Consider the following 112,672-nt stretch of genomic DNA (forward strand, 5'->3'; position numbering starts at 1 on the left):
TGCCATCCGGCAGGCTGGCGCGGATTACCGCCAGCCCGCGGCCGGCGAACTGGCCGGGCTTATCGCCGGCGCAGCATCCGTTCGGTCAGCGTGACGCAGAGCGCGAGCCAGAGCGCGCTGACCGCAAAACCGGCCACGACGTCGCTCAGGTAATGGACCTGCAGGAGCACGCGGCTCACGCCGATGGCGGCCACCAGGGCGGCGGTCAGGGCCACGCACAGCCCTTGCGAGCGTTCCGGCAGCAGACGCAGCAGCAGATAGCAGGCAAACCCGTAGACGGCCAGGGAGGCCGAGGCATGACCGCTCGGGAAGCTGAAGCCCGTGGGATGGCTGAAGCCGTGGCCGAAGTCCGGCCGCACGCGCTGGAAAGCATGCTTGAGCGTCCAGTTGAGGATGCCGCCCCCGGCGGTGGCCGCCGCCGCGCCCATGGCCAGGCCCCAGCGCTGCCGCATGAGCAGGCCCAGCACCATCACCATGGCCAGCACGGTCAGCCAACTGCGGTCCCCCAAGTGCGTGAACCATGACAGCAGCCACAGTAATTCGGTGGCCATGGACAGGCTCAGTCCCCGCGCCAGCGCGGTATCGAAGGCGACCAGGCTGCTGTCGTCCTGCCTGACCGCCACGGCCAGCGCCAGGAAGAGCACCACCATGCCCAGCGCAAAGCTGCCGTACAGGGCGCTGCGCCTGCGTCCGGGGGCCTGGCCGCTCAGGGCCTGCCAGGACACCCAGGCCAGGCCGGCGGCCAATAGCGGCAAGCCGCAAAACCAATAGTAGGGATGGACGGCTGCCCAGACTGCGAATTCATTCATTGCGAACCGGCCGTCAGGCCATGGGTAAAGGGGCTGTCTGGCGCGTAAGAGCCAGTGGATGCGCGGCGACCTCCTGGAAGCCGGAGCGCGCGGCATCGAAATCCCAGCGGCGCACCACGCATTGCCCGGGGTTCTCATGATCGATCAGATTGACCGAATTGGGAATACCGCCGCGCACGCGCCAGGACAGGGCCGTGCCCGCCTGCACGCACCAGGCCTGCCGGCCCAGGCGCCCGGACAAAGGCACCACATAGGGTAAATGAATATGGCCGCCCAGGATAAGGTCGGCGCCGGCATCCACCCAGGCAGGCACCGCGAACTCCCGGCCGATCAGCAGATTGGCGGTATCGCTTTCTTCGACGGCGCATACAGGATGATGCAGCAGCACGATGCGCAGCTGGGCATCGCGCGCGGCCTGCAGGCGCTGCGCCACGCGCTGCACCTGGGCCGGCGTCACCTGGCCGTTCTTGCGCCGCGATGGGCGGGTGCTGTTCACGCCGATGGCCAGCACCCGCCCATCCTCGAAAACCGGCTCGAGATTGACCCCCAGCGCCTGGCGGTAATTGCCATAGGGATTGAACAGGCGCGCGGCCAGGTTGAACAGCGGAATATCGTGATTGCCGGGCACGGCCAGCACGGGCCGCTGCAGGCTTAGTACGAAACGGCGCGCCGCGGCGAACTGCACCCGGCGCGCGCGCTGGGTGATATCCCCGCCCAGCAGCACCAGATCGGGCTGGCAGGCCTGGACCAGCTCCTGCAGGGCGCGCTCGACCGCCTCGGGCACCGTGCCGAAATGCGTATCCGAGATATGCAATACCCGCGTCATGCCGGCTCCACGCGGTGCGCCTCGGCCGGCACCAGCAGCATGAGCGGCTCGGGCGACACCTCGAAACGCAACGGCGTATCCAGCCAGCAGATCTCGCCATCCATGGCCACTTTGACACGCCGGCGCCGCAGCCCGACCGTCAGCCGCTTGAAGGCGAAGCTGCTGACCTGCTCGGCCTCGCCCAGACGGCTCATGAGGCCCCTGAGCAAAAGCCCGTAAAGCGCCCAGGTGCCCACGGGCCGCAGCGTCATGGCAAGCAGCTTGCCTTCGTCCAGCGCATCGGCCTGCGGCATGCCGATCTGGCGCAACTGCAAGGCATTGTTGCCGACCACCAGCGTGGGCGTGCGCAGACGCTGCCCGCCATACTCCAGCGTGAGATCGAGCTGGCTTCTGTGCCGCCACAGCGTCACCAGCCCCGAGAGCAAGGCCACCCAACGGCGGCGGCCGAAGCGGTTTTTGTAGGCCTCGCGGTCCTGCAGCAGCTGCGGATACAGCCCCAGGCTGGCATTGACCAGGAAAGGCCGCCCATTGACCAGGCCGACCTGCACCGCCTGCGGGCGGGCGCTCAACAAGGCCTCGACCGCCTGGGCCGTGTCCTGGGAAATCCCATAGGCGCGGCCGAAATAATTGAACGTGCCCTGGGGCAGGATGCCAAAGGGCACGTCGCTGCCCAGCACGGCGGCGGCCACCGCATTGAGCGTGCCATCGCCGCCGGCGGCCACCACCACGCCGCCCTGCCCGCGCGCCCGCGCCACCACGTCGCGCGCAAGGTCGCCCAGGCGGCGCGCATCATGCACCGGATGGATGACATGCTGGCGGCCAGCCGCCCGCAGCGCGTCCCGGATGAGGGTTTGCCCGTCATCATCGCGGCCCGAGCCCGTATTGACGATGATGTGCAGGATTTCGTGCCCGGACAGGGCCGTCGGGGAAGAACTCATGGGCACGAAGATAGCCCATGGGCGGATCGCCGGGCAAGGTCAGCCGGACGCCTGCTGGGCGTGCGTCTTGAGCATGCGAACAAAGCGCTGGACATGGCGGCTGGGTCGTTCGAAGCGCGAACGCACCAGGCTCAGTGCCAGCGGAATGGGTTCGCGCAAGGGCCGCACCGCGATGCCCGGCCAGCCCTTGCCGCCCACCGAAAACTCATCGACGATGCCCACGCCCGCGCCGTTACCCACCAGCGCGCAGGCCAGCTCGGCGCGCACGATGTCCACGGCAGGCCGCCAAGCGATATCGGCGCGCTGAAAGGCCGCCGCCACCAGCTGGCCGAATGGAATGTTGCGGTTATAGAGCACCAGGCGTTCGCGCGCCAGCTCCCGCAGACCGACCGTTTCCTGGACCACCAGGGGATGGCCGGCCGGCAGGATGCACACCATCCTGCCCGACGCAAAAGGCTCGACCACGAGATTGGGATGATCGATGGGCAGCACCGATACAGCCAGCTCCACCTTGCGTCCCAGCAGCTCATGCGCCATATCCGACAGCAAGGTGGTGTGGTACTTCACACGCACATCCGGATGCTCGCCAATATAGCGGGCGATGACGGGCGGCAGAAAATTCAAGGCCAGGCTGGGGCTGGAACAGAGATTGAGCGTGCCTTCGGGGCGCGCGGCCAGATCGCGAGCCAGCTCGTCGATGCGCAAGGCTTCATCAAACAGCGGGCCGATTTCCTGGAACAGCCGCTGCGCCTCGGGCGTGGGCGTGAGCTTGCCCTTGTCGCGCTCGAACAATTGCAGGCCCAGCGTCTGCTCGGCATGGCTGATCAGCCGGCTAACGGCGGGCTGAGAGACGAACAGCAGACGCGCCGCGCCATTCATGGAGCCTGTCAGCATGACGGCCCGGAACGCCTCCATCTGTCTGAGCTTGAACCGCATCGGCCGTGCACCCTTCAGTAAGTTGATAATGAAAGGTTATACCCTGGATTCAAGTTCGCATTACCTGTCTTCTCTGCCATCTGGTTAGGATTTTCGTTTCTTTCCGGAAAATTCCGGGGATTTCGATAAGGAAGATGCATGAATCGGAAACTGGGCTTTGTCGGCTTGGGCATGATGGGCCTGCCCATGCTGGAAAATCTGGCTCGGGATGAGCGCTGGACCATCCTGGCGTATGACAGCGCCGAAGCGCCCTTCGAGCGCCTGACCGGACACCCAGCCTGGAATACACGGCTCACGCGCGCCGCCGACCTCGCGGCGCTGGCCGACTGCGAGGTCGTCATCACCATGCTGCCCAACAGCCCCATCACCAATACCGTGGTGTTGGGCGCGGCGGGCCAGGCCGGGCTGGCCAAGGTGCTGCGCCCCGGCGCGCTGTTGATCGACATGGGTTCCTCCAATCCGGCCGAAACGCTGCGCCTGGCCCAGGCCCTCGCCGAACGCGGGCTGGCCATGCTGGATGCTCCGGTCTCCGGCGCGGTGGCCAAGGCGGCCAACGGCACATTGGCCATCATGGCGGGCGGCAAAGAGGCCGACCTGGAACGGGCCCGCCCCATCCTGCAATGCATGGGCGCGGCCATTATCCACACCGGCGCGGTGGCCTCCGCCCATGCCATGAAGGCCTTGAACAACTATGTCTATGCGGCCGGCCTGCTGGCCGTCTCCGAGGCCCTGGCCATCGCCCGGCGCATGGACCTGGATCCGGAGATCCTCGCCGACGTGCTCAATGCTTCGAGCGGCCGCAACGTGGCCACCGAGACCAAGCTCAAGCAATTCATCATCCCCGAGACCTACAACGGCGGCTTCGCGCTGGCCTTGATGGCCAAGGACTTGGACACGGCGCAATCGCTGCAGGCGCTCACGGGGCTGGAGGCACGCCAGCTGTCCCTGTGCGCAAGGCTCTGGAAAGCCGCCCTGGCGCACCTGCCGGCCGGCAGCGACAACACCGCCATTCACCGCTATCTAGAGCAGGGCAGCCCCGGCGCCTGAACCAATCCGCGACATCACGACAAAAACAAAGGAGACAACCCATGAGCAAGACCTTGCTCGCCCTTGTGCTGGGCATCAGCCTGGCCACGACGGCCGCGGCCGCCTATCCGGACAAGCCGATACGCATGATGGTGCCCTTCCCGCCGGGCAGCATCACCGATGTGGTCGCGCGCAGCCTTGGCCAGGGCATGTCGGCGCAGCTGGGCCAGCCGGTGGTGGTGGAAAACAAGCCGGGCGCCAATGGCACCATCGGCACCAACGATGTCGCCCGCGCCAAACCCGACGGTTATACGCTGGTCGTGGTCGGGGTCTCGACGGCCGCCAGCGGCGTGAGCCTCTTCAAGGACCTGCCCTATGATCCGGCGCGCGATCTCACACCCATCGGCGCGGTCGCCGAGACCCCGTATCTGCTGGTGGGCGGCCATGGCGTGGCGGGCGCCAATGTGGGCGAGCTCTTCGCCTACGGGCGCCAGCATCCAGGCAAGCTGACCTACGCCTATGGTTCCGGCAGCGCCCAGGTGTTTGGCGCCAAGCTGGCCGCCATGGGGGACATGACGGTCACGCCCGTGCCCTATCGCGGCGGGCCCCAGGCCCTGACCGACGTCATCGGCGGCACCGTGGACCTGACATTCACCGATCTGGCCAATGGCCTGCAGCAAGCGCGCGCCGGCAAGGTCAAGGTCTACGGCGTGAGCACGCCCGAGCGCTTTGCCCTCACCCCGGACATTCCCACCCTGAACGAAAGCGGCGCGCCGGGCTTTGACCTGACCGTGTGGTTCGGCCTGATGGGCCCGGCCGGGTTGCCGCCCGAGATCACCGGAAAACTGGCGCGCGCGCTGGACGCCGCCTTGGCCTCCGACACGCTGCGCGAGGCCTATGCGCGCCAAGGCCTGAGCGTGAAAACGCAAAGCCCGGCGGAGTTCGGCGCCTTTGTGCGCAGCGAAATCGATAAATGGTCCGGCATCGTCAAAGAAGCCGGCATCCCACCCCAGTAACCCCCTCAAAGGACTCAGGCCATGTCATTGATCGACATCCGCAAGCGCACCCTCATCGTCGAGACGACCTATCATGAAAACGGCCCGCCCCCGGCCCAGCCACTGAAGCTGGCCGCGTCCTGCGCGGTCATCCGCAATCCCTACGCCGGTCGCTACGAGCCCGACCTCATGCCCTTCATGGCGGAACTGCGCTCACTGGGCACCCTGCTGGCGACCGAATTGGTCGACACGCTGGGCAAGGAGCATATCGAGGTCTACAGCAAGGCCGCCATCGTGGGGATCAACGGCGAAATGGAGCACGGCGCGGTCTGGCACGAGGCCGGCGGCTGGGCCATGCGGACCGTGCTGGGCGAACCCAAGGCCATGGTGCCAGCCGTCAAGGCAGTGGCCTCGGCCGGCTATCGCCTCATGGTGCCGGTGCACTACATCCATGCCTCGTATGTGCGCAGCCACTTCAACAGCATCGAGATCGGCATCCAAGATGCGCCGCGCCCGGATGAAATCCTGTTCGCCCTGGTCATGGGCACGGGCGGTCGCGTGCATTCACGCCTGGGAGGCCTGACCAAGGAAGCCGTCGCCGTGCACGACGGCCAGCGCTAGGAAAGAATCAAGGCAGGCGGCAGCGCGCGGAAAAATCCACCGCGCGCATGACTTCGGTGCGCATTTTCTCGACCAGCACCCGGCTGTCGTCGCGCCGGTACTGGAAGGAGTACGGCAAGGCGCCGGGCGCCGGATCGCTGGCGAGAATGCGCAGGCTGCCGTCCTGTTCCAGCGCCTGGGCCCAGTGCACCGGCAACAGCCCCACGCCCGTGCCCTCGACCAGCATGCCCACGATGGCGCCCCAGTTGTTGCAATGCAGCCGGTGCTCGGCCTCGGCCAGCGTGCCCTGCCAGGCTTGCAGCAGGCGCGAGGTGCCCGCGCCCTCGGGCAGGGACACCAGGGGGCATTGCCGCAGCAGCTCCGGCGTGACATGCGTGGCCTGGCCGACGGCGCGCGGCGCGCCCACCCACACAAAGCGCGCCTCGCCAACGGGCACCGAGGCGATACCGGCGCGCGAAGACCGGCCCGCGATGATGGCGAAGTCCAGTTCACCGTCGGCCACCTTGCGTTCCAGCACCTGGCCCACATCGACATAGGGCTCCAGCGCCAGGGAGGGGTAATCCTGGCGCACACGGCCGATCAGGGCCGGCAGCCAGGTCAGCGCGCTCAACTCTCCCACGCCGAAGCGGCAGCGCCCGGCCAGCGCGTCGCGCGCGGCCATGGAGGCGCGGATGCGGTCGGCGGCGCCCAGGAGTTCGCGCGCCTGCGGCACCAGGCGGTCGCCGGCGGCTGTCAGGGCGGCGCGATGTCCGCTGCGATCGAACAATGTCTGCCCGAGATCCTCTTCCAGCTCGGCGATGCGCTTGGACAGCGAAGACACGGAAAGATGCAGCCGCTGCGCGGCCACGGCAAAGCTGGCGCAGGTCGCCGCCCAGTAGAAGGCTTCGAGTTGCTTGAGAGTCATGGATGGCGGTCAGGGTGCTTCGCCCCCGCGGGCGGACCGTCTTATTATTACCGCTTGGCGGCAGACCCGACGATCCGATGACGAGCAAGCGAAAATACGAGAGCGATGGCGGAGCGGCACGCGCCCTGGACGCCGTGGGCGAACGCTGGGCCTTGCTCGTGGTGCGCGAGCTGCTGCCCGGACCGCGGCGCTTCACCGAATTGCGGCGCGGCCTGCCGGGCATCAGCGCCAATGTCCTGACGCAGCGCCTGACCGAACTGGAGACCGCCGGCGTGTTGCGCCGGCTGCGCCTGCCGCCGCCGGCGGCGGCCTGGATGTATGAGCTGACCGATCATGGGCGCGCGCTTGACGGCCTGTTGCTGGCCCTGGAGCGCTGGGGCGGCTGCACGCCGGCGGCCGGCCCGGACGCCATGATGCTGACGCTGCGCGCGCGCTTTGCCCCGCCCGCGCAGGCCGGCCAGGCCGAGCTGGTGCTCGACGGCCAGGCCTATCAACTGCGCTGGGATGCCCGGGGCCTGCAAGCGCAGCGCGGCCCCTTGCCGGCGGCCGCCCTCAGCCTGCGCGGCTCGCGCGCCGACCTGCTGGCCGCGCTGGACGGCGCGGACGGCGGCGCCTTGCAGATAGTAGGGGATGCGCGCGCCGCGCGAACCCTGCTCGGCTGCCTGGCGGGGCATTGAAACCCCTCAGGATGCGCCGTGCTTGTCGATGTGGCCCAGGTCGCGGCCCGGGTCCAGGCGGTCGCGCACGCGTTGCTTGAGGGTCTTGGCGTCCGGAAAGCCGCCATCGGTCTTGCGGTCCCACAAGGTCTGGCCCTCGTACTCGATACGAAAGACGCCGCCCGTGCCCGGCACCAGCGCCACTTCGGCCAGATCGGTGCCAAAGGTGGACAGCAGTTCCTGGGCCATCCAGGCGGCCCGCAGCAGCCATTGGCACTGGGTGCAGTAGTGGATGCTCAAGCGCGGGGCGGCCATCAGCGGTCCCCGGGCCCGGCCACGGCCGCGCCCTCGATGCCATGGCGCTGCAGGGCCGCCGCCACGAAGCCGGTCGCCTTCATTTGCTCCACGAAAGACGCCAGATAGGCATGGGCGGCCTGGCCGCGCGACTTGGGCAGGCCCATGGCCTGGCGGATCAGCATGAAATGCCCGTCCAGCATGCGCAGGCCGCCAAGGCGGCGGGCGTCGGCCTGCAGCTGCTGGCGCACGCCGGCCGCGACATCGGCGCCCTGCGCGAGAAAGGTCTCGACCACGGCTGGCGACGTCGGGGCGCGCGCGATGCGCGCATGGCGCAGTTCGCGGCTCAGATAGAGATCATAGGCGCTGCCCTTGCCCACCATCACGGTCAGGCCTTCGCGATCGACTTCGTCGCGCGAGGCCACCGGAGCGTCTTCGCGCACCAGGTAGGCGCCCTCGATGATGACGTAGGGATGGGTGAAGGCGATCTGCTCGCCGCGCTTGGGATCAATGGCGAAAAAACCGATATCGGCCTGTTCGGCGGCCACCGCCTCGACCGATTCGCCCGCCGAGGCAAATATCACGAGGTCCAGCTCGGCCTCCAGCCGCTTGGCGAACTCACGGGCCAGGTCCACCGACACACCCGCCGCGCCAGCCTGCTCGTCCCGGCGCGCCAGAATCGGGTTGCCCACATTGATCGATGCGCGCAGCTTGCCTTCGCGCAGAAAGGCCGCGCGTATTTTGTCATCCAGCTTCATCTTGCATTCTCCTTGCCTCACCCGGCTCTTGATCGGCCAGGCCGCTAAGCGTACTGCGTAAATGGCTGGCCAGGAGGCGCGAAGCCGCTTCGCCGCGCCCCTGCTCCAGCAGGTCCAGCACCGCCAGGCGCTGTTCGCTTCGCTCGCGCCAGCGCGGATCCGCGATGATCCGCAGACGGTGAGCGCGGTTCAGGCGCCGGATGGTGTCGGTGAAATAGGGATTGTCCGCCGCGGCGGTCAGGGCTTCCTGGAAGTCCAGCTCCTGCTGGGTCCGCGTCGCGTTGCCGGCGGCATGCAGCCGGGCCTCGGCGGCGCGCAAACGCCGGATCGCAGCGGGCGCCAGGCGGTAGCCCGGCTCCAGCAAGGCCGCCGGCACCACGGCCAAGCGCAGGCGAAACGGCTGCAGCACATTCTCGGCCTGCGCCCGCGGCGCGTCGTGCCACAAGGCCACACCGGGATCCGGCAGGCGATCGACGTAATAGCCGCGGCGCGGCTGCCGGCGCAACCAGCCGCGCTCGGCCAGGACCGCCAAGGCCTGGCCGACCGGCGAACGCGACACTCCCAGAAGATCGGCCAGTTGCTGGGCCGGCAAATGCGTGCCCACCGGCGGACGGCTCTGCTCCAGCCACTGCACCAGGCGCGCCAGGATGGCGTTGGAATTCGTCAATAACCCCCCGTCCACCGGGCTTTGAAATGACACGGCCCCTAGGATAGCTGGCTTTCTCTTGCATTAGTTCAACACTTCTGGACAAAATCTATCATGTCTTTTTAATAATAAAAGTACAATTTATTCGACCCGGCCGCCCAGACTAGCACTCAGGAAAACCCTTGGAAGAATTGGCGCCAAAATAGGCTAATATTTTTTCGCTTCCCGTTTCCACCCTGTTTCCGCTTCGGCATCCCTTCATGGCACAGATCGAGCAGTTCCCCTTTATTTCCGTCTCCGGCACCCCCGAAGAGCGTGGCCGGTCCTATGGGCGGCAAGCCGCCGCCCGCGTGCGCAAAAGTGCCGCGCTCTATGGCCAAACCCTGGTCGACCTGGGCTATGACGGCCCGGCGCGCAGCCGGCTGATCGGTGGTTTTGTCGCTGAAATCGAACACTTTGCCCCGCATTACATCGAAGAAATGCGCGGCATCGCCGCTGGCGCCGATCTGCCTTTCGAAGACATCGTCATGATCAACGCGCGCACGGAAGTCGTCGCCAAGGCGCGCGCGGAAAAAAAGAAAATCACCGAGCTCGACGGCTGCACGGGCGCCCTGGTGCTGCCCGAGCGTTCGGCCAGCGGCCATCTCATCCATGGCCAGAACTGGGATTGGCGCGCCGAGTGCGCCGAAACCTCGGTCGTGCTGCGCGTGCGCAATGATCATGGCCCCGACTTTCTGACCTTCGTCGAGGCCGGTGGACTGTCGCGCTCGGGCTTCAACAGCGCGGGCATCTCGATCACCGCCAACTATCTGGAAAGCGAACGCGATTTCACGCAGCTGGGCGTGCCGCTGTCGCTCATCCGCCGCAAGGTGCTGGAACAGGAGCACTTCGCGCTGGCGATCAAGGCGGTGGCGACCACGGCGAAATCGTGCTCGAACAACATCATGATAGGCATGGCCCAGGGGTTCGGCATCGACTACGAATGCACCACCAATGAAGCCTTCCCCATCTACCCGGGCGACGACCACCTGATCGTGCACGCCAACCACTGGGTCAGCGAAGTCGCGCTGGGCAAGCTGCGCGACACGGGCCGCGGCTCCACGCCGGACAGCGCCTATCGCGACTGGCGCGTGCGCAAGCTGCTCAACCAGCAAGACAAGATCACCCGCGAAGACATGAAGCGCGCCTTCTTCGATGATTTCGCCACGCCCTATTCCGTCTGCCGCCCGCCGCGCCCGGGCAGCCACGACAACATCTCGGCCACGGTGGCCATGGTCATCATGGAGCCGGCGGCCGGCGTCATGGAAGTCGCGCCGCTGCCGGCCCTGAACCGCGTTTTCACCCGCTACAGCCTGAAGGACGAGCCGCAGGTGCTGCCGGCCTTCTCCTGACCTCCCCTCTCATTCCGGACCTGATATGACATTGCACCGATTGGCCGCCGCGCTGACGCTGGCCACGCTCGCGGCCCCCGTCCTGGCCGCCCAGCCCCTGCGCATCTCGTTCACCGCCGACATCCGTTCCACCGAGCCCGGCGTCAACCGGGACAGCAACAGCGATGCCGTTGTGCCCCACATCGTGGAAGGCCTGGTGGCCTATGGCGAGGACGCGGAAATCCGGCCGCTGCTGGCCAAGTCGGTGGATGTCAGCGCCGACGGGAAAACCTATACCTTCAAGCTGCGCGACGGCGTGCCTTTCCACAATGGCGAGCGCCTGAGTTCGGCCGACGTGATCTGGACCTGGCAGCACTATATGCGCCCGGATTCCGGCTGGCGTTGCGTGAGCGAGTTCGATGGCCGGGGTCCGGCCAAGGTCGAAAGCGTGACCGCGCCGGATGCCCAGACGGTGGTGTTCACCCTGGACAAGCCCAACGGCCTGTTCCTGGGCACGCTGGCGCGCTCGGATTGCGGCGGCACCGGCATCCTGAACAAGGCCTCGGTCAAGGCCGACGGCAGCTGGGACAAACCCATCGGCACCGGCCCCTTCCGCCTGGCCGAATGGAAACGCGGCGAATACGTCAGCCTGACGCGCTTTGCCGAGTACGCCAACCTCGGCGGCAAGCGCGACGGCTACACCGGCTCCAAGCGCCCCTTGGTCGACGAAGTGCGCTTTGTCATCGTGCCGGACGATTCGACCGCCAAGACGGCCTTGCTGCGCGGCGATATCGACGTCATCGAAGACCTGTCGTACAACGATGTCCCGGTGCTGAAGAAGGAATCCGCCGTCAAGGTGGCCTATGCGCCGGTAATGAGCATGACCGGCGTGCTGATGCAGACACGCGATCCGCTGCTGTCCAACCTCAAGCTGCGCGAGGCCATCGCCCACGCGATCGACTACGCCCAGCTCGCCGCCGCGGTGACCGAGGGATTGGCCGAGGCCAACAACTCGGTCGTGCCGCTGGCCTCGCCCTACTATGGCGCCGTGCAGAAGCAGGGCTGGAAATACGACCCGGCGCTGGCGCAGAAGCTGGTGGCCGAATCCGGCTATCGCGGCCAGGAAATCAGCCTAATGGCGACCAAACGCTATCCGCAGTCATATAACGCGGCGGTGCTCGTGCAGGCCATGCTGCAGGCCGTGGGCATCAAGGTCAAACTGGAAACCATGGAGTGGGCCACGCAGCTGGACCGCTACAACGCGGGCAAATACCAGATGATGACCTTCCCGTACTCGGCCCGCCTGGACGCCGCGCTGAACTACGAAATGCTGACCGGCGACAAGGACAAGCAACCGCGCAAGCTCTGGGACAACCCCAAGGCCATCGAACTGGTCGCGCAAGCCTCCCAGGCCACGGACCACGCCGAACGCCAGCGCCTGTTTGACGAACTGCACAAGCACTTTATGGCCGATGTGCCGTCCATCCCGATCTACAACGGCCTGGATGTGGGCGCGTTCCGCAACAACGTGAAGGGCTACACGCCCTGGGCCGTGAAAAAGCCGCGCGCCTGGGAAGTCGAGAAAGACTGAGGCGCGGACAGGGCGGCGCCCGCCGCCCTCAATTGCCGCGCTGGCGCGCGATCATGGCGCGCTGCAGGGTGTTGACGTAGGACTGGATTCGAATGCGGATGCCATTTTCCAGGTCCACGAAGGTACAGCCGATGCGGCGCAGCACCTTGCCCTTGCCGGCATCCTGGTCGGCGTGATGCACCACCCTCACGGTCAGGGCGAAGGCGCCGATCTCCGGCAGGCTCAGCACGCCGTCATACTCGGCGCCCGGCGTCGTGTCCATCTGCTGCTCGACATCGTTCAGGGCCAGTCCGGTCGAGCTGATGTCCTTGAGGGGCAGCGTCAGGCGGCGGCCGGCCATGGACCAGGTGGCGGGCTTGAGCACCGGCACGTCGATACGGAAGGAATCGCGCCGCTGCATGCGCGAAATCGCCGCGGGCAGCGGCATGCGCAACGCCGGACGGCCGTCGAAGTCCGTCGGCGCGATCTCGCTGCCCGAAAACGACACGCGGATGTTGTCCAGCGAGGTCTCGAACGACACGCGCTCGCCCGTGGCGATGCGCTCATTGATGGCGCTTTCCTGGGCCGCGTCGAGCACGATCTCGCCGCGTTCCGCGTCCACGGCCAGCAGCGAAGTGACGCTATTGATGGGGCGGCCCGGCACATGCATGAACACCAGCGACTGCCGCTGCATGATCGTCAGCAGCAGATGCACGATTTCGAGACGTCCCGTGACCAGATAGTCTTCGTGGTCCATAGCTTTGTGTCGAGGGCGGGCCAGCCCTGCGAGTCTGCCCTTCAGGTGTGACAATTTAACTTACCAATTTACCAGAAATTACACTTTTCAGACAGACTCTGCACACAAAGCTACCGACTCTTTCACCCTCCCGGCCGGCGCTTTCAGCGCCCGGTGTCCGGATAATTGGGGCCGGGGTCACGAAACCCGCCGCTGCTATAGGGATTGGCCGCGCCAGGTTGCGGCGGCCCTGGATGGGCAAACCGATCCGAGGCGCCGGCACAGCCGGCCAGCAGCAGGGTCAGGCAGGTCAACAGCAAAGCGCGGACATTCATGATGGTCTTTGTCCCGGGTTGATGCCCTGAAAACGGCAGGAAGGAAAACCTGAGAACCATTCTAGCCCTGTGCCTCAGGCGTCGTTAAAGCGCATGGATCGCCTGACGAGCGCAGCCCGGGCGCCGGCTGCGGTTAAGCTTGGGGCCTGTTGACGCCACGGAGATCCGCCACCATGACAGTGCCCACCGACGCCCGGCTTCCGCCCGAGCAGCAAGCCCGCGTCCGCCAGAGTTTTGAACGGCAAGGCCTGATGCGGCATCTCGGCGCCACACTGGCCGAGGTGGCCCACGGCATGGTCCGGATACGCATGCCCTTCCGCCCCGAACTCACCCAGCAGCATGGTTATTTCCACGCCGGCGCGACCAGCGCCATTGCCGATACGGCGGGCGGCTATGCCGGCTATACCCTCTTCCCCGAGGGCAGTTCGGTGCTCACCATCGAGTTCAAGATCAATCTCGTGGCGCCGGCGCGCGGCGACCATCTGGAAGCCGTGGGCAGCGTCCTGCGTCATGGCCGCAGCCTGACCATCTGCCAGATGGAGGTCTTTGGCCTCGAAGGCGATGCGCGCACGCTGGTGGCCGTGGGCCAGCAGACCTTGATGTGCATGCACGGCAAACCCGACGTGGCTTAGGACGCGGCGGCGCACCCAGGATAAGATGGCAGCTCGACAAGGAGGCACTATGACCGCAAGCAAATGGGATTTCCGCGTTGAACGTCCGGCCGGCCATGACGGTGACTGGCGGATCGCCTATATCCTGCTGGCGCCCGATGGCGCCGAGCAGCGCATCGATATCGAGCAACACTACCCCGCCGCGCAGACAGCCATCGCCGAAGCCACGCGGCTGGCCCAGATCCAGGTCGCCGACCTCAACGGCGAAGCGCCGGAATTCAACCCGCCCGACACCCGCGAAGTCCCTTTCGACCCGCACACGCGCTTCTGAGGCCGGCGCGGGATCACGGCTGCTTCTTGGCCATATTGCCGAGTATCAGGTCCCGCCCCGCGAAAATCCCGCCCGTGGTCTCCAGCGCAAAGCGCTCGGCGTCGCGGCGGCGCACCTCCTGCATATATGCGTCCGCCTCCGGATCCGACGCGCCCAAGGCGCGCACCGCCTCGCGGCCCAACAGCATGGCCGACTCAAAAGTCTCGCGCACCACATAGTCGGCGTCCTGCTTGACCAGCGCCACGGCATGCTCGCGGTCCCAGGCGCGCACGAGCACCTTGGTCTGCGGACTGATGTCATGCACATTCTCGACGATGCGCGTGGCGGCGTCCTTGTCGTCGACGCAGACCAGGATCGCCCGCATATGCTCCAGGCCCGCCGCGCGCAGCACATCGCCTCTCGCGCCATCGCCGTAATACACCTTGAAGCCGTATTTTTCCGCGTTGCGGATGACCTCGGGATCATGGTCGATGATGGAAATCTCGGCGCCGCTGGCCAGCAGCCCCTGGCTGGCAATCTGCCCCACGCGGCCGAAACCCACGATGAGGGCGCAACCCTTGAGATCCTGCGCCGGCTCCACGCCGTCCAGCGAGGGCCGCGGCTTGCGCGCCAGGCGCGCATGAAGCAGCACCACCAGCGGCGTCAACACCATGGACAGCACGATAATGGCCGTCATATTGGCGTTGACCTGGTCATTGATCACCTGCCCCTGATTGGCGGCCTGGTACAGCACGAACGCGAACTCGCCGCCCTGCGCCATGAGGATCGCGCGGTCCAGGGCCTCGGCGCGCGAGCTGCGCAAAACGCGCGCCACCGCATAGATGCACAGGCCTTTGACCGCCATCATCGCGATCACCCCGGCGCAGATCAGCGGCCAATTGGCCAAGACCACGTCCAGGCGCAGCGACAGGCCCACGGCCAGAAAGAAAAGCCCCAGCAGCAAACCGCGAAAAGGCTCGATATCGGCCTCGAGCTGATGGCGGAAGCTGGACTCCGACAACAGCACACCGGCCATGAAAGCACCCATGGCCATGGACAAATGGCTTTTCTCCATCAGGACCGCCGCCCCCAGCACCACCAACAGGGCGGCCGCCGTCATGACCTCGCGCGCCTGGGCGCGCGCCAGGATGCGGAACAAGGGATTGAGCAGCCACAGGCCGGCCGCGATCAGCGCGGCCAAGGCGCCGGCGGCGATACCTATGCTCTTGAACACCTCGCCGGCCTCGCGCGGCGCCGCGCCCGCCGGCGCCAGAAAGGCCACGATGAGCAAAAGCGGCACGATCATCAAATCCTCGAACAAGAGGACGGAGACGACCTTCTGCCCAGCCGGCTGGGCGATATCCCCGCGCTCGCCCAGGATCTGCACCACCACGGCCGTCGACGTCAGCACGAAACCCATGGCCGACACAAAAGACACCGGCAGCGAAAAACCGAAAGCCCGGCCCACGCCGGTCAGCAAAAGCCCGCACACCAGGATCTGCACACTGCCCAGCCCGAATATCTGGCGCCTGAGCCCCCATAGATGCGAGGGACGCATTTCCAGCCCGATCACGAACAGGAACATCACCACGCCCAGTTCGGCCACATGCAGCAGGGTGCCGTCATCCCGGATCAGCCCCAGGCCGAAAGGCCCGATGGCCAGGCCCGCGGCCAGATAGCCGAGCACCGAGCCCAGGCCCAGCTTGCGAAACAGCGGAACCGCGACCACCGCGGCGCCCAGCAAGGTCAGCACCTGCACCAAACCACCGCCACCCATATCCGCCGCCATGGTCACCCCGCCGTAGTCCCGCTGCCCGGACGCCATCGCCAGGGGCCAGAGGGTGCTTGATTTATACAACAGCCGTCCGGCCGCCCCCCTGCCCAGCCATTTATCAAGGCTTACAAAAATAGAGGAACAGTCATGCCCTTATTCGGGTCCAACAAAAAGGGCCACTTGGCGTCAAATAAAGGGCGCCGAGGCCGAACCACCGCGAGGACAGCGCCAGACATCTGGCACCAATACTCACCAAGACTCACCGCAAAAAACGGGGTCATGGACGCTATCCGGTTTAGCCTAATGCTGCATATCCTCGCTGAACGGAGCCTAGCTCATGAGTTACGACACGGAGAACCTGAAGTACGCCATCGCCAAATTGGCCGAAAAAGTCCCGGAACATAGCGAAGCCATGCAATTGCTCAAGCAGCTCAAACGCCATTTGCTGCACGACGACGCCCCTGCCGCTGCGCCCCAGACCCGCGCCGACAGCGACACCGCATTGCTGGACTGGCTGCGCGACAACCACGCAGGCTTGCGCTGCCAACAGGCCGACGCCGGCGAAGCCGCTGGCTGGGCCGTGCAATTTCCCCCTGAGGAAGGCCACGTGCGTCGGGTGTTCCGTGACCCGCGTGAAGCGATACGCGCCGCCATGGTGCAACCCGGCTGAGGCCGGAAGGAGTATCAGTCAGGCTGTTGCGTTCTGATGAAGCCGGCTGATAACGGGCCGATGGCCCTATTTGCCGAAGGCGCGGCGCAGACGCTCGACTTCGGCCAGGTTGAGGCGCCGCGCTTCCTGCTCGGCATAGTCGCGCTCGCCGGCCTCGTACTTGCCGTCATAAAGGCATTTGCTGCGGTTCCAGCGGCATTCGTTGCTGGCCTGCGAGGGGCTCATCGTGCGCTCCGAAGCCGCGCTGCCGCCACCGCCGCTCAACGATGAACACCCCGCCATCGCGGCAACGGCCACCAGCACCAGGCCGCAACGGCCCAAGATTCGAATCGACATTTCCTACCCCGAAATACAAAAAATCAATTTCACTTTTATAACAAGCCACCGGGCTCGCGCCAACGCGGCAAGCGCTGTGCCGGCAATAATCAGACCAATCCATGGCAGATCTTGCCCACCTTATTGGTCTGGCCGCCGGCTAGAACATCATCCTGAAGCCCGCGGTGGCGGTGATGACATAGCTGCCCGAGAAATCAGCATCGGCCTCTATCTGGCCATAGAGCGCGTATCGCTCTGCCCAGCCGTAATTGGCGCCCAATCCCACGCTGCCCCAGGTGCGCGCCACGCGGCTGCTCACCGGCACGCCAGCCACCTGCAAGCGCGTTCCATCCAGGAATTCATGCTTGATATTAAGGACGCCATAGACGCTCGCGTCCCGGTTCAAGCCGCCGGCCTGCCAATGGCTTTGGTAGTCCAGCGCAATCCCCAAGCGGCCCAGCAAGCTGTTGACCAGGGACTGCGGTTCCTGCCGGCCATGGCGCTCCTCTCCTATTCGAGCTGTGAATATAGGGTCACAACGACGCGCGATGGGGCGGTTTGTATGGGTATTTACCCTCAAAAAGAATGGACTGCACGCCCGCCGCGCAAAAGCCTTCAGGCCATCTAAGCCGGCATAACATCTTCAAACCAGCTGGAGAATGACGTGACCAGGCAACGAACACTTGGGGGTATTTGCTGGCTCCGGCTTTGTCGGCTTACCGCGGCATAACGTGCTGCTGTTTCAGGGAGTATTGAAGCCGATACTGGAGCCAGCCCCTTGCTGCCCACCCAGGACCGAAGCCATCAAAACGGCGCCTGGCCAGATTGGCAAAAACCCCATACTCAAAAGAAAACGCGGGCTGCATGAACTTCATGCAAACCCGCGTCAATGCTTTGGTAGGCCCCCCGAGAGTCGAACTCGGCACCAACGGATTATGAGTCCGCTGCTCTAACCAGGCATGAGCTAGAGGCCCTGAGAAAACTTATTGCCCTTCGAGGAAGCTCTTGAGCTTGTCGGCGCGGCTGGGATGACGCAGCTTGCGCAGCGCCTTGGCCTCGATCTGACGGATCCGTTCGCGGGTGACGTCAAACTGCTTGCCGACTTCCTCGAGCGTCTGGTCGGTGCTCATTTCGATACCGAAACGCATGCGCAAAACCTTGGCTTCACGCGGGGTGAGGGAGTCTAGCACTTCTTTGACCACATCGCGCATGGAGCCATGCAAAGCGGCATCGGACGGCGCCAGCGTGGACGTGTCTTCGATGAAGTCGCCCAGATGGGAGTCGTCGTCGTCGCCGATCGGCGTTTCCATGGAGATCGGCTCTTTGGCGATCTTCAGGATCTTGCGGATCTTGTCCTCGGGCATGTCCATCTTCTGCGCCAGGGTCGCGGGATCCGGCTCGGCGCCGGTTTCCTGCAAGATCTGGCGGCTGATGCGGTTCATCTTGTTGATCGTTTCGATCATGTGAACCGGGATACGGATGGTGCGCGCCTGGTCCGCGATGGAACGGGTGATGGCCTGGCGGATCCACCAGGTGGCATAGGTCGAGAACTTGTAGCCACGGCGGTATTCGAACTTGTCCACCGCCTTCATCAGGCCGATATTTCCTTCCTGGATCAGGTCGAGAAACTGCAGGCCGCGATTGGTGTACTTCTTGGCGATGGAGATCACCAGGCGCAGGTTGGCCTCGGTCATTTCGCGCTTGGCCTTGCGGGCCTTGGCTTCGCCGGTGGCCATGCGCTTGTTGACGTCCTTCAGGTCCTTCAGCGGCAGGACGACGCGCGTTTGCAGGTCGATGAGCTTTTGCTGCAGTTCCTGCACGGCCGGAATCTGGCGCTCCAGGGTCTCGGCATAGGGGTGGCCGGCGGCCACTTCCTCGACGATCCACTGGAGGTTGGTTTCATTGCCCGGGAAGACCTTGAGGAAGTGCGAGCGCGGCATGCCGGCGCGATCCACGCAGGTGTGGAGCACGGCGCGTTCGAGCTGACGGACTTCTTCGACCTGGCTGCGCAGGGTGTCGGCCAGCTTCTCGACCATCTTGGCCGTGAAGCGGATGCCCATCAGTTCGTTCTGGATGGTTTCCTGGGCCTTGATGTAGGCGTCGGAGCGATAGCCATCCTTTTCGTACGACTGGCGCATGCGGTCGAATTGCTTGGAGACCTCGTCGAACTTGGCCAGGGCCTTGACGCGCAGGTCTTCCAGCTGCTTGCTGGACATGCCGCCGGCCGGGCCGTCATCGCCCTCGTCCTCGTCGGCGCTGACGCCGGCGCCCGCGTATTCTTCGCCATCTTCGGGATCGACCAGGCCGTCGACGACCTCATCGATCTGGGCCTGGCCTTCGCGCACGCGGGTCGCATGCGCGAGGATTTCGTTGATGGTGGTGGGGCATGCCGAGATGGCCATGACCATGTGCTTCAGGCCGTCTTCGATGCGCTTGGCGATTTCGATTTCGCCTTCGCGCGTCAGCAGTTCGACCGAGCCCATTTCGCGCATATACATGCGCACGGGGTCGGTGGTGCGGCCGAAATCGGAGTCCACGGTGGTGAGCGCGGCCTCGGCCTCGTCCTCGACGTCATCGTCGTTGGACGCCACGGGCGCGTTTTCGCTCATCAGCAGGGTTTCGGCGTCGGGGGCCTGGTCGTAGACCGAAATGCCCATGTCGCTGAAGGTGCTGATGATGCCGTCAATGGCTTCGGCATCGACCAGGTCGTCAGGCAGATGGTCGTTGATTTCGCCGTAGGTGAGGTAGCCGCGGTCCTTGCCCAGCTTGATGAGCTGCTTCAGGCGGTTGCGGCGGGCTTCGTACTCTTCGGGCGAAACGGGGCCGCGGGCCAGGAGCTCCTTGGGATCTCCCTTGCCGCGCTTGCCGCCACGCTTGACGGGCTTGAAATCAGGCACGACTTCGCCTTCGCCGTCCATCGGATCGTCGAAGGAGTCGCTGTCGTTGTTGGCGTTCTTGGCGGGGCGTCCCGGACGGCGGCCGCTCGGGACACGCGCGGCGGCGCCCACCAGGTCGGCCAGTTTGTCTTCGGCCTTCTTGGCGCGCGCCTTGGTGGTTTTCTCGCCTGCGGCGGCAGCCGGCTTGGCGGCCTTCTTGGCCGCGGTCTTGGTTGCGGTCTTGGCGACCTTCACCGCCGTCTTCGCAGGCGCTTTTTCCGCCGCCATGCTGACGGCGCGCTTCTTGGCCGTCGTGGAGGTGGCGTCTGCCGCTTCGATTGCAGAGGAGGTTTTGCCGGTGGATTTGGTCATAGTCGCTTCCGTAGTCGTCGCAACCCGTTGGGGTTTGGTGCACCGCCGCCCGGCCGGGCCGGTGGCGGGTAAAACAGGTGGGCAGGCGGAAGCCGCGAGTCCGCGTTGGGCGCGGAACAGGCATCAAAGCCCCCGGAAGATTTCTTCTGGCCCTAGGGTCCGGAAATCTTCCATGTCGCGGTTTCATCCGGGACCATCAAGCCGGGACATCGGGGACGCTGTCGTTGCCTGCAACAGGCGGGGCTAAGCGGGGGCCCAGGCCCTCCTCGCTTGCCATACGGACTCAACGTCCAACCTCGATGCCGCCAGCCGGACAGGCGCGGATTGCACGGCCCACCTTCTAGCTATCGGTACTGCTTACAACGGTTCGGCGCGGCGCACCTGCGGGATAAACAGGTTCGCATCATTCAAGTATGCGCATTTCAGTGACGCAATACCAGCCTGCCGCGCAAAAAACCACTGCTTTGTTTCACTACCGGGCGCCGTCATGTCGGCGAGCGCCCGGCTACTGCTGGCGTTGTCCCATATCCAGGACAACACCCATAAATGTCCTATCCGCGCCGGGAATCGAGCCCAGGCGCCCATAGCAAGAGCCTTCTTCGATAAGGCATCGAAGAAAACCCTAAAGTGTACCGTACTTTTAACGCAAACCCGCTGTACTTAAGACCGCCAAACGCTGGCGGAGTTCGCCATAGCGCTTGCGCGCGTCTTCCGTCCCCAACCCTTCGTTCGCCAGCCGCGCCATGTCGGCGCGCAGGGTATCGACTTCGATGCGGCGCAATGCATCATCCCATTCGGTTTGCGGCTCGGGCAGATCCTCCTGGGCCATCATGTCGGCGCGCAAGCCCTTGAGCACGACATAAAGGTCGGAATCCGGATCGGCGGCCTCCATCAGCGCCCCGACATGGCGCGCGCCGCTGGCCTGGGCCAGCACGATGAGGTCGCGCACAAGACCTAGATTGGGGCCATGGTCGATGACTTCAAGCTGCTGATCGCCCATGGTGTCCACCAGTTCGGGATGCGCCAGCAACAGGCAAAGCAGGCGCCGGGCCAGGGAGGGCATGACGCGGCGGCCCTCATAGCCGCCGACCTCGTCGCGGCGCCCCCGGCCTTTCCAGTCGCCCTTGCCCTTCCAGTCGCTCTTGCGCTCGCCCTTGCCTTTCCAGCCGCCTTGCTGGCTTGCGCCGGCGCCTTGCCAGGAAGGCGCCTCGCCCGCCGCACCGACGGAATAGATATCGTGATCGGCATCCGACACCGGCTCATACGACCAATCCGGAGGCGGCTCCTCGCCAGTTGCCGCACCGTCGCCGCGCGCGGCAGCTGGCGCGGGCGCGGCGACGGCCGCGCCGGCTTGCGCCTGCTGGCGCGCGGCCGCCTGGGCCTGCATCTGGGCCGCATACTGGGCCAGGGCCTGGGTCATTTCTTCGGGCGTGAGCTGGACCAGCCTGGCCATCTCGCGCTCGATCTGGGTTTTCAGGCCGCACTCGGGGATGCCCGCCAGTAGCGGCTTGGCCTCGTGCAGACAGCTCGCGCGCCCCTCGGCCTCGCCCAGGTTGTGCCGCGACGCCAGCTCATCGAGCAGGAAGCGCGACAAGGCGGCGGCCTGCGCCATTTGCTCACGAAAGGCCTCGGCGCCGAACTCACGCACATAGGAGTCCGGATCATGCTCGGCCGGCAGGAAGAGGAAGCGGATGGCGATATCGTCGCGCAGGACCGGCAGGCAGGCCTGCAGGGCGCGCCAGGCCGCGCGCCGGCCGGCGGCGTCGCCATCAAAGCTGAAGACGACCTTGTCGCTGGCCCGCAAGAGCTTTTTGACATGATCCGGCGTGGTCGAGGTGCCCAGCGTGGCCACAGCATTGCCTATGCCCAGCTGGGCCAGGCCGACCACGTCCATATACCCTTCGACCACGATGATCAGGCCTTCCTGGCGGATGGCCTGCCGGCCCTCCCACAAGCCATAGAGCTCCTGGCCTTTGCTGAAAATGGGCGTCTCGGGCGAGTTGAGGTATTTGGGCTCGCCCTTGCCGATGATGCGGCCGCCAAAGCCGATCAGGCTGCCCCGCGCATTGCGGATGGGGAACATGATGCGTTCCCGGAAGCGGTCGTAGCGGCGGCCATCCTCGGATTCGATCACCAGGCCGGCTTCGACCAGCGTCGGATCATCGTAATTGTCGAAGACCTTGGCCAATCCGTGCCGGTCGGTGCCCGACCAGCCCAGGCCGAAGGCCTTGGCGACCGCGCCGGTCAGGCCGCGCTGCTTGAGATAGGCGATGGCCTCGGGAGAGGCGCGCAGCAGACGCAGATAATGCGCCTGGGCGGCATCGAGAACCTGGGTATGACGCGAAACCTCGGCCTTGCGGCGAACCGATTCGGCTTGCTGGCGGGGGCTGCGGGATTCTTCGGGGACCGTCATTCCCACCGAGGCGGCGAGCGTGCGCACGGCCTCGGGGAAATTTGCGCCCGTGTGCTCCATCAGGAAGGTGATGGCGCTGCCATGGGCTCCGCAACCGAAGCAGTGATAGAACTGCTTGGTGGGACTGACGGTAAAAGACGGGCTTTTTTCGTTGTGAAAAGGGCATAGGCCAAGAAGATTGGCCCCACCCTTGCGCAACTGCACATATCGCCCGACGACGTCGACTACGTCGACCCGGGCGAGCAAATCTTGTATGAAAGACTCAGGAATCAATAGATTCTGGAATCAGATCAATACATGCGCGGGGGCAGTTGCTGGCTACGAATCCGCTTGTAGTGGCGCTTCACCGCGGCGGCGTGCTTGCGCTTGCGCTCAGCCGTGGGCTTCTCGTAGAACTCGCGCGAACGCAGTTCGGTGAGCAAGCCGGTTTTTTCGATGGTGCGCTTGAAGCGGCGCAGAGCGGCTTCAAACGGTTCGTTTTCCTTCAGTCGAACGATAGGCATAAATTCAGTGTCTTGGGTAACAGCGATTGATTAACAAACCTGGCCAAACCGGCTTTTTGCCCGGCCCGGGTGGCGCAGCCCCTGGGCTAGTAGACAAAAAACCGGCATTCCCGGCAAGCCGGGTCGCTCCCGGGTGGCTAGGCCACCGCGGCTGTTTCCGTGGCGTTGTCACCCAAGTATGAGACCGACAAAATCGGTACGCGGGAAACGAGCGCCAGGTTCGGTTTAGCGATAACCAGCGATTCTAGCACGATAGCGCCTGTTTTGACCAGGGGCCACCCCGGCGCCGCTTAGCGCGAGCCCTTGCGGACCCAGGCTTCAAGCTGATGGGGACGCAAGCTGTCGTAGTCCTCGAAAGGCTGGTGTATCCAGGGATTGGTCGGCAGCTTGTCGACGTAATAGTCGGGCGTGACCTGGGAGTGGCCTTTCCACCACAACACCGCGCTCTTGAGCTCGGTGATGGCCGGAAACTGCTCCTTGAGGTGATTGAACACCTTGTTGAAGGTCATGCCGGTATCGACCATGTCGTCAACCAGCAACACCCGGCCGGCCAGGGTGCCGCGGGTAATGGTGATGAACTGGGCGATATCGAGGTCGCCCTGCTTGGTGCCGGCGGCTTCGCGATAGCTGCTGGTGGCCAGAATGCCCAGCGGCACATCATAAATACGGGACATGACGTCCCCAACACGGACGCCGCCACGCGCCAGGCACAGAATCTGGTCGAACTGCCAACCCGATTGGAACACCTGCAGGGCCAGCTTCTCGATCAATCGGTGGTAGTCGTCCCAGGTCACCCAGACATGGCTGTCGTCATTTTTCGGCGAGCTCATAGGCGCTTAACTCCTGCTGGATAATACGAAAAAGCCGCCGGCGGCGAGATGCCGCGGCGGCCGTGCGTAATAATAACCCGACGCGCGCGCGCCTGGCGCAACGCCGGGTGGAGGGGCGATCAGCCCTTCAGGGGATGGCGCAACACGATGGTTTCGTTGCGGTCCGGGCCGGTCGACACCAGGTCGATGGGCACACCGCAGACCTCAGCCACCCGCTCCAGATAGCGGCGGGCATTGGCCGGCAGCTTGCTGTACTCGGTGATGCCCACGGTCGACTCCGACCAGCCGGGCAGCTCTTCGAGCACCGGCTGCGCCTGCGCCACGGCATGGGCGCCGTAGGGCAGCACGTCGCGGAACTCGCCATTGACGCGGTAGCCCACGCCCAGCTGGATGGTTTCCAGGCCGTCCAGCACGTCCAGCTTGGTGATGCACAGGCCGGAAATGCCGTTCAGGCGCACCGAACGCTTGAGCGCGGCGCCGTCAAACCAGCCGCAGCGGCGCGGACGGCCGGTGACCGACCCGAACTCCTTGCCGATGGTGGCCAGGCGGGTGCCGACTTCGTCGAGCAGCTCGGTCGGGAAAGGACCCGAGCCGACGCGGGTGGTATAGGCCTTGGTGATGCCCAGCACATAGTCCAGCGACTGCGGGCCCACGCCCGCGCCAGCCGAGGCGGCGCCGGCCAGGCAGTTGCTGCTGGTGACGTAGGGGTAGGTGCCGTGATCCACGTCCAGCAAGGCGCCCTGCGCCCCTTCGAACAGGAAGCTGGCGCCTTGCTGCTGGGCCAGGTAGAGGCTGCTGGAGACGTCGCCCACCATGGGCTGGATCGCCGGGGCGAGGGCCATGGCCTGGTCGCGGACTTCGTTGGCCGAGACCGGCTCGGCGCCCAGATACTTGGTGAGCACGAAGTTGTGATAGTCGAGCACTTCGGCCAGCTTGGCGTCGAAGATATCCGGCGTGAACAGGTCCTGCACGCGCAAGGCGCGGCGGGCGACCTTGTCTTCATAGGCCGGGCCGATACCGCGGCCGGTGGTACCGATCTTGCCCTCGCCCTTGCGCGCTTCACGAGCCTTGTCGATGGCCACGTGGTAGGGCAGGATCAGCGGGCAGATTTCGGAGATTTGCAGGCGCGAACGCACGTCCAGGCCGGCGGCTTCGAGCTCTTCGATTTCCTTGAGCAGCGCCTCGGGCGAAAGCACGACGCCATTGCCGATATAGCAGGTCACGCCGGGATGCATGATGCCCGACGGAATCAAACGCAGAATCGTCTTCTTGCCGTTGATCCACAGCGTATGGCCCGCATTGTGGCCGCCTTGGAAGCGCACCACGCCCTGGACGGACTCGGCCAGCCAATCGACGATCTTACCTTTGCCCTCGTCACCCCACTGGGTGCCGATCACCACTACGTTCTTGCTCATGTCATGAATCAATATCGAGTTTCTCGGGAAATCCGGAAATCTCCCCGCGGCCCTCCCCCGATAGGGAGGGAGTTAGTCACAGCGTCTTGACCGTCCAGGCGCCATCGTGCAGCACGAGCTCGCGGTCACAAACGAATTCGTCCTGGTCATGCTCGTGGCCGGGCAATACCTGGACGACGATTTCGCCCGACTGGCGCAGTGTTCGCACCGCGCCAGCCAGGGCGGGGTCCTGCCCCCAGGGCGCGCGAATGGCGCGCCCGGGTTCCGCCGGAGCCAGCCCGGCGGCCAGCTTGCGCAGGTCCAGGCTGAAGCCCGTGGCCGGGCGAGCCCGGCCGAATGCGCGGCTGACGTCGTCATAACGGCCGCCCCGCACCAATGCATCGTGCCACCCCTCGGCGTAGAGCGCGAAGGTCACGCCCGAGTGATAGCCATACCCGCCCACATCCGCCAGGTCCAGGCCCAGCGCCACATTGGGCACGGCATGAGCCAGGCGCTCCAGCTCGTCCAGCGCGGCCGCCAGCGCCGGCAGCGCAGGCAGTTCCTGGCGCGCGCGGGCGATCACGTCGATCTGGCCATACAGGCGCGGCAGCAGGGACAACGCCCGCAGCGTCGCCGGCTGCAGCGCGGGCTCGGCCTGCTCGAGGTCGGCCAGGCCGGCCACATCCTTCTCGCGCAGCAGCGTGATGATGTGATCCGCCTTGGCCGCCGCCGCGGGGTCCGCGTCGAACAGCGCCTTGACCACGCCAGGGTGGCTCAGGTCCAGCCGCGGACGCGACACGCCGGCGATGGCAACGGTTTCAAGCACCAGCTGCAGGATTTCGAGATCCGCCTCGAAACCCGCATGTCCGTAGATTTCGGCGCCGATCTGCAGCAGCTCGCGGCTGGACAACAGATCCGCCGGACGCGCATGCAGCACCGTGCCGCAATAGCACAGCCGCGTCACACTGGCCCGGTTGAGCAGGTGGGCATCGATGCGGCTGACCTGCGTCGTCAGGTCGGCGCGCACCCCCAGGGTGCGGCCGGAAAGCTGATCGATCAGTTTGCAGGTGTACAGATTCAGGTCGCCGCCCATGCCGGACAGCAATGAATCGATGTACTCAACCAAAGGCGGCGCGACCAGCTCGAATCCGTAAGTACGATACAGATCGAGCAGCTCACGACGCAACTCCTCGATGCGCCGCGCCTCTGCCGGCAAGACGTCGGCCAGGCCTTCGGGCAGCAACCAGTTACCCATGAATATGCACTCTGAATAACGCTTCGACCTTGCGAAAGCGTCGCCCAAACGAAAAAAGGCCGAGGGGCGTAAGCCCGCTCAGCCTTGCGGAAAGTTTTCTAGCTTACGCGGTATTGTACATGGATCGGCCGGCATGGCCTAGCCGCCCGGCCAGGCCGCCGCCGTCGCGGCAAGCCATCCAACCCCGATTTTTCGGGGCCTGGAAACAACATCGGCACCCCAGGGGTGCCGATGCTGCGATCGCGGCTTACTTGGCCGGGGCCGCCTGGCCCTGCGGATGCTTGAGGAACTGGAAGAACTCCGAGGAGGGATCCACCAGCAGCACATCGCTGGGCTTGGAGAAGGCCGAGCGGTAGCCCTCCAGGCTCTTGTAGTACTGGTAGAACTCGGGGTTCTTGCCATAGGCCTCGCTATAGATCGCGCTGGCCTGGGCATCGCCCTGGCCCATCACGCCCTGCGCCTTGGCGTAGGCTTCGGCGACGATGACCTCGCGCTGGCGATCCGCCTCGGCGCGGATGCGCTCGCTTTCGGCCGCGCCGATGGAGCGCAGCTCATTGGCGACCCGGGTGCGTTCGGCCTCCATGCGGCGGTAGACCGACTCGGAGATCTCCGGGGCGAACTCGATGCGGCGCAGGCGCACGTCCACGATCTGCACGCCCAGCGGCTCGGCGCGCTTGGCCACGTTGGCCAGGATCTCGGACATGATCTTGTCGCGTTCGGTCGAGACCACGTCCTTGACCGTGCGCACGTTGACCGAGGCGTTCAGCGCATCGCGGATCTGGGCCTGCAGGCGCTCCTGGGCGGCGCGCTCGTTGCCGCCGAAGGTGACGTAGAACAGGCGCGGATCGGCGATACGCCACTTGACGTAGGAATCGATCAGCAGGTTCTTCTTTTCGGAAGTCTGGATGCGCTCGGCATCGGTCGATTCGATCGTCAGGATACGCTTGTCCAGCGTGACCACGTTCTGGAAGGGCGGCGGCGCCTTGAAATACAGGCCCGGTTCGCTGATGACCTTGCGGACTTCACCCAGGGTGAACTGCAAGGCGTAATCGCGCTCGCGCACGACGAAAATGCAGGAAGACAGGACGGCCAGGATGATGAGAAGGCCGACCAGGTAAGGCATGAGACGTTGCATGATCTGGACTCCTCCGGTTAGCGCGACAGGCGGTCGCGGGGCAGCGTATTGGTATTACCGCTGCTGTTGCCGGAAGGGGTCGAGGGCGCGCCGGTGCGCGCCGGCGCCGGCGGCACGGACGGCTGCGCGGCCCCCGGCACGCTGAGCGTATTGCCCTGGCGGCCGGCGTCCTGCGCGGCCTGCTGCATGATCTTGTCCAAGGGCAGGTACAACATATTGTTGGACTTGCCCGCGTCGACCATGACCTTGCTGGCCCGGGAGAAGATCTCCTGCATCGTTTCGAGATAGAGGCGCTCGCGCATGAGCTGCGGCGACTTCTGGTATTCGCCCAGGATGGCGGAGAAACGCGCGGTATTACCCTGGGCGTCGCCCACCACCTTGGCCTTGTAGCCCTCGGCCTGCTCCAGCATGCGCGAAGCCTGGCCGCTGGCCAGCGGCACGACCTGGTTGGCATAGGCCTGGCCTTCATTGATCTGGCGCTCGCGGTCCTGCCCGGCCTTCACGGCGTCATCGAAAGCCGCCTGGACCTGCTCGGGCGGCTGTACGTTCTGGATGGCCACGGTGCTGATCTGGATGCCCGCGCTGTAGCGGTCCAGGATCTGCTGCATCAGGGCCTGCACTTCGCTGGCGACCTCGGTGCGGCCCTCGTAGAGCACGAAGTCCATGGGCTTCTTGCCGACGATCTCGCGCATGGCGGTCTCGGCCGCCTGGCGCACGGCCTCGTCCGGATCGCGCATCTTGAAGAGGTAGTCCGGCGCGCCATCGGCGCGCAGGCGATACTGGACCACGAACTGCATGTCGACGATGTTCTCGTCCGTGGTGAGCATCAAGGCCTCGGGCAGCACCTTGTTGCGCGAGCCGCCCCGGAAGCCCACCTCGAAGGTGCGCAGTTGGGAAATATTGACGAGCTCATGGCTCTGGATGGGATAGGGCAATCGCCACTGGAAACCGGCCGGCGCGGTGTTCTTGTATTTGCCGAACTGGGTGACGACGGCCACCTGGCCTTCCTGGACGATGAAGAAACCGCTGGCCAGCCAGAGGGCGACCAGCACCAGGGCGATGACCCCCAGCCCGATGCGCGCACCCCTGGGAGACGGCGGCGTGAAGCCGCCGCCGCGCGGAGGGTTGGGGCGATTGCCGCCCCCGCCCTTGCGCCCGAACAAGGAGCTCAGGCGATTATTGAAATCGCGCCAGACCTCGTCGAGGTCCGGCGGACCGTCTCCATTGCCCTGCGGCCGCTTGGGCGGCTCGGAGCCATTGTTGTTTCCACGACCCCAGCCAGGGTCATTCAGATTGAAGAGTTTGGTGATTCGAGGCATTGTTTCCCGCAATCTGACCGATCTCTGCAATTGCCCCGCGCAACGCATCCAGACCGGCGCGCTCGGTAGCGCTTACAAATACTCGCGCAATCGTACCATGGGCATCCCGATCCACCCGTGGTTCGAGTCCAGCGCGATCGATCTTGTTATATACCAGAATTGTAGGAATCTCGGCGGCCCCGATCTCGGCCAGCACCTTGTTGACCTCGAAGATCTGCTCCTCGCGCTGCGGGCTGGCGGCATCGACGACATGCAGCAGCAGGTCGGCGTGCACGGTCTCTTCCAGCGTGGCCCGGAAGGCCGCGATCAGATTGGGCGGCAGGTCGCGGATGAAGCCCACCGTGTCCGAGAGCACGACGGATCCCGCGCCCTCGATCCAGATGCGCCGCGTGGTGGTGTCCAGCGTGGCAAAGAGCTGGTCGGCGGCATAGGCGCCGGCCCGCGTCAGCGCATTGAACAGCGTGGACTTGCCGGCATTGGTGTAGCCGACCAGGGAGACGGACAGCGCGCCGCCGCGCGCGCGGGCGCGGCGCTGCGTGACGCGCTGGCGCTCGACCCGGTCCAGGCGCTCGCGCAGCATCTTGACCTTGGCGCCGATCATGCGGCGGTCCATCTCGAGCTGCGACTCGCCCGGGCCGCGCATGCCGATACCGCCGCGCTGGCGCTCAAGGTGGGTCCACAAGCGGGTGAGCCGGGTCGCCAGGTGCTGCAGCTGGGCCAGTTCGACCTGCAGCTTGCCCTCGTGGCTCTTGGCGCGCAGCGCGAAGATGTCCAGGATGAGGGCCACGCGGTCCACCACGCGCAGATTGAACTCGCGCTCCAGGTTGCGCTGCTGCGCGGGCGACAGGGGCTGGTCGAACAGCACGATATCGGCCAGGGCGGCGCCCGCCATGGCCACGCCCTCCTCCACCTTGCCCGAGCCGATGAAGTACTTGGCGTCCGGCCGGTCGCGGCGCGCGGTCAGCGTACCGACGATCTCGGCGCCGGCCCCTTCGGCCAGCATCACGAACTCGTCGGCATGCGCCTGATGGTCCGGATTGCCGAGGTCAACACTGATGATCAATGCGCGCATTCATGCACCATTCTGGAGCTACAGCGAAAATGCCCGCCGGCACGAAACGTGCGGCGGGCAGCAAAAGGTAATGCTGGAGCGAGACGATTATTCAGCGGGAACTTCCACCTGAAAGTTGACTGCGCGGGCCGGAACGACGGTCGAGATGGCGTGCTTGTAAACCATCTGGGTAACAGTGTTGCGCAAGAGCACAACATACTGATCAAAAGACTCGATCTGCCCCTGAAGCTTGATGCCGTTTACCAGATAGATCGACACCGGCACGTGTTCCTTGCGCAGCGTATTCAGAAACGGATCTTGCAAAGTTTGCCCTTTATTGCTCATTGGCCAGGCTCCATTTGTTTGTTTTGAGTGGTGGCAAACGCCGAGATCTGTACTCTACAGGGTTTTCCCGGGCCGTGCCACTTGGCCCAGGATGGAATTGCCACGAGAGATTTCAGTTCCCCCGAACCGGCGGGAACCCCGCGAAAATGGGGCCCGCCACCAGGGCGTCATGCCGGAAAATCGTCAGTTCAATAAGGTCTTCAATGCGGTAATCAGGCTGGCGCACTCGGCGTCCGTACCGACCGTGATGCGCAGGAACTGGTCAATGCGGGGACGCTTGAAGTGCCGAACGATGATACTGCGTTCGCGCAATTGCGCGGCCAACGCCGCGCCGTCGTGCGCCGGGTGGCGCGCGAACACGAAATTGGCGGCCGAAGGCAATACCTCGAAGCCGAGTTCGACCAGCCCGGCCGCCAAACGTTCCCGGGTGGCGATCACGGCCAGGCGGGTGCGGTCGAAGTGGGCCTGGTCTTCGATGGCCGCGATGGCGCCCGCCGCGGCCAGGCGGTCGATGGGATAGGAGTTGAAACTGTCCTTGATCCGGTTCAGGCCCTCGATGAGGGCCGGATGGCCAATGGCGTAACCCACCCGCAGCCCGGCCAGCGAACGCGACTTCGAGAGCGTCTGCACCACCAATAGATTGGGATGGCGGTCCACCAGCGCGACCGCGGACTCGGCGCCGAAATCGACATAGGCTTCGTCGATCAGCACGACGCACTGCGGATTGCCGGCGGCCAGCCTTTCGATGTCGGCCAAGGGCAGGGCCCGCCCGGTGGGCGCATTGGGATTGGGCAGGATGACGCCGCCGGCCTGGCGGCCTTGGCTCGGCAGATAATCGTCGACCACCACGCCAAACGCCTCATCCAGGGCGACTGTCGCATGCTCGATCTGATAAAGACCGCAATAGACCGGGTAGAAACTGTAGCTGATGTCGGGAAACAGCAGCGGGCGGCCCTCATGCTTGAAGAAGGCCTGAAAAGCATGCGCCAGCACCTCGTCGGATCCGTTCCCGACGAAGACCTGCTCGGGCCGCACGCCCAGCGCGCGCGCCACCGCCTGGCACAGGCCTTCGGAGGCGGGATCCGGATAAAGCCTGAGCGTATCGCTGGCGGCGGCGCGTATGGCCTGCAGCGCCTTGGGCGAAGGCGGATAGGGATTCTCGTTGGTGTTGAGCTTGACCAGATTCTGCAGCTTGGGTTGCTCGCCGGGCACATAAGGACTCAGCGTGGCAACAATGGGACTCCAATACTGGCTCATTCCTTGTCCTGCGCGTAAGGATTGCGCGATGCCTTGAATTCGATGCGCAAGGGCGTGCCGGCCAGATCAAAGGCGTTGCGGAAACGGGTCTCGAGATAGCGGCGATACGAGTCGGGGATGGCGTCCAGCGCGCTGCCGTGAACGACGATGAGCGGCGGGTTCTGCCCGCCCTGGTGCGCGTAGCGCATCTTGGGACGGAAAATCCCCTTGCGCGGCGGCTGCTGCTGCTCGACCGCGGCCTGCAGCTCGCGCGTGAGCTTGGGCGTGGACAGCTTGGCAAAGGCCGCGGCATGCGCGGCATTGATCGATTTGAGCAAGGGGCGGATGCCCTGCCCCTTGAGCGCCGAAATGGTGTGCATGCGGGCAAAGGACAGGAAACGCAGTTTGCGCTGAAACTCGCGCTCGATGCGCTCGCGCTGCTCTTCGTCCAGGCCGTCCCATTTGTTGATGGCCACGACCACGGCGCGGCCGGTTTCGAGCACGAAACCCGCGATGTGCGCGTCCTGCTCGGAAATCTCCGCCTGAGCGTCCAGCATCAGCAACACCACATTGCTGGCCTCGATGGCCTGCAGGGTCTTGATGACGGAGAACTTCTCGACCGCCTCGAAGACCTTGCCGCGCTTGCGCAGGCCCGCCGTGTCGATCAGCGTGTACTTGCGGCCGTCGCGCTCGAAATCGATCTCGATGGCGTCGCGCGTGGTGCCGGGCATGTCAAAGGCGATCACGCGCTCTTCGCCCATGAGGGTGTTGATGAGCGTGGACTTGCCGACATTGGGGCGGCCGACAATGGCCAGCTTGATGCGATGATCGATGGCTTCTTGCGCGGCCTCGGCGGCCTCGTCTTCGGGCTCGACCAGGCCGTCCAGCGCGGTCTCGATCAGGTCGACGATGCCATCGCCGTGCGCGGCCGAAATCGGGTGGGGCTCGCCCAGGCCCAGCTCGTAGAAGTCCGAAGTGGCCTTGCCTTCGTTCATGCCTTCGGCCTTGTTGACCGCCAGCAGGACGCGCTGCTGGCCGGATTTGCGCAGCAGGCGGGCGATCTCGTGGTCATGCGCGTTGATTCCCGCCCGCGCATCGACCAGGAAGACCACCACATCGGCTTCGGCGATGGCCTGGCGGGTCTGGCGCGCCATCTCGGCCAGGATGCCGTCCTTGGCAACCGGCTCGAAGCCGCCCGTGTCGATCACGATGAAGGGGATGTCGCCCACCCTGCCCTCGCCGTAGTGCCGGTCGCGGGTCAGGCCGGAATAGTCGGCCACCAGCGCCGCGCGGGAGCGCGTCAGGCGATTGAAGAGGGTGGACTTGCCCACATTGGGTCGGCCCACCAGGGCAACAACAGGCTTGAAGGACACGGTGTAAGGCTTGTTCTAAGAGGTTCAGTTGGTGCCGATAAGGACCAGGTTACCGTTGCCGGTCTGGACCAGGACACCCTGGGGTGTGGTTTGCGGCGGCGATACGACGGCCCCGCCGCCCACGGACAGGCGGGCGAGCAGGTGGCCATCGCTGCGCGACAGGAAGTGCACATAGCCCTCCATGTCGCCTACGGCCAAGGCCGAGCCCAGGAAGGCCGGCGCGCTCAGGGCGCGGTTCTTCAGGGCGGATTGTTTCCAGGCATTGGTGCCATTGCCGAGGTCGAAAGCGTGGACCACGCTGTACTGATCGGACGCAAAGGCGAAACGCTGGTCGATGCTCATGCCGGTGGAGCTGGAGAAATCCTTGGCCCAGACGGGACGGCCGCCCTGGGTGACGTCAAAGCAGACGATCCGCCCCTGATAGGCCACCGCGCACAGCAGCGGGCCCACGATGCGCGGCTGGCCGACGACGTCGGTCAGCCGCTCCAGGTCGCTTGCGCCCTTGGGCGTGGCGACCGTGCCTTCCCATTGGACATTGCCCGAGGCCGCGTTGATGGCCAGCAGCTTGCCGCCAGGCAGGCCGGTGATGACCAGGCCCTCGGCCATGATCATCTGGGAGACGCTGCGCAGGGCCAGCGCGGGACCAGGGCGCTGCAGACTCCAGAGGCGCTCGCCGCTATTGGCGTCGAAGGCCTGGATACGGTAGTCGCCGCTGCGCACCACGACCACGCCATAGCCCACCACGGGCGGGACGGCGACGTCGCTGGTGGCCTGGGCGCGCCATTTGATCTTGCCGGTGTCGTCAAAGGCGACGACCGCGCCGCCCGGCGAGGCCACGGCGGTCGTGGTGCCGTCGCTGCCGACGCCCGCGGACAGCTTGGACTCGGCCGACGCTTTCCAGAGGAGGCGGCCGCTGGCCAGGTCGACCTTGGCGACCGAGCCGTCCGGCGCGGCGGCGTAGGCGGCCTCGCCCACCACGGTAGGCGCAAAACCCAGACCCGAACCGCTGCCCACCGATTGCGTCCAGACCGCGCGCACCGACATGCCAGGCGCGTATTCGGTCAGAGGAGCCGGGTCATAGCGGGTGTCCGAACTGGAGAACAGTGAGCACCCGGAAAGGGCCAGCAGCCCGCAGACCGCCACGGCACCGCGCCAGGCGCGGCCGGAAAGGGAAATGCGCATCGCGTTCAAGCTCCGGTCAAAGCATCGAGTTTCAGTTGCACAACCTGGGTCAGCGGATTATTGGTGCCCAGGCCGTCAATCGCCTGCTGCCAGGCCGCGCGGGCTTCATCGCGCTTGCCTTGCGCCGCCAGGATATCGCCCCGGCGGTCGGCGAACAATGCGGCAAAGGGAGCCGGGGGATTGTTCAGCTGCGCCAGCGCGGCATCGTATTGTTTCTGGTCCAGCAGCAGCCCGGCCAGGCGCAGGCGGGCGACCGGCTGCAGCGCGGGCTGCTTGTCCTGCGCCGCCAGCCATTCGAGCTGCTGGCGGGCGCCGTCGACATCTTTTTGTTCGGCCAGGGCGTTGGCGGCGATCAGCACGCCGCGGCCGGCATAACCCGTGTGGGGATAGTCTTCGCGCAGGGTGTTGACGGCGGCCTTGATGCGGGCCGCGGAATCCGCGCCCCCAAGACGGGCCGCGTCTTCAAGCGCCTCGAAGTAGCCCATGGCCTGGTTGGCGCGATAGGTCTGGTAGGCCTTCCAGCCGCTCCAGCCGCCCCACGCCACGACGACCGCGGTCGCCGCCGACAGCAGCAGCGTGCCGTAGCGCGCCCACCAGGCCTTGATTGCATCCAGTTTTTCCTGCTCTTCGAGATCGTATGCCATGCCTTAACCCTTGGATTTCAACACGCTGGCCAGCGTTGCCAGCGCGACTTTTTCCTGCGCGCCCTCGCCACCGGCGTCGGCGCGCAGATATTTGACGCTCGCGGTCTGGCTGGCCACTTCGTCGCCGCCAAGAATAACCGCAACACGGGCGCCGCTGGCGTCGGCGCGCTTGAACTGGGATTTGAAGCTGGCCGCGCCGGCATGCACGATGACCGACAGACCGGCATCGCGCAAGTCCTCGCCCACGCGGGCCGCCAGGCGCTGCGCCTCGTCGCCCTGGTGCACGATATAGACCTCGCACTCGGCCCGCGCCTGCTGGCCGGCGCTTTGCTCCCAGAGGTCGAGCAGGCGTTCCATGCCGATGGCGAAGCCGACCGCCGGCGCGGGCTTGCCGCCCAGCAGTTCGATCAGCCCATCATAGCGGCCGCCGCCGCATACCGTGCCTTGCGCGCCCAGGCGGTCCGTCACCCATTCGAAAACGGTGAGGTTGTAGTAATCCAGGCCGCGCACCAGGCGCGGGTTCAGGCGGTATTCGATGCCGGCATCCTGCAGGCGCAGACACACGCCGTCGAAGTGGGCGCGCGAGGCCTCGCCCAGAAAATCGAACAGGCGCGGCGCGCCGTTGGCCATATCCTGAAGCGCGGGATTCTTGGTGTCCAGCACGCGCAAGGGATTGGTATAGAGGCGGCGCTTGCCGTCCTCGTCCAGGATGTCGGCGTGTTTTTCGAGATACTCGATCAAGGCGGCGCGGTGGGCGGCGCGCTCGGCCGGCTGGCCCAGCGAATTGAGTTCGAGCCGGATGTCGCTCAGGCCCAGCGTCTTCCAGAGGCGGGCCAGCATGACGATGAGCTCGGCATCGATGTCGGGACCGGCAAAACCCAGCGCCTCGACGTCGATCTGGTGGAACTGGCGATAGCGTCCGCGCTGGGGGCGCTCATGGCGAAAGACCGGGCCGATGGAATAGACGCGATGCGGACGGTCATAGAGCATGTTGTGCTCGATGGCGGCGCGCACGACGCCGGCCGTCATCTCGGGGCGCATGGTCAGCGACTCGCCATTGAGCGCGTCGGTGAAGGTGTACATCTCTTTCTCGACGATGTCGGTCACTTCGCCGATGCCGCGCGTGAACAGGCGCGTCTGCTCCAGGATGGGCGTGCGCAGGTTGCGGTAGCCATAGCCATGCAGCCACTCGCGCACGATGTCCTCGAAGCGCTCCCACTGGGCGCTTGTGTCGGGCAACACATCATTCATCCCGCGAATGGCGGAGACTTTCTGGAAAGCTTGCGTCATTTATGTCATGCCGGCGGCAAACCGCCTGCCTGTCCTTGTACTTAATGGGAAACAGCGGCGCCGTAGCGGCGCGCGACGTAGTCTTCGACGATGGCCTGGAACTCTTCGGCGATGTGATCGCCCTTGAGCGTGACCGTGCGCTCGCCGTCGATGAAGACGGGCGCCGCGGGCACTTCGCCGGTGCCGGGCAGGCTGATGCCGATATCGGCATGCCGGCTCTCCCCGGGCCCGTTGACCACACAGCCCATGACGGCGACGTTCATGCTTTCCACGCCGGGATAGCGGCTGCGCCAGACCGGCATCTGGCGGCGCAGATAGCTCTGGATGCTGTCGGCCAGCTCCTGGAAGAAGGTGCTGCTGGTGCGGCCACAGCCCGGGCAGGCCACGACCATGGGCGTGAAGGCGCGCAGACCCATGGTCTGCAGGATTTCCTGGGCCACGATGGCTTCGCGGCCCCGGTCTCCGCCCGGCTCGGGCGTGAGCGAAATACGGATGGTGTCGCCAATGCCCTCTTGGAGCAGCACGGCCAGCGCGGCGGTGGACGCCACGATGCCCTTGCTGCCCATGCCGGCTTCGGTCAAGCCCAGGTGCAGCGGATAATCGCAGCGCGCCGACAGGTCGCGATAGACGGCGATGAGATCCTGCACATGGCTGACCTTGCAGGAAAGGATGATGGCGTCGCCGCGCAGGCCGAGTTCTTCGGCGCGCCGCGCATTGCTGATGGCCGACACCACGAGCGCGTCGCGCATCACGGCCTGGGCCTCCCAGGGCTGGGCGCGGCGGCTGTTTTCGTCCATCTTGCGCGCCATGAGCTCGTGGTCGAGGCTGCCCCAGTTCACGCCGATGCGCACCGGCTTGTCGTGGCGGCAGGCCACTTCGATCATCTGGGCAAAGTTGTCGTCGCGGCGCTTGCCCCCGCCCATATTGCCTGGATTGATGCGGTACTTGGACAGCGCCTGGGCGCAATCCGGGAACTGCGTCAGCAGCTTATGGCCGTTGTAATGAAAATCGCCCACCAGCGGCACCGACACATTCATGCGGTCGAGCTGCTCGCGGATGGCGATGACTTCGCGCGCGGCTTCCGGGGTATTGACCGTGATGCGCACGATTTCGGAACCGGCTTGCGCCAGTTCCTTGACCTGGATGGCCGTCGCGATGGGATCGGCGGTGTCGGTGTTGGTCATGGATTGCACCACGACCGGGTTGCCGCCGCCCACGGTGACGACCCGCTCGCCCCATTTGACTTGGACCGCGCGGGTCGGACGGCGCGGCAGGGACCCCGCCGACGGGGGCGGCGTGTCCTCGCAGGGTTTGGACAAGTCTTGCATATTGGTTCGGAATGACTGGCTCAAAACCATTGGGAAGGCAGCCACTGCCGCGGCAGCCACCCTTGCCAGAAGGCGTAGGCCACGCCCACCGCCAGCAAGGCCACGATGACGATGATCCAGCCCCAGGAACCGCCGGTCGAACGCTCTTCGTCAACCGGCAGGCCGCCGCCATGCAGCGAACGGCTGGCCGCCAGGTTGGCGGCAGCCGGGGCATGCGCCTGGCCGTCAAGCGAGGCCACGACGGCCGCGCCATCGGCGCCCAGCAGGCGCGCGTAATTGCGGATCAGGCCGCGCAGGGACACGCCGGCAGGCAGCTCATCCCAGCGTTCGGCCTCCAGGGCCTCGATCTGGCGCGCCGAGAACTTGATGCGGCTGGAGACCTCTTCGAGCGACCAGCCCTTGGCCTGCCGCAGACCTCGCAGGGCCGCCCCCACACTGCCGCCTTGCGCAGGCGCTGCCGGAGCGGGTTGAACGGCCGAAGCGAGATCCTGCGTCATGCGTGCACCTGTCTGATGGGAATGGAGCGGGTGGCGGCGTTGCGTTCGGTGATGCGGGTGCGATCCTTGACCTCGCCGGCCAACTGGCCACAGGCGGCGTCGATATCGTCGCCCCGTGTCTTGCGCACGGTGGTGATGATGCCCGCGTCCATCAGGCGCTGGGCGAACACCTTGACCCTCGGCGCCGGCGAACGTTTCAGGCCGGAAGCGGGAAAAGGATTGAAAGGGATGAGATTCAACTTGCAGCGCACCTGGCGGGCAAGCTGGATCAATTCCTTGGCGTGCTGGTCGGTATCGTTGATGCCGTCCAGCATGCAGTATTCGAAAGTGATGAAATCGCGCGGCGCGTAGGCGAGATAACGCTCGCAGGCGGCCAGCAGCTCTTTCAGGGGATATTTTTTGTTCAGCGGCACCAGCTCGTCGCGCAAGGCGTCGTTGGGCGCGTGCAGCGACACGGCCAGGGCCACGGGGCAATCCTGCGACAGACGGTCCATCATGGGCACGACGCCCGAGGTGGAGACCGTCACGCGGCGGCGCGACAGGCCATAGCTGTTGTCGTCCAGCATCAGCCGCAGCGCCGGCAGGACCTGGTCATAGTTGAGCAGGGGCTCGCCCATGCCCATCATGACCACGTTGCTGATGACGCGGGTGTCTTCACCGCTGGCCTGGGCCAGGCGCGCGCTGCCGGCGTCGGCCTCGAGCACGCGCTTGGCCCACCAGAGCTGGCCGATGATCTCGCTGGTCTGCAGATTGCGGTTGAACCCCTGGTGGCCGGTCGAGCAGAAACGGCAATTGACCACGCAGCCCGCCTGGCTGGAAATGCACAGCGTGCCGCGGTCATCCTCGGGGATGAAGACGGTTTCAATCGCATTGCCCTGCCCGACGTCGAACAGCCACTTGCGCGTGCCGTCCGTGGAGCGCTGCTCGACATTGACCCGCAGCGCCTCGATGACGCATCGCTGGGCCAGCTGCGCCCGGAAGTCGCGCGCAAGGTCGGTCATGGCGTCGAAGCTATCCACGCCGCGCTGGTGTATCCAGCGCTGCAGCTGGCGGGCGCGGAACGGCTTGCCGCCCCATTGGCCGACCAGGTCGGCCAATGCCTTGGCATCCATGCCCAGCAGATTGATCGGTTCGACGGTATCCATGACTTACCGGGTAAGGCAGCTAGCGGAAATCAACGGCTGTGGATGTTGATTTCGGGGAAGAAGAAGGCCACTTCGACGGCGGCGGTTTCGGGAGCGTCCGAACCGTGCACGGCGTTGGCGTCGATGCTGTCGGCGAAGTCGGCGCGGATGGTGCCCGGGGCGGCCTTCTTGGGATCGGTGGCGCCCATCAGGTCACGGTTGGTCTGGATGGCGTTCTCGCCTTCCAGGACTTGCACGAACACCGGGCCGGAGACCATGAAGTCCACCAGGTCCTTGAAGAAGGGGCGCTCTTTGTGCACGGCGTAGAAACGCTCGGCGTCGGTGCGCGACAGTTGCTGCATGCGGGCGGCGATGACCTTCAGGCCGGCCTGCTCGAAACGGGCGACGATCTGGCCGATGACGTTCTTGGCGACGGCATCGGGCTTGATGATCGAGAGGGTGCGTTGAATCGACATGGAAACTCCAAATTCTGCTGAGACAGTTTTGTGCTGAGGGATTTGACGCGAGTCCGGACAAAGCGTTCCGCGAATGGCTTCGCTGCGTCTTGCGCCTGGCTGTTTTGCACAGACGAGGACGCGATCACGCGCCCGAACTCATCAAAACCCGGATTCGGCACTGCCAACCAGTCAGATTTCTCCAATAAAAACAGGGACTTCTAAAAGGTTTACAGTAACCCAACATTCTAGCACGGCGCCAAGAAGCTATTACATCTTAAAATCAGTGGTTTGCCTGGCCCGCTTTTGCTGGCCCCCTGTCCGCCGGAACCCCGTAATGACCCAAGCTGCCGACCCCAAGAACGACACCGCGGAGCTCTCCAAGAGCTTCGAGCCCGCCGACATCGAATCCCGCTGGTACGACGAATGGAACCGGCGCGGCTATTTCCAGGCCGGCCGCCACGTAGAAACAGGGACCGACCCCCAGCCCTATTGCATCCAGTTCCCGCCCCCCAATGTGACGGGCACGCTGCACATGGGCCATGCGTTCAACCAGACCATCATGGATGGCCTGATCCGCTACCACCGCATGTCGGGCGACGACACCGTCTTCATCCCGGGCACCGACCACGCCGGCATCGCCACGCAGATCGTGGTCGAACGCCAGCTCGACGCCCAGAAGCTCTCGCGCCACGACCTCGGCCGCGAGCGTTTCGTCGAGAAGGTCTGGGAATGGAAAGAGCAGTCCGGCAACACCATCACCAGCCAGGTGCGCCGCCTGGGCGCCTCGGCCGACTGGCCGCGCGAATACTTCACCATGGACGACCGCATGTCGCGCGGCGTCGTCGAGACCTTTGTGCAGCTGTTCCGCCAGGGCCTGATCTACCGCGGCAAGCGCCTGGTCAATTGGGATCCCAAGCTGCTGACGGCCGTCTCCGACCTCGAAGTGCAGTCCGAGGAAACCGACGGCTTCATGTGGCACATCCTCTATCCCTTCGTGGATGGCCCGCAGACCATCGTCGACAAGGACGGCAACACGGTCACGCTGCGCGGCATGACCATCGCGACCACGCGCCCGGAAACCATGCTGGCCGACGGCGCGCTGTGCGTGCATCCGGACGACCCCCGCTACAAGCACCTGGTCGGCAAGGAAGTCGAGCTGCCGCTGTGCGACCGCAACATCCCCATCATCGCCGATGACTTCGTCGATCCGGACTTCGGCACGGGCTGCGTGAAGATCACTGGCGCGCACGATTTCAATGACTACGCCTGCGCGCTGCGCCACAAGCTGCCGCTGATCGTCATCTTCACGCTCGACGCGCACATCAACGAAAACGGGCCCAAGCAGTTCCAGGGCCTGGAACGCTACGAAGCCCGCAAGGCCGTGGTGGCCGAACTCGAAAAGCAAGGCTATCTGGTCAAGGTCGAGCCGCACAAGATGATGCAGCCCAAGGGCGACCGCACCGGCGTCGTGCTCGAACCCATGCTGACGGACCAGTGGTTCGTGGCCATGAGCCAGCCCGCGCCCGAAGGCACGCTCAACCCCGGCAAGAGCATCACCGAGGTGGCGCTGCAGGCCGTGGCCGATGGCCGCATCCAGTTCTACCCCGAGAACTGGACCACGATCTACAACCAGTGGCTCAACAACATCCAGGACTGGTGTATTTCGCGCCAGCTGTGGTGGGGACACCAGATCCCGGCCTGGTATGCCGACGACGGCCGCTGCTTTGTCGCCCACTCCGAGGAAGAGGCGCTGGCGCAGGCCCGCGCGGCCGGCGTCACCGGCCCGCTGACCCGCGATCCGGACGTCCTGGACACCTGGTTCTCGTCCGCCCTGGTGCCCTTCACCACCCTGGGCTGGCCCGAGAAGACCGCCGACCTGGCCCGCTACCTGCCTTCCAGCGTGCTGGTGACCGGCTTTGACATCATCTTCTTCTGGGTGGCGCGCATGGTCATGCTCACCATGCACATGACCGGCAGCATCCCCTTCAAGCACGTCTATGTCCACGGCCTGATCCGCGACGCCGACGGCCAAAAGATGAGCAAATCCAAGGGCAACACCCTGGACCCGGTGGACCTGATCGACGGCATCGACCTCGAACAGCTGGTCGCCAAGCGCACCTATGGCCTGATGAATCCCAAGCAGGCCGGCGCCATCGAGAAGACCACGCGCCGCCAGTTCCCGGACGGCATCCCCGCCTTCGGCACGGACGCGCTGCGCTTTACCATGGCCGCCTACGCCACGCTGGGCCGCAACATCAACTTCGACCTCAAGCGCTGCGAGGGCTACCGCAATTTCTGCAACAAGCTCTGGAACGCCACGCGCTTTGTGCTGATGAACACGGAAGGCCATGCGCTGCATGGCGCCGAGCAGGGCGAGCTGTCCTTCGCCGACCGCTGGATCGTCAGCCAGCTCCAGGCCCTGGAAAGCGAGATCGCCCGCGGCTTCGCCGACTACCGCTTCGACAACATCGCCAACGCCCTGTACCGCTACGTCTGGGACGAATACTGCGATTGGTATCTCGAACTGGCCAAGGTGCAGATCCAGACCGGCAGCCCGGCCCAGCAGCTCGGCACGCGCCGCACCCTGATCCGCGTGCTCGAAGTCGTCCTGCGCCTGGCCCACCCGGTCATCCCCTTCATCACGGAAGAACTGTGGCAGAAGGTCTCGGTGGTGGCCGGCAAGCGCCAGGCCGGCACGGCCGACAGCGTCAGCGTGCAGCCCTATCCGCGCGCCAACCCCGAAGCCGTGGACAGCGCGGCCGAGGCCGAAGTCGCCGAACTCAAGGCCCAGATCGAGGCCGTGCGCGCCCTGCGCGGCGAAATGGGCCTGTCGCCGGCCCAGCGCGTGCCCCTGGTCGCCCAGGGCGATGCCAAGCTGCTACGCCGCAATGCGCCCTACCTCGCCGCGCTGGCAAAGCTCAGCCAGGTCGACGTGGTCGACACCCTGCCGGATGCCGGCGCCCCGGTGCAGGTCGTGGGCGAAGCCCGCCTGATGCTGCATGTGGAGGTCGATGTCGTGGCCGAGCGCGCCCGCCTGGACAAGGAAATCGCGCGGCTCGAAGGCGAAATCGCCAAGGCCAACGGCAAGCTCGGCAACCCCAGCTTCGTCGAACGCGCCCCGGCCGCCGTGGTCGAGCAGGAAAAGGGCCGCGTGGCCCAGTTCAATGAAACCCTGGCCAAGGTGCGCGACCAGCGCGCCAAGCTGGGCAACTAAACCCGCGTAAAAAAAATCCCCCGCGTCTATCCACGCGGGGGATTTTTTTATCTGAAGGCTCAGGCGGCCGGTTTGCGGCGCCGGCGCTTGCGCGGATCGGGCGGCGGCTCCAGGCCCTGCAGCTCGGCCAGCCGGCATTCGTCGGCATGATCCAGCCAGCCCTGCTGCCGGGCGCGTTCGATAAGCTCGGGCCGCCGCGCCAGCGTCAGGCGCAATGACTGGTCCCGCCGCCAGCGCGCGATGCGGGCGTGGTGGCCGCTCATGAGCTCGGCCGGGACGGCCTGCCCCTCATAGACCTCCGGCCGCGTGTAATGCGGGCTGTCCAGCAGGCCCGACAGGGTGTCATTGAAGGAATCCTGCAGGGCGGAATCGCCGTCGCCCAGGGCGCCGGGCAAGAAGCGCACGGCCGCGTCGATCACGGCCAGCGCGGCAATCTCGCCGCCCGAGAGCACGAAGTCTCCGAGAGAGATCTCGTGCGTGACGCAGCGGTCGATGAAACGCTGGTCCAGGCCCTCATAGCGGCCGCAGACCAAGATCATGCCCGTGCCGCCCGAGATTTCCTGGGCCGCGGCCTGGTCGTAGCGCCGGCCCACCGGCGAGAGCAGCACCACCGGCGCCGGCGCCAGGCCCTGCGCCCGCCGCCCCGCCTGCGCGGCATGGACCGCCGCCTCCAGCGGCGCGGCCATCATCACCATCCCCGGCCCGCCGCCATAGGGGCGGTCGTCCACCGTGCGGTGCACGTCGGCGGTGAAATCCCGCGGGTTCCAGGCCTGGAGCGACCACAAGCCCTGCGCATGGGCGCGGCCCGTGACGCCGAGATCGCGCACCACCCCGAACATTTCGGGAAACAGGGTGATGACGTCGATACGCATCAGTCTTCCAGCGGCCAATCGCTGTCGATACGGCGCGCCGCGAGATCCACGGCGTGGATGTGCGCGCGCACGAAGGGCACCAGCATCTCGCGCGGGCGCCCCTTGGCGTCCAGCAAAGGCTGGCCATCCGCGTCCTGGCAAACGACGCGCAAGATGGCATGGGCCGCGTTTTCGAACACCTCTGCGACCACGCCCAGGCGCCGGTCCGCTCCCTCGGCGTTGCTGTGGAAGGCGCAACCGATCAGGTCGACCCAGTAGTACTCGTCGTCGGCGGCTTTCGGGAAGGCCGCGCGCGGCACCCATACCGAGGCGCCCTTGAGCGCTTCGGCCTGATCGCGATCCGCGACCCCCTCCAGCTGCGCGACCGCGCTGGCGCCATGCACGCGGCATTGCTGCACGGCATAGGCGCGCGGCGCGGGGCTTGCCCGGCCGGCAGGCACGGGCATCGCCAGCCACCACCGCGGCACCGCGCGCAACACATCAGCCTGGGCCGAGTGCGGCTGGACCTTGATCCACCCCTTGACCCCGTAAGCCGACGCCACGCGGCCCAGCTCCACCAGGTCGTCAGGCAGCGAGTCCGCATGTTTGGACATGAGCAGATCCCAGAAATCAGTGTTCCACGCCCAAGCGCCCTGCCCGATGGCAAGGCGCGGCGTTTTTTTGCAAGCGGCAAAGAAGACAAAGCCACGCGCAAGGCGTGGCCGAGTCTACAGCGCTGGAAACGACATCAGCCCACATGGGAACCATGCCCTCGCAATGACAGCGGACACCGAAGGGCCAGGCCCTCGGGCGACACCCGCGCAGCGGCCAGCGCTATATCGCGTCACCGGGACCGGCAGGCTGGCGCCCGCCCTGCCCGGCTCATGGCCTGCCCTGGCCCGCGGGCCGGACAAGCCAGGCTCCAGGCTTAGGCAGCCGCGGAAACCTTGGCCGAGTATTCCTTGACCAGACGCTCGACAGCAGGCGACAGCTGGGCGCCGTTGTCAGCCCAGTACTTGACGCGGTCCAGCGCGATGCGCAGGTTTTCCGAGCCATCGCCGCCGACCGGGTTGTAGAAACCCACGCGCTCAACGAAACGGCCGTCGCGGCGATTGCGCGAGTCGGTAGCCACCAGATTGTAAAACGGACGCTTCTTCGAGCCGCCACGGGCCAGACGAATCACCACCATAGGTAATCCCTTGAATTAGATGTGAAAAACGGGAAATTCTAGCATCCAACCAGCGCCCCTGGCAAATAGCCTGCCGTTTTTTACCGACACACCCTGTCCGGGTGAGGCCGCAAGCTGCCGAAAAGGCCGGCCCAGCGTATGCTGAAGCGGCGCAATCAATCGGGGTCGGAAAGCGGATGCATCCTGTACCGGCCCATAAGACCCTGGCCGGTTGTGCAACGAGCCGGCGCATGCGCCAGTGCTCGGCAAGGCGAAGCATACACCCTCTCGGTCCTCTACCGCATCTCGCAAGGAGATCTTGGTCATGAAAGTCCGCAAGTTGCTTGCCCTGGCACCCCGCGCACGCGCAGCCGCCCTACTGGCGGCGACGCTGGCGCTCTCCACCCCTTTTCTTGCGCCCGCCGCGCAGGCGCGCGTCGTCGACGCCGCCCTGGTCACGGCCACCGGCAAAGTCACGGCGGTGGATCCCTCCAACCGCACACTGACCGTCGTCGGCCCCAGCGGCGAAGCCGTCCCCCTGCAAGCCGGCCCGAAAGTCCGCAACTTCGATCGCATCAAGGTCGGCGACATCGTGCGGATCAGCTATTACGAGTCGCTGGACATCGCCACCCGGCCCAAGGGTAGCGGCATCCCCGAGGTCCGCACCGAAACCGCGCAGACCCGCGCCCAGCCTGGCCAGATGCCCCAGGGCGGCTCCGGCGTGCAGACCACGATCACCGCCGAGATCTGGCATATCAGCCGCAACAGCAATACCGTCATCCTGCAGGGACCCAGCGGCGGCCGGCAGACGGTGGTGGTGCGGGATCCGCAAGCCATCAAGAAGCTGGCCACACTGAAAGAAGGCGATCTGGTGGACTTCACCTTCACCCGGGCCATGGCGGGCGCCGTGATCGCGCCGGCCAAAAAACCCTGAGCGGCGGCCGCGCAGCAAAAAGGCAGCCCCGAGGGGCTGCCTTTTTGCGTGGGGCGGGCGGTTCAGCGCCGCCGCAGATAGTGCTCGATGCGATCGGCCTGGGCCACCTGCGCCAACAGGGCGTTGCCGCTTTGCTGGCAGAAGGCCTGGAAATCGCGCTCGGCCTTGGGATCGGTGGTGATGACCCGCAAGACCTGCCCGCTTGCCAGCTGCGCCAAGGCCTTCTTGGCGCGCAGGATGGGCAGCGGGCAGCTCAGCCCGCTGGCATCGACTTCCAGCTCGAAGGCCGGCAGGCCGGTATCAGAGCCGCTCATTGACCCAACCCTGGACGCTGGCGATGGCCGCCGGCAGGGCCGCGGCATCGGTGCCGCCGCCCATGGCCATGTCGGGACGGCCGCCGCCCTTGCCGCCGACCTGGCCGGCGACAAAGCCCACCAGATCCCCCGCCTTGACCTTGCCGGTCAGATCGGCGGTCACGCCGCCCACCAGGCTGATCTTGCCGTCGGCGCTGGCGGCCAGCAGCACGATGGCCGACTTGAGCTTGTCCTTCAGGTTGTCGACCATGCCGCGCAAGGCCTTGGGATCGACGCCGGCGATGGTCGCGGCCAGCACCTTGACGCCCTTGATCTCGACCGTGCCCTTGTCCGCCAGATCGTTGCCGGCGCTGGCGGCCAGTTTGGAGCGGGCCTGCTCCAGCTCTTTTTCAAGCGCCTTGACCTGGTCCTGGACCTGGGCGATGCGATCGGGCAGCTCGGCGGCGGGGGCGCGCAACACGCCGGCGGCACGCTGCAGCAGCGCGCTCTGGTCCTGGACCCAGACCAGGGCGTTGTCGCCGGTGATGGCCTCGACGCGGCGCACGCCGGCGGCGACACCGCTTTCGGAAACGATCTTGAACAAGCCGATGTCGCCAGTGCGGGCGACGTGGGTGCCGCCGCACAGCTCGCGCGAGAAACCGATGTCCAGCACGCGCACGGTATCGCCGTACTTCTCGCCGAACAAGGCCATGGCGCCGCCCTTGACCGCATCGTCGTAAGCCATGACGCGCGCCTGTGCCGGCTGGTTGGCCAGGACCTCGGCGTTGACGATGGCTTCCACGCGGGCGATCTGCTCGGCCGTCATGGGGGCATCGTGGGCGAAGTCGAAGCGGGTCTTGTCGGGATCGACCAGCGAGCCGCGCTGTTGGACGTGCGAACCCAGGACATCGCGCAAGGCCTTGTGCATCAAGTGCGTGGCCGAGTGGTTGCGCACCGTGCGCGCGCGGCGCACCGCGTCCACGCGGGCCAGCAGGCTGTCGCCGACCTTGAGCGTGCCCTCTTCCAGCACGCCATGGTGGCCGAAGACGCCCGCCTGGATCTTCAGCGTGTCGGCCACGGCGAAGCGCAGGCCATCGGCCTGCAGCAGGCCGGTGTCGCCCACCTGGCCGCCGGATTCGGCATAGAAAGGCGTGGCGTCAAGCACCACGACCGCCTGCTGCCCGGCCTTGACGGCATCGACCTGGGTGCCGTCCACGTAGAGCGCGGTCACCTTGACGTCGCTGAGTTCGAGCTGTTCATAGCCTTCGAAGCGGGTTTGCGCCCCCTCGTAGCTCAGGCCTTCGGCCATCTTGAACTTGCCGGCCGCGCGCGCCTGGTCGCGCTGGCGCTCCATGGCGGACTCGAAGCCCGGCATGTCGATCTCGACCTCGCGCTCGCGACAGATGTCGGCGGTCAGGTCGACCGGAAAGCCATAGGTGTCATACAGCGTGAAAAGCGTGTTGCCATCGAGCTGGCCGCCCTTGGGCACCTGGGCCAGCGCGACGTCCAGGATCTTCATGCCATGCTCGAGCGTCTCGCCGAAGCGTTCTTCTTCCTGCTTGAGGACCTGGGCCACGCGCTCGGCGGTCTTGGCGAGCTCGGGATAGGCCTCGCCCATCTCGGCCACCAGGTCGGGAACCAGGCGATAGAAGAAAGGCTTGGTCTGACCCAGCTTGTAGCCATGCCGCAGCGCGCGGCGCACGATGCGGCGCAGCACATAGCCGCGGCCTTCGTTGCTGGGGATGACGCCGTCGACGATCAGGAAGGCGCAGGCGCGGATATGGTCGGCGATGACCTTCAGCGAGTTGTCTTCGAGATTCTTGGTGCCGGTTTCACGGGCGGCGGCGGCGATCAGCTTCTGGAACAGGTCGATTTCATAGTTGGAGTGCACGCCCTGCAGCACGGCCGCGATGCGCTCCAGGCCCATGCCGGTATCCACGCAGGGCTTGGGCAGGCGCGTCATGTTGCCGGCCGCATCGCGCTCGAACTGCATGAACACGAGGTTCCAGATTTCGATATAGCGGTCGCCGTCTTCTTCGGGCGATCCCGGGGGGCCGCCCCAGATCTCCGGACCGTGGTCGTAGAAGATTTCCGTACACGGGCCGCAGGGGCCGGTATCGCCCATCTGCCAGAAGTTGTCCGAGGCGTAGCGGGCGCCCTTGTTGTCGCCGATGCGGATAATGCGCTCGGTCGGCACGCCGACTTCCTTGGCCCAGATATCGTAGGCCTCGTCATCCTCCTGGTAGACCGTCACCCAGAGTTTTTCGACCGGCAGCTTGTAGACCGTGGTGAGCAATTCCCAGGCGAAGCGGATGGCGTCCTGCTTGAAATAATCGCCAAAGCTGAAATTGCCCAGCATCTCGAAAAAGGTATGGTGCCGGGCGGTGTAGCCGACATTTTCCAGATCGTTATGCTTGCCCCCGGCGCGCACGCTGCGCTGCGACGAGGTGGCGCGTGAATAGGGACGCTTTTCCTTGCCGGTGAAGACGTCCTTGAACTGCACCATCCCGGAGTTGGTAAAGAGCAGCGTGGGGTCGTTACCCGGCACCAGCGAAGAGGACGGCACAATGGTGTGTCCCTTGGACTGGAAGAATTGCAGGAACTTCTGGCGAATCTCGGAGGATTTCATCGTGGATGAATCGGGATTTTGGCGAATCTTTGATTATAGAGGGTAGGCGGCCCCTTGCCAGGAAAGCCCTCCCGCGGGCCGGCTCAAGGCCCGCCCTCCGACGGGCGGACGCAGACAAAACCCGTGGTCCAACCCTCGGTCTGCGTCCATTTGCCGCCATACGACACCGGGACCGCCGCAAAACCCGGCGGGCAGGCGCAGGCGCCGGACATCGGGTTGACCATGGACTGGCCGGTGTGCAGCCCGCAGCCCGTGCGGTTGTTGTAGCCATAGGCGCCCCCGAAGCTGCCTTCCGCGGGCCGCCAGCGGCCGCGGTGGCATTGCAAGAGCTCGCCCTGGTCGCCTTGCGCCAGGGCGCCCGCCTCTTCGGGCGCGCAGGCGCGGCCCAGCACACGCCGGGCGCCGGCGCGCAAATACTCGCCCGCGCTCAGGCGCTGACCCGCCTGGATGGAGCCCGCCACGGTCAAGCCCGCCCTCAGCCGAGGGTCCCGGTCGTCGCCGACCCGCACATAGCGGGGATCCAGCCCGCCATGCGTCCCCGCCCATCCGACGGGGGTGCCCAAGGGCAAGGCCGTCATCCCGGGACGGGGAGGATTGGGATAGTGGAACTGCGCGCCCTGGAGCTGCGGCCTCGCATATCCGCCCGCCGCGCCCATGGGCTGCAGCAGCGGCGCAAGCCGCATGAGATCGGCCTGCCCGCCGCGCGTGCGCAGGGCCTGGTCGGCCATGACCAGGGCATCCACGCGGCATGGCTCGCCCGGGCAGCCGCCATCGGGCAGCACGGCCAGGCGCACGCCAAAGCCCAGGGGCGCTCGCGCCGGAAAGCCCTTGGGCAACAGCCCTTGCCGCACCAGCTCGGCCAGCGTCGGCGCGGCCGGATCGGCAAAAGCGCCGGTCCGCGCCTGGCCCGTCGCCCAGCCCCCGAGGTCGCGGGCCAGGGCTTGTTCCAAAGCCAGCCGTATCTGTTCCATCCACTGCCCGCTGGCGCGCGCGGCCAGCTCCTCGGTCTGGCGAGCCCATTGCCCCGCCGCCAGCACCGCCAGCAACAGGCCGATGCTCATCGCCACGACCAGTTCAAGCAGGGCGAACCCGCGTTGCCGGCGCCTCATGGGAAGGTGAAGACAAAGGTGTTGCGCGCGGCGCATTGCGCCGAGGCGCGCGGGCCGTCATAAGCCTGCACGGGGCTGGCATCGGCGTTCTTGACCAGCACCGCCGCGCCTTTGCCCTGCACGCTGACGCGCGACGCCAGGCCTTGCATGGCCGCCGCCAGGCCAGGGCAGGCGGCCGCGTGCACGCGATCCAGCGTCAGGGTGAAGGCCGAACCCGCCGCCTCGCCAGGCCGCGCGGCGCTGGCCAGGGCGATGCCGCCCTCGCCCAGGCCGTGGCGCACCGTCGCGGCCGCCCCTTGCCCGGAGACGGACAGCACGCCCGATTCGCGCATGGCCTCGGCAAGGAAAGCGGTGTTCATGCCCGCATAGGGCGCGGGGCCGCCCATCCCGGCGATACGCGCCCGCACCACGAAACGCTGCAATTCCTCGGCCAGCCGGGGCACCCGGCTTTCGACCACATAAGCCTCGATGGCCGGCACGCCGCTCACCGCCACGATGAGCAGAATGGCCGCCACGATCGAGATTTCTATCAGGGAAAAACCCTGCTGCCGCGCCCCGCGGGGCCGCAAAACATGGCGCATGAACCAACCTCCCAAAAAATGCGTCAATGCGCGGAATAAAAATGCGTCAGGCCACGCCTGAGCTCGTCGATGACGGCGTAATGCCAGAACACCAGCGCCAGCATGGCCGCCACCGTGGACAACAACAGCAACCAGCGCCAGAGCAAGGCCTGGGCGGCCAGGCGCGGCAGCCAGGCCTGCTCGACCCGCTCGCGTGCGCGCGACAGCCCGGCCTCTATCCCGTGAGCGGCCATCATGTCGCTCATGAACCACCAAAGCTCCCGGTCCAGCAGGCCGGTATCGAAAGTGGACGCCCCCACTTCGCCGCCATCGATGCGCGCGAGCATCTGCGCGATGTGCGCGGCCAGCCATGGCATGGCGTAATGCCGCAAGGCCATCAATGCCATCCGCAGGCGCGCGTCGATGCTGCCGCTGTCGCGGATGAGGACTTCAAGCAGGCTCAGAAAGCGGATGGCCTGGGCGTCACGGTAGAGGCGCCAAGGGCCGATGCCATCGCAGTAGCCGCGCCATGGCCCATGCCAATGCCCCAGGGACCAGACCCACAATGACAAGCCGCCGGCCGCCGCCAGGGCCGACAAGGGCCCCGCCCACGCCACATGCGCGGCAAAGCCGAACAGCGCGCGCGTTTGCGGACCATGGTGCTCGATGGGCAGGCCGCCAAACACCTGCGCCAGGCGCGGCACCGTGAACAAGGGCATGGCCCACAGGGTGCAGACCAGGACAGCCAGCGCCAAGGCCGCGGTCCGCAGGCTGGCGCCCAGCTGCCGCCTGGCGGCATCGGCAAGGCGGCAGGCCTGGGCCAGATCGTGCAGCCCCTGGGCCAGGGCCGCGCTGCCGGCCGCCTGCGCCGTGGCCAGCATGAGGCAATCCTGGGCGGGCGCCACGCCGGCCCACAGGGCGGCGAGATCGCCGCCATGGGTGCCGCTGGCCCTGGCCCAGCGCGCGGCCAGCCTGCCGCGCCAATGCGCCGTCCCATAGCGGGCGGCATCCCGGGCGAAGACCTCGCGCAAGGCGATGCGGCCGTCGCTGGCCCGCAGCAAAGCGCCCAGATAGGCGTAATAGTCGGCGCGCGCGCGCTGGAAGCGCCAGGCATCAAGACGCAGAAGCCACCAGGACTCACGCATGCGCGGTATCCAGCAGCTGGGCCAAGGCCTGCACGCCGCCCAGGTGCGCGGCCCAATGGCGAGGATCGAGTTCGCCGCGCAGCACCTTGCCCTTGAGCACCTCATGCCAGGGGGTCGGGCGGCCCTCCAACCCTGGCAGCACCTCGGCGGCCACGCTGCGGCCCAGATAACCCCGCAACAGCCTGGGCCCGCCGGAGCACCGCGCGCAGCCTGCCGCCCGGCGCAGGCGCAGCCGCTCCGCCGGCAAGGCCCGCAGCACGCGCGCCCAGGCGCCGGCCTGCGGGCCGCGCAACAGGGCTTCGGGGCCACGCGCGCAGTGCGGGCAGGGACGCGGCAAAAGCTCTTGATAGACCAGCAGCTTGAGAACGCCTTGCATGCGCAGAAAATCCGCCGGCACGCCGATGAAATCCGAAGCCAGCCGGGCGGCAATGCCGCGCGCCGACCCCGCATGCACCGTGGTGTAGACACTTACGCCCGAGCCAGCCAGGTCCATGAAGGCCCGCCCGGTTTCGCGGTCGCGCACCTCGCCCAGATAGACGTCGTTCATGGCGCTGCGCTTGATGGTCTTGAGCTTGGCGTCAAAGACGCCGTCATGGTCGGCGTCCAGGCCGCGGCCCACCGTGTTCTGCAGCGCTTCGCCGATGCGCAGCTCGACCGGATCCTCCAGCGTGATGATCTTGCGCGTGGCGGACAATCCCCGCAGCAAGGTCGCCAGCGTGGTGGATTTGCCGGACCCGACGCGGCCGGCCACGACGATGGCGCCGCCTTCGCGGGCGCCGGCCTGCCGCAGCAGGCGGACCTGCGAGGCATCAAAGCCCAGGTCGCGCAACTGGCCGCCCGCGAGGCTGTCGCGGCGCAGGATGCGCAGGCACACCGAAGGACCGTTGTCGGTCGCCAGCGACGCCCAGCGCAAGACCCAGTCCTGCTCATCGATGCGGCAGAGGAGACGGCCCTGCTGTTCGGCCAGCGGATCGAAGACGGCGCCATTGCCGCCGACGACATCCATCCAGACCACGGCCAGCATATCGATCATGGTGGCGCGGGCCAGCGGGCCGACATCGGGCAGGCGCACGTAGCGTCCATCTATGCTGTAGCGCACCTCGGCCCGATCGGGACCCTGCACGTTGAGGTGGATGTCGCTGGCCCCCGCCCTCAGGCCGGCGCGGACGATGTCCTCGAACAGCAGGGCCAGTGTCGACCTGCCGCCCTGCCCTGCCGCGGCGTGCGCGGGCGCCGCCCGGCCGCCGCCCCGGACTTCACGCAGCAGGCTGAGCAGCAAGGCCGCATCGACCTCATAGCAGGCGGGCCGGGCAATGGGATAGCCTTTTTCCGTCAGTTGCCGCAGAAGCTCGGCCACCCAGGCGCCACGGGCATAACGGGCCTGGGCCAGCACGGCGGCCTGGCCGCTGTCCAGCAGGACGGGACAGATATGGCCTGTCAGCCCGCCAAGCTCGAACTCTTCGTGCAAGACGCGCGACAAGGCGGGCTGGAGGTCGTCCAATGCGCGCAGCGGCGCTACCGTGTCATTCATCGGACTCATCCGCGGGCAGGATGCAAACCTCGGCCGAAGCGCCGCCTGCGCGCCGCAACCGCGCGCAGGGTGGCCGGATCTCAAGCAAGGCCAGTGTGACATCGGCGTCCGCCCCGCGCAGCCGCGCGACGCCGCGCTGGGCATGCAAGGCCACCCCGCCCGCCAGGAATTCGGCGCGTAGCCGCGCTCCCACGCCGTAGATGGCGCGCAACTCGAGGGGCGGGGACGCGGCAGGCCCGGCCGGGACGGCCGCGGCCGGCTCGGGCTGGACGGCGGGCTCGGCGGCCATCTCGTGCTGCAGCCATTGGCGCACGCTTTGCCCTAGGGCGCCCTCGTCCGCGCCATGCGCCATCGGCATGCATAGCAAGCCGAGCGCCGCGCAGCCTGTCCGCCGCCAGCGCAAGCGAAGCGCGCGTTCAGGGGCTGGAAGTATCGGCATGAATGTCTCCTTCGAGAAACAGCATGAGCGGGCTGTGCCGGGCATCGGAGCCCTGGGCCGGATCGACCTGCAAGCGCAGATGGCGCCAGCGCGCGGGCAGGATGTCCCAGGCCGGCAGCGCATAGGAGCGCAGGGGGCCGTTGAGCCGCAATGACCGCAGCCGGCCTTCGGCCGTGGCCGACCACGGCCCCATCCAGACTTCGGTGAATGCCGCGCGCCAGGGTTGCAGGGCGCGCATCCAGCGGCTATCCGCCGGCCGCGGATCGGCCTGGCAGATGCCGGCGGCCCGCCATCGCAGGACCGCCTCGTCCAGCCCGGGGAACTCAAGCTCCCAGCGAGAGGCAAGCTGGCCTTGGAAGTCCGCGCTCAGCGCCTGCAAGGACTCGGGCTGATAGCGCGCCCGGCACTGCCAATCGTCTTGCCGGGGCAGGCATTGCGCCTCGGCCAGGCGCCAGCCGGCAAGACGCATCGGCAATCGGTGCACGCTGTCCAGGACTTGACCCAGGCATAACGGGGATGGCGGCGCGAGCGCCGGCGCAAGCGCCTCGCTGTCCCGCGCCGGGGCCGCGCGCCCCCATCCGGCCCACAGGGCCACGCCGGCCAGCGGCAAAAGCAGCATGGCCAGCATGAAGGCCGGCCTGGGAGGCAGCGGGCGCAAACGCGCGGCCTGCAGCGGCGCGCCGTCCAGCGCCTGCCGCGCCCTGTCCGGGCGCCGGGATGGCTCCATGCCCAGGCGCTGCAGCGCGGCCAGCGCCTGGTCCTCCTGGGTGAATACCTGGTCGCCGCCGGCCAGCACGGCGCCATCCTGCACGGCGACCAGCCAATGGCGATCGTCCAGGGACACGACGGCGGCAAAGGCGTCGGGCGCGCAATGCGCGGCGACCTGCTGGGCGGCGGAATAGCAGACCCCGCGGCCGCGGATCCGGGCGCAGCCCGCCGCCATCGCGCGCTCGCCGCCGAGCAGGTAATGGCTGGCCCGCATCTGCCGGGCGCGCAGGCGGGCCACCGCCTGCGCATGGCTGCCGACCACGGCGGACCAGGACATGCCATGCACCCATTGCCCCTTGGGTTGTGCCGGGCGCAGCCAGAGCTCAGCCATCGGCTTCCTCCAGCTGGGCGCTGAGGACAATGACCGTCAGCAGCCGCTCCTGCCGCGCCTGGTCGCGCCCGCCGGCCAGCAGGGGCGCATCCGGCGTCAGGCGCTGGCGGTCGTAGCTGTCCGTGCTGCGGTCAAAACCGGACAGCACCACCGGATGCCCGGGACGCACGCGCACTTGCTGGACGCTGCCATTGCCGTCCAGATTGAGCTGCTGCACCTGGAGCGGCCTGTCGTCGTCGCCAAAGGCCAGCGCCTTGAGCGGCTGGGCGACCGTGTTGTCATAACCGATGGACAGCAAAATGCTGCCGTCGTCCTGCGCGTCCGGCAGCAGGGTCAGGAAGGTGCCCACCGTGACGCGCTTCTGGTTGACGGAGACCGTGGGCAGCTCGCTTGTGCCCTGGCGGGCCTGCAGCCCCTGGATCTGGTCGACATAGGAGAACGTGCTGTGCACGGCATAAGTGACCGGCCGGCGATTGAGCGTCAGTAAGGGAATGGAACGATGGTGGCGGACCGCGCCGTAGCGGGCCAGCGCGCCCAGGATGGCCTTGGAGCCGCTCCAGGGCCCTTGCGGCAAGCCGGCGCTCAGGCCTGGGGAAGCCGCCCGCAAAGCCGTCGGCAACATGCCCTCGACGGCGGCGCGCGCGCTGGCATGCAGGACCCGCCAATCGATCTCGCCCTCGGCGCTGTTGTGCATGACCAGGGTGATCTCCTCGAACAGCAGCCTCACCCGCCGCCCGGCCCGGGCGTTTTCCTGCGCGATGAAGGTCTCGACGCGAGAGAGCGCGGCGGGCGTATCGGTCACGACCAGCGTGGCGCCTTCGTCGGCCAGCGCCGCCACGCCGGAACGCGAAAGAAAGGGCTCGATCTGCGTGCGCAGCATCTGCGAGGGGGAAGGCAGATCCATCGCCATGCTGGCCTGGATGGCGTGGTCGAACCCCTCGGCGTCGGCCGCGTGACGCCCGAGCCTGGCCTGCGATTGGATGGCCAGCGGCAGCAGGCGCAGGTCAAAGACCCGCGTCTGGCTGCGATAGAACTCGATGGCGCCGTCGTGATAGCGCCACCACACCAACAGACGCGCGGCCAGGGCATCGAGGATATCCGCCAGGGGCCGCGGGCCCTCCTGCAGCGCCACCAGCGGCTGGGCCGGCACGGCCAGCGCGGTGTTCTCGGCCAGGCGCGGCAGGAAGAGCTCGGCGGGCAGCAAGGCCTCGGGCAGCACGCGCACGGCGATGCCGGTGGCGCGCTGCAGGCGTTCGGCGATCAGGGGCAGCCCGGCGCGGCCGGCGAAGATCAGCGTGGTGTCAACCCGGGCGCGCAGCGGCGCGGGCAAGGCCACTTCGCGCGCCAAGGCCTGGGCCGGCCCCGCCAGCCAGGGTTTGCCGACCTCTTGGGCGGCCTCGCGGGCGCTGCGCGCCGCCTCGGCATCCAGCGCCCTCGCCTGTTCGTCATGCAGGGCCTGGACTTTGTCGCGCGATCGGCCAAGCGCATCGCGCAGGCTTTGCCATTGCGCCTGCAAGGCGCATCCGCCCAGGGGCAGGCATACGAGGAGCAGCCACAACCGCCTCATGTGGCGGCTCCGCGGCTGCGGTCGCAGCTTTGCGCCAAGGGGACGACGCGCAATACCTGGTTGGCATAGAAGCAGGGCTGCAGCGGCCGGTCGGCCAGTTCGGTGGCGCGCAGCAGCTCACGCACGGCCGTCTTGAACTCCCCCTCGAAGCGGGCCTGGCCCTGCAGCGGGATATCGGCGTTAAGCGCCCAGTGCTCGGCCGAGAAGGTCCAGCCGGCCTGCGCGGCCCAGCGCCCCAACACCGCGCGCAAGGTGGTGTCGGGCGGCCCGGCGACGAACACGGGTGCGGACGGCTCCGGCGCCGACGGCGGCGGCAGTCGCAGGACCTCGGGCTCCGGCGCCAGGGCTTGGGGCCCGCCTGCCCGGCGCGCGTAAGCCACCTGGCGGCCGCCGCGCAGCACCAGGGCCTGCCAATGGCCGGACAGGACGATATAGGGCTCGCGGCGCTGATAGGCCAAGGGCTGTTCACCCGCCGGCGTCTGGCCAAAAATGGCGGGAAGCTCTTGCCCGGGAGCGAACTGCAGCCAGATTTCCTGGCCGCCGGCAAAGACCTGCAGCGGCGCGACCTCGGGATCGCCGCTGAGCTGCCAATTGAAATCAAAATGGTCCGGCGCGACACGCCAGTGCGCGGACGATGACGCCTGGCAGCCGCAAAGCAGCAGCGCGGCGAACATGGAGAAAAAACTTCGCATCCTGTGGGCCCTGTTTGGCAAGACAGGGCCATGATGGGCAAACGCGGGCGGGATCGGTAGACCGGCATCTACGCTGGGATCGGATCGCGACAAGCGCCGCCCTGCCGCGCCGGCGTCTGCCCGACAAGCAAAAAAAAGCCGCCCCGAAGGGCGGCTTGGTCTGCCGGGAGGCTGCGATCAGCGCTGCGCGGCCAGCGTGCGAGCCTGGCCGATGGCGTTGTTCAGCGCGGCCACGGGCGGCGTCTTGCCGTCGAAGGCATCGGTCAGCTGGGCATTCAGCGCATTTTCGATGCGTTCGTAGTTGGCGATGCGGAAACCGCGCGCATTGGCCGGCACCTGCTGCGCGCGCAGCGAGGCCACGACTTGCTGCGCGCCCGGGATCTTGTCATAGAACGACACGTCCGAGGCGCGGAAGGCGGCTTCGGTCAGCGGCAGATAGCCCGTGCGCTGGTGCCATTCGGCGGCCACCACCGGCTTGGACAGCCAGGCCAGGAACTGCGCCGTGGCCTTTTCCTGGGCGGCCGGATTGCCTTCCAGCGCCCACAGCGCCGAGCCGGTCACAAAGGGGCGGCCGGGCGTCTGCGTGACCTGGTCGTAATACGGCAGCGGCGCCACGCCGAAGGACAGGCCGCGGGTGTTGTTGAAGGTGCCGAAGGCCGACGACGCCGCGGTCAGCACGCCGCATTCGCCCTTGGCGAAGAGCGCATCCGATTTGTTGTCGTTCGAGTAGGCGGTAAACAGCAGGGAACGCTTCCAGCTGACCATGAGCGACACATGGCGCATGTAGAGCGTGTCGAACTGCATGGTCGGCGCCTGCTTGGCCGCGGCCAGGCCGTTGCTGTTGCTGGCGTAGAGCTGGTTGTTCACCGGCGCGAGGCTTTCCAGGTGAACCGCCACCTGGTTGCTCGAAGCGTAGGGGCAATCGATGTCGGCCACGTCGCGCAGCTTGAGCAGTTCGGCCTGCAGGGCCGTCCAGGTGCGCGCCGGCTGGTTGGGATTCAGGCCCGCTTTCTTGTAGAGGGTGGTGTTGTAGAACATCACCGGCACTTCGGCCATCCAGGGGAAGGCCAGGAGGCGGCCCTTGCCATCGCGCGTGAAGCTGGCGGTGTCCGGCAGGAACCAGTTCAGGTCCTTGATCGGGTACTTGGCCAGCAGCTGGTACATCGGCAGGATGGCCTTGTGTTCGGCCACGACCTCGGGGGAATGGTTGTCCGCCAGCTGGATCAGGTTGGGGCCCTTCTTGGCCTTGACCGCGGCCGTGGCCTCCTGCTGCAGGGCGGCCTGCGTGGGGAAGTCGCGCAGTTTGACTTCCACGGCGTCCTGTTCTTTGTTGTATTGCTTGGCCAGCTTCTCGAACTCGGCCTTGTTGGGGCCGGAGAGCGTGTGCCAGACCTGGATCTGGACGGTGTCGGCATGCGCCACGCCCATGGCCGCCATGGCCAGGCCAAACACCCAGGCGCGCCGGCTGGCGGCCATGGCACGGGTAATACCCGTCAATTGCAGTTTCTTCATAGGTTCATAGACCAAGAAAAGGAAATTCCGGCTCCGGCCGGCGTCCACTCAGTAGATCCGCCAGGGCTCGGCCCGAACCCACCCCCATCGTCCATCCCAGCGTGCCATGTCCGGTATTCAAATACAGGTTGGCAATGCGGGTACGGCCGATGAGCGGCACATTCGAAGGGGTCGAGGGACGCAGCCCGGACCAATAACTGACACCCTCGAAATCGAGCGCATCAGGGAACAAGTCGCGCGCCAGGGAAGTCAGCGCCGCGCAGCGGCCGGTATTGAGCTCGCGGGAATAGCCCGAGAGCTCCGCCGTGCCGGCCATGCGCAGGCGGTTGCCCAGGCGCGAGAACACCACCTTGTGACTGCTGTCGGTCAGACTGACCGAGGGGGCAGCCTCGGGTTTCAGTATAGGATAAGTCGCGGAATATCCCTTTGCGGGATACACATTGCAAGGAACGCCCAGGGGACGGACCAGTTGCGGACTGTAACTTCCCATGGCCACCACATAGGCGTCCGCGTCCACCCGGCCATAGCGGCCGTCCGGCTGGATGATTTCAACGCCCAGCACCTGCCCGCCTTCGCTCAACAGGCGCGTCACGCTCGTGCTGAAACGGAACTCGACACCAGCGGCCTCGCAGCGCTGCGCCAGCGCCACCGTGAACAGATGCACATCGCCGCTTTCGTCTTCGGGCGTGTAGTCGCCGCCAACGATGTTGGCGCGCTGCGGCGCCAGCGCCGGCTCGATGGCGATGACCTCGTCGGCATTGACCACGCGGCGCTCGACCCCGAAGTCGCGCATCAGGCCGGCGGCGCGCTGGGAATTCTCGAACTCCTGCGGGTCGCGATAGAAATTGAGGATGCCGCGCTCGAGATGGTCATACTGGATGCCCAGTTCGGCGCGCATGCTCTGCAGGGTGGAACGGCTGTATTCGGCCATGCGGACCATGGCGCGGATATTGGGAGCCAGGCGGGAAGGCAGGCATTCGCGCAAAAAGGCCAGGCCCCACATCCATTGCCGCCAATCCAGCTGCGGGCGGAACAGCAGCGGCGCATCGTCCTGGAACATCCATTTCAGCAGCTTGAGCGGCGCCTGGGGGTTGGCCCAGGGTTCGGCATAGGAAACCGAGATCTGCGACCCATTGGCCAGGCTGGTTTCCTGGGCAGGCCCGGTGGAGCGGTCTATGACCACGACGTCATGGCCAGCCTGCCTGAGCCACCAGGCGCTTGAGATTCCGATGATGCCGCTGCCCAATACCGCTACTTTCATGCGCAAATCACTCCTGTGCGTCCCACGTCGACATGGGATTCTGCCGGATAGGATCCAGCCGAAATACTGGTCGGGCAGTTTACTCTTGCCGGCCCTGCCCGCCTATTTTCAAAAAAAAGGGGTTGCATCCCGGCCGGTTTCGGCGCGGAAGGCTCCCCCTTTCAGACCCTATATTAACGCTCAGGCTTGAGCGGCCTTGGCGAGGTCGGCCTCCGAAGTGAAGGCATCGGCGTAGAACTCCTCGGCCGGCAGGCCGCATTGCTGGCTGAACTCGCGCCGCGCGGCATCGACCATGGGCGGCGCGCCACAGGCATAGACCTGGTAGCCCGACATATCGGGCAGGTCCTGCATGACGGCCTCGTGGACAAAACCCGTGCGGCCCGTCCAGCCGTCTTCTTCCAGGGCATCGGAAACCACCGGGATGAAACGGAAGTCGGGCAAGGTGTCGGCCCAGGATTGCGCCAGCTCGCTCATATAGAGGTCGCGCGGCCGGCGCCCGCCCCAATACAGAGACACCGGGCGGCGTATCTCCTTGTGCGCCATATGCTCGACGATGGCCTTGACCGGGGCAAAACCGGTGCCGCTGGCCAGCAGGATAATCGGTTTGCCGGAATCTTCGCGCAGGAAGAAGGAACCGAAAGGCCCCTCCAGGCGAAGAATTTCGCGTTCTTTCATTTGCGTGGCGCCGGCGCCGAAAACGTGGTCCGTGAACACGCCGCCGGGCATGTGGCGGATGTGCAGCTCCAACGGGCTGCCCTTGTGGGGCGCGCCCGCCATCGAGTAGCTGCGCCGCTTGCCGTCCTTCAGGATGAGTTCGATATATTGGCCGGCGTAATAGCGGAACTGCTCCGAGGCGGGCAGTTGCAGCTTGATTTCCATTACGTCCGGCGCCAGCGGCGTGAGCGTCTGCACGCGCGAGGGCATCTTGCGGATCTGGATGTCGCTGGCCAGGCGCACCTCGGTCGACTCGATCACCAGATCGCTTTGCGGCCGGGCCTGGCAGAACAGCGTATAACCCTCGGCCAATTGTTCGGGCGAAAGGATTTGCGCGGGCGTATTGCCCGCGTCGACCTCGCCGGCCACCACCTTGCCCTTGCAGGTCGAGCATGCGCCGGTACGGCAGCTATAGGGCAGCACAATGCCGGCGGCCAGTGCCGCGTCGAGCACCGTCTGGCCGGGCTCCACCTGGAATTGATGCTGGCTGGGTTGGATGGTGACCTGAAAGCTCATAGGGAATGCGAATCGAGTGTGGGTAAAACGGGCGCCCCCCGGGCGCCCGCGATTCAGTCGGGAAACTTGCGGATTTCCTTGACGCGGTTGGTCTCGTCGACGAGGACCACCTTGGGCTTGTGCCGGGCCGAGTCTTCTTCCGACATCGGGCCATAGGTGCAGATGATCATCAGGTCGCCCACCTGGGCGCGGCGCGCCGCGGCCCCGTTGAGCGAAATGGCGCCGCTGCCGCGGGCCGCCTTGATGATATAGGTGTCGAAGCGCTCGCCATTGGTGACGTTGTAGAGCTCGATGCGCTCGAACTCTCGCATGCCGGCTGCGTCCAGCAGGTCTTCGTCGATGCCGCAAGAGCCTTCGTAGTGGAGGTCGGCTTCGGTGACCGTGACGCGGTGCAGCTTTGCACGCAGCATGATGCGTTGCATAAAAAAATTCCTGGGTATGCGGGCCGGACCGCGAATGTTGCCGTGCCGCCCGAAGGGACGACCGCGGCCAGGAAAATTCCGGCTTGGCTCCTGGCCGACCGCTATTTTATAATTTTTGAGCCCCGGGACGACCCGGGGTCCACCGCGACATCCGGGGACGGCCCCCTGGCCTGGCCGCCTTGCCTGCCAGCCAAGCAACAGGGAGCATCACCATGACCTGGATCATCCTCGTCCTCGCCGGCCTCTTTGAAGTCGTTTGGGCGGTCGGTCTCAAATACACCCACGGTTTCACGCGCCTATGGCCCTCCGTCATCACGGTGGCGGGCATGATCGTGAGCTTCTGGCTGCTGGCCACCGCCATGAAAAGCCTGCCGCTGGGCACCGCTTACGCCGTCTGGGTCGGCATCGGCACCATCGGCGCCTTCGTGGCCGGCATCGTGCTGTTTGGCGAAGCCCTGAGCGGCCTGCGCGTGGTCAGCGTGCTGCTTATCGTCGCGGGCCTGATCGGCCTGAAGCTGGCCAGCGGCTGAGGCCTCAAAAATCCAGTTCGACCTCGGCGCTGTCGCCCACGCGCAGCGTCGCCCCGCCCCGCGTGTCCACGATGCCGTTCTGGCCGAAGACGACGCCGATCTCCAGCTGGCGGTAAGCCGCCAGCGTCAGGCCCGGCTCCTGCCGGGGCACGGCGGTCGACTGGTCGACGTCCGGGACGCTGCAGCGGGTGCAGGGCTTGACCAGGGCCACGCGCATATGGCCGAAATCCACAGTGACGGTCGCGTCTTCTTCGAAGGCGGCCCAATCCTCGCCTTCGAGCACGATGTTCGGACGGAAACGATCCATGGGCACGGGCTCGACGCCCTTGGCGGCCAGGCGCTGGTTCAGGTCGTCCAGCGACGCCTGGTTGGCCACCAATAGCGGGAAGCCGTCGGCAAAGCCAAAGAAATGGTCGCCATCGAAAGCGTCCGCCGCCTCGGGATGGCGCTCGCGCCAGCGCGAGACCCACTCTTCGCGCGCCGGACGCCGGGCCTCGCGGTCCACCTTCATGAGCCGGCAAGGCTCGCCCAGGAAGCGGCTCAGCCAATCGGCGAGCGCGGCGCTTTCGGCGCGGGCCGGCACCATATCGCGCCAGACCTCCACGGTTTCCAGCGTTTCGGCCAACTGGCTGCCATCCAACGGCACCTCGATATCGTCCATGTCGGGCGCGCTCAGATGCAGGGCGGAGTCGGTCAGCGCCGTATGGATAAGCGCCATGCGCGGCCATTGGCGTTGCGTCATGAACTGACCCGCCGCGGTCACGATCATCCAGCGGCGGTCATGGGCCAGGCCGGCGCGATCCACCCGGCTGTGGGCAAGGTCGATGCCATGGCATGACTTGATGGGATAGATATGCAGGCTGCGAACAGTAAGCGACATGATGGCTGACGGACCGGCGAATTGACCGGGCAAGCATACCAGAGGGTCATGGAGCCAGAGCGGCCTGATTCATGGTACCAGCGCACACGTTGCGACGAAAAAAAGCCCCGGCGCGGCGCGCCGGGGCAATGTCACCGCGGGCCCTCACACCCACGGCGCCTAGCTCATCGCTCGACCAGCTTGAGCGCGTCCAGCGGCGTGACGGCCTTGAAGGCCTTGCGCGTGGCGATATGCTCGGGCCGGGGATCCAGCCCGTACTTGGGCGGATTGAGCGTGTTCTCCATGCTGTTGTAGACCATGAAGACATTGGATCTCGGCCACGGCGAGATATTGCTGTTCGAGCCGTGCATGGTGTTGCAGTCGAAGAACACCACCGATCCGGCCGGCGCCATCATGGTGCGTATGCCGCCCTGCTCGGCCAGCAATTGCAGGCTCACCGGGTCGGGCACGCCATATTCCTGCTTTTTGAGCGAGTGCTTGTAGTGCTCGCGCGGGGTCTCGCCCACGCAGGAAATGAACTGTCGGTGCGAACCGGGCACCAGCATCAGGGGGCCATTGGTTTCGTTGTTGTCCGACAGCAGCACCGAGCAGCTCAGGGCGCGCATGGCGGGCATGCCGTCCTCGACGTGCCAGGTCTCGAAGTCGGAGTGCCAATAGAACTCCTTGCCCTTGAAGCCCGGCTTCATATTGGCGCGCGACTGATGGATATAGACCTCGGAACCCAGGATCTGGCGCGCCACATTGGCCACGCGAGGGTCGCGCGACAGGCGGGCCAGGATGGGACTGAGCACATGCACCATGAAGATGGAGCGCACGGCATTGCTGCCCGGCTCGGTGATGGCCTCTTCGCGCCGCACGATGGCGGGGTCGCGCGTCATGCGTTCGACCTCGGCCAGCAGCGCGGCCACTTCTTCGGCCGAGAAGAGGTTCTCCATCAGGAGAAAGCCGTCGTTCTCGTATGACTGCAGTTGCTCGGATGTCAGCGCGTCGGCATAGCTGCCCCCGCCATAGACCACCGGATCCTGACGCGCGATGATGGCTGCGGCGCGGTCTGTCCGCGACGCATACGGGTCCTGCGCAGTGGAAATCATCGTCAGCCTCCTATCGTTCAGGCCGCCTCGGCCTCGGGCAAGGCATAGACGCCGTCGGCGTCATGCACTTCCTGGCCGGTCAGCGGCGGGTTGAACACGCAGATCACGCGCAGCGGCTCCTTGCCGCCGCACAGCCAGTGTTCGTCGTGCTCGTTCAGGGCGTAGACCACGCCCGGTCCCAGTTCGTAGCGCTTGCCGTCGGCGATCGTCTCGATAGAGCCATCGCCCTCGATGCACCACACCGCTTCAAGATGGTTCTTGTAGTGGATATGGGTGCGGGTTCCCGGGAAAATGGTGGTCTCGTGGAACGAGAAACCCATGTTGTCCTTCTTGAGCAGCACGCGGCGGCTCATCCAGGTATCGGTGCGCACTTCGTCGGGGGTTCCGATCACATCTTTGACGTTGCGGACGATCATTAGCGTTTACCTCCAAAATTGAGAACACGGGCCGAGGACTGCTTCTGGCCCAGGGCTTCGGCGACGCTGGCCTCGATCACATCCAGGCCGCGGGCGAGAAGCTCATCCTCGATGGTCAGGGCGGGCAGCAGCTTGAGCACTTCGTCATGCGCGCCCGAGGTCTCGATCACCACGCCGCGCTCGAAGGCCTTGCGGGCGATCTCGTTGGCCAGTTCCGGGGTGGTGGTGGCCACCAGCCCCTGGATCAGGCCGCGGCCGCGCACGGCCAGGCCGGCGTTGGGATAGCTGTGCGCCAGGTTCTCGAGCCAGTCGCGCACGACGCGCTCCTTGCGCTGCACCTCGTTGGAGAAGGCATCGCTGGCCCAGTAGGTATCCAGCGCCTCGGCGGCCGTCACGAAAGCGAGGTTGTTGCCGCGGAAGGTGCCGCTATGCGCGCCCGGCTTCCAGATGTCGAGCTCGGGCTTCATCAGCACCAGCGACATGGGCAGCCCGAAGCCGGAAAGCGACTTGGACAGGGTGATGATGTCGGGGCGGATACCGGCCGACTCAAAGCTGAAGAAGCTGCCGGTGCGGCCGCAACCCACCTGGATGTCATCGACGATGAGCAGCATGTCATGCCGGCGGCACAGCTTTTCCAGCTCCTTGAGCCAGCGCAGCGTGGCGACATTGACACCACCCTCGCCCTGCACCGTCTCGACAATCACGCCGGCGGGTTTGTCCAGGCCGCTGCTGGGGTCTTCCAGCATGCGCTCCAGATAAGCGATGGTGTCGACGTCGGGCCCGAAATACCCGTCATAGGGCATGAACGTGGTATTGGCCAATGCATAGCCGGCGGCGTCGCGGAATTTCACGTTGGCGGTGGCCGACAGCGAACCGCCGCTGACGCCATGAAAACCGTGGGTGAAGGAAATGATGTTGGGGCGACCCTTGACCTGGCGCGCGATCTTCAGCGCCGCTTCCACCGCGTTGGTGCCGGTGGGGCCGGTGAACTGCAGGGTGTACTTCCAGTTGCGCGGCTTGAGCAGCACACGCTCGAAAGTCTCGAGAAAGCGCTTTTTCGCGCTGGTGGCCATGTCCAGGCCGTGCACCACGCCGTCGGCGGCCAGGTACTCCAGCAGTTTTTCCTTGAAGACGGGATTGTTGTGGCCGTAGTTGAGCGTGCCTGCGCCACTGAAGAAGTCGATGTACTCACGGCCTTCTTCATCTATCAGCAAAGACCCGCGAGCCTGGCTGAATATCACCGGAAAGGACCGGATGTAGCCGCGCACTTCGGACTCCATCCGGTCAAAAATCTTCAAATCCATGTGATCCTCCCTATCTGTAGTTGAGGGACGACAAGTCCCAGGCCGCCCCCTTGCGGGACCGGCTGGACAAGCATCCAGAGGTGTTGCAGGACCGCGCGGCCCCTGCCCCGCTAAGGCTTAGTGGGGCACCGGCGCAAACGGCCCTATCTTCAACAACATCTCGTCGTCATGGTCCGCACCGCCAAACACCTGCCGGTCGAAATACGGCTGTTCGGAGATGTGGGCGCCCAATTCGGCGGCCAAGCCGGCGAAGGTACGGCGCGAGGCCTGGTTGTCAGGCCCCACGGTGGTTTCGAGATGGCGAACCTGACTGAGCGCGTCGCGTCGCAGCAGCGCGTTCAGCATGGCGCGGGCCAGTTTCTGGCCACGCGCGCTTTCATGCACCGCGACCTGCCAGACGAACAAGACGTCAGGCCGGGTCGGCGGCTGATATGCGGAGATAAACCCATCGATGCGCCCGCCGGCGCTCTCGGCCACCACGCAGGTGGCGCTGTGATGCTCGCACAGGAGCAGATAGGCATAGAGCGAATTGAGGTCCAGCGGCGGGCAGTCTGCGATCAGCCGGTGGATGGCAGGGCCATCGGCCAGGCGCGGGGCCCGCATCTGATGGCTCTGTGCTTGAGGGGCCGCGCCGGGCGCGGCCGTGTGAGGGGAAAACGTAGCGAGTGTCTGTGTTTCGATATTTCTCATACAACCAACCCCGATTCAGGCGGCGCGCCGCCCGTCGGGACCTCCAGAATGGGTGAGGCAGGGTCACCATGGGCGTCGGCCACATGTCCCTCCTCTTCCATCAGGGCCACGATGCGCTCCAGCGAGAGCGTGATCGTGGCCTGCTCCAGTTCGGGCAGCGCATTGAGCGCGTCCGCCAGATGCTTCTGCAAGGGCGAAGGCGCCTGGGACGCCAGCGTGCGGCCGGCGTCGGTGGCGGTGACAAACACGATGCGGCGGTCCTCGCGGCCGCGCTCGCGGCGGACCAGCCCCTTGTCTTCCAGGCGGTCGAGGATGCCGACCACCGTGCTCGGGCTGACATGGATTTCGCGGCTGATCGCGGTGGCCGTCATCGGGCCGTTGCGGATAACCGTGCGCAGGCACATCAGCTGCGGCGCAGTGATGTGGCTGACCGCGGCGAGCTGACGCGAATGCAGGGCGATCGAGCGCGTGATGCGGCGCAGGGCGCGCAGGATGCGCAGGTCGTACTGCTGTGAGGGTTCCGTCGTGCTGACGCTGTTCATGTCTGTGGTTCGAAAATTAATTTCTATACGAATGATATGGACCGATGCGATTCAAGTCAAACCAAAATTCCCTGCACGATGTAATTAAATGAACACCGATTTGATGAAGATGACAAAAAATGCCGTTTTCTCAGGGGCTTGCCCGGGCAATCGTAACAAATGGGGACGTGTTTATTAGCGCTTTCCCCAGGTCTGATAAAACATATGTTTTTTCTTTGATCGCAGATATATCATCTGTTTTTTTGGAGCGCCTGTCTTGATCCCCACCCTGCCCAGCGACCTGATCGAAGCCTTGCAGGCGCGCATCGAACAACTGCCGCCGGAGCTGCAGCGCGCCGCGCGCTGGGTGGTTGCCCACCCCGCCGAAGTGGGCCTGTGGTCCATGCGGCGCCAGGCCCAGAACCTGGGCGTGGCGCCCGCCACCATGCTGCGCCTGGCGCGGGCGGCCGGCTATGACAGCTATGAGGCCTTTCGCAAGCCCTTTCAGCAGGTGCTGGCCGGCCGCGCGCGCGGCGACTTCCATGATCGCGCGGCTGCCCTGCAGGCGGCCGCCTCCCAGGGCGGCCATGCCGTGCTGACCCAATACCAGATCGCCGCCATGCAGTCGGTGTGCACCCTCAATCCGACGGACAGCTTCGATGCCACGGCCCGCACATTGCTGGCCGCGCGCCAGGTGGGTTTTCTGGGCACGCGCTCGGCCTTCGGCATCGCCTACCAGATGCGCTATGCCTTCCAGCTCGTGCGGCGCAACAGTGTGCTGATCGACGGCCTGGGAGGCACCGCGGCCGAGGATGCCGACACGCTGCAGGAAGGCGACGCCCTGGTGGTCATTTCCCAGGCCCCCTACCCCGCGGCCTCGGTCCGCCTGGCCCGCCAGGCCGCCGCGCGCGGCGTGGCGCTGGTGGCCTTGACCGACGACCCGCTTTCGCCGCTGGCCGTGGGCGCGCGCCATGCCCTGTGCTTCAGCCCGCCGGACCGCGCCGACGTCGAGGCCTCCCACCAGGGGCCGGGCTCCTTTTTCCATACCACCGCCGGCCTGCTAGGCCTGGCCGAACACCTGATCGCGCGCCTGGCCGCCCTGGGCGGGCAGGCCGTGCTCAGCCGCCTGGCCGAAGTCGAGGCGCGCTTGAGCGAGGACGAGGTCTATTGGACCGCGCCGCGCCGCGCGCCCGCGGCCTGAACTCCCTTTCGCCATTTTGGATATCTCACCATGAGCAACACCCATGTCATGCATCGCTCCCTGCGCCAGACGCCGCCCGTGGCAACCCGCGGCTCGGGCGTGTGGGTCTATGACAGCGAGGGCCGTTCCTATATCGACGGTTCGGGCGGCGCGGCCGTTTCCTGCCTGGGGCACAACCACCCCGACGTGCAGGCCGCCATGCACGCCCAGATCGATGCCATCTCCTATGCCCATACCGGCTTTTTCACCACCGAGGTGGCGGAACGCCTGGCCGACCGCCTGGTCGCCAGCGCGCCGGAGGGCACCAGCCATGCCTATTTCGTTTCGGGCGGCTCGGAGGCGGTCGAAGCGGCCCTGAAGATGGCGCGCCAGTATTTCGTGGAGATCGGCCAGCCCGAGCGCCGCCATATCGTGGCGCGCCGCCAGAGTTATCACGGCAATACGCTGGGCGCCCTGGCCGTGGGCGGCAATGCCTGGCGCCGCGCGCAGTTCGCGCCGCTGCTGATCGACGTCAGCCATGTATCGCCCTGCTATGCCTATCGCGATCAATTGCCGGGCGAAAGCGACGACCAGTACACGGACCGGCTGGCCGCCGAGCTGGAGGCGACCTTCCAGGCCCTGGGCCCGGCGACGGTCATGGCTTTCGTGGCCGAGCCCGTCGTGGGCGCCACGGCCGGCGCCCTCACCGCGGTGCCGGGGTATTTCCGCAAGATCCGCGCCGTGTGCGACCGCCATGGCGTGCTCTTCATCGCCGACGAGGTCATGTGCGGCATGGGCCGCACGGGCACGCTATACGCCGTCGAGCAAGAGGGCGTCACGCCGGACCTCATCACCATCGCCAAGGGCCTGGGCGGGGGCTACCAGCCCATCGGCGCCGTCATGGCGCAGGGCCGCATTGTCGAGGCCATGCGCGCCGGCAGCGGTTTTTTCCAGCACGGGCACACCTATCTGGGCCACGCCGTGGCCTGCGCCGCCTCCCTGGCCGTGCAGGAAGTCATCGAGCGCGACCGCTTGCTGGCGCGCGTGCGCCAGCAAGGCGAAGGATTGATGCAGCGCCTGCGCGCGGCGCTGGGCGAACACCCCCATGTCGGCGATATCCGCGGACGCGGCCTCTTCCTGGGCGTGGAGCTGGTGGCCGACCGCGCCAGCAAGACGGTCTTCGATCCGGCGCTGGCCGTGCACGCGCGCGTCAAGCGCGAGGCCATGGCCCGCGGGCTCATGGTCTACCCGATGGGCGGCACCATAGACGGCCGCCAGGGCGACCACGTCCTGATCGCCCCGCCCTTCATCATCAGCGATGACGAACTCGATCAACTGACCGACCGCCTGCGCGGCGCCATCGACGCCGCCACCGCGCGCGGCTAGCCATAACGCTTTCATCAAAGGCGTATTGCTCGCGGGCAATGCGCCATCCGCCGGCGCAGACCGGCCTATCACGGGGAAATACCCCCAAAAGGAGTTTGCATGAACGCCAAACACACTTTGGGCAATCGCTGGGCGCTGGCGGCCGCGGGCCTGGCCATCGCCCTTGCCACGAGCACGCCCGCCTCGGCGCAACAGAAGTTCGTCAGTATCGGCACGGGCGGCGTCACCGGCGTCTACTATGCCGCGGGCGGCGCCATCTGCCGCCTGGTCAACAAAGACCGCTCCTCACATGGCATCCGCTGCTCGGTGGAGTCCACGGGCGGCTCTGTCTTCAACGCCAACACCATCAAGGCCGGCGAACTGGACCTGGGCGTAGTGCAATCCGACGTGGGCTATAACGCCTATCACGGCGAAGGCCAGTTCAAGCAGGCCGGCGCCTTCCCCAAGCTGCGCTCGGTCTTCTCCATCCATCCCGAGCCTTTCACCGTGGTGGCCCGCAAGGAAGCCAACATCGGCAAGTTCGAGGACTTCAAGGGCAAGCGCTTCAACGTGGGCAACCCCGGTTCGGGCACGCGCGCCTCGATGGAAGAGCTGCTGTCCTCCATGGGCTGGACCCTGAAGGATTTCTCGCTGGCCTCTGAACTGCGCCCCGACGAGCATGGTTCGGCGCTGTGCGACGGCAAGATAGACGGCTTCTTCTACGGCGTGGGCCATCCCTCGGCCAATATCCAGGACCCCACCACCAGCTGCGGCGCCAAACTGGTGTCGCTGACCGGCCCGGCGGTCGACAAACTGGTGGCCAAGTATCCCTATTACGCCCACGCCACCATCCCCGCGGGGCTCTATCCCAACAATCCCCAGGAAACCAAGACCTATGGCGTGACGGCCACCTTCGTGACCTCGGCCGATGTGCCGCAGGAGACTGTCTATCTCGTGGTCAAGGCGGTGTTCGACAACTTCGAAGACTTCAAGAAACTTCACCCGGCCTTCGCCAACCTGAAGAAGGAAGACATGGTCAAGAACGGCCTGTCCGCGCCTTTGCATCCGGGCGCTGAAAAGTACTTCAAGGAAAAAGGCCTGCTCTGATGCGGTGCCCGCGCCCGGCAACGGGCGCGATCAGCGCGCGCTGCGCGCCAAGACAAGTAGGGGAAGTCCATGACTCAACACTCCACCACGGCCGATCTCGAACAGATGGTGGCCGAGGCCGACAGGGGGGGCCGCCACGCGGGCGGCCTGGCCGGCGCGGTACTGGCCGCCGGCGCGCTGCTCTGGTCGCTGTTCCAACTTTGGTATGCCTCGCCGCTGCCTTTCGCCCTGAACTGGGGCATTTTCAACGATACCGAGGCCCGGGCCCTGCACCTGGGCATCGCGATGTTCCTGGGCTATCTGGCCTACCCGGCCAGCAAGCGCGCCGCGCGCGACCACATGCCCTGGTATGACTGGCTGCTGGCCCTCGCGGCCGGCTTCTGCGGCGCCTACCTCTATCTCTTCTACAAAGAGCTGGCCGACCGCCCCGGACAGCCCACGCCGCTGGACGTGGCCTCGGCGGTGGCGGGCCTGCTTTTGCTGCTGGAAGTCACCCGGCGCGCCCTGGGCCTGCCGATGACGGTGTTGGGCGCGGTGTTCGTGGCCTATGTCCTGCTCGGGCCCTGGATGCCCGATGTGCTGGCGCACCGGGGCGCGTCGATCGAGCGCCTGATGTCGCATATGTGGCTGACCACCGAAGGCGTCTTCGGGGTGGCGCTGGGCGTTTCGGTCTCGTATATCTTCATCTTTGTGCTGCTGGGCTCCTTGCTGGACAAGTGCGGCGCCGGCAACTACATGATGCAGGTCTCCTTCGCCCTGCTCGGGCATCTGCGCGGCGGGCCGGCCAAGGTGGCCGTGGTGTCCTCCGCCGTCAACGGCCTGGTGTCGGCCTCCTCGGTGGCCAATGTGGTCACCGGCGGCATCTTCACCATCCCGCTGATGCGCAAGGCCGGCTACGGCGCGGTGCGCGCCGGGGCCATCGAAACCGCCTCCTCCGTCAATGGGCAGATCATGCCGCCGGTCATGGGCGCGGCGGCCTTCCTGATGATCGAATACGTCGGCATCCCCTACACGGACATCATCCGCCACGCCATCCTGCCGGCCTCGATCTCGTATATCGCGCTGTTCTACATCGTCCACCTGGAAGCGCTCAAGCTGGGCATACAGCCCATGATGTCGGCCGGCCAGGCGCGCACGCCGCTGCAGAAGCTGGCCGGCTGGGGCATGGGCATCAGCGGCACGCTGATCGTCATGGGCGCGGTCTATTGGATAGGCACCGGCGTGCAGGCGCTGGCCGGCGCGGCCGCGATCTGGATACTGCTGGCCTTGCTGGCCCTGCTCTATGTCTGGCTGCTGCGCGTGGCGGCCCGCCATCCCGACCTGCCGCAGGACATCGACATCGAACATCCCGTGCGGCCCCAGCCCTGGCCCACCGTCAGGGCCGGCCTGCACTTCCTCATTCCCATCGGCATCCTCGTGTGGTGCTTGAGCGTGGAAGAGCTCTCGGCCGGCCTGTCGGCCTTCTGGGCGGCCCTGGCCATGCTGGCGCAGATGGTCACCCAGCGCCCCATCATCGCCTGGTTCCGCGGCCAACCCGCCGGCCCGGGCTGGCGCCAGGGTTGGCATGATGCGCTGACAGGCCTGCAGGACGGCGCGCGCAACATGATAGGCATCGCGATTGCCTGCGGCACGGCCGGCCTGATCGTGGGCGCGATCACGCTCACCGGCCTGGGCCTGCGCATGACGGCTTTCGTCGAACTGGTTTCCATGGGCAATGTCCTGCTCATGCTGATCTTCACGGCCATCGTCTGCCTGATCTTGGGCCTGGGCATGCCCACGACGGCGAACTACATCCTCATGGCCACGCTGATGGCGCCGGTCGTGGTCGAGCTGGGCGCGCAAAGCGGCCTGGTCATCCCGCTGATCGCCGTGCACATGTTCGTCTTCTACTACGGCATCATGGCCGACATCACGCCGCCGGTCGGCCTGGCCACCTTCGCCGCCGCGGCCATCTCCGGCGCGGATCCGATCAAGACCGGCATCCAGGGCGTGACCTATGCCATGCGCACCGCCGTGCTGCCCTTCATGTTCGTCTTCAATCCGGCCCTGCTGCTGATCGACGTCAACTACGGCTGGGAACTGGCCATGGTGGTCGCCGGCGCCACGCTGGCCTCGCTGACCTTCGCGGCCGCCACCATGGCCTGGTTCCGCGAGCGCTGCACGGCGCTGGAAGTCCTGGCCTTGCTGCTGGCGACCTTCATGCTGTTCCGGCCCGACTGGTTCATGAACCACCTGGCCGAGCCGCACCAGAACCAGAGCGCGCAAACGCTGCTGCGCACGGCGGCGGAGCTGCCTGACGGCGCGCGCCTGATCGCCACGGTGCGGGGGGTGAATATCGAAGGCGACGAGCTGACCAAGACCGTGGCGGTGGCTCTGCCCGCGCTGCCGGAGACCGAAACGCTCACGGGCGAGGCGGCCGGGCGCAAGCGGCTGGCCGACGCCGGCCTGAGTTTCATGGCCCTGGGCGACCAGGTCCAGGTCTCCAACGTGCGCTTCGGCAGCGCCGCGCGGCGCTCGGGCTGGGAACAGGGCTGGGACATCGTGGAAATCAAGACGCCCAATCCGGCTCGCTGGTCGGAGTTCTGGTTCTATGTGCCGGCGCTGCTCATCCTGGCGGCCATCTGGTGGCGCCAGGGCCGCCGCGCGCCGGCCGGCAAGGCGCGGATGGCCTAGTCCGCCACCCGCCAGGCGGGCCTGCGCCACAAAGTCAGCGCGCGCAGGCCCCATTCCACCGGACCATAGGCATGGCCGCGCAGCCACCAGGCCGACAAGGGCAGCTGGATGGCGAAAACCGCCACGGCCAGTCCCAGCGTCGCGGCCGGCGACACCTCGCCCATCCCGCCCAGGCCCCAGGCGGTGAACAGCCAGGCGCCGGCCAGCGACTGCAGCAGATAGTTGGACAGCGCCATGCGGCCCGCCGGCGCCAGGCAGGCCTGCAGGGCCGGCCAGCGGCGACAGGCCAGCAGAAAGAGCGCGCCATAGCCCAGCGTCTGCAAGGGCGCGGTGAACAATCCCAGGCCCAGCCCGGCCAGGCTCCAGGCCGGTGACCAGGGCGGCTCGGTACTCAGGGCATAAAGCGCCGAGCCGGCCAGCCCGACGGGCAAGGCCAGCCAGGCCAGTCCTCGCAGAACGGCCGAGGGCGCCGCGGCCAGGGCCTGACGCTTGCCCAGGGCCATGCCGGCCAGAAACATGGCCAGCACATTGGGGCCCTGCACGCCGAACACCATGATCCAGACTTCGCCGGTCAAGTCGTTCCAATGCTGGGCGATCACCTGGGCGACGCTGCCCCGATAGGCCGCCACGGCGGCAAGGATGTCGGCCTGCTGCGCCAGCAGCGCCTCGCCAGTCCAAGGCTCATCGACGGCCAGCAAGCCAACCGCCAGCCAGAAGCCTGCCCCGAGCGCGATCAGGCCCAGGGCCGTGAACAGCGCGCGCCTGGGCGTCCAATGCCGCCAACGCAGCAACAGCAGGCCGATCAGGCCATAGGCCAGCAGAATATCGCCCTGGTAGAGGAGCAAGGCGTGGGCCAGGCCCAGCAGCATCAAACCCAGGAAGCGGCGGCGCAGGCGCTTGACAGGATCGGCGCCGGCCCGATGCGCGGCCTCGAACTGCAGCGTGAAGCTATAGCCGAACAGAAAGGCGAACAGCAGGTAGAACTTGGTCTCGAACAACAGGGCGACCAGCATCTGCACCGCCCGGTCGATCGGCCGATCGAAGTGGGGATCGGCCAGGCCCGAGCCGAGATAAGGCAGGGCGAACACCTGGTAATTGACCACGACGATGCCCAGCAGCGCGAGTCCGCGCAGGGCATCGAGTTGCGGCAGGCGGGAAGACGTCATGCGATGGCCGGCAAAGCGCGGGGGCCGAGGCCCCCGCGGGTCTACAGCACAGGCGAGAGCAAGGGCTGCTTGGGACGCACATCCAGCGCGCGCCCCTTGCGGGCGCGCTTGCCAACATAGGGTGCGAGCGTGGCGCCCACGAGAACGTCCTCGGTGGGCTTGTTGCGGTAGATGCCCGCGGCGCGCAGGCCGCCGGCGCCGATGGGCACGGCCTGATCCAGGCGGTCGTTGGCGTCCAGGCCCATGAGGATGGTGCCGCGCCCGCCGCCCGACAGGCTCTTGAGTTCATCCAGGCCGAAGACCAGCAGCTTGCCCTTGGAAGACAGCAGGGCCAGCTGATTCGCGCCCTCGAACAGCGGCACCGGCCGCAGCAGGGCATCGCCCTTTTCGAGCGTGACGAACTGCTTGCCCGCGCGCTGGCGGCTGCTCATGTCCGACAAACGGGTGGCGAAGCCATAACCGCTCTGCGTGGCCAGCAGCCAGCGGCTGTCGGGCGCGGCGGCCACCGTATGCACGATGCGCGTGCCCGCCTCGAGATCGATCATGGTGGTCACGGGCTGGCCATCGCCGCGCGCCGACGGCAGGCCGGCGACCGCCACCGAATACACGCGCCCGTTGTCGCCCAGGGCGATCAGCGTATCGGTGGTGCGGCATTCGAAGGCGCCATACAGATCATCGCCCTGCTTGAAGCTGAACTGGCTGGCGTCATGGCCATGGCCCTGGCGGGCGCGCAGCCAGCCATTGCGCGAGACGATGACGGTCACCGGTTCATCGACCACCTTGGTTTCGAGTACGGCGCGCTCGGCGCTTTCGATGAGGGTGCGGCGCTCATCGCCATACTGCTTGGCGTCGCTCTCGATTTCCTTGATGAGCGTGCGCTTGAGCGAGCTGGGATTGTCCAGCAGGTCTTGCAGGCGCAGCTGCTCTTCGCGCTTGTCGGCAAGCTCCTGCTCGATCTTGAAGCCTTCCAGGCGCGCCAGTTGGCGCAAGCGCATCTCCAGGATGTCTTCGGCCTGGCGCTCGGTCAGGTCAAAGCGCGCCATCAGCGCCTGCCTGGGCTCGTCGGATTCGCGGATAGTCTGGATCACCTCGTCGACATTGAGGTAGACCACCATGCGGCCTTCGAGCACGTGGATGCGGTCCAGGACCTTGTCCAGGCGGTAGCGCGTGCGGCGCAGCACCGTCTCGGTGCGGAAGGCCACCCACTCTTCCAGGATGTCGCGCAGGCCTTTCTGGCGCGGCCGGCTGTCGGTGCCGATGCACACCAGGTTGATCGGCACATTGCTTTCCATGCTGGTCTGGGCCAGCAGGGTATTGACGAACTCATCGCGGTCCACCCGCGAGGTCTTGGGCTCGAAGACCAGCCGCACGGCCGCATCCTTGCCCGACTCGTCACGCACCGCGTCCAGCAGCGCCAGCATCATGGCCTTGCTTTGCTGCTGCTCGGGCGTGAGCGATTTCTTGCCGGCCTTGACCTTGGGGTTGGTGAGCTCTTCGATTTCTTCGAGCACTTTCTGGCACGAGGTGCCCGGCGGCAGCTCATGGACCACCAGCTGCCACTGGCCGCGCGCCATTTCCTCGAACTGCCAGCGCGCCCGCGCCTTGAGCGAACCGCGCCCGGAGGCGTAGATCTGGGCGATGTCGGCCGCCGGCGTGATGATCTGCCCGCCGCCGGCGAAATCCGGGCCCGGGATGAGCTGCCGGATCTCTTCGTCGGCCAGCTTGGGATTGCGGATCAGGGCCACGCAAGCCTGGGCCACTTCGCGCAGGTTGTGCGAGGGAATCTCGGTGGCCATGCCCACGGCGATGCCCGAGGCGCCGTTGAGCAGCATGACCGGCAGGCGCGCCGGCAGCATCTGCGGCTCTTGCTGCGAGCCGTCGTAGTTGGGCACGAAATCGACCGTGCCTTCGTCCAGCTCGTCGAGCAGCAGGCGGGCAATCGGCGTCAGGCGGGCTTCGGTATAGCGCATGGCGGCGGCATTGTCGCCATCGCGCGAGCCGAAATTGCCGTGGCCGTCGATCAGGGGATAGCGCAGGGAGAAGTCCTGCGCCATGCGCACCATGGCGTCATAGGCGGCCTGGTCGCCGTGCGGATGGTATTTGCCCAGCACGTCGCCGACCACGCGGGCCGACTTCACGGGCTTGGCGCCGCTGTTCAGGCCCATGGCCTGCATGGCGTAGAGGATGCGGCGCTGCACGGGCTTCTGGCCATCGCCCACATCGGGCAGCGCGCGGCCGCGCACCACCGAGACGGCGTAGTCGAGATAGGCCTGCTCGGCATACAGGCCCAGCGTGATGGCGGCGTCGTCGCCGTCGGACGGGGGATCAAACAGCCCCGCTTGATTGCTGTCAGTCATGGTGTGTGTTCTGTCAATGGCTCAACAGGGCGCGCGGCACATGGGCGCGCAGTTCGGCGCGCACGGCCTGCAGGTCTTCCTCGCGCTGGCCGCGCTTGGGAATGATGACGCCTTGCGTGGGAGCAATGAAAAGAAAGAGATAGTCGGCGGTTTCCTCGGCATCGCGCACGAGGTCCCAGGGCAGGCTGCCGCTGGCGCGTTCGCCGGCGTCGGCCACGCCCTCGGGACCGAAGTCCAGGCGATGCTTGCCCAGGAAGGGGTTTTCGGGATCGCGCTTGAGGGCGCGGCGGACATTGGCGCGCGCCATGGCCGGGATCAGGCGTTCAAAACCCAGGCTCAGCAGCGCCAGCGCGACGGCCGCCACCACGGCCGCCTGGAAAAAGGTCGGCATGGCCGCGCCCCAATCCATATGGCCCTGGGCATCGCGCGTGCGCGACACGATCAGCAGCAGCAGGCCGACGATCATGATGCCCGCGAAACGCAGATGGCTGCGCAGGCGCCGCCGCTTCAATTCGCGCCGCGTATGCGCGTGCGTGATGAAAGCCTCGTAGTCCTGGACCGTCAGGTCCAGGGTGAGGCTGGCCGTCTTGACCTCGCTCATCAGATGTCCAGCTCCGCCAGGTTGCCCTTCTCTTCGATCCAGGCGCGCCGCTGGGCCGACTCGCCCTTGCCCATCAGCATGTCGAACATGCGGGTGGTGTCGGACGGCGACAGATCGCCATACCCCACCGGCAGCAGGCGCCGGGTGTCGGGGTTCATGGTGGTTTCCCAGAGCTGCTCGGGATTCATTTCGCCCAGGCCCTTGAAGCGGCTGACGCTCCAGGCGCCCTCGCGCACGCCTTCCTTGCGCAGCTTGTCCTGGGCGGCCTCCAGCTCGCCGTCGTCCAGGCAATAGATCTTGCGCGCCGGCCGCTTGCCTTGCGCCGGCACATCCAGGCGATACAGCGGGGGACGGGCCACATAGACATGGCCGGCCTCGACCAGACGCGGGAAATGCTTGAAGAACAGCGTCAGCAGCAGGACCTGGATATGCGAGCCGTCCACATCCGCGTCCGAGAGGATGCAGATGCGGCCATACCGCAGGCCGGAGAGGTCGGGGCTGTCATTGGGCCCGTGCGGATCCACGCCGATCGCCACCGAAATATCGTGGATTTCGTTGTTGGCGAACAGGCGGTCGCGATCCACCTCCCAGGAATTGAGCACCTTGCCGCGCAGCGGCAGGATGGCCTGGAACTCCTTGTCGCGCCCCATCTTGGCCGAGCCGCCGGCCGAATCGCCCTCGACCAGAAAGACTTCAGTGCGGCTGGCATCGCTGGCCTCGCAATCGGTCAGCTTGCCGGGCAGCACCGCCACGCCCGAACTCTTGCGCTTCTCGACCTTCTGGGCCGAGCGCGCTCGCGCCTGGGCCTGGCGGATGGCCAGTTCGGCCAGCTTCTTGCCGTATTCGACATTGCTGTGCAGCCAGAGATCCAGGGCGCTCTTGGCAAAGCCGCCCACCAGGCGCACCGCGTCGCGGCTGTTCAGGCGCTCCTTGATCTGGCCCTGGAATTGCGGGTCCAGCACCTTGGCCGAGAGCACGAAGCTGGCGCGCGCAAAAACGTCCTCGGGCAGCAGCTTGACGCCCTTGGGCAGCAGGCTGTGCAGTTCGGCAAAGCTCTTGACGGCCCCGAACAGCCCCTCGCGCAACCCGGACTCATGGGTGCCGCCGGCCGGCGTCGGAATCAGGTTGACATAGGACTCGCGCACGACATTGCCGTCTTCGGTCCAGGCCACGACCCATTGCGCGCCCTCGCCTTCGGCAAAGCTTTCATGATCCGAGCCCGCGTATTGCTCCCCTTCGAAAAAGGGCACCATGAGCTCGGCGTCGCCCAGGGCCTCGGACAGATAGCCGCGCAAGCCTTCCTGGTATTGCCAGGTCTTGCTGTCGCCCGTCTTTTCATTGACGAGCACCACCTTCACGCCCGACAGGAGCACCGCCTTGCTGCGCAGCAGATGGCTGAGTTCTCCCATGGGGATGTTGGGGCTGTCGAAATATTTGGGGTCGGGCCAGACCCGCACCCGGGTGCCGGACTTCTTGCGGCCGCCCTCGGGATAGGGCGCCAAGGCCTCGATGACGTCGCCGCCGGAGAACACCAGGCGATGCCCCCCGCCGTCGCGCCAGACGACGACTTCCAGGCGCTTGGCCAGCGCATTGGTCACCGATACGCCCACGCCGTGCAGGCCGCCGGAAAAGGCGTAGGCGCCGCCGCCCTGCTTGTCGAACTTGCCGCCCGCGTGCAGGCGTGTGAAAACCAGCTCCACGACGGGCGCATTTTCTTCGGGGTGCAAGCCGACCGGGATGCCCCGGCCGTCGTCCTCGACGGAAAGGCTGCCATCGGCGTGCAGCGTGACCTGGATTTGCTTGCCGTGGCCGGCCAGTGCTTCGTCGGCCGCGTTGTCGATGACCTCCTGCACGATATGCAGGGGGTTTTCGGTACGGGTGTACATACCCGGGCGCTGGCGCACAGGCTCCAGCCCCTTCAGAACGCGGATCGACGCTTCGGTGTAACGTGGTGTGGCCAAGTTATCCCCAACATCTGTGGAAAAAAACCTACATTTTACGTACAAGCCCATATCTGGCGCGGCTTTCGGTGGGATGCGCACGCCCTGAGCAGGCCGGTATTCGGTAGGATGGACGAAACAGCGAGCCGCCCAGGGCGCTCGCGCCGCATCATGCTACACAAAACCGGCAAACCCTGTTGTTATTGACAGTGGTATGCTTTAATCCTTCTAACAAACAACAAAGGCCCCGGCCCCGTTTCTGGCCCAAGGCCTCCGTCGGATATCCCCATCATGAGCGAGCAAATCAAGAACGTCAGCGACGCCAGCTTTGAAGGCGATGTGCTGAAGTCCAACCAACCCGTGCTGGTCGACTACTGGGCGGCTTGGTGCGGTCCCTGCAAGATGATCGCCCCCATCCTGGAAGAAGTCGCCAGCGAATACGCCGGCCGCCTGACCGTGGCCAAGCTGAATGTCGACGAAAACCAGGGCACGGCCGCCAAGTACGGTATCCGCGGTATCCCTACCCTCATGCTCTTTAAGGATGGCCAGGCCGCCGCGACCAAGGTCGGCGCCCTGTCCAAGTCCCAGCTCACCGCATTTCTGGACAGCGCGTTGTAAACTACGCGCAGCGGACGGCGCGGCGCCCACGGCGGCGCGCCAAGAGTACCGCGCGAGCCCGTCCGAGGCTCGCCGCCAGATCCCATCTCATATCTCTCCCCCACATTCACCGCGATGCACCTCAATGAACTGAAGGCGCTGCACGTGTCGCAGCTGCTGGAAATGGCCGCTGGCCTGGAAATCGAGAACGCCAACCGCCTGCGCAAGCAGGAGTTGATGTTCGCCATCATGAAGCGGCGCGCCAAGCAAGGCGAGCAGATCTTCGGCGACGGCGTCCTGGAAGTCCTGCCCGACGGTTTCGGTTTCCTGCGCTCGCCCGAGACCTCGTATCTGGCCAGTACCGACGACATCTATATCTCGCCGTCCCAGATCCGACGCTTCAACCTGCATACGGGCGATTCCATCGAAGGCGAAGTCCGCACGCCCAAGGACGGCGAACGCTACTTCGCGCTGGTCAAGGTCGACAAGGTCAATGGCGTCACGCCCGAGACCATCAAGCACCGGATCATGTTCGAGAACCTGACGCCGCTGCACCCCAACCAGGTGATGCGCCTCGAACGCGATATCAAGAGCGAAGAAAACCTCACCGGCCGTATCCTCGATATCTTCGCCCCCATCGGCAAGGGCCAGCGCGGCCTGATCGTCGCCCCGCCCAAGTCGGGCAAGACGGTGATGATGCAGCACATCGCGCATGCCATCACCACCAACTACCCGGATGCCGTCCTGATCGTCCTGCTGGTCGATGAGCGCCCCGAAGAAGTGACCGAAATGCAGCGCACCGTGCGCGGCGAAGTGGTCGCCTCCACCTTCGACGAGCCGGCCACGCGCCACGTGCAGGTCGCCGAAATGGTCATCGAGAAGGCCAAGCGCCTGGTCGAGATGAAAAAAGACGTGGTCATCCTGCTGGACTCGATCACCCGCCTGGCCCGCGCCTACAACACCGTGGTGCCCGCCTCGGGCAAGGTGCTGACCGGCGGCGTGGACGCCAACGCCCTGCAGCGTCCCAAGCGCTTCTTCGGCGCGGCGCGCAACCTCGAAGAAGGCGGCTCGCTCACCATCCTGGGCACGGCGCTGATCGAAACCGGCAGCCGCATGGATGAAGTCATCTATGAAGAATTCAAGGGCACCGGCAACTCCGAAGTGCACCTGGAGCGCCGCCTGGCCGAAAAGCGCGTCTACCCGGCGATCAACCTGAACAAGTCGGGCACCCGCCGCGAAGAGCTGCTGATCAAGCCCGAGCTGCTGCAGAAGGTCTGGGTGCTGCGCAAGTTCATCCACGACATGGACGAAATCCAATCCATGGAATTCATCGTGGACAAGATGCGCGCCACCAAGACCAATGCCGAATTCTTCGACATGATGAAGAAGTAAGCACGGCGGCGCGGAGTTCCTCCGCGCCTCAATGGCCGGTATCGAATTCCGGCAACGTCTGGCGGGAAGGCGTGGGCACGCTGAGTTCGACCGGCTCCACCTTGGGATCGTCCCAGGAGCCGGACACCTTGTACTCCAGCGTCATGGCGCGCGCCAGCGGCTGCTTGAGCAGCCATTGCGTCACAAAGGCGCCCAGACCCACCAGAGGATTGACCAGCGCGGCGGTCGCCACGGCCGCCCCGCTGGCATCCAGATTGGGCACCACCACGGCCTTGAGATCCCAGCGCTCGCTGATGATATTGGTGTTGCCCGCCAGCACAATGGCCGCCACGGGCCCGTTCACCTTATAGCCTTCGGTCTTCAGCACCCCGCCATCCAGCGACATCTGGCCGCGCACGGTGTCGAAGGGAAAGCCGTCGCGCAGGAGATTGACCGGATTGAAGTCCAGCCTGGCCAGGCGCTGCAGCGACTGGAAGGACAGCAGTTCCAGCAGCCGGGCCGTGCGCGAATTGACATTCAGGAAGCGCCCTTTGTCGATGCTCACCGTGGCGCTGCCGCTGATGTCGCCGGGGTTATGGGTCCATGGCAGATTGCGCCAGGTGAAATCCGCCTCGGCGCTGCCCGTGCCGGCGGCCATCACCTGCTTGAGTCCGATGCGGTCCAGGAATTTGCCGAAGTCCTTGAAGTCCGCCTGGGCCTGCACGCTCAGGCCGCGCTGATCGCTGTCCAGGCGCCAATTGCCAGTGGCCTTGAGCGTGGCGTCGGCATTCTCGATCTGCAGCTTGTCCAGGCGCCAGAGACGGCCGCGCGCGGTATTGGTCCCCAGCAACGCCAGGCTGCCCAAGGGCTTGTCGTACAGCGAGAAGTTCTGCACCTGCAGATCGATGCCGGGGATGTCCGAGAGGTCATTGCCCGAGGACAGGCTGTCCTCGGCCTTGTTGCTGTCGCTGGCGCCGCCCAGGGAAAGATGCTTGAGCCGCGCCACGATATGTCCGGCGATCGCGCCGGAGGCTTCGGTCCACTCCAGCGTGCCGGTCGCCTGGCGCGACTCCATGTCGACGCGCCACTGGGCCGGCGCGGGCCGCTGGGCAAACAGCTTGAGGTCGATGAGGTTCAGGCTGGAGGTGCGCAGGATCGCGGTCGCCAGGTTGACCTGGTTGACCACCGGCATCGTGGGCTGGCCGTTCTTGCGCGCCGTGGCCGGGTTGGCGGGCTGATCGAACGCTTCGAGGACCGCGTCCCAGCCCTGCAAGTCCAGTTCGGGCAGCGAAGCGGCCAGCGTCAGGCCCTGGCGGGGCAGGGTCGCGGCGCGGTTCACGCCCAGCGCCCCGCGGGCAAAATACGTCCCGGACTTGTCGCCGGGATCGCGCTCCAGCAGCACATTGACGTTGTCGCCCAGGCTGCCGGTCAGCCAGCGCCGGCCGCGGCTGCCGGCGTCGGTGGCGGGGCTCCATTGCAGCATGAGCGGCAATGCGGCCGCCGCGCTCTTGCCGACCGGCGCCGGCATATCGATGGCCAGGCCCGTCAGGTCCGAGCGCAGGGAAATATCGACTGAACCGCCGCGCAGGTAATTGAGCTGGCCGCGATAAGCGGTCTTGCCCGAAAAACGGTTCATCGCGCGCGCATTGATGAGCTGGGTCAGCGCATTGCCGGCCAGCGTGCCCTCGAATTGCAGCGGCTCGCTGCCCTTTTCCATCTTGCCCCAGATGCGCGCCGGCCCGCCCAGGAACTCGGCCCGGATGTCCTTGACGTGGATACCCCGTTCTGAAAAATCCAGCGCGCCGTGCACCTGGTCCAGCACCGGGATTTCCGGCATGAACTGGAAACTGTTGCCGGCAAAGACCACCTGCCCCTCGACCTTCGTGTCATCGGCGTTGAGCAGCGGCACGTCCAGCTTCAGCGGCACGTGCCAGTCCCCGGTGCCCGAGGACTCGCTCAAGGCCTCGTCCAGCAGTCCGCCCAGCGGCGAATTGGCCGCCAGCGCCAGATAGGCCGGCACCGGCCCGGAACTCATGCCGTCCAGGATGAGCCGGGCGTTGTGCTCCATATCGGGAATACGCGCGCTGACCGCCCCCAGGGTAATCACCTGCTCGGGCCCGGTGGGCACCTGGCCGCCGCCCGGCGAATCCAGCGTCAGGCTGGCCTTGTCCACGGCGAAACTGCCGCCCAGCTTCTCCAGCCTGGGCCAGGCCTTGCGGCCGGCGCGGGCGGGCGCGTAATCGACCGTCGCGTCGCTGAACTGGCCGGCAATGCGGAAGGCCCCCTGGGCGCCCGGCGCGGCGAAAGGAAAATCGTCCAGGTCGCCCTGGATGGTCACCGCCGCGTCGCGGACATCGCCTGCCGGCAAACCGATGGCCAGCCACTCGCGCGCATCGTGGTTCACCTCCAGCGGCAGATAGCGATGGATCGCGCTCATGCGGGCCCGCGTGATCGCGCCGCGCAGATCGGCCGTGCCGGCGGCGGACTTGCCCTCGGCGCGCCAGGTGCCATAGAGGCGCAATTCCACATCGTCATTGGCCAGGCGCAGCTGAGCCAGGTCCATGCGCAGCGGCTGGCCGTCCGGGCGGACAAAGCGCGTGTCCAGCTCCAGTTCGTCGGCCGCGATATCCGGAAACTCGAACAGCTCGGGCAGATGCGCGCCGGCCTGTTCGGCGTAGGCCTTGACGCTCATGCCAGCCCCATCCGGGCTCTTGGCCAGCGGCAGATCGCTCAGTTGCAGCAGATCGCCGGGCAGGCCCTGCACGCGCCAGCGCAGGCGGCGCGCGGCCAGGCCCACACTGTCCTCGCCCGGGCCGCCGGCCTGCCAGGACAGGCCGCGCGTGACGGCGTCCAGCGTGAAGTCGGCCAGCTTGCCATGATCGATCTGCAGCCAGGCGCGCGTGGCCAGCCGGCCCTGCACCCGGGGAATGTCCAGCCAGGGACGCCAGGCCAGCGGCTCGGCATCGCCCAGTTCGGCATAGATCTGGCCGCTCCAGCTGGCCGGGTTGTGCGGCTGGGAAGCAAAGAGGCTGCGGTTGAACTCGCCGCGCACGATGACGCTGGCGGCCAGTTCGCGAGGCGGACGCGCCCGCAGCGAAAAGCGATGCGAAAGACTGCCGTTGCGCACCAGCAAGTCCAGGCTGCTCAAGGCGATCTCGGGCACCTGCCGGACCTCGTCCTGCCACCGCAGCGTCGTGTCGTAGAAGGTGACTTCGCGCAGCCGCGCCAGCCAGGCAAGCAAAGGGCTGTCGTCCTGACGGTCCTGCTGGCTGGGATCGAAGGACTGCCCGGCGACCCAGATCAGGCCCTGGGCATCGCGGCGCAGCGTGATATCGGCGCCATCGACCCTGAGAGTCAGCAGCGCCGGCGACATGCGCAGCACGCTGCGCCAGCCGAGCACGGCGCTGACGGCCGGCACGGTCAGGACGGCCTCGGCGTCCTCGGCGGTATGGATGCGCACGCCGCTTAGCTTGAGCCGGGGATTCAGGCCGCGCCAGTCCGCGCTCAGATGATCGATATTGACGCGCGCGCCCAGGGCCTGGCTGGCATACTGTTCAATGCGCGGGCGCCATTCGTCGGCGCGCGGCAACACCCAGTAGCGCAGCCCCAGAAAGCCGATGGCGGCCACTCCATACAGGGCCAACAGGCCCCAGAAGAGCCAGCGAAGGACTTTGGTGGGTACACGCACGGGACTATCGGCAATTGACGCATCTTGGGGTATCGTCCCCTTATACCTGAAACCGGCCCCGCCGTCTTCCCATACCTACCGCCATGTCGTCACCAACTTCTTCCTTCGACCAGGCATTGGCCTGGTCCGGCCACCTGCGCCGCCGCCTGGACGCCCACCCCGATCTGAGCGCCTGGCTGGGACAGGCCGCGGCCGAGCCGCTGACCGCCGCGCGCCTGAAGGCCTGGATGCACGAACTGGCGGGCAGCGACGCCACGTTACCCGTGGATACAACTCGGACGGTGCTGCGCAAGCTGCGCGAGCGGGTTTTCCTGTCGCTGATCGTGCGCGACCTGGGCGGACAGGCAGACCTCGAAGAAGTCGTCGGCGCCATGACCACCCTGGCCGACCTGGCGGTCTCGGCCGCCTATCGCAGCGTGGCCGACGACCTCATGCAGGCGCACGGCATGCCGCGCGAGGCCAGCGGCGCGCCGCAGGAAATGCTGATCGTGGGCATGGGCAAGCTGGGCGGACGCGAACTGAACGTATCCTCGGACATCGATCTTGTCATGCTCTATGGCGACGAGGGCGATACCGACGGCCCCCGGCGCATCAGCAATCATGAGTTCTACGGCCGCCTGACGCGCCGCATGATGCCCGTGCTCTCGGAGGCCGACGCCAACGGACAGGTCTTCCGCACTGATCTGCGGCTGCGGCCCGACGGCGACGCCGGCCCGCTGGCCTGGAGCCTGGATGCTTTCGAGCACTATCTGATCGGCCAGGGCCGCGAATGGGAGCGCTATGCCTGGCTCAAGGCGCGCCTGATGCCGGCCCAGGCATTTGCCGGCAGCGACAGCCGCCTGCAGGCGCAGCAGCTCGAAAGCCTGCGCGTGCCCTTTGTCTACCGCAAGTACTTCGATTTCGACGCCCTGGCGGCGCTGCGCGCGCTACGCGAACGCATACGCCAGGACTGGCAGCGCCGCGCCCTGGCGCGCAACGGCGTGGACAGCGCCAACAACATCAAGCTCGGCGACGGCGGCATACGCGAGATCGAATTCGTGGTGCAGCTCTCGCAGCTCATCCGCGGCGGGCGCATGCCCGCGCTGCAAAAGCGCGGCCTGATCGAGGCCTTGCACGCCGAGCGCGACGCCGGCCTGCTGCCGGCCGAAGACGCCGCCCGCCTGGAGGCGGCCTACCGCTTTCTGCGCCGCACCGAACACGCCCTGCAATACCGCGAAGACGAGCAGACCCATCTGCTGCCGGGCGACCGCGCCCAGCGCGACGCGCTGGCCCGCGCCCTGGGCTATGCGCCAGCCGAGTTCGAAGACACCCTGGCCGGGCACCGCGAATTCGTGTCGCAGACTTTCCGCAACGCCTTCCGCCTGGCTGGCATGGGCGAAGAAGACGAACCGCCGCGGCGCGGGCCGGCCAACGCCGAGGAACAGCTGGGCCAACAGATCCAGGATGCCTTCGGCGACCAGGCCGAAGACCTCCTGAACCGCACCGAATCCTTGCTGTCCAGCCACCGTATCCGCAGCCTGCCCGACAGCAGCCGCCGGCGCCTGGAGGCGCTGCTGCCGGCCGCCTTGCAGGCCGCTTCGCAGACCAGCGCGCCGCTGGAGGCCGCCACCCGTCTGTTCGACCTCATCGAGGCCATCGCCCAGCGCAGCGCCTATCTCGCCCTGCTGGCGGAATACCCCGACACGCTGGCGCGCGTGGCCCGCATGGTGGCCGCCAGCCCCTGGGCGGCGCAATACCTCACCCAGCATCCGCTGCTGCTCGACAGCCTGATCGACTGGCGCACGCTGTTCGAGCCGCTGGATTTCGCGCAGATCGCCCGCCAGCTTGGCGCCGACCTGGACGCCTGCCGCCTGCCCGACGGCAGCCCCGATGTCGAACGCCAGATGAATCTCATGCGCGACGTCCAGCGCCAGGCCAGCTTCCAGCTGCTGGCCCAGGACCTGGAAGGCAGCCTGACCGTCGAGGCCCTGGCCGACCAGTTGTCGGCGCTGGCCGACCTGCTGCTGGCCGAAACCATCCGCCGCGTCTGGCCCCTGGTCAACCGCAAGCCCGACGCGCAGCCGCATTTCGCCATCATTGCCTACGGCAAGCTGGGCGGCAAAGAGCTCGGCTATGCTTCCGACCTGGACTTGGTCTATCTCTTCCAGGATGACCGCGAGGATGCCGCCGAGGTCTACGCCAAGCTGGGCCGGCGCATGACATCCTGGCTGTCGACCATGACGTCCTCAGGCCGGCTCTATGAGGTGGACCTGCGGCTGCGCCCGGACGGCGACGCCGGCCTGCTGGCGGTCTCGCTGGAGGCTTTCGAGCAATATCAGCGCAAGCATGCCTGGCCCTGGGAGCACCAGGCTCTCACGCGCGCGCGCTACGCCGCGGGCGACACCGAGGTCGGCGCGGCCTTCGAACGCATCCGGGGCGAAATCCTCGTCATGCCGCGCGACACCGAGGCCCTGCGCGCCGAGGTGCTGGCCATGCGCGACAAGATCAGCGCCGGCCATCCCAATCACAGCGAGCTTTTCGATCTCAAGCATGACCGCGGCGGCATGGTGGACGTGGAGTTCGTCACCCAGTACCTGGTCCTCTGCCATGCCGGCAGCCACCGGGTGCTGGTCAACAACCTGGGCAATATTGCGCTCTTGCGCCTGGCCGGCGAAGCCGGCCTCATCCCGGCCGAGCTGGGCCTGGCCGCCGGCGATGCCTATCGCACCCTGCGCCGGGTGCAACACCAGATGCGCCTGAAGGGCATAGACCGCGCCCGGGTGCCGCCCGAAGAATTGAGCGCCGAGCGCGAGGCGGTCAGCGGCCTGTGGCGCACGGTATTCGGGGACGCAAGTCTGTCGGGAGCAACGTCGTAAAATAGGGGCTTACGTTGGCCCCTTCTGCCGGTTTTTTGCCATGTCTGAACTCCTTCGCCCCAAACTCGAACTTCCCGCCGGCCACGGCAAGGTGCTGCTGCACTCCTGCTGCGCGCCCTGCTCCGGCGAAGTGATGGAGGCCATCACGGCCTCGGGCATCGACTACGACATCTTCTTCTACAACCCGAATATCCATCCGGTGAAGGAGTACGAAATCCGCAAGCAGGAGAACATCCGCTTCGCGGAAAAGCATGGCATCAAGTTCATCGACGCCGACTACGACATGGACAACTGGTTCGACCGCGTCAAGGGCCTCGAAGACTCGCCCGAACGGGGCGAGCGCTGCACCGTCTGTTTCGACATGCGCTTTGAACGCACCGCGCTCTATGCCCATGAGCATGGCTACGACACGATCACCAGCTCGCTGGGCATCTCGCGCTGGAAAGACATGAACCAGATCAACGGCTGCGGCGAGCGCGCCGCCGCGCGCTACGACGGCATGCTCTACTGGACCTACAACTGGCGCAAGGGCGGCGGTTCGCAGCGCATGATCGAGATCAGCAAGCGCGAGAACTTCTATCAGCAGGAATACTGCGGCTGCGTCTATTCGCTGCGCGACACCAACCGCCATCGCCGCGCGCAGGGCCGCGAGCGCATCCACATCGGCGTGAAGTTCTACGGCAAGGAAGACCTCATCAACGAGGAATCCCTCTAAAGGCCGTTCAGCATTCGACGATATTGACGGCCAGGCCGCCGCGCGCGGTTTCCTTGTACTTGGTCTTCATGTCGGCGCCCGTCTCGCGCATGGTCTTGATGACCGAATCCAGCGACACATAATGATGGCCGTCGCCGCGCAGCGCCATGCGCGCGGCGTTGACCGCCTTGACCGAGGCCATGGCATTGCGCTCGATGCAGGGAATCTGCACCAGCCCTCCTACGGGGTCGCAGGTCAGCCCCAGGTTGTGCTCCATGCCGATCTCGGCGGCGTTCTCCACCTGCGCCACCGAACCGCCCAGCACGGCGGCCAGCGCGCCGGCCGCCATCGAGCACGCCACGCCCACCTCGCCCTGACAGCCGACCTCGGCCCCCGAGATCGAGGCGTTGTACTTATAGAGCAGGCCGATGGCGGCGGCCGTGAGCAGGAAGTCGCGGATCCCCTGGCGGCTGGCCAGCGGCACGAAGCGGTCGTAATAATGCAGGACCGCGGGAATGATGCCCGCCGCGCCATTGGTCGGCGCGGTCACCACGCGCCCGCCGGCGGCGTTTTCTTCATTGACCGCCATGGCGTAGAGGTTGACCCAGTCCATCACCGACAAGGGGTCGGACAGCGCGCGCTCGGCGCGCTGGGTGAGGCTGCGATACAGCTCGGGCGCGCGTCGGCGCACTTTCAGGGGCCCGGGCAGATCGCCGTCGGCCTCGGGGTGGCCGATGCCACAGCCGCGGCTGACGCAATCCTGCATGACCTGCCAGATGCGGTCCAGACCTTGCTCGACCTCGGCCTGGTCGCGCCAGGTGAGCTCATTGCGCAGCATCACGCCGGCCACCGACAGGCCGCTTTCCTGGCACATGAGCACCAGCTCGCGGCCCGTGCGGAACGGAAACGGCATCTGGTCGTGGGCGGCGATGACCTGGCTGTTGGAGGCGCCGGGCGTGACGACGAAACCGCCGCCCACCGACAGATAGCGCGACTCGCGCAAGCATGCGCCGGCCGCGTCGAAGGCGTGGAACTTCATGCCGTTGGGATGTTCGGCCAGCGCTTCGCGGCGATAGAAAAGCAGGTGTTCTTTTTCGATGAAGGGCACGGAATGCCGGCCCAGGATGGGCAGCAGGCGGCTGGCGCGCACGGCCTGCAGCATGCCGGGGATGGCCGCGGGATCGACGGTGTCGGGCGCCTCGCCCATCAGGCCCAGCATGACGCCTTTGTCGGTGCCATGACCCTTGCCGGTGGCGCCAAGCGAGCCATAAAGCTCGCAGCGCAGGCTGGCCACCGCGGGCAGCAGCCCATCGCGCTCCAGGCCCTGCACAAAAAGCAGCGCCGCGCGCATGGGCCCCACGGTATGCGAGCTGGACGGGCCGATGCCGATTTTGAACAGGTCGAAGACGGAAACTGCCACCTGGAACCTCCTGCCGGACGCAGCCGGCGCATAATGCCCTCATGATACGCGGCGGCCGCGGCGGCGCGGACCAGGCCGGACGCCGTGTTTCCCCCCGGAAGCGGGACGTGCGATTATTACAGAATTATTACGTGTCATATTCAGATTAGCGTCAGGCCGCGAGCCTCAGGAGAACTATGTCGGGATTGCTGTCCATGCTGGATTTCGCCGGGTATGTCGCCCTGCTGCTCTGGGGAGTGCACATGGTGCAGACGGGCGTGCAGCGCGCCTTCGGCGCGGCCCTGAGCGCCGCCCTGGGGCGCGCGCTGGGCACCCGCGCCCGGGCCTTCGTGGCCGGCCTGGGGATCACCGCCGCCCTGCAAAGCAGCACGGCCACCGGTCTGATGATCACGGGTTTTGCCGCCGGCGGCGTGGTCGGACTGGTCCCCGCGCTGGCGGCCATGCTGGGCGCCAACGTCGGCACGACGCTGATCGTGCAGCTGCTGTCCTTCGACCTGACCTCCCTGGCCCCTCTGCTCATCCTGGCCGGCGTGTGGATGTTCCGCCGCTATCCGCCCGGACGCACCCGCGACCTGGGACGGGTCTTCATCGGCCTGGGCCTGCTGCTCATGGCCCTGCACGCCCTGGTCGAATTGTTCGAGCCGCTGGAGCAGGCTCCCCTGCTGTCCGTCATCCTGCAATCGCTGGCCTCCCAGCCCGTGCTGGCCGTGCTGCTGGCCGCCGCCCTGACCTGGGCCGCGCACTCCAGCGTCGCCGTGGTCGTGCTCATCATGTCGCTGGTCAGCCAGCAGGTCGTCAGCGTGGACGTCGCCATGGCCCTGGTGCTGGGCGCCAACCTGGGCACCGCGGTCAATCCCATGATCGAAGGCGTCACGGGCGACGATCCGGCCGCCCGCCGCCTGCCGCTGGGCAATCTGCTGACCCGCGTCGCGGGCGTGCTGGCCGGCCTGATCCTCCTGCCCTACATCGGCCCGCTCATGGCCAAGCTGGAGACCGACCCCAGCCGCGTCGTGGCCAACTTCCACACCGCCTTCAACATCGTGGTCGCCCTGGTCTTCCTGCCCTTGCTCACGCCTTATGGCGCGCTGCTGTCGCGCTGGCTGCCCAAGCGCAGCGACCCCAACGATCCGGCGCGGCCGCAATACCTGGACGAATGGGCCCATGATATGCCCGCCGTGGCCCTGGGCAATGCGCGGCGCGAGGCGCTGCGCATGACCGACATGCTGCAGACCCTGCTGCTCTATGCCCGCGCGGGCTTCAAGCGCGACAACCGGCACCGCATGGTGCAGGCCCGCCAGCTCGACAGCGCGCTGGACAAGCTCGAAAACGCCATCACCACCTATATCGCCACGCTGGACCAGGAAAACCTCACCCAGGAAGACCGCCAGCAGCTCGACAGCATCCTGGCCTTCACCAGCAACGTGGGGCACGCGGCCGACATCGCCTTCCATGGGCTGCTGGGCCATATTTCGCGCCTGCGCAAGCAAGGGCTGCTGCTCTCGCCCGAGCAGCGCGCCCATATCGACGACACGCTCGCCGCCCTGGTGGCCAATCAGCGCCAGGCCGCCGCGCTGTTCGTCAATGACGATCTGCGCCAGGCCCGCGCTCTGGCCGGCGAAAAATCGCGTTTCCGCGCCATGGAGGCCGAGGCGGCCGAAGCCCATCTGCACAAGATCAAGGGCGGCGAAGTCGATGCCGCCGAGGCCGGCGCGCTCTACCTGGACATCCTGCGCGACATGAAGGGCATCAACTCGCACCTGGTCGGCGCGGCGGCCTATCCCCTGCTGGCCCGCCACGGCGAACTGCTGCCCAGCCGGCTGCGCGACGCCAATGCCGATTGACGCGCCGCCCGCCAGGCTGCAACATAGCCGGGCCGGGCAGATGCCGGCACCCTCACAGGCGGAGCGTCATGGCACGGCTCAATACTCAGCTTGTCATCTTTGATTGCGACGGCGTCCTGATCGACAGCGAAATCATCGCTGCCCGCGCCCAATCCCAGGCCCTCGCGGCCCATGGCATCCCTATTTCGCCCGAGGAAGCCGCGCGGCGCTTCGCCGGCATTCCCGACCACGATATGTGGCTGACCCTGCAGGCCGAATTCCACACCACGCTGCCGGCCGGCTTCGAGCTTGATTACGCCGCCCATCTGGCACGGATATTCGAGAACGACCTGCGTGCCCTGCCCCATGTGCAGGCCCTGGTCGACACCTTGCGCGCGCGGCGGGTGCCGTTCTGCGTGGCCTCCAGCAGCACGCCGGACAAGCTGCGCACGGCGCTGGGCCTGACCGGCCTGTGGCCGCTGTTCGATCCGCATATCTTCAGCGTGAGCCAGGTCAAGCGGGGCAAGCCGGCGCCCGACATCTTTCTGTTCGCGGCCGACAGCATGGGGGTGACGCCCGACCACTGCCTGGTGGTCGAGGACAGCGTGCCAGGCGTGCAGGCCGCCCGCGCGGCCGGCATGCGCGTGCTGGGCTACACCGGCGCCTCGCACATCGCGCCGGGCCATGACGGCAAACTGCGCCAGGCCGGCGCGGTCGATACCGTCGCCGACCTGGCCTATGTCGCCAACTATGTGACCTGAACCCGGCCGCCAGATGGCTCAGGCTTTCAGGTAGCGCTCGAACCAGGCCAGCATGCGGGCCCAGCCGTCCTTGGCGTCCTCGGCGTTGTAGCTGGGGCGGTAATCGGCCAGGAAGGCATGGCCCGAATTGGGATAGACCACGAAACTCGAGGCCTTGGAGGCGGCATTGCCGGCGGCCAGCTTGGCTTCCATGGCGCGCACGTCTTCGACCGGGATGCTGGAGTCCTGGGCGCCATACAGGCCCAGCACGGGGGCGTGCAAGGCGCCGGCCACGTCGAAGGCCACGGACTTGATCAGCGGCCCGTGACCGGAAGCCAGCTTGCCATACCAGGCCACGCCGGCCTTGACCTTGGGGTTATGGGCCGCGTACATCCAGGTGATGCGCCCGCCCCAGCAAAAACCGGTGATGCCCAGGCGGGAGGCGTCCGCCCCTTGCGCCTGGGCCCAGGCCAGGGCCGCGTCCAGGTCGCCAAAGACCTGCTCGTCGGGCACCTTGGCGACGAGTTCGGCCACCAGCTTGGGGATGTCGGTATAGGCCGACGCATCGCCCTGGCGCTGGTAGAGATTGCTGGTCACCGCGAAATAGCCGGCCTTGGCCAGGCGGCGGCAGATATCCTTGATGTGCTCGTGCACGCCGAAGATCTCCTGCACCACCAGCACCAGCGGCGCGCCCTTGACGCCCTCGGGCGCGGCGTAATAGGCCTGCTGCGTGCCGCCAGGCACGGGCAGCGCGAAATCCCCCTGGGCCAGCCCCTGGGTATCGGTATGGATGGTGGTGGCAGCGGCGGCGCCGGCGGCGGGGGCGAAACTCATGAGCGGACTCCGGATGGCAGGGGCCGCCCGCCTGGCCGTCAGTGGCGATGGTGGTCCGCTTCGAGCGCCGTCCCGGCGCGGTCACGGCTATGGTCATGACCATGGTGCATGAAAGTGGTCACGCCATAGATGATGGCCACGCCCACGGCCACGAGCAAGAGCTGCGGCACGGCGTCGGAGACGGCCACGCGCTCGTGCATCTGCGGCATGAGGTCGGCGACCGAGATATAGAGGAAACTGCTGGCCGCGACCACCAGCACATAAGGCACCAGGGTCTGCGCTTCCTGCAGCACGAAGTATCCTACACCGCCTCCGATGGCCGTGCATAGGCTGGTGAAGAGGATGAGCCCGAAGGCGCGCCGGCGCGGCAGGCCCGCATTGATCAGCACCACGAAGTCGCCCAGCTTATGCGGGACCTCGTGCACGATGATGGAGGCCGCCGTCAGCACGCCGAGAATCGGGTCGGTGAGAAAGGCCGCGGCGACCAGCACGCCATCGCAAAGATTGTGCAGCGAGCTGCCGATCAGGATGAGGACGCCGCCGCGCCGGGCCTCGTGGCGGTCATGGCCTTTGTGATGATGATGGCCATCATGCTCGTGATGATGGCTGTGCCGCAAGAGCGCGATCTTCTCCAGCACGAAGAAGCCGATCAAGCTGGCCAGCATGAGGCCGAAGAGCGTGTGCACGCCGGCGCCGGCCTGCTCGAAGGCTTCGGGCAACAGGTGCAGCAGCGCCACCGACAACAGAACGCCCACTGACAGGCTGACCATGTGGTGCAGGTATTGGGCAAAGACGCGGTAGGCCAGCCAATGGGCGATGGCGACCGCGATCAAGCCGCCTGTGACCGTGGCCAGAATGATCCAGAGAAGCAGCATGGGAATGGGATGAGGGTGGCGGAAAGCGCAATATTATATTGTTTCAAACGGGCAGGAGGGATGCGCGCCTCCGCTTCGCCCCCGGGACGGCTCAATCCCGCGCTTCCAGGGCCCGGTTGATCCGCAGGGCCAGCAGCGTGCAGGCCGTGCCCGACAGCAGGTAGATGCTGACCGCCACCAGCCCGAAGCGCGCCGACAGGGCCAGGGCCACCAGCGGCGCGAAGGCCGCCCCGACCAGCCAGGCCATGTCGGAGGTCAGGGCCGCGCCGGTATAGCGGAAACGCCGCATGAAATTGGCCGTCACCGTGCCCGAGGCCTGGCCATAGGATAGGCCCAGCAGCAGGAAACCGATCAGGATGAAGGCGTTCTGCGCCTTGGGGCTTCCCCCCAGCAGCCAGGGCGTGAACAAGGCATAGACGCCGATGAGCGCGGCCAGCAGGCCCAGCGTGGTGCGCCGCCCGATGCGGTCGGCCAGCATGCCCGAGGCAATGGTGCCCAGGATGCCCAGCACGGCGCCGATGAGCTGGGCCGTGAGCACATCCGAGATCTGCTGCGTGCCGCTCACGGCGATCCAGGACAAGGGAAAAACCGTGACCAGGTGAAAGAGCGCATAGCTGGCCAGCGCGGCGAAGGCGCCGATGAAGAGGTTGTAGCCCTGCGCGCGCACGACCTCGGTCACGCTGAGGGGCTCCAGCTCTCCTTCCTCCAGCAGGCGCGTGTACTCCTCGGTCACCACCAGCCGCAGCCGCGCGAACAGCGCCACTACATTGATGGCGAAGGCCACGAAGAAAGGATAGCGCCAGCCCCAGGCCAGGAAGTCGGCCCCGCTCAGCGTGCGCAGCAGAAAAAGGAACAAGGCGCTGGCGATCAGGAAGCCGACAGGCGCGCCCAGCTGGCCCAGCATGGCGTACCAGCCCCGGCGCCCCGGCGGCGCATTCAGCGCCAGCAGCGAAGGCAGTCCATCCCATGAACCGCCGAAAGCCAGGCCCTGCAGGCAGCGGAACACGGCCAGCAAGGTGATGGCATGCATCCCGATGGCGTCATAGCTGGGCAGAAAGGCCATGCCGACCGTGGCGGTGCCGAGCACGAACAGCGCCAGCGTCAGCTTGGTGGCCCGGCCCCAGCGGCGCTGCACGGCCATCGACAGCGCCGTGCCGATGGGGCGCATGATGAAGGCGAAGGAGAAAATCACGAAAGACCAGAGGGTGCCCTCCAGCCTGTCCTCGAACGGGAAGAACACCTGCGGAAAGACCAGCACGCAGGCGATGCCGAACACGAAGAAATCGAAGTATTCGGAGGCGCGGCCGATGACGACGCCGACGGCAATCTCGCCGGGCGCCACCTTGGCGTGGCCGTCGTGCCCGTCTGCCTCGGCCGCCTGGCCGGGATAATGCGTGGAGGTCGACATAGGTTCACTCGCGAAAGGAGGTTCCGGCTATACCTTGCCCACAGACTGCGGTTTCTAGGGTACGCCCAGGTCCGGCCGGGCCGCAAGCGTCAATCCGGCCCGGGGCGGGCGCGCAACGCCCGCCGGCCGGCCGCCCCTGAAATGGGCTGGATTTTCCGCGCCGTCGGGCGTAGTGTTGCAGCTACGTCCCACGGTTTCGTCACGGGGTATGGTCATGCCGTCCTTCCCAAGGTTCCGCGGAATACTGCCGATCGGTCTCCTGTCCCTGCTGACGGGATGCAATGCCGTGCTGCTATCGCCCTCGGGGGATATCGCCGTCCAGCAGCGCAATCTGATCCTCATTTCAACCGGCCTGATGCTGATCGTCATCGTGCCGGTCATCATCCTCACGCTCTGGTTCGCCTGGCGCTACCGGGCAAGCAACAAGGCCGCGCGCTACACCCCCGAGTGGAATCACTCCACCGTGCTCGAACTGCTGATCTGGGCCGGGCCGTTGCTCATCATCATCGCCCTGGGCGCGCTGACCTGGGTCAGCACGCACCAGCTCGACCCCTACCGCCCGCTTGCGCGGCTGTCCGAAGGCCGCGACATCCCGGCCGGCACCAAGCCGCTGGTGGTCGAGGTGGTGGCGCTGGACTGGAAATGGCTCTTCCTCTATCCCGAGCAAGGCATCGCCGCGGTCAATGAGATGGCCGCGCCGGTGGACCGGCCGATCCAGTTCCGCATCACCTCGTCGACGGTGATGAATTCGTTTTTCATCCCCGCCCTGGCTGGCCAGATCTACGCCATGCCCGGCATGCAGACCACCTTGCATGCCGTCATCAATCATCCGGGCGAATACGAAGGCCTGTCGGCCAATTACAGCGGCGCGGGGTTCTCGGGCATGCGGTTTGCCTTCCATGGCGTGGACGAGACCGGCTTCCAGCAATGGGTGGACCGGACCCGCGCGCAAGGCCAGATGCTCAGCCGCGAGGCCTATCTGAAGCTGGCGCGGCCCAGCGAGCGCAATCCGGTGCAGCACTTCAGCGATGTGGCGCCCGGCCTGTTCGATGCCATCGTCGGGCGCTGCGTCGATCCGGCGCGCCCCTGCAGCATGCCGCATGCCCGCGGCCCGGCCCTGAATGCCGCCGCCTCCGATCGCTACCTGGGGCCCCTCTGCCGTTCGGAGAAAGACCTCACGCTCTGAGCGGCGGCGCCGCTTTTTATCTGGAGTCGAGATGATTGACCAGCCAGAACACAACAGCCTCATCTTCGGCCGCCTGACCTGGGAGGCCATCCCCTTTCACGAACCCATCCTGCTGGCGACCTTCATCGCCGTGGCGCTGGGCGGCCTGGCGCTCGTGGGGGCCATCACCTACTTCGGCAAATGGGGCTATCTCTGGCGCGAGTGGTTCACCAGCATCGACCACAAGAAAATCGGCGTCATGTATATGGTGCTGGGGCTGATCATGCTGCTGCGCGGCTTTGCCGACGCCATCATGATGCGCCTGCAGCAGGCCATCGCCTTCGGCGATTCGGCCGGCTATCTGCCGCCCCATCACTATGACCAGATCTTCACCGCGCATGGCGTCATCATGATCTTCTTCGTGGCCATGCCGCTGGTCACGGGCCTGATGAACTACATCGTGCCGCTGCAGATCGGCGCGCGCGACGTCGCCTTTCCCTTCCTGAACAACTTCAGCTTCTGGATGACGGTCGGCGGCGCGCTGCTGGTGATGATGTCGCTGTTCGTCGGCGAGTTCGCGCGCACGGGCTGGCTGGCCTATCCCCCCCTGTCGGGCATCGCCCAGAGCCCGGACGTGGGAGTGGACTACTACATCTGGGCCTTGCAGATCGCCGGGGTGGGCACCCTGCTCTCAGGGGTCAATCTGCTGGTGACCATCGTCAAGATGCGCGCCCCCGGCATGAAGATGATGCGCATGCCCATCTTCACCTGGACCTCGCTGTGCACCAATGTGCTCATCGTGGCGGCCTTCCCCGTGCTGACCGCCGTCCTGGCCCTGCTCAGCATGGACCGCTATGTCGGCACCAATTTCTTCACGACCGAGCTCGGCGGCAACGCCATGATGTACGTGAACCTGATCTGGATCTGGGGCCATCCCGAGGTCTATATCCTGATCCTGCCAGCCTTCGGCGTTTTCTCCGAAGTGGTGGCCACCTTCTGCCGCAAGCGCCTGTTCGGCTATGCCTCCATGGTGTACGCCACCGTGGTGATCACCGTGCTGTCCTATCTGGTGTGGCTGCACCACTTCTTCACCATGGGCTCCGGGGCCAGCGTCAACTCCTTTTTCGGCATCACGACGATGATCATCTCCATCCCGACCGGGGCGAAGATCTTCAACTGGCTGTTCACCATGTACCGCGGCCGCATCCAGTTCGAAGTGCCCATGCTCTGGACGCTGGGCTTCATGGTCACCTTCGTGATCGGCGGCATGACCGGCGTGCTGCTGGCCGTTCCGCCGGCGGACTTCGCGCTGCACAACAGCCTGTTCCTGATCGCCCACTTCCACAACGTGATCATCGGCGGCGTGCTGTTCGGTCTCATGGCCGGCATCACGTTCTGGTTTCCCAAGGCCTTCGGCTACCGCCTGGATCCTTTCTGGGGCAAGTGTTCGTTCTGGTTCTGGCTGGTGGGTTTCTACCTCGCCTTCATGCCGCTCTACGTGCTGGGCCTGATGGGCGTCACGCGCCGCGTCAGCCACTTCCAGGATATGTCGCTGCAGATCTGGTTCCAGGTGGCGGCCCTGGGCTCGGCGCTCATCGCGCTGGGCATCGCCAGCTTCATCATCCAGCTCATCGTGAGCTACCGCCGCCGCGCGTCCCTGCGCGACACCACGGGCGATCCCTGGGATGGGCGCACCCTGGAGTGGTCGACCTCCTCGCCGCCGCCGGCCTATAACTTCGCCTTCACGCCGCGCGTGCACGACCTGGACGCCTGGTGGCAGATGAAGCAGCAAGGCTACCAGCGGCCCCAGGGCGGCTTCATCCCCATCCACATGCCGAAAAACACCTGGGCCGGCATCGTGCTGGCCGGCCTCAGCGTCGGCCTGGGTTTTGCCCTCATCTGGCATATGTGGCCGCTGGCCGTGCTGGCCTTTGCCGCCCTGATCGTGATCAGCATCATCCATACCTTCAACTACCAGCGCGATGACTACGTGCCGGCCGACGAAGTCCTGCGCACCGAAACAGCGCGCACCCGCCTACTGGAAAGCCATGTCTGACACCCTGGCCACCTCTCAAGCCGGCGGCGCCGACCGCGCCGCCGAACCGGTCTTCTACGTGCCGGAAGCGCATCATCCCCAGAACGGCACGCTGCTGGGCTTCTGGGTCTACCTGATGAGCGACTGCCTCATCTTCGCCTGCCTGTTCGCCACCTATGGAGTGCTTGGCCGCAACTACGCCGACGGCCCGACGGGCGCCGAGCTCTTCGACCTGCCGCTGGTCGCGGTCAACACCTCGCTGCTGCTGCTGTCATCCATCACTTACGGCTTTGCCATGCTGGAGATGCAGCGCAAGCGTTTGGGCGGCGTGCAGGCCTGGCTGGCGGTGACCGGCATACTCGGCCTGGGCTTTCTCTCGCTGGAGCTTTACGAGTTCGCCCACTTGATCGCCGAGGGCGCCGGGCCCGGGCGCAGCGCCTTCCTGTCCGCCTTTTTCACGCTGGTCGGCACGCACGGGCTGCATGTCACTTTCGGCATCGTGTGGCTGCTGACGATGATGGCGCAACTGCGTCTGCACGGCCTCATCCCCGCCAACCGGCGGCGCCTGATGTGCCTGTCCATGTTCTGGCACTTCCTGGACCTGATCTGGGTCGGCGTATTCACCTTCGTCTATCTCATGGGAGTCCTGCCATGAACGCCCACAGCGCCCACGGCCATGATGACGACGGACATCACGAGGATGCCCCGCATGGCACGCTGAAAAGCTATGTGACCGGTTTCATCCTGGCCGCCATCCTGACGGCCATTCCGTTCTGGATCGTGATGGCCCGCGTGTTCGAGACCTCGCGCACCACGGCGCTGGTGATCCTGGCCCTGGCCGCGGTCCAGATCGTCGTGCACATCGTCTACTTCCTGCACATGGACACCAAGTCGGAAAGCGGCTGGAACCTGCTGGCGCTGATCTTCACCCTGGTGCTGGTCGTGATCACCCTGAGCGGCTCGATCTGGATCATGTATCACCTGGACGCCAACATGATGCCCATGACCACGCATGACTGGCGCAACATCCCTTGATGAGGCGCCGCGCCACAAGCCGCCGCGCCGCGCCCGGTCCCTGATCCTCCTGGGCCTGGCCGCCGCCCTGGCCTTCTTCACGCTATGCGCGCTGGGCAGCTGGCAACTGCAGCGGCGGGCCTTCAAGCATGAGCTGATCGCGCAAGTCCAGGCCCGCCTGCGGGCCGACCGCGTCCCCGCGCCCGGCGCGGACCGCTGGGCCGGCCTGACCGCCGCCAATGCGGAGTACCGCCGCGTCAGCGCCACCGGGCGCTATGACTACGGCCGGCAGGCCCTGGTCAAGGCCGTGACCGCGATGGGCGATGGATACTGGGTCATGACGCCGCTCTTGCGCGACGATGGCAGCATCCTGCTCGTGAACCGGGGTTTCGTGCTGCCGCAATGGCGCCAGACGCCAGCGCCCCCGGAAACCGTCACGGTCCAGGGGCTGCTGCGCATGGGCGAGCCCGGCTGGGGTTTTCTGCGCCGCAATGACCCCGGGGCCGACCGCTGGTATTCGCGCGATGTGCAAGGCATCGCCCGGGCGCGCGGCCTGGGCGTGGTGGCGCCCTACTTCATTGATGCCGAAGCCGCGCCCGGCGCGCCGGACCCGGCCCGGGCGCCGGCAGGCGGCCTGACCGTGCTGCGCTTTGCCGACAACCACCTGGTCTACGCCCTGACCTGGTATGCGCTGGCCGGCCTGGTGCTGACGGCGGTGGCGCTCGTGGCGCGCGAGGAAAGGCGCTTGCGCGCCGGCCTCAGTGCGCCTGCTCCCAGTTGCGGCCCACGCCGACCTCGGCAATGAGCGGCACGCGCAGCGTCGCCACCTCGCTCATCAGGCGCGGCACGGCCAGGCGCAGGGCCTCGACCTCGGCTTCGGGCGCTTCGAGCACCAGTTCGTCGTGCACCTGCATGATGAGGCGGGCGCGCATATTCTCGGCCGTCAGCCAATCCTGCACGGCCACCATGGCCAGCTTGATGAGGTCGGCCGCCGTGCCCTGCATGGGGGCGTTGATGGCGGCGCGCTCGGCGCCCTGGCGGCGCGGCCCCGAGGCGGCCCGGATATCGGGCAGCTGCAGGCGGCGGCCGAAGACGGTTTCGACATAGCCCTGCTCGCGCGCCAGGCGGCGGGTGTCGTCCATATAGCGCGCCACGCCCGGATAGCGCGTGAAATAACGGTCGATATAGGCCTGGGCGGCATCGCGCGTGATGCCCAGGTTGGACGCCAGCCCGAATACGCCCATGCCGTAGATCAGGCCGAAGTTGATGGCCTTGGCCGCGCGGCGCTGCTCGCTGGAGACTTCGGCCAGCGGCACGCCGAAGACCTCGGACGCCGTGGCGCGGTGGATGTCCTCGCCGGCGGCGAATGCGCCTTGCAGATTGGCGTCGTCGGACACATGCGCCATGATGCGCAATTCGATCTGCGAATAGTCGGCCGACAGCAGCAAGCCGCCGTTCTCGGCCACGAAGGCCTCGCGCACGCGGCGCCCGGCCTCGGTGCGCACCGGGATGTTCTGCAGATTGGGATCGGAGGACGCCAGGCGTCCGGTGATGACCGCGGCCTGCGAATAATGGGTGTGCACCCTGCCGGTCGCCGGATTGATCATGCGCGGCAGCTTGTCGGTATAGGTGGACTTCAGCTTGGACAGGCCGCGATAGTCGAGCAGCACCTGCGGCAGCGGATAGTCCTGCGCCAGCTTGGACAAGACCTCTTCATCGGTCGAGGGCGCCCCGCCCGCCGTCTTGCGCACCACCGGCAGGCCCATGCGCCCGAAAAGGATTTCACCCAGCTGCTTGGGCGAATTGAGATTGAAGGGCTGGCCGGCCAGCTCATAGGCTTTTTGCTCCAGGCTCAACATCTCGCGGCCCAGGTCATTGCTTTGACGGCCCAGCTCGGCGGCATCGACCTTCACGCCATTGCGCTCGATCACGACCAGCACGCGCGAGACCTCCAGCTCCAGGGCGTAGATGCGCTCCAGGCCGGCGTTGGCCGCCACGCGCGGGCGCAGCGCGCGATGCAGCTGCAGGGTGAAATCGGCATCCTCGGCGGCATAGAAGCCCGCCTTGTCCACCGCCACCTCGTCAAAGCCGATCTGCTTGGCGCCCTTGCCGCACAGGTCCTCGTAATTGACGCCGCTGCGCCCCAGGAAGCGCTGGGCCAGGTCGTTCAGGCCCACGCCGCGATGCGACTCCAGCACATAGGCCTGCAACATGGTGTCCTCGGTGACACCGCGCAGCGCCACGCCCTCGTTGGCGAAGACATGGGTGTCGTATTTGGCGTGATGCAGCAGCTTGGGACGCAAGGGGTCTTCCAGCCAGCCGCGCAGGCGCTCCAGGACTTCGTGCAGGGGCAGTTGCGTGCCGGCCTCCGGCCCCCGGTGCGCCAGCGGGATATAGCAGGCCACGCCCGGCTCCACGGCCATGGACAGACCCACCAGCCTGGCCTGCATCTCGTCCAGCGAAGTGGTTTCGGTGTCCAGGGCGACCAGGGCGGCCGCATCCACGCGCGCCATCCAGGCTTCCAGGTCCGACCACTCCGTGATGATCTGATAGTGCTGCTCGACGGGCGCCTCATGCGCCACCTCGGCGGCGCGCGCATCGCCCGTGGGCACGCGCTCGGCATCGCCCGACAGCTCGCGCAGCCAGCTCCGGAAACCATAACGGTCGTAGAGCGCGCCCAGCGTCTCGCGATCCGGCTCGCGCGGCTTGAGGTCCTCGGGCGAGGACAGAAAAGCGCCCAGGTCGCAATCATCCTTGACCGTCAGCAGCTGGCGGGTCAGGGGGAAACGCGCCACGGCCTCGCGCAGATTATTGCCGGCTACGCCCTTGATGCTGTCGGCCTGCTCGACCAGGCGGTCGATGGAGCCGAATTCGCTCAGCCACTTCACGGCGGTCTTGGGTCCGACCTTGGTCACGCCCGGCACATTGTCCACGGCGTCGCCCACCAGCATCAGATAGTCGACGATGCGGTCGGCCGGCACGCCGAACTTGTTGACCACGCCCGCTTCGTCCAGCACCTCGCCGGTCATGGTGTTGACCAGCGTGACCTGGGGGTTGACCAGCTGGGCCAGGTCCTTGTCACCCGTTGACACAACGGTATGCAGGCCTTCCTCGGTGGCGCGGCGCGCCAGCGTGGCGATGATGTCGTCGGCCTCGACGCCCTCGACGGCCAGCACCGGCCACCCCAGGGCGCGGATCGCGGCGTGGATGGGCTCGATCTGCGCGGCGAGATCCTCGGGCATCGGCGGACGATGCGATTTATAGTCGGGATAGAGATCATCCCGAAACGTCTTGCCGCGCGCATCGAAAATACATGCGGCATACTCTGCCTTGTGGTCCTGGACCAACTTGCGCAGCATGTTGATCACGCCATAGAGCGCCCCGGTCGGTTCTCCCTGGGCATTGCGCAAATCCGGCATGGCATGGAAGGCGCGGTACAAGTAGCTCGAACCGTCTACCAGCAACAAGGTTTTTTTCATGGTTACAAAGGCAGAAATGGACATACCCGCCGGCAAACAAATTCCGGTGATTATGTCAGAGATACGGACCGCGGCCGAAAGGCTGGCGGATATCGGGCCGGCCGTGAGCGTGTTCGGCAGCGCCCGGGTCAGCCGGAATTCTCCCTATTATGAGACCAGTGTCGCCATTTCGGCGGCCCTGGCCCGCGAGGGCTTCGCCGTCATCGCCGGCGGCGGCCCCGGCATCATGGAGGCCGCCAACAAAGGCGCCTACGAGGCCGGCGGCACCAGCATAGGCCTGAATATCAGCCTGCCGCACGAGGCCCACAACAACGCCTACCAGACCATCAGCCTGTCGTTCGAGTACTTCTACTCCCGCAAGGCCACTTTCTTCATGCACAGCATGGCCTATGTGTCCATGCCCGGAGGCTTTGGCACGCTGGACGAACTGTTCGAGGCCCTGACCCTCATCCAGACGGGCAAGGTGCCGCCGGCGCCCATCGTGCTGGTGGGCAGCGAGTTCTGGCACGGCATGATCGACTGGCTGGGCGAGCAGTTGCTGGGCAACGGCATGATCGGCGCGCATGATCTGGACCTGTTCATCATCGAGGACGACCCCGAAAAAGTCGTGCGCCATGTGGTGGAATTCCACCGCAAGAAACAATCGCCGCAACAGCAGTACGCACCCTCGCTGCCAGCCTGACAGACTGGCCTGATTCTGCCGCCTGGCGCGCCATGCCCGCGCCGGCGCTCGCTATGGTCAATCCTTTCTATCCCAGGAGCGACCAAATGCGTCCCTTTTATCTTCGGACCTGGCGCCTGGCGCTCCTGGCCGCCATGCTGGCGGCCTTGCCCGCGCGGGCTTTCACCTTCCTGCAGCAGGGCGGGATGCTGGGCCAGCTCCCGCCCTGGGCGCAGGACTTCATCAGCGGGGTTCCGGCCGAGCATCGCGGTCCGGCGGCTGCCCGGCGCAAACTGGACGCCAAGGGCATAGGCTTCTACTCCGATGTCCGCACCCTCGCGCTGGAGCGCCGGGCGGATATCGTTTGCGCGCTCTTCGGCCGTGGGCAGGAGCTGGTCATCGCCGGCTGCGCGCCCGCCCACGAGGCCGCGCGCCTGGCGGACAGCCTGATAGAAAACCGCCGGCTCAAGGTCTACCTCGACCACACCAGGCCTTACGCGCCCATGCAGGCCCAGGAGGCCTTCCGCATCACGCAGATCCAGCCCTAGCCAGGTCCGCGCATGCCTATCCCATCCCTTGCCCGCTGGCCCTTGCTGCTGGCCGGCATGCTTGCCGGGGCAGCCCAGGCGCAACCCTGGCCCCGTCCGCTGCTCATCGGCCCCGGCTACGGGCACTGTCCCGATTTCTATCAAGCCCTGTCCGTCGAACAGGCCCGCCAGCCCGAACTGCTTGCGCGGCTGCGCAGCTTGCCCGCCGGCGCCTATGGCCTGGCCGACGGCAAATATCTCAGCCGCCCGGAAGGCGGCACCCTGCTTGCCACGCCGCCGGCCGAGGCCGGCAGCCTGCCGCGCAACCTCTGCCTGGGCTCGTCCGCCACCTTGCACGCCGACCGCGCTCCGCGGCCCGTCCTGCCCGATGAGCAGGGCCGCCTGCGCTACCTCGAGGTACAGATCAGCATGCTCGAACGCCTGGAAGGCAAGGTTTGCGCGCTCTTCAGCCGGCGCGGCGTCGCCGCGGCCGCGGGATGCCTGGATGCGCCGCTGTCCAGTCCCGAGACCGACAGACTGCTGCAAGCCTTCAGGCTGGGCAGCACGCTGCGCCTGAGCCTGGACAGCCGGCAGCCGCGAGGCTGGCTGGCCACCGGCCAGCAGGCCTATCGCATCGAATCACTGAGCTACTGAAAACAGCGCCGCAAAAAAAAAGCGGCCTTGCGGCCGCCTGTTTTCAGCGGGATCAGACGCGCTCGAACACCGCCGCGATACCCTGCCCGCCGCCAATGCACATGGTCACCAGCGCATAGCGGCCCTTGACGCGCTGCAGCTCGTACAAGGCCTTGACGGTAATGATGGCGCCGGTCGCGCCGATGGGATGGCCCAGGCTGATGCCGCTGCCATTGGGATTGACCTTGGCCGGGTCCAGCTTGAGTTCGCGCGTCACGGCGCAAGCCTGCGCGGCGAAGGCCTCGTTGGCCTCGATGACATCGAGCTGGTCGACCGTCAGGCCGGCGCGCTTGAGCACGGCCTGCGTCGCCGGCACGGGCCCGATACCCATGATTTCCGGGTCCACGCCCGAATGGGCGTAGGCCACCAGGCGGGCCAGGGGCTTGGCGCCGCGGCGGGCGGCCACGCTGCTTTCCATGAGGACGAGCGCGCCCGCGCCGTCGTTCAGGCCCGAGGCATTGCCCGCGGTGACCGTGCCGTTTTCTTTCTGGAAGACCGGCTTGAGCTTGGACAGGCCTTCGGCGGTCACATCGCCGCGCACATGCTCGTCCACCTCGAAGACCACATCGCCCTTGCGGGTCTTGATGGTGATCGGGACGATCTGATCCTTGAAATAGCCGGCGGCGATCGCGGCGCTGGCGCGGCGATGCGACTCGGCGGCCAGGGCGTCCTGGTCGGCGCGGCTGATGCCGAAACGCGCCGCCACATTTTCCGCCGTCACGCCCATGTGCATGCGGCCGAAGGGATCCGACAGCGCGCCGGTCATCATGTCGATCATGACGCTGTCGCCCATGCGCGCGCCCCAGCGCTGGCCCTGCGCGATATACGGCGCGCGGCTCATGCTCTCGGCGCCGGCCGCCACGGCGATCTCGGTGTCGCCCAGCATGATGCCCTGGGCGGCCGACACCACCGCCTGCAAGCCCGAGCCGCACAGCCGGTTGACGTTGAAAGCGGGGGTTTCCTTGCTGATGCCGGCGCTGATGGCGGCCACGCGGGACAGATACATGTCGCGCGGCTCGGTGCAAATGACGTTGCCCACCGCGACATGTCCGACTTCGTCGCCCTTGACGCCGGCGCGGTTCAGCGCCTCGCGGATGACGGTGGCGCCCAGGTCGCAGGGCGCCACATCCTTCAGGGCGCCGCCAAAATCGCCTATCGCGCTGCGGGCGCCCGCGACGACCAATACTTCTTTCATGATGCTCCTCCTTGAATGGTTATCTCAGACGAACATCATACTCGCGCCTCAGCGTCCGGCGGCGGCCGCGCTCAGGCCATTGGCCACGCCCATATCCGTCTTGGGCACATCGCGCAGCACCACCCGGACGTCCTGGCCGCTGATGCCGATGCTGTCGCAGGCCGCCTGGTTCAGGGCGGCGATCAGGGCGGCCTTGAGCTCGACGCTGCGCCCGGCGATCAGGTCCACCGTGACGAGGGCCATTGCCTTGCCCAGCTCTCCCGCCACGATGACGTGCTCGGAGGCCACCTCTTGCAGGGTGACGCGCACGCTGGCGACCGGCGCGGCGATGCTGTCGACGACAGCCTGGCTGAGCCCCTTGAGCAAGGCGGCTTTGGCGGCGGGCGTATGGCCCTGCATGATCTGGACATTCAGGATGGGCATGGCGGATTCCGAAAAAAAGGGGGGGACACCCCCTGTCGAAGGGGGTCCCATCATAGCCCCGCTTTGGCGTCATGCCCAGGCTTAATCCTGGGCTTGCTCGGCCCCATCCGACTGCGCGGCCGCCTCGTTGTTCTCGGCCACCACGGGGGCGACCAGTTCGACGACCTTCTTGCGCGAGAGCATGCCGATGAACTCATCGTCCTCGCCGGTCACAGCCACCGGCTGGTCGCTGTGCACCAGCTGCGACAGCACCTGGTCCAGACCGGCCGTGGCCGGCACGGAGGCGAGGTCCTCGACATAGCGCGACACATCGCGGGCGCCCTCTTCCTGCGCGCGGACGGCGGCCTGCTCGGTCAGGACGCCGGCCAGCCGCTTGCCGTCCAGCACCGGGGCATACTCGTAATTGAGCGCCCGCATGCGCTCCAGCGAGTGCGCGGGACGGGAACGCATGGTCAGCGTCAGGCGCGACGGATTGACCGCATGCGCGGCATTGAGCACCTTGGTGCGGTTCACATCCTGCAGGAAGGCCTGCACATAATCGTTGGCCGGACTGAGCAGGATGTCTTCCGGCGTGCCTTCCTGGACCAGTTCGCCGTCCTTGAGGATGGCGATGCGGTTGCCCAGGCGCAAGGCCTCGTCCAGATCATGCGTGATGAAGACGATGGTCTTGTTCAGCTTGGCCTGCAGTTGCAGCAGATGGTCCTGCATCTCGCGCCGGATAAGCGGGTCCAGGGCCGAGAAGGCCTCGTCCATCAGCAGGATTTCGGCGTCGGTGGCCAGGGCCCGCGCCAGGCCGACTCGCTGCTGCATGCCGCCGGACAGCTGATGCGGATATTGCGATTCAAAGCCGCTCAGGCCCACCTGCTCCAGCCAGTGGCGGGCGCGCTGCTCGCGCTCGGCCCGGGCCACGCCCTGCACGGTCAGCCCGTAGGCGGCGTTGTCCAGCACCGTGCGGTGCGGAAACAGGCCGAAGCGCTGGAAGACCATGCTCATCTTTTTCTGGCGGAAAGTCTCCAGCTCGCGCTTGTTCAGGCTCACCACATCGACGCCATCGACCAGGATCTGGCCGGCGCTGGGCTCGATCAGGCGATTGAAATGGCGGATCAGCGTGGACTTGCCGGACCCGGACAGGCCCATGATGACGAAGATGCTGCCTTCGTCTATCGACAGACTGATATTGCGCAGGCCCAGGGTATGGCCGGTTTCGGCCAGCAGCGCTTCCTTGCTGATGCCGTCCTGGGCGGCCTTGAGGCATTTCTGCGGGTGCGGCCCGAAGATCTTGTAGATGTTCTTGACTTCAATCTTGCTCATCGTTGGCCTCCTACTCGCACACGCTGCCCATAGGACTGCGTGATGCGGTCAAACAATACGGCCAGCACCACGATGCCCAGGCCCGCCAGCAGGCCGCGGCCGACCTCCAGGCGGTTGATGCCCAGCAGCACTTCATAGCCCAGTCCGCGCGCGCCGATCATGGAGGCGATCACCACCATGGACAGGGCCATCATCGTGGTCTGGTTCACGCCGGCCATGATGTTGGGCAGGGCCAGCGGCAGTTGCACGCCGAACAGCTGCTGGCGCGAGTTGGCGCCAAAGGCGCGCGAGGCTTCGAGCACCTCGCGGTCGACCAGGCGGATGCCCAGGTCGGTCAGACGGATCAGGGGCGGCACGGCGTAGATGACGGTGGCGATCAGGGCGGGGATCTTGCCCAGGCCGAACAGCATCACCACCGGGATCAGGTAGACGAAGCTGGGCATGGTCTGCATCACATCCAGCACGGGCAGCATGGCCGAGCGCAGCCATTGCACACGGGCCATGAGGATGCCCAGCGGGATGCCGATGATCACCGACAGGCCGGCGGCCATGATCATCAGCGCCAGCGTCTGCATGCCGGCGTCCCACAGGCCGAGCAGGCCGATCACGCACAGCAGCGCGCCCATGGCCACGCTCAGGCCGATGCGCCGGCTCACCAGCCAGGCGATCGCCACCGTGGCCAGCACCACGGCCCACCAAGGGGAGGTGCGCAGCAGGTGCTCAAGCCAGACCAGCACCTTCAGCACCGGGCTGGCCAGGGCTTCAAGCGTGTCGGCGTATTGGGTCACGAGGTGATCGACGAAACGATCGATCGCCCCGCGCACGGATTTCGCAGGTATCCATTCAGGAAACATCGGAGAACTCCTCTTCCGGGAGATTGCATGCCACCGCGGCGGTCAAGGCATGCTCGGGAAAATCATCGCGGCCATCGCGGCCGGATGGGGGCGGCGGGGCCGCCCCCGGCCCCGGGGAGGGGCCGGCATGGCCTCAGAGCGAGGCCTCGACACGGGTGGCCACATCGGCGGGCACCCACTTCTTCCAGACGTCGGCCTTGTTCTTGAGGAACCACTGCGCCACGTCGGCGGAGTCATCGCCCGACGACTCCATGTGGGCCAGCGTCTCGTCCATCTGTTCGCGCGGCACGGCCACCTTGGACAGGAAGCCGGTCAGCTGGGGCGCCTCTTGCGAGAAGGCCGTGCTCACCGCGGTGAAGACGGGATTGTCCGGATAGGCGCTGGGCTGGGGGTTGTCGCACTTGGGCGCGGTCAGGCACTTGTGCTTCTCGGCGTCGTAGGGAGGCAGCTCCAGCTTGACCAGGTCCATGGCGCCCACCAGGGGCGTCGGATACCAGTAATAGAACACCACGTCCTGCTTGCGCTTGTAGGCCGACATCAAAGCCGCCTTCTGCGCGGCGCCGGTGCCCGGCGAGTACAGGGTGAAGCTGTCATCGAGCTTGAGCGCGTGGAACAGATTGGTGCTCGTCACCTCGCAGCCCCAGCCGGCCGGGCAGCCGTAGAAGCGGCCCTTGCCCGGCTCTTCGGGATCCTTGAACTTATCCTTGAACTTGGGCAGGTCGGCCGCCGACTTCAGCTCGGGATAGCGTTCGGCCGTGTAGCGCGGAATGAACCAGGCCTCGCCGCCCAGATAGACATCGCCCACGCGCTTGACCTTGCCGGTCTTTTCGGCCTTCTCCCAGGGAGCGGCGACACTGTTCAGCCAGATCTCGGTATTGACGTCCAGATCGCCGCGCTCCAGCGCCGCCAGGGCGGGCAGGGTCTCGGTGGGCAGGACTTCGGTCTTGCAGCCGTAACCCTTTTCCATGATGAAACGTTCGACGTCGACCAGGACCAGGTTGGATTCCCAGTTCATCCCGCCGAACTTCACGGGACGCTTGATTTCGCACTGGGGCGCGGCATGGGCGGCGCCGGCGAAAACGGTAAATAGGGCCGTTGCGGCCAGGGCCTTCAGGGGGGTGAAACGCATGGCTTTTGCCTCCATAGGTTCAGGGACACAGCCAATGCGAAACATCGCAGGCCATGCCGTGGAGCTAAGGGGGTTGTGCGGAAGACGGGCAAAACCGCCAATACAAACCGACACTCACAGCAGAAAGCGCGGCCCGGGGGGCAGGCTTTCCGGATGACAGCGCCATGGCTTCCGGGCAGGCCCGGCCATCACGGCGCAGAAAATTGAAAGAAACTCAATGAAGAAGACAGCATGTTAGACGATTTTGACAACGCAACCAAGCTTTGGTGATTACATTCAGTAGCATTCTGGTCTGTAAACGCCTAGGGAAAGTCCTGAGCGGCAGGGCGCCGCGCTGGGAATTCCCCTCCCGCTGCGGTGCAACAAAAAACACGCGCCCAACGTTGCATTAAGTTACTAATTTATTGGATTTTGACCTGGGTAAAGCCGATGTCATGCCCGGGCGGCGGCCAGAATCCGGGCAAAAAAACAGCCCCCGGGGGGGGGCTGTGGGCTTCAGGCCTTGATGTCCTGGTACATATATTCCCGCCGCCAGGGGTATTGGCGGTCCGGCGGGTAGTTCAACTCCTGGTCGTCCCCCTTGGCCGGCGTGCTCACCAGGACTTGATGCAGGGCAATCCAGCCATGCTCGAAGGCCATGGCGCAACCCGCCAGGTAGAGCCGGTAGGCGCGCAGCGAGCGCGCGCCCTGCTCGCCCGACAGAATCCGCGCGGCTTCGTCCAGCTTGGACTCCAGCTCGTCGCTCCAGGCCCATAGCGTGCGCGCGTAATGCGGCCGCAGGTTTTCGACGTCGCAGGCTTCCAGCCCCCCTCCGGTCACGGCCTCGAGCACACTGCTGATATGGGTGAGCTCGCCGCCCGGGAAGATGTACTTCTCGATGAACTCGCCCATGCCGCTGCCCAGTTCGGCGTTATAGACGCCCGCAGCGGTGATGCCGTGGTTCATGATGAGACCGCCGGGCTTGACCAGATTGCGCAGCTTGGCAAAGTAGCCCGGCAGCTGGGCGCGGCCCACATGCTCGAACATGCCAACCGAGGCGATCTTGTCGTAGGGCTGGCTCTCGTCGAGCTTGCGGTAATCCAGCAGCTCCATGCGCACCCGCCCGGACAGGCCCTTGGCCTCGATCAGGCGGTTCACGTGGGCATGCTGGTTGCGCGACAGCGTGATGCCTGTTGCATCCACGCCGTAGTTTTCGGCGGCCCAGAGCAAGAGGCCGCCCCAGCCCGCGCCCACGTCCAGAAAACGCTCGCCCTCGCGCAGCCGCAGTTTGCGACAGATGAGATCCAGCTTGGCCTCCTGGGCCTGGGCCAGCGTCATGCCGGGCTCACGGTAATAGGCGCAGGAATAGACCCGGCGCGGATCCAGCCACAAGGCGTAGAAATCATCCGACAGGTCATAGTGGAATTCGATCTGCTTGGCATCGCGCTCGACGGAATGCCGCCAGACGGACGTGACCTTGCGGATCAGCTCGGTCAGCCAGCCGCCCCGCGCCGCCTCGACCGGCGAGCCCGGCAGGAGCGCGGCGGCCGCGGCCATCACGTCGCGCATCCGACCCTGGATATCAATGCGCCCTTCGACATAATCCTGGCCCAGCACGCCGACCGCGCCTTCGGCCAGGTGGGCCAGCGCCCCCTTGTCGCGGGCAACGAATCGCACCTTGGCATCGGGCGGCCCCAGGACGGTTCCATCGGGCATTTGCAATTGCACGGACACCGGCAGCGCGGTGAGCTTGCGTTCGACAACAGACAGCAAAGGATTTACCAATTCCCTCTCCACTGAACATGAACGACAGGGCGACTTTATCGGAAAATTGTTGAAATTTGCACGTAAGGTCGTGCGTGCTACAGTCGTCGGCTTGGCCGTATTCCGGGACAGAACCAGAATACGCCGAGGTTTTCCGCCGTTTTTTCCCGCCCGATGCCCCCACCCTCGCCACCGCCCTCACCCCGTTCCGACTCCTTGGGCCGCAGCCTGCCCGGCTGGCTGATCCTGATGGGCGCGCTCACCGCCATCGGGCCGTTCTCCATCGATATGTATCTGCCGGCTTTTCCGACGATCGCCCAGGAACTGGGCGTCACGCGCGGGGATGTCGAACGCACGCTGGCCGCCTACCTTATCGGACTGGCGATGGCCCAGGTGGTCTACGGACCGCTGGCCGACCGCTATGGGCGCAGACTGCCCATGATGACGGGGCTGGTGCTCTATATCATTGCCTCGCTGGGCTGTGCGCTGGCGGGCAGCATCGAAACCCTGACCGGCTGGCGCGTGGTCCAGGCGCTGGGCGGCGCGGCCGGCGTCGTGATCCCGCGCGCGGTGATCCGCGATCACTATGAAACCCAGGACGCCGCGCGCGCCATGTCGCTGCTCATGCTCATCATGGGTCTGGCCCCCATCCTGGCGCCGGTGGCGGGCGGGCAATTGCTTGCCATCGTGGGCTGGCGCAGCCTGTTCTGGCTCATGGTCCTGGCCGCCGCGGCCATGCTGGCCAGCGTCGTATTCATCATGAAGGAGTCGCTCGCCCCCGAACGCATGGTGCCCCTGCGATGGCACACCATTTTCGGCAATTACCGCGCCCTGCTGTCGCACCGGGCCTTCCTGGCCCATAGCCTGTCCGGCGGGCTGGGCCAGGCCGGCATGTTCGCCTATATCGTCGGCTCGCCGCGCATCTTCATCGAGTTCTAT

At 66.4% G+C, this 112,672-nt stretch carries 102 protein-coding genes, 1 tRNA gene and 1 pseudogene (2 of these 104 cut by a window edge); 32 read left to right on the forward strand and 72 right to left on the reverse strand.

The window, feature by feature from the left end; all coding sequences use genetic code 11:
- A protein-coding gene (locus tag L540_RS03770) for an NAD(P)-binding domain-containing protein (RefSeq protein ID WP_109842517.1) crosses the window boundary here: on the forward strand, positions 1-94 show its end. 323 nt of this gene lie to the left of the window's left edge; the window shows 94 of its 417 coding nt (coding positions 324-417); its start codon lies off the left edge, out of view; its stop codon occupies positions 92-94.
- Here the strand turns inward: L540_RS03770 and L540_RS03775 are convergent.
- Genes L540_RS03775 through L540_RS03790 form a run of 4 tightly spaced genes read right to left on the reverse strand, consistent with a single transcriptional unit; the run spans position 60 to position 3,509 of the window.
- Positions 60-809, reverse strand: a complete 750-nt coding sequence (locus tag L540_RS03775; protein ID WP_043212490.1) for a phosphatase PAP2 family protein — start codon at positions 807-809, stop codon at positions 60-62. The genes L540_RS03770 and L540_RS03775 overlap by 35 nt on opposite strands.
- A gap of 13 nt (positions 810-822) precedes the next feature.
- Complete coding sequence (locus L540_RS03780; protein WP_043212489.1) at positions 823-1,635, reverse strand: metallophosphoesterase family protein; 813 nt, start codon at positions 1,633-1,635, stop codon at positions 823-825.
- Complete coding sequence (locus L540_RS03785; RefSeq protein ID WP_082149531.1) at positions 1,632-2,573, reverse strand: diacylglycerol/lipid kinase family protein; 942 nt, start codon at positions 2,571-2,573, stop codon at positions 1,632-1,634. The genes L540_RS03780 and L540_RS03785 overlap by 4 nt, the downstream gene beginning before the upstream one ends.
- Positions 2,574-2,612: 39 nt before the next feature.
- Positions 2,613-3,509, reverse strand: a complete 897-nt coding sequence (locus tag L540_RS03790) for a LysR family transcriptional regulator (RefSeq protein WP_043212488.1) — start codon at positions 3,507-3,509, stop codon at positions 2,613-2,615.
- A 138-nt stretch (positions 3,510-3,647) separates the two neighbouring features.
- Between L540_RS03790 and L540_RS03795 the strand changes: the two genes are divergently transcribed.
- The 3 genes from L540_RS03795 to L540_RS03805 are packed head-to-tail and all read left to right on the forward strand — an operon-like array spanning position 3,648 to position 6,151.
- Complete coding sequence (locus L540_RS03795) at positions 3,648-4,556, forward strand: NAD(P)-dependent oxidoreductase (protein ID WP_043212486.1); 909 nt, start codon at positions 3,648-3,650, stop codon at positions 4,554-4,556.
- A gap of 41 nt (positions 4,557-4,597) precedes the next feature.
- The gene (locus tag L540_RS03800; protein WP_043212484.1) at positions 4,598-5,551 is read left to right on the forward strand and encodes a Bug family tripartite tricarboxylate transporter substrate binding protein; all 954 of its coding nucleotides are present in this window, start codon (positions 4,598-4,600) and stop codon (positions 5,549-5,551) included.
- Between the two features lie 21 nt (positions 5,552-5,572).
- Positions 5,573-6,151: an amino acid synthesis family protein gene (locus L540_RS03805; protein ID WP_029578793.1), complete on the forward strand. Its 579-nt coding sequence runs from the start codon at positions 5,573-5,575 to the stop codon at positions 6,149-6,151.
- Between the two features lie 7 nt (positions 6,152-6,158).
- On the opposite strand, the gene L540_RS03810 is transcribed toward L540_RS03805, so the two are convergent.
- On the reverse strand, positions 6,159-7,055 hold the full coding sequence (locus L540_RS03810; protein WP_043212481.1) for a LysR family transcriptional regulator: 897 nt from the start codon (positions 7,053-7,055) through the stop codon (positions 6,159-6,161).
- A 77-nt stretch (positions 7,056-7,132) separates the two neighbouring features.
- On the opposite strand from L540_RS03810, the gene L540_RS21720 reads away from it, so the two are divergent.
- Positions 7,133-7,732, forward strand: coding sequence for a winged helix-turn-helix transcriptional regulator (locus L540_RS21720; RefSeq protein ID WP_048025837.1), 600 nt, complete (start codon positions 7,133-7,135; stop codon positions 7,730-7,732).
- Positions 7,733-7,738: 6 nt separating this feature from the next.
- Here L540_RS21720 and L540_RS03820 read toward each other — a convergent pair whose 3' ends face one another.
- From L540_RS03820 to L540_RS03830, 3 genes are read right to left on the reverse strand one after another with little or no spacing between them, the layout of a single operon-like run.
- Positions 7,739-8,026 (reverse strand): Rdx family protein, encoded by a 288-nt coding sequence (locus L540_RS03820; protein ID WP_043212479.1) that lies wholly within the window; start codon positions 8,024-8,026, stop codon positions 7,739-7,741.
- The gene (locus L540_RS03825; RefSeq protein ID WP_043212478.1) at positions 8,026-8,763 is read right to left on the reverse strand and encodes an ABC transporter substrate-binding protein; all 738 of its coding nucleotides are present in this window, start codon (positions 8,761-8,763) and stop codon (positions 8,026-8,028) included. Before L540_RS03825 ends, L540_RS03820 begins: the two co-directional genes overlap by 1 nt.
- Positions 8,750-9,430 carry a GntR family transcriptional regulator gene (locus L540_RS03830; protein WP_043212475.1) on the reverse strand — a complete coding sequence of 227 codons (681 nt, stop codon included), beginning with the start codon at positions 9,428-9,430 and terminating at the stop codon, positions 8,750-8,752. Before L540_RS03830 ends, L540_RS03825 begins: the two co-directional genes overlap by 14 nt.
- Positions 9,431-9,669: 239 nt before the next feature.
- Here L540_RS03830 and L540_RS03835 point away from each other — a divergent pair, with 239 nt between their 5' ends.
- Complete coding sequence (locus L540_RS03835) at positions 9,670-10,800, forward strand: C45 family autoproteolytic acyltransferase/hydolase (protein ID WP_043212474.1); 1,131 nt, start codon at positions 9,670-9,672, stop codon at positions 10,798-10,800.
- Between the two features lie 25 nt (positions 10,801-10,825).
- Positions 10,826-12,370: an ABC transporter substrate-binding protein gene (locus tag L540_RS03840; RefSeq protein WP_043212472.1), complete on the forward strand. Its 1,545-nt coding sequence runs from the start codon at positions 10,826-10,828 to the stop codon at positions 12,368-12,370.
- A gap of 28 nt (positions 12,371-12,398) precedes the next feature.
- Here the strand turns inward: L540_RS03840 and L540_RS03845 are convergent, their stop codons facing one another.
- Positions 12,399-13,106: a flagellar brake protein gene (locus L540_RS03845; RefSeq protein WP_043212470.1), complete on the reverse strand. Its 708-nt coding sequence runs from the start codon at positions 13,104-13,106 to the stop codon at positions 12,399-12,401.
- A gap of 143 nt (positions 13,107-13,249) precedes the next feature.
- Positions 13,250-13,420, reverse strand: a complete 171-nt coding sequence (locus L540_RS21870) for a hypothetical protein (protein WP_165590421.1) — start codon at positions 13,418-13,420, stop codon at positions 13,250-13,252.
- 173 nt (positions 13,421-13,593) lie between these two features.
- Here L540_RS21870 and L540_RS03850 point away from each other — a divergent pair, with 173 nt between their 5' ends.
- Both L540_RS03850 and L540_RS03855 read left to right on the forward strand, forming a co-directional pair.
- Positions 13,594-14,052 carry a PaaI family thioesterase gene (locus L540_RS03850; RefSeq protein WP_043212467.1) on the forward strand — a complete coding sequence of 153 codons (459 nt, stop codon included), beginning with the start codon at positions 13,594-13,596 and terminating at the stop codon, positions 14,050-14,052.
- Positions 14,053-14,101: 49 nt separating this feature from the next.
- Positions 14,102-14,362, forward strand: a complete 261-nt coding sequence (locus L540_RS03855; RefSeq protein ID WP_043212464.1) for a hypothetical protein — start codon at positions 14,102-14,104, stop codon at positions 14,360-14,362.
- Between the two features lie 13 nt (positions 14,363-14,375).
- On the opposite strand, the gene L540_RS03860 is transcribed toward L540_RS03855, so the two are convergent.
- Positions 14,376-16,130, reverse strand: coding sequence for a monovalent cation:proton antiporter-2 (CPA2) family protein (locus L540_RS03860; protein ID WP_043212462.1), 1,755 nt, complete (start codon positions 16,128-16,130; stop codon positions 14,376-14,378).
- Positions 16,131-16,452: 322 nt separating this feature from the next.
- On the opposite strand from L540_RS03860, the gene L540_RS03865 reads away from it, so the two are divergent.
- Entirely contained in the window at positions 16,453-16,785 is a 333-nt protein-coding gene (locus L540_RS03865) for a hypothetical protein (RefSeq protein ID WP_043212459.1), read from the forward strand.
- A 66-nt stretch (positions 16,786-16,851) separates the two neighbouring features.
- Here the strand turns inward: L540_RS03865 and L540_RS03870 are convergent, their stop codons facing one another.
- The 22 genes and pseudogenes from L540_RS03870 to ndk form a co-directional block, all read right to left on the reverse strand.
- Positions 16,852-17,121 carry a hypothetical protein gene (locus L540_RS03870; protein WP_048025838.1) on the reverse strand — a complete coding sequence of 90 codons (270 nt, stop codon included), beginning with the start codon at positions 17,119-17,121 and terminating at the stop codon, positions 16,852-16,854.
- A 139-nt stretch (positions 17,122-17,260) separates the two neighbouring features.
- Positions 17,261-17,566: pseudogene (locus tag L540_RS03875) on the reverse strand (autotransporter outer membrane beta-barrel domain-containing protein); the annotation flags it as partial.
- Positions 17,567-17,995: 429 nt separating this feature from the next.
- Positions 17,996-18,074, reverse strand: a tRNA-Ile gene (locus L540_RS03880).
- A 9-nt stretch (positions 18,075-18,083) separates the two neighbouring features.
- On the reverse strand, positions 18,084-20,348 hold the full coding sequence (rpoD, locus tag L540_RS03885) for an RNA polymerase sigma factor RpoD (RefSeq protein WP_043212454.1): 2,265 nt from the start codon (positions 20,346-20,348) through the stop codon (positions 18,084-18,086).
- 640 nt (positions 20,349-20,988) lie between these two features.
- Positions 20,989-23,034: a DNA primase gene (gene dnaG, locus L540_RS03890; protein ID WP_043212453.1), complete on the reverse strand. Its 2,046-nt coding sequence runs from the start codon at positions 23,032-23,034 to the stop codon at positions 20,989-20,991.
- A 17-nt stretch (positions 23,035-23,051) separates the two neighbouring features.
- Positions 23,052-23,264: a 30S ribosomal protein S21 gene (rpsU, locus tag L540_RS03895; RefSeq protein WP_012417992.1), complete on the reverse strand. Its 213-nt coding sequence runs from the start codon at positions 23,262-23,264 to the stop codon at positions 23,052-23,054.
- A gap of 290 nt (positions 23,265-23,554) precedes the next feature.
- Positions 23,555-24,094 (reverse strand): phosphoribosyltransferase, encoded by a 540-nt coding sequence (locus L540_RS03900; protein WP_029578824.1) that lies wholly within the window; start codon positions 24,092-24,094, stop codon positions 23,555-23,557.
- Positions 24,095-24,213: 119 nt separating this feature from the next.
- Positions 24,214-25,509, reverse strand: a complete 1,296-nt coding sequence (locus L540_RS03905; protein WP_043212449.1) for an adenylosuccinate synthase — start codon at positions 25,507-25,509, stop codon at positions 24,214-24,216.
- Positions 25,510-25,585: 76 nt separating this feature from the next.
- Complete coding sequence (locus tag L540_RS03910) at positions 25,586-26,743, reverse strand: ATP phosphoribosyltransferase regulatory subunit (protein ID WP_043212447.1); 1,158 nt, start codon at positions 26,741-26,743, stop codon at positions 25,586-25,588.
- 247 nt (positions 26,744-26,990) lie between these two features.
- The gene (hflC, locus tag L540_RS03915) at positions 26,991-27,878 is read right to left on the reverse strand and encodes a protease modulator HflC (protein ID WP_043212444.1); all 888 of its coding nucleotides are present in this window, start codon (positions 27,876-27,878) and stop codon (positions 26,991-26,993) included.
- A gap of 17 nt (positions 27,879-27,895) precedes the next feature.
- Positions 27,896-29,197, reverse strand: coding sequence for an FtsH protease activity modulator HflK (gene hflK, locus L540_RS03920; protein ID WP_043212442.1), 1,302 nt, complete (start codon positions 29,195-29,197; stop codon positions 27,896-27,898).
- Positions 29,163-30,269, reverse strand: coding sequence for a GTPase HflX (gene hflX, locus L540_RS03925; protein WP_043212439.1), 1,107 nt, complete (start codon positions 30,267-30,269; stop codon positions 29,163-29,165). Before hflX ends, hflK begins: the two co-directional genes overlap by 35 nt.
- Positions 30,270-30,356: 87 nt before the next feature.
- The gene (gene hfq, locus L540_RS03930) at positions 30,357-30,593 is read right to left on the reverse strand and encodes an RNA chaperone Hfq (RefSeq protein WP_003810707.1); all 237 of its coding nucleotides are present in this window, start codon (positions 30,591-30,593) and stop codon (positions 30,357-30,359) included.
- A gap of 183 nt (positions 30,594-30,776) precedes the next feature.
- Positions 30,777-31,850 carry a histidinol-phosphate transaminase gene (gene hisC, locus L540_RS03935; protein ID WP_043212437.1) on the reverse strand — a complete coding sequence of 358 codons (1,074 nt, stop codon included), beginning with the start codon at positions 31,848-31,850 and terminating at the stop codon, positions 30,777-30,779.
- Positions 31,847-33,202: a ribosome biogenesis GTPase Der gene (gene der / locus L540_RS03940; protein WP_043212435.1), complete on the reverse strand. Its 1,356-nt coding sequence runs from the start codon at positions 33,200-33,202 to the stop codon at positions 31,847-31,849. Before der ends, hisC begins: the two co-directional genes overlap by 4 nt.
- Positions 33,203-33,226: 24 nt before the next feature.
- On the reverse strand, positions 33,227-34,384 hold the full coding sequence (bamB, locus tag L540_RS03945; protein WP_043212433.1) for an outer membrane protein assembly factor BamB: 1,158 nt from the start codon (positions 34,382-34,384) through the stop codon (positions 33,227-33,229).
- Between the two features lie 5 nt (positions 34,385-34,389).
- Positions 34,390-35,028 carry a YfgM family protein gene (locus L540_RS03950; protein ID WP_043212431.1) on the reverse strand — a complete coding sequence of 213 codons (639 nt, stop codon included), beginning with the start codon at positions 35,026-35,028 and terminating at the stop codon, positions 34,390-34,392.
- A gap of 3 nt (positions 35,029-35,031) precedes the next feature.
- On the reverse strand, positions 35,032-36,318 hold the full coding sequence (gene hisS / locus L540_RS03955) for a histidine--tRNA ligase (RefSeq protein ID WP_082149533.1): 1,287 nt from the start codon (positions 36,316-36,318) through the stop codon (positions 35,032-35,034).
- A gap of 41 nt (positions 36,319-36,359) precedes the next feature.
- The gene (ispG, locus tag L540_RS03960) at positions 36,360-37,646 is read right to left on the reverse strand and encodes a flavodoxin-dependent (E)-4-hydroxy-3-methylbut-2-enyl-diphosphate synthase (protein ID WP_043212427.1); all 1,287 of its coding nucleotides are present in this window, start codon (positions 37,644-37,646) and stop codon (positions 36,360-36,362) included.
- Between the two features lie 20 nt (positions 37,647-37,666).
- Complete coding sequence (locus tag L540_RS03965) at positions 37,667-38,143, reverse strand: helix-turn-helix domain-containing protein (protein WP_043212424.1); 477 nt, start codon at positions 38,141-38,143, stop codon at positions 37,667-37,669.
- Positions 38,140-39,288 (reverse strand): dual-specificity RNA methyltransferase RlmN, encoded by a 1,149-nt coding sequence (rlmN, locus tag L540_RS03970; protein ID WP_043212422.1) that lies wholly within the window; start codon positions 39,286-39,288, stop codon positions 38,140-38,142. The genes L540_RS03965 and rlmN overlap by 4 nt, the downstream gene beginning before the upstream one ends.
- A 29-nt stretch (positions 39,289-39,317) precedes the next feature.
- Positions 39,318-39,743, reverse strand: a complete 426-nt coding sequence (gene ndk / locus L540_RS03975; RefSeq protein WP_029578838.1) for a nucleoside-diphosphate kinase — start codon at positions 39,741-39,743, stop codon at positions 39,318-39,320.
- Positions 39,744-40,059: 316 nt separating this feature from the next.
- Here ndk and L540_RS03980 point away from each other — a divergent pair, with 316 nt between their 5' ends.
- Entirely contained in the window at positions 40,060-42,939 is a 2,880-nt protein-coding gene (locus L540_RS03980) for a valine--tRNA ligase (protein ID WP_043212419.1), read from the forward strand.
- A gap of 59 nt (positions 42,940-42,998) precedes the next feature.
- On the opposite strand, the gene trmD is transcribed toward L540_RS03980, so the two are convergent.
- The 3 genes from trmD to rpsP form a co-directional block, all read right to left on the reverse strand.
- Positions 42,999-43,811: a tRNA (guanosine(37)-N1)-methyltransferase TrmD gene (trmD, locus tag L540_RS03985; RefSeq protein ID WP_043212417.1), complete on the reverse strand. Its 813-nt coding sequence runs from the start codon at positions 43,809-43,811 to the stop codon at positions 42,999-43,001.
- Positions 43,811-44,404, reverse strand: coding sequence for a ribosome maturation factor RimM (gene rimM / locus L540_RS03990; RefSeq protein ID WP_043212416.1), 594 nt, complete (start codon positions 44,402-44,404; stop codon positions 43,811-43,813). Before rimM ends, trmD begins: the two co-directional genes overlap by 1 nt.
- 314 nt (positions 44,405-44,718) lie before the next feature.
- A complete protein-coding gene (gene rpsP, locus L540_RS03995; protein ID WP_043212414.1) occupies positions 44,719-44,979 on the reverse strand; it encodes a 30S ribosomal protein S16 in 261 nt (86 codons plus the stop codon).
- 304 nt (positions 44,980-45,283) lie between these two features.
- On the opposite strand from rpsP, the gene L540_RS04000 reads away from it, so the two are divergent.
- Positions 45,284-45,892: a hypothetical protein gene (locus tag L540_RS04000; RefSeq protein WP_043212412.1), complete on the forward strand. Its 609-nt coding sequence runs from the start codon at positions 45,284-45,286 to the stop codon at positions 45,890-45,892.
- Between the two features lie 62 nt (positions 45,893-45,954).
- Here the strand turns inward: L540_RS04000 and L540_RS04005 are convergent, their stop codons facing one another.
- From L540_RS04005 to panD, 14 genes are all read right to left on the reverse strand, one after another.
- Positions 45,955-46,206 (reverse strand): sulfurtransferase TusA family protein, encoded by a 252-nt coding sequence (locus L540_RS04005; protein WP_032955355.1) that lies wholly within the window; start codon positions 46,204-46,206, stop codon positions 45,955-45,957.
- Positions 46,193-48,814 carry an alanine--tRNA ligase gene (gene alaS, locus L540_RS04010; RefSeq protein ID WP_043212409.1) on the reverse strand — a complete coding sequence of 874 codons (2,622 nt, stop codon included), beginning with the start codon at positions 48,812-48,814 and terminating at the stop codon, positions 46,193-46,195. The genes L540_RS04005 and alaS overlap by 14 nt, the downstream gene beginning before the upstream one ends.
- 83 nt (positions 48,815-48,897) lie before the next feature.
- Positions 48,898-49,923, reverse strand: coding sequence for a PulJ/GspJ family protein (locus L540_RS04015; RefSeq protein ID WP_043212407.1), 1,026 nt, complete (start codon positions 49,921-49,923; stop codon positions 48,898-48,900).
- Positions 49,920-50,504: a type 4 pilus major pilin gene (locus L540_RS04020; protein ID WP_043212404.1), complete on the reverse strand. Its 585-nt coding sequence runs from the start codon at positions 50,502-50,504 to the stop codon at positions 49,920-49,922. Before L540_RS04020 ends, L540_RS04015 begins: the two co-directional genes overlap by 4 nt.
- Before the next feature lie 23 nt (positions 50,505-50,527).
- Complete coding sequence (locus tag L540_RS04025; protein ID WP_043212401.1) at positions 50,528-51,628, reverse strand: hypothetical protein; 1,101 nt, start codon at positions 51,626-51,628, stop codon at positions 50,528-50,530.
- Complete coding sequence (locus L540_RS04030) at positions 51,621-53,159, reverse strand: GspE/PulE family protein (RefSeq protein ID WP_043212399.1); 1,539 nt, start codon at positions 53,157-53,159, stop codon at positions 51,621-51,623. The genes L540_RS04025 and L540_RS04030 overlap by 8 nt, the downstream gene beginning before the upstream one ends.
- A complete protein-coding gene (locus tag L540_RS04035) occupies positions 53,152-53,598 on the reverse strand; it encodes a hypothetical protein (RefSeq protein WP_043212397.1) in 447 nt (148 codons plus the stop codon). The genes L540_RS04030 and L540_RS04035 overlap by 8 nt, the downstream gene beginning before the upstream one ends.
- A complete protein-coding gene (locus L540_RS04040) occupies positions 53,576-54,697 on the reverse strand; it encodes a type 4b pilus protein PilO2 (protein ID WP_043212395.1) in 1,122 nt (373 codons plus the stop codon). Before L540_RS04040 ends, L540_RS04035 begins: the two co-directional genes overlap by 23 nt.
- A complete protein-coding gene (locus L540_RS04045; RefSeq protein WP_043212393.1) occupies positions 54,690-56,264 on the reverse strand; it encodes a lipoprotein in 1,575 nt (524 codons plus the stop codon). The genes L540_RS04040 and L540_RS04045 overlap by 8 nt, the downstream gene beginning before the upstream one ends.
- On the reverse strand, positions 56,261-56,938 hold the full coding sequence (locus tag L540_RS04050; RefSeq protein ID WP_109842519.1) for a TrbG/VirB9 family P-type conjugative transfer protein: 678 nt from the start codon (positions 56,936-56,938) through the stop codon (positions 56,261-56,263). The genes L540_RS04045 and L540_RS04050 overlap by 4 nt, the downstream gene beginning before the upstream one ends.
- A 195-nt stretch (positions 56,939-57,133) precedes the next feature.
- Entirely contained in the window at positions 57,134-58,468 is a 1,335-nt protein-coding gene (locus L540_RS04055) for an extracellular solute-binding protein (RefSeq protein WP_043212392.1), read from the reverse strand.
- Positions 58,469-58,472: 4 nt separating this feature from the next.
- Entirely contained in the window at positions 58,473-59,729 is a 1,257-nt protein-coding gene (locus L540_RS04060) for a D-amino acid dehydrogenase (protein WP_043212389.1), read from the reverse strand.
- 180 nt (positions 59,730-59,909) lie between these two features.
- Positions 59,910-60,959 (reverse strand): CDP-6-deoxy-delta-3,4-glucoseen reductase, encoded by a 1,050-nt coding sequence (locus L540_RS04065; RefSeq protein WP_043212387.1) that lies wholly within the window; start codon positions 60,957-60,959, stop codon positions 59,910-59,912.
- 53 nt (positions 60,960-61,012) lie between these two features.
- Complete coding sequence (gene panD / locus L540_RS04070) at positions 61,013-61,381, reverse strand: aspartate 1-decarboxylase (RefSeq protein WP_043212385.1); 369 nt, start codon at positions 61,379-61,381, stop codon at positions 61,013-61,015.
- A 212-nt stretch (positions 61,382-61,593) separates the two neighbouring features.
- On the opposite strand from panD, the gene sugE reads away from it, so the two are divergent.
- Complete coding sequence (gene sugE / locus L540_RS04075) at positions 61,594-61,911, forward strand: quaternary ammonium compound efflux SMR transporter SugE (protein WP_043212383.1); 318 nt, start codon at positions 61,594-61,596, stop codon at positions 61,909-61,911.
- Between the two features lie 4 nt (positions 61,912-61,915).
- Here sugE and L540_RS04080 read toward each other — a convergent pair whose 3' ends face one another.
- From L540_RS04080 to L540_RS04105, 6 genes are all read right to left on the reverse strand, one after another.
- A complete protein-coding gene (locus L540_RS04080) occupies positions 61,916-62,791 on the reverse strand; it encodes an MOSC domain-containing protein (RefSeq protein WP_043212381.1) in 876 nt (291 codons plus the stop codon).
- Between the two features lie 164 nt (positions 62,792-62,955).
- Positions 62,956-63,882 (reverse strand): ectoine hydroxylase, encoded by a 927-nt coding sequence (gene thpD / locus L540_RS04085; protein WP_043212379.1) that lies wholly within the window; start codon positions 63,880-63,882, stop codon positions 62,956-62,958.
- Positions 63,883-63,899: 17 nt separating this feature from the next.
- Entirely contained in the window at positions 63,900-64,298 is a 399-nt protein-coding gene (locus L540_RS04090; protein ID WP_029578861.1) for an ectoine synthase, read from the reverse strand.
- On the reverse strand, positions 64,298-65,602 hold the full coding sequence (gene ectB / locus L540_RS04095) for a diaminobutyrate--2-oxoglutarate transaminase (protein ID WP_043212377.1): 1,305 nt from the start codon (positions 65,600-65,602) through the stop codon (positions 64,298-64,300). The genes L540_RS04090 and ectB overlap by 1 nt, the downstream gene beginning before the upstream one ends.
- 117 nt (positions 65,603-65,719) lie before the next feature.
- The gene (gene ectA / locus L540_RS04100; RefSeq protein WP_043212375.1) at positions 65,720-66,292 is read right to left on the reverse strand and encodes a diaminobutyrate acetyltransferase; all 573 of its coding nucleotides are present in this window, start codon (positions 66,290-66,292) and stop codon (positions 65,720-65,722) included.
- Complete coding sequence (locus L540_RS04105; protein ID WP_043212373.1) at positions 66,289-66,834, reverse strand: MarR family winged helix-turn-helix transcriptional regulator; 546 nt, start codon at positions 66,832-66,834, stop codon at positions 66,289-66,291. The genes ectA and L540_RS04105 overlap by 4 nt, the downstream gene beginning before the upstream one ends.
- 202 nt (positions 66,835-67,036) lie before the next feature.
- On the opposite strand from L540_RS04105, the gene L540_RS04110 reads away from it, so the two are divergent.
- The 4 genes from L540_RS04110 to L540_RS04125 all read left to right on the forward strand — a co-directional run bounded on the left by L540_RS04110 (position 67,037) and on the right by L540_RS04125 (position 73,138).
- Positions 67,037-68,014 (forward strand): MurR/RpiR family transcriptional regulator, encoded by a 978-nt coding sequence (locus L540_RS04110; protein WP_372432962.1) that lies wholly within the window; start codon positions 67,037-67,039, stop codon positions 68,012-68,014.
- A 30-nt stretch (positions 68,015-68,044) separates the two neighbouring features.
- Positions 68,045-69,379, forward strand: a complete 1,335-nt coding sequence (locus tag L540_RS04115; protein WP_043212372.1) for an aspartate aminotransferase family protein — start codon at positions 68,045-68,047, stop codon at positions 69,377-69,379.
- A gap of 99 nt (positions 69,380-69,478) precedes the next feature.
- Positions 69,479-70,465, forward strand: coding sequence for a TAXI family TRAP transporter solute-binding subunit (locus tag L540_RS04120; protein WP_043212370.1), 987 nt, complete (start codon positions 69,479-69,481; stop codon positions 70,463-70,465).
- Positions 70,466-70,534: 69 nt separating this feature from the next.
- A complete protein-coding gene (locus tag L540_RS04125) occupies positions 70,535-73,138 on the forward strand; it encodes a TRAP transporter permease (RefSeq protein ID WP_043212368.1) in 2,604 nt (867 codons plus the stop codon).
- Here the strand turns inward: L540_RS04125 and L540_RS04130 are convergent.
- From L540_RS04130 to parE, 4 genes are read right to left on the reverse strand one after another with little or no spacing between them, the layout of a single operon-like run.
- Positions 73,135-74,304, reverse strand: a complete 1,170-nt coding sequence (locus tag L540_RS04130; RefSeq protein WP_043212365.1) for a DUF418 domain-containing protein — start codon at positions 74,302-74,304, stop codon at positions 73,135-73,137. The genes L540_RS04125 and L540_RS04130 overlap by 4 nt on opposite strands.
- A gap of 41 nt (positions 74,305-74,345) precedes the next feature.
- Positions 74,346-76,661, reverse strand: coding sequence for a DNA topoisomerase IV subunit A (gene parC / locus L540_RS04135; RefSeq protein ID WP_043212363.1), 2,316 nt, complete (start codon positions 76,659-76,661; stop codon positions 74,346-74,348).
- Positions 76,662-76,674: 13 nt separating this feature from the next.
- Positions 76,675-77,262 carry a YcxB family protein gene (locus tag L540_RS04140; RefSeq protein ID WP_043212361.1) on the reverse strand — a complete coding sequence of 196 codons (588 nt, stop codon included), beginning with the start codon at positions 77,260-77,262 and terminating at the stop codon, positions 76,675-76,677.
- A complete protein-coding gene (parE, locus tag L540_RS04145; protein WP_048025846.1) occupies positions 77,262-79,274 on the reverse strand; it encodes a DNA topoisomerase IV subunit B in 2,013 nt (670 codons plus the stop codon). The genes L540_RS04140 and parE overlap by 1 nt, the downstream gene beginning before the upstream one ends.
- Positions 79,275-79,493: 219 nt before the next feature.
- Between parE and trxA the strand changes: the two genes are divergently transcribed.
- Complete coding sequence (gene trxA, locus L540_RS04150; protein WP_043212357.1) at positions 79,494-79,820, forward strand: thioredoxin TrxA; 327 nt, start codon at positions 79,494-79,496, stop codon at positions 79,818-79,820.
- 114 nt (positions 79,821-79,934) lie between these two features.
- Entirely contained in the window at positions 79,935-81,191 is a 1,257-nt protein-coding gene (rho, locus tag L540_RS04155) for a transcription termination factor Rho (protein WP_029578874.1), read from the forward strand.
- Between the two features lie 28 nt (positions 81,192-81,219).
- Here rho and L540_RS04160 read toward each other — a convergent pair whose 3' ends face one another.
- On the reverse strand, positions 81,220-84,858 hold the full coding sequence (locus tag L540_RS04160; protein ID WP_043212354.1) for a YhdP family protein: 3,639 nt from the start codon (positions 84,856-84,858) through the stop codon (positions 81,220-81,222).
- 83 nt (positions 84,859-84,941) lie between these two features.
- Between L540_RS04160 and glnE the strand changes: the two genes are divergently transcribed.
- Positions 84,942-87,713: a bifunctional [glutamate--ammonia ligase]-adenylyl-L-tyrosine phosphorylase/[glutamate--ammonia-ligase] adenylyltransferase gene (gene glnE / locus L540_RS04165; RefSeq protein WP_043212352.1), complete on the forward strand. Its 2,772-nt coding sequence runs from the start codon at positions 84,942-84,944 to the stop codon at positions 87,711-87,713.
- Between the two features lie 40 nt (positions 87,714-87,753).
- The gene (locus L540_RS04170; protein ID WP_043212350.1) at positions 87,754-88,428 is read left to right on the forward strand and encodes an epoxyqueuosine reductase QueH; all 675 of its coding nucleotides are present in this window, start codon (positions 87,754-87,756) and stop codon (positions 88,426-88,428) included.
- Between the two features lie 7 nt (positions 88,429-88,435).
- On the opposite strand, the gene L540_RS04175 is transcribed toward L540_RS04170, so the two are convergent.
- Positions 88,436-89,827, reverse strand: coding sequence for an L-serine ammonia-lyase (locus L540_RS04175; RefSeq protein WP_043212348.1), 1,392 nt, complete (start codon positions 89,825-89,827; stop codon positions 88,436-88,438).
- 176 nt (positions 89,828-90,003) lie between these two features.
- On the opposite strand from L540_RS04175, the gene L540_RS04180 reads away from it, so the two are divergent.
- Both L540_RS04180 and L540_RS04185 read left to right on the forward strand, forming a co-directional pair.
- The gene (locus L540_RS04180; protein WP_043212346.1) at positions 90,004-91,668 is read left to right on the forward strand and encodes a Na/Pi cotransporter family protein; all 1,665 of its coding nucleotides are present in this window, start codon (positions 90,004-90,006) and stop codon (positions 91,666-91,668) included.
- 68 nt (positions 91,669-91,736) lie between these two features.
- On the forward strand, positions 91,737-92,408 hold the full coding sequence (locus L540_RS04185) for an HAD family hydrolase (RefSeq protein WP_043212345.1): 672 nt from the start codon (positions 91,737-91,739) through the stop codon (positions 92,406-92,408).
- A gap of 18 nt (positions 92,409-92,426) precedes the next feature.
- Here the strand turns inward: L540_RS04185 and L540_RS04190 are convergent, their stop codons facing one another.
- From L540_RS04190 to L540_RS04200, 3 genes are all read right to left on the reverse strand, one after another.
- Positions 92,427-93,221: a dienelactone hydrolase family protein gene (locus tag L540_RS04190; RefSeq protein WP_043212344.1), complete on the reverse strand. Its 795-nt coding sequence runs from the start codon at positions 93,219-93,221 to the stop codon at positions 92,427-92,429.
- Between the two features lie 38 nt (positions 93,222-93,259).
- Positions 93,260-94,096 (reverse strand): ZIP family metal transporter, encoded by an 837-nt coding sequence (locus tag L540_RS04195; RefSeq protein WP_043212342.1) that lies wholly within the window; start codon positions 94,094-94,096, stop codon positions 93,260-93,262.
- 91 nt (positions 94,097-94,187) lie between these two features.
- A complete protein-coding gene (locus L540_RS04200; protein WP_043212340.1) occupies positions 94,188-95,504 on the reverse strand; it encodes an MFS transporter in 1,317 nt (438 codons plus the stop codon).
- A gap of 214 nt (positions 95,505-95,718) precedes the next feature.
- Here L540_RS04200 and cyoA point away from each other — a divergent pair, with 214 nt between their 5' ends.
- Genes cyoA through L540_RS04225 form a run of 5 tightly spaced genes read left to right on the forward strand, consistent with a single transcriptional unit; the run spans position 95,719 to position 100,523 of the window.
- The gene (gene cyoA, locus L540_RS04205; protein ID WP_082149537.1) at positions 95,719-96,690 is read left to right on the forward strand and encodes a ubiquinol oxidase subunit II; all 972 of its coding nucleotides are present in this window, start codon (positions 95,719-95,721) and stop codon (positions 96,688-96,690) included.
- 31 nt (positions 96,691-96,721) lie between these two features.
- Positions 96,722-98,725, forward strand: coding sequence for a cytochrome o ubiquinol oxidase subunit I (gene cyoB / locus L540_RS04210; protein ID WP_043212336.1), 2,004 nt, complete (start codon positions 96,722-96,724; stop codon positions 98,723-98,725).
- Positions 98,718-99,359: a cytochrome o ubiquinol oxidase subunit III gene (cyoC, locus tag L540_RS04215; RefSeq protein ID WP_043212333.1), complete on the forward strand. Its 642-nt coding sequence runs from the start codon at positions 98,718-98,720 to the stop codon at positions 99,357-99,359. The genes cyoB and cyoC overlap by 8 nt, the downstream gene beginning before the upstream one ends.
- Entirely contained in the window at positions 99,356-99,739 is a 384-nt protein-coding gene (gene cyoD / locus L540_RS04220; protein WP_043212331.1) for a cytochrome o ubiquinol oxidase subunit IV, read from the forward strand. Before cyoC ends, cyoD begins: the two co-directional genes overlap by 4 nt.
- On the forward strand, positions 99,717-100,523 hold the full coding sequence (locus L540_RS04225; protein WP_048025848.1) for an SURF1 family protein: 807 nt from the start codon (positions 99,717-99,719) through the stop codon (positions 100,521-100,523). Before cyoD ends, L540_RS04225 begins: the two co-directional genes overlap by 23 nt.
- Here the strand turns inward: L540_RS04225 and polA are convergent.
- Positions 100,477-103,197, reverse strand: coding sequence for a DNA polymerase I (gene polA / locus L540_RS04230; RefSeq protein WP_043212328.1), 2,721 nt, complete (start codon positions 103,195-103,197; stop codon positions 100,477-100,479). The two genes, L540_RS04225 and polA, sit on opposite strands and share 47 nt — an antisense overlap.
- A 16-nt stretch (positions 103,198-103,213) precedes the next feature.
- On the opposite strand from polA, the gene L540_RS04235 reads away from it, so the two are divergent.
- The 3 genes from L540_RS04235 (at position 103,214) to L540_RS04245 (ending at position 105,039) form a co-directional block, all read left to right on the forward strand.
- The gene (locus L540_RS04235) at positions 103,214-103,879 is read left to right on the forward strand and encodes an LOG family protein (RefSeq protein WP_043212327.1); all 666 of its coding nucleotides are present in this window, start codon (positions 103,214-103,216) and stop codon (positions 103,877-103,879) included.
- A gap of 86 nt (positions 103,880-103,965) precedes the next feature.
- Entirely contained in the window at positions 103,966-104,406 is a 441-nt protein-coding gene (locus L540_RS04240; protein ID WP_109842524.1) for a toxin, read from the forward strand.
- A 12-nt stretch (positions 104,407-104,418) separates the two neighbouring features.
- Complete coding sequence (locus L540_RS04245) at positions 104,419-105,039, forward strand: toxin (RefSeq protein ID WP_043212323.1); 621 nt, start codon at positions 104,419-104,421, stop codon at positions 105,037-105,039.
- Positions 105,040-105,091: 52 nt separating this feature from the next.
- Here the strand turns inward: L540_RS04245 and L540_RS04250 are convergent, their stop codons facing one another.
- The 6 genes from L540_RS04250 to L540_RS04275 form a co-directional block, all read right to left on the reverse strand.
- Positions 105,092-106,273 (reverse strand): acetyl-CoA C-acyltransferase family protein, encoded by a 1,182-nt coding sequence (locus tag L540_RS04250; RefSeq protein WP_043212322.1) that lies wholly within the window; start codon positions 106,271-106,273, stop codon positions 105,092-105,094.
- Positions 106,274-106,321: 48 nt separating this feature from the next.
- Positions 106,322-106,696 (reverse strand): tautomerase family protein, encoded by a 375-nt coding sequence (locus tag L540_RS04255; protein WP_043212320.1) that lies wholly within the window; start codon positions 106,694-106,696, stop codon positions 106,322-106,324.
- Between the two features lie 81 nt (positions 106,697-106,777).
- A complete protein-coding gene (locus L540_RS04260) occupies positions 106,778-108,007 on the reverse strand; it encodes a quaternary amine ABC transporter ATP-binding protein (RefSeq protein WP_043212319.1) in 1,230 nt (409 codons plus the stop codon).
- Positions 108,004-108,861 (reverse strand): ABC transporter permease, encoded by an 858-nt coding sequence (locus L540_RS04265; RefSeq protein WP_043212317.1) that lies wholly within the window; start codon positions 108,859-108,861, stop codon positions 108,004-108,006. The genes L540_RS04260 and L540_RS04265 overlap by 4 nt, the downstream gene beginning before the upstream one ends.
- Before the next feature lie 133 nt (positions 108,862-108,994).
- Positions 108,995-109,990, reverse strand: coding sequence for an ABC transporter substrate-binding protein (locus L540_RS04270; protein WP_043212315.1), 996 nt, complete (start codon positions 109,988-109,990; stop codon positions 108,995-108,997).
- A 495-nt stretch (positions 109,991-110,485) separates the two neighbouring features.
- Entirely contained in the window at positions 110,486-111,742 is a 1,257-nt protein-coding gene (locus tag L540_RS04275; protein ID WP_043212312.1) for a class I SAM-dependent methyltransferase, read from the reverse strand.
- 240 nt (positions 111,743-111,982) lie between these two features.
- On the opposite strand from L540_RS04275, the gene L540_RS04280 reads away from it, so the two are divergent.
- Positions 111,983-112,672 carry the 5' portion of a multidrug effflux MFS transporter gene (locus L540_RS04280; RefSeq protein ID WP_043213037.1) on the forward strand. The gene runs 456 nt beyond the window's last position, so only the first 690 of its 1,146 coding nucleotides appear in the window; the start codon lies at positions 111,983-111,985; the stop codon falls past the right edge of the window.

It is taken from the genome of Bordetella pseudohinzii, from assembly GCF_000657795.2.
Lineage (GTDB): Bacteria > Pseudomonadota > Gammaproteobacteria > Burkholderiales > Burkholderiaceae_B > Bordetella > Bordetella pseudohinzii.

What these genes read in the sequence shown, in the direction of transcription:
- L540_RS03775 (WP_043212490.1), bottom strand. Translation starts at nt 809, where the DNA reads ATGAATGAATTCGCAGTCTGGGCAGCCGTCCATCCCTACTATTGGTTT.
- L540_RS03780 (WP_043212489.1), bottom strand. Translation starts at nt 1,635, where the DNA reads ATGACGCGGGTATTGCATATCTCGGATACGCATTTCGGCACGGTGCCC.
- L540_RS03785 (WP_082149531.1), bottom strand. Translation starts at nt 2,573, where the DNA reads ATGAGTTCTTCCCCGACGGCCCTGTCCGGGCACGAAATCCTGCACATC.
- L540_RS03790 (WP_043212488.1), bottom strand. Translation starts at nt 3,509, where the DNA reads ATGCGGTTCAAGCTCAGACAGATGGAGGCGTTCCGGGCCGTCATGCTG.
- L540_RS03795 (WP_043212486.1), top strand. Translation starts at nt 3,648, where the DNA reads ATGAATCGGAAACTGGGCTTTGTCGGCTTGGGCATGATGGGCCTGCCC.
- L540_RS03800 (WP_043212484.1), top strand. Translation starts at nt 4,598, where the DNA reads ATGAGCAAGACCTTGCTCGCCCTTGTGCTGGGCATCAGCCTGGCCACG.
- L540_RS03805 (WP_029578793.1), top strand. Translation starts at nt 5,573, where the DNA reads ATGTCATTGATCGACATCCGCAAGCGCACCCTCATCGTCGAGACGACC.
- L540_RS03810 (WP_043212481.1), bottom strand. Translation starts at nt 7,055, where the DNA reads ATGACTCTCAAGCAACTCGAAGCCTTCTACTGGGCGGCGACCTGCGCC.
- L540_RS21720 (WP_048025837.1), top strand. Translation starts at nt 7,133, where the DNA reads ATGACGAGCAAGCGAAAATACGAGAGCGATGGCGGAGCGGCACGCGCC.
- L540_RS03820 (WP_043212479.1), bottom strand. Translation starts at nt 8,026, where the DNA reads ATGGCCGCCCCGCGCTTGAGCATCCACTACTGCACCCAGTGCCAATGG.
- L540_RS03825 (WP_043212478.1), bottom strand. Translation starts at nt 8,763, where the DNA reads ATGAAGCTGGATGACAAAATACGCGCGGCCTTTCTGCGCGAAGGCAAG.
- L540_RS03835 (WP_043212474.1), top strand. Translation starts at nt 9,670, where the DNA reads ATGGCACAGATCGAGCAGTTCCCCTTTATTTCCGTCTCCGGCACCCCC.
- L540_RS03840 (WP_043212472.1), top strand. Translation starts at nt 10,826, where the DNA reads ATGACATTGCACCGATTGGCCGCCGCGCTGACGCTGGCCACGCTCGCG.
- L540_RS03845 (WP_043212470.1), bottom strand. Translation starts at nt 13,106, where the DNA reads ATGGACCACGAAGACTATCTGGTCACGGGACGTCTCGAAATCGTGCAT.
- L540_RS21870 (WP_165590421.1), bottom strand. Translation starts at nt 13,420, where the DNA reads ATGAATGTCCGCGCTTTGCTGTTGACCTGCCTGACCCTGCTGCTGGCC.
- L540_RS03850 (WP_043212467.1), top strand. Translation starts at nt 13,594, where the DNA reads ATGACAGTGCCCACCGACGCCCGGCTTCCGCCCGAGCAGCAAGCCCGC.
- L540_RS03855 (WP_043212464.1), top strand. Translation starts at nt 14,102, where the DNA reads ATGACCGCAAGCAAATGGGATTTCCGCGTTGAACGTCCGGCCGGCCAT.
- L540_RS03860 (WP_043212462.1), bottom strand. Translation starts at nt 16,130, where the DNA reads ATGGCGGCGGATATGGGTGGCGGTGGTTTGGTGCAGGTGCTGACCTTG.
- L540_RS03865 (WP_043212459.1), top strand. Translation starts at nt 16,453, where the DNA reads ATGAGTTACGACACGGAGAACCTGAAGTACGCCATCGCCAAATTGGCC.
- L540_RS03870 (WP_048025838.1), bottom strand. Translation starts at nt 17,121, where the DNA reads ATGTCGATTCGAATCTTGGGCCGTTGCGGCCTGGTGCTGGTGGCCGTT.
- rpoD (WP_043212454.1), bottom strand. Translation starts at nt 20,348, where the DNA reads ATGACCAAATCCACCGGCAAAACCTCCTCTGCAATCGAAGCGGCAGAC.
- rpsU (WP_012417992.1), bottom strand. Translation starts at nt 23,264, where the DNA reads ATGCCTATCGTTCGACTGAAGGAAAACGAACCGTTTGAAGCCGCTCTG.
- L540_RS03900 (WP_029578824.1), bottom strand. Translation starts at nt 24,094, where the DNA reads ATGAGCTCGCCGAAAAATGACGACAGCCATGTCTGGGTGACCTGGGAC.
- L540_RS03905 (WP_043212449.1), bottom strand. Translation starts at nt 25,509, where the DNA reads ATGAGCAAGAACGTAGTGGTGATCGGCACCCAGTGGGGTGACGAGGGC.
- L540_RS03910 (WP_043212447.1), bottom strand. Translation starts at nt 26,743, where the DNA reads ATGGGTAACTGGTTGCTGCCCGAAGGCCTGGCCGACGTCTTGCCGGCA.
- hflC (WP_043212444.1), bottom strand. Translation starts at nt 27,878, where the DNA reads ATGCAACGTCTCATGCCTTACCTGGTCGGCCTTCTCATCATCCTGGCC.
- hflK (WP_043212442.1), bottom strand. Translation starts at nt 29,197, where the DNA reads ATGCCTCGAATCACCAAACTCTTCAATCTGAATGACCCTGGCTGGGGT.
- hflX (WP_043212439.1), bottom strand. Translation starts at nt 30,269, where the DNA reads ATGCGCGCATTGATCATCAGTGTTGACCTCGGCAATCCGGACCATCAG.
- hfq (WP_003810707.1), bottom strand. Translation starts at nt 30,593, where the DNA reads ATGAGCAATAAAGGGCAAACTTTGCAAGATCCGTTTCTGAATACGCTG.
- hisC (WP_043212437.1), bottom strand. Translation starts at nt 31,850, where the DNA reads ATGAGCCAGTATTGGAGTCCCATTGTTGCCACGCTGAGTCCTTATGTG.
- bamB (WP_043212433.1), bottom strand. Translation starts at nt 34,384, where the DNA reads ATGCGCATTTCCCTTTCCGGCCGCGCCTGGCGCGGTGCCGTGGCGGTC.
- L540_RS03950 (WP_043212431.1), bottom strand. Translation starts at nt 35,028, where the DNA reads ATGGCATACGATCTCGAAGAGCAGGAAAAACTGGATGCAATCAAGGCC.
- hisS (WP_082149533.1), bottom strand. Translation starts at nt 36,318, where the DNA reads ATGACGCAAGCTTTCCAGAAAGTCTCCGCCATTCGCGGGATGAATGAT.
- ispG (WP_043212427.1), bottom strand. Translation starts at nt 37,646, where the DNA reads ATGCAAGACTTGTCCAAACCCTGCGAGGACACGCCGCCCCCGTCGGCG.
- L540_RS03965 (WP_043212424.1), bottom strand. Translation starts at nt 38,143, where the DNA reads ATGACGCAGGATCTCGCTTCGGCCGTTCAACCCGCTCCGGCAGCGCCT.
- rlmN (WP_043212422.1), bottom strand. Translation starts at nt 39,288, where the DNA reads ATGGATACCGTCGAACCGATCAATCTGCTGGGCATGGATGCCAAGGCA.
- ndk (WP_029578838.1), bottom strand. Translation starts at nt 39,743, where the DNA reads ATGTCGATTCAACGCACCCTCTCGATCATCAAGCCCGATGCCGTCGCC.
- L540_RS03980 (WP_043212419.1), top strand. Translation starts at nt 40,060, where the DNA reads ATGACCCAAGCTGCCGACCCCAAGAACGACACCGCGGAGCTCTCCAAG.
- trmD (WP_043212417.1), bottom strand. Translation starts at nt 43,811, where the DNA reads ATGCGTATCGACGTCATCACCCTGTTTCCCGAAATGTTCGGGGTGGTG.
- rimM (WP_043212416.1), bottom strand. Translation starts at nt 44,404, where the DNA reads ATGTCCAAACATGCGGACTCGCTGCCTGACGACCTGGTGGAGCTGGGC.
- rpsP (WP_043212414.1), bottom strand. Translation starts at nt 44,979, where the DNA reads ATGGTGGTGATTCGTCTGGCCCGTGGCGGCTCGAAGAAGCGTCCGTTT.
- L540_RS04000 (WP_043212412.1), top strand. Translation starts at nt 45,284, where the DNA reads ATGAAAGTCCGCAAGTTGCTTGCCCTGGCACCCCGCGCACGCGCAGCC.
- L540_RS04005 (WP_032955355.1), bottom strand. Translation starts at nt 46,206, where the DNA reads ATGAGCGGCTCTGATACCGGCCTGCCGGCCTTCGAGCTGGAAGTCGAT.
- alaS (WP_043212409.1), bottom strand. Translation starts at nt 48,814, where the DNA reads ATGAAATCCTCCGAGATTCGCCAGAAGTTCCTGCAATTCTTCCAGTCC.
- L540_RS04015 (WP_043212407.1), bottom strand. Translation starts at nt 49,923, where the DNA reads ATGAGGCGCCGGCAACGCGGGTTCGCCCTGCTTGAACTGGTCGTGGCG.
- L540_RS04020 (WP_043212404.1), bottom strand. Translation starts at nt 50,504, where the DNA reads ATGCGCCATGTTTTGCGGCCCCGCGGGGCGCGGCAGCAGGGTTTTTCC.
- L540_RS04025 (WP_043212401.1), bottom strand. Translation starts at nt 51,628, where the DNA reads ATGCGTGAGTCCTGGTGGCTTCTGCGTCTTGATGCCTGGCGCTTCCAG.
- L540_RS04030 (WP_043212399.1), bottom strand. Translation starts at nt 53,159, where the DNA reads ATGAATGACACGGTAGCGCCGCTGCGCGCATTGGACGACCTCCAGCCC.
- L540_RS04035 (WP_043212397.1), bottom strand. Translation starts at nt 53,598, where the DNA reads ATGCCGATACTTCCAGCCCCTGAACGCGCGCTTCGCTTGCGCTGGCGG.
- L540_RS04040 (WP_043212395.1), bottom strand. Translation starts at nt 54,697, where the DNA reads ATGGCTGAGCTCTGGCTGCGCCCGGCACAACCCAAGGGGCAATGGGTG.
- L540_RS04045 (WP_043212393.1), bottom strand. Translation starts at nt 56,264, where the DNA reads ATGAGGCGGTTGTGGCTGCTCCTCGTATGCCTGCCCCTGGGCGGATGC.
- L540_RS04050 (WP_109842519.1), bottom strand. Translation starts at nt 56,938, where the DNA reads ATGTTCGCCGCGCTGCTGCTTTGCGGCTGCCAGGCGTCATCGTCCGCG.
- L540_RS04055 (WP_043212392.1), bottom strand. Translation starts at nt 58,468, where the DNA reads ATGAAGAAACTGCAATTGACGGGTATTACCCGTGCCATGGCCGCCAGC.
- L540_RS04060 (WP_043212389.1), bottom strand. Translation starts at nt 59,729, where the DNA reads ATGAAAGTAGCGGTATTGGGCAGCGGCATCATCGGAATCTCAAGCGCC.
- L540_RS04065 (WP_043212387.1), bottom strand. Translation starts at nt 60,959, where the DNA reads ATGAGCTTTCAGGTCACCATCCAACCCAGCCAGCATCAATTCCAGGTG.
- panD (WP_043212385.1), bottom strand. Translation starts at nt 61,381, where the DNA reads ATGCAACGCATCATGCTGCGTGCAAAGCTGCACCGCGTCACGGTCACC.
- sugE (WP_043212383.1), top strand. Translation starts at nt 61,594, where the DNA reads ATGACCTGGATCATCCTCGTCCTCGCCGGCCTCTTTGAAGTCGTTTGG.
- L540_RS04080 (WP_043212381.1), bottom strand. Translation starts at nt 62,791, where the DNA reads ATGTCGCTTACTGTTCGCAGCCTGCATATCTATCCCATCAAGTCATGC.
- thpD (WP_043212379.1), bottom strand. Translation starts at nt 63,882, where the DNA reads ATGATTTCCACTGCGCAGGACCCGTATGCGTCGCGGACAGACCGCGCC.
- L540_RS04090 (WP_029578861.1), bottom strand. Translation starts at nt 64,298, where the DNA reads ATGATCGTCCGCAACGTCAAAGATGTGATCGGAACCCCCGACGAAGTG.
- ectB (WP_043212377.1), bottom strand. Translation starts at nt 65,602, where the DNA reads ATGGATTTGAAGATTTTTGACCGGATGGAGTCCGAAGTGCGCGGCTAC.
- ectA (WP_043212375.1), bottom strand. Translation starts at nt 66,292, where the DNA reads ATGAGAAATATCGAAACACAGACACTCGCTACGTTTTCCCCTCACACG.
- L540_RS04105 (WP_043212373.1), bottom strand. Translation starts at nt 66,834, where the DNA reads ATGAACAGCGTCAGCACGACGGAACCCTCACAGCAGTACGACCTGCGC.
- L540_RS04115 (WP_043212372.1), top strand. Translation starts at nt 68,045, where the DNA reads ATGAGCAACACCCATGTCATGCATCGCTCCCTGCGCCAGACGCCGCCC.
- L540_RS04120 (WP_043212370.1), top strand. Translation starts at nt 69,479, where the DNA reads ATGAACGCCAAACACACTTTGGGCAATCGCTGGGCGCTGGCGGCCGCG.
- L540_RS04125 (WP_043212368.1), top strand. Translation starts at nt 70,535, where the DNA reads ATGACTCAACACTCCACCACGGCCGATCTCGAACAGATGGTGGCCGAG.
- L540_RS04130 (WP_043212365.1), bottom strand. Translation starts at nt 74,304, where the DNA reads ATGACGTCTTCCCGCCTGCCGCAACTCGATGCCCTGCGCGGACTCGCG.
- parC (WP_043212363.1), bottom strand. Translation starts at nt 76,661, where the DNA reads ATGACTGACAGCAATCAAGCGGGGCTGTTTGATCCCCCGTCCGACGGC.
- L540_RS04140 (WP_043212361.1), bottom strand. Translation starts at nt 77,262, where the DNA reads ATGAGCGAGGTCAAGACGGCCAGCCTCACCCTGGACCTGACGGTCCAG.
- parE (WP_048025846.1), bottom strand. Translation starts at nt 79,274, where the DNA reads ATGGGCTTGTACGTAAAATGTAGGTTTTTTTCCACAGATGTTGGGGAT.
- trxA (WP_043212357.1), top strand. Translation starts at nt 79,494, where the DNA reads ATGAGCGAGCAAATCAAGAACGTCAGCGACGCCAGCTTTGAAGGCGAT.
- rho (WP_029578874.1), top strand. Translation starts at nt 79,935, where the DNA reads ATGCACCTCAATGAACTGAAGGCGCTGCACGTGTCGCAGCTGCTGGAA.
- glnE (WP_043212352.1), top strand. Translation starts at nt 84,942, where the DNA reads ATGTCGTCACCAACTTCTTCCTTCGACCAGGCATTGGCCTGGTCCGGC.
- L540_RS04170 (WP_043212350.1), top strand. Translation starts at nt 87,754, where the DNA reads ATGTCTGAACTCCTTCGCCCCAAACTCGAACTTCCCGCCGGCCACGGC.
- L540_RS04180 (WP_043212346.1), top strand. Translation starts at nt 90,004, where the DNA reads ATGTCGGGATTGCTGTCCATGCTGGATTTCGCCGGGTATGTCGCCCTG.
- L540_RS04185 (WP_043212345.1), top strand. Translation starts at nt 91,737, where the DNA reads ATGGCACGGCTCAATACTCAGCTTGTCATCTTTGATTGCGACGGCGTC.
- L540_RS04190 (WP_043212344.1), bottom strand. Translation starts at nt 93,221, where the DNA reads ATGAGTTTCGCCCCCGCCGCCGGCGCCGCCGCTGCCACCACCATCCAT.
- L540_RS04195 (WP_043212342.1), bottom strand. Translation starts at nt 94,096, where the DNA reads ATGCTGCTTCTCTGGATCATTCTGGCCACGGTCACAGGCGGCTTGATC.
- L540_RS04200 (WP_043212340.1), bottom strand. Translation starts at nt 95,504, where the DNA reads ATGTCGACCTCCACGCATTATCCCGGCCAGGCGGCCGAGGCAGACGGG.
- cyoA (WP_082149537.1), top strand. Translation starts at nt 95,719, where the DNA reads ATGCCGTCCTTCCCAAGGTTCCGCGGAATACTGCCGATCGGTCTCCTG.
- cyoB (WP_043212336.1), top strand. Translation starts at nt 96,722, where the DNA reads ATGATTGACCAGCCAGAACACAACAGCCTCATCTTCGGCCGCCTGACC.
- cyoC (WP_043212333.1), top strand. Translation starts at nt 98,718, where the DNA reads ATGTCTGACACCCTGGCCACCTCTCAAGCCGGCGGCGCCGACCGCGCC.
- cyoD (WP_043212331.1), top strand. Translation starts at nt 99,356, where the DNA reads ATGAACGCCCACAGCGCCCACGGCCATGATGACGACGGACATCACGAG.
- L540_RS04225 (WP_048025848.1), top strand. Translation starts at nt 99,717, where the DNA reads ATGACTGGCGCAACATCCCTTGATGAGGCGCCGCGCCACAAGCCGCCG.
- polA (WP_043212328.1), bottom strand. Translation starts at nt 103,197, where the DNA reads ATGAAAAAAACCTTGTTGCTGGTAGACGGTTCGAGCTACTTGTACCGC.
- L540_RS04235 (WP_043212327.1), top strand. Translation starts at nt 103,214, where the DNA reads ATGGACATACCCGCCGGCAAACAAATTCCGGTGATTATGTCAGAGATA.
- L540_RS04240 (WP_109842524.1), top strand. Translation starts at nt 103,966, where the DNA reads ATGCGTCCCTTTTATCTTCGGACCTGGCGCCTGGCGCTCCTGGCCGCC.
- L540_RS04245 (WP_043212323.1), top strand. Translation starts at nt 104,419, where the DNA reads ATGCCTATCCCATCCCTTGCCCGCTGGCCCTTGCTGCTGGCCGGCATG.
- L540_RS04250 (WP_043212322.1), bottom strand. Translation starts at nt 106,273, where the DNA reads ATGAAAGAAGTATTGGTCGTCGCGGGCGCCCGCAGCGCGATAGGCGAT.
- L540_RS04255 (WP_043212320.1), bottom strand. Translation starts at nt 106,696, where the DNA reads ATGCCCATCCTGAATGTCCAGATCATGCAGGGCCATACGCCCGCCGCC.
- L540_RS04260 (WP_043212319.1), bottom strand. Translation starts at nt 108,007, where the DNA reads ATGAGCAAGATTGAAGTCAAGAACATCTACAAGATCTTCGGGCCGCAC.
- L540_RS04265 (WP_043212317.1), bottom strand. Translation starts at nt 108,861, where the DNA reads ATGTTTCCTGAATGGATACCTGCGAAATCCGTGCGCGGGGCGATCGAT.
- L540_RS04270 (WP_043212315.1), bottom strand. Translation starts at nt 109,990, where the DNA reads ATGCGTTTCACCCCCCTGAAGGCCCTGGCCGCAACGGCCCTATTTACC.